We start from the raw sequence: 113,183 nt of genomic DNA on the forward strand, positions 1-113,183 counted from the left end.
ACGATCTGGATGAGGCCTTCAAGCTGGGCGACCGGATTGCGATCATGGAAGGCGGGCGCATCGTGCAATGTGGCACGCCGCAGGAGATTTTCTCGCAACCGGTGAATGACTACGTCGCCGATTTTGTCGCCCATATGAACCCGCTTGGCGTGCTGCGCGCCAGCGACGTGATGGAGCCCGCAAAAGCCGCACCCGAGCAGGCCGTGCCAGCGGACATGGAGGTCGAAACCGTCATGCGCATGCTGCTGGAAAACGAAGGCCCGCTGGGTGTGGAGGACGGCGGCGATCTGGTGGGGCAGGTGACCAAGCGGGGGGTGATCGCGCGCATTCTCGACCCGCGCGAAACACCCTGACCCATCGCTATTCCTGAATGGTGCGCAACCACGCGACCAGATCGGCAACGGGTTGGCTGGTCATGATCGGCTGCCCGCTCTGGGCGGAAATTGCCACGTCGTCGCCCTCAAAGAACCACCCGTAGACCGGCATGTCGCTGCCGTGGCTGACCAGCGGGTCCCGCCCGTCGATCCGTTTCACCACGCGGTAGGTCGGGAAGGTCCCGTCCTCTTTTTGCGACAGCGTGGTAAGGTCGGCAGGCTGGACCAGCAGGACCGGCGACATAGGGCCATTTCCTCGCCCTTCGATGCCGTGGCAGGCCGCACAATGAAGACGAAACAACGTCTGACCTTCCCCCATGTCCTGTGCGTGGGACTGTTGGCCGAGGCAAAGTGCTGCGACAATCAAAATCCGCATGAATGGCTCTCCTGTTGATGCTTACAACACCATAGAAAGCGGGAGCGCGGGGCGCGTTGATTTGAGTCAATCTGGTTTTATGAATTCAGCTCGTGCCGGGCCTCGTCCCCCAACACTGACCTTGGGGAGTCCCTGTAAGTTAGGGGTTACAGGGCGGATAGACCTGCAACGTGTCGTCCTAAAACTCGCTTTTGCAGAGCGGATTTCGTGTCAAAGGAATGGTAGATTTCAAACCCCGGACATGACCTTACACTTTAAGGTCTTAGAAGGGTTTTCAAACAATGAAACCAATATGGCGGAGACGAAGGGATTCGAACCCTCGAGACCCTTCCGGGCCTACTCCCTTAGCAGGGGAGCGCCTTCGACCACTCGGCCACGTCTCCGCTGACGGGTATAGCCGCGCAACCGACGGAGTTACAAGGCGAAATTAATGCGATATTGAATACTGCTTTCGCAGCGGAGCGGTCCGTTGCCAGAATTGCGTCAAGCACCTCTTCCGTCGAAGCTGACGGACAGTTGAAACTAATCTGCTGCAAGCGCTGCGTCGCTTGATCATTCGTGTTTGAAAGCCGCGACCTTGGAGTTTTCCGCATCATACTGCGAGCATCGGTTTCAACGCCTGATTGCTTCCGCCGATCAACTTGCAGGATCAAACCGGTGCTCCGGGGCTACTGTTGGCCGGTCACTTCCGAGGCTCTTGTCGGTTCAGAGAAAGCTCCCGCAGAGGCCTTCGAACAGTTTCTCCCCAGGTGTCCAAAGAACCGGTGGTTGAATTCGTTGGTGCAAAAACGCGTAACCTGTGCTAGAATTCACATATTATTTAAAAAAGAGCTTTTTATGTGCCGACTTAAGACATCGACCTCGCTGGTCCTGTTGTTAGCTGCAATTCCGTCTTTCTCTGCAGCGAATGCCGCTCCAATTGGACTGGATGTACCGGAAGCTGCGCAACGTCTCCAAGACGACCGACACCTGTTGCGGGTGCGGTTAGAGACCGCTGCGACCAAGTTGCCGGATGTCTCTGATGATCTTTCAGTCGCGCAATGGAACAATTGGAGCAACTGGTCGAACTTTTGGAACAACTGGAACAACTGGGCAAACTGGTAACGCAGCGGCAGGCGCCTTCGCTTCTCGTTCTGCAGCCGACGTCGTACTGTAATCTCGATTGCAGCTATTGCTATCTGCAGCATCGCGATGACCGTGCGCGGATGTCGGATGCAACGCTGAGCGCGATTGGCCGGAACATCATTGCTCCCTGTCCACCGGATGAACGCCCGCTAGTCGTATGGCACGGTGGTGAGCCAATGACGCTGCCTGTGGCATGGTACGAACATGCCTTTGCATTGCTTGAACGGGAGAGCGGTGGCCTGCCGCTGCGCCACGCTTTTCAAACCAATGCGGTCGGGGTCAATACGTCCTGGACGGACCTGTGGCGCAAGTGGAAAGTAAACATCGGCGTCAGCCTCGATGGCCCTGCTGACCTGCATGACAGCCGTCGCCGGACGCGGCGTGGGACGGGCAGCCATGCCCTGGTGATGCGGGGCGTGTCGCGGCTGCAGGAGGCGGGCCTGCCGTTCCATGTCATATCGGTACTCACGGCGCAGAGCCTGTCGCGTGCCGACGACATCTACGACTTCTTCACCGGGCAAGGTATCCGTAATGTCGCCTTCAACGTTGAAGAGGAGGAAGGGCAGGAAGGGGGCAGCAGTCTGCTTGCGACATCTCAGGTGGCAGAGGGCTACACGTCTTTTCTGAAGCAATTCCTGCGCCGGTGCGCCGCCGATCCTGTCCCATTCCAGTGTCGTGAGATCGAAGGGGTCAAGGGCCTGCTCGCGGCGCCGCACGACCAACGGTCGGACAATTGGCAGGTGGACCCGTTTCGGATCGTGACAGTTGGTGTCCAGGGCGGTCTGTCGACCTTTTCGCCAGAACTTATTGGGGCCGCTGCGCCGGATTATGATGATTTCGTCTTTGGCAATGTCCGCGACGGCGGTGTGCAGATCATGCAGGAGAGTGATGCATTCCGTCGGGCAGCATCGAGTATTGCCGAGGGCGTTGCAGCCTGCGCTGCAGACTGCCGGTTCTTCGAGGTCTGCGGCGGTGGGGCCCCCGCCAACAAGTACTTCGAGCTGGGCCGCTTCGACGGCACCGAAACGCTTCACTGCAAACTGACCCGTCAAATCACGCTGGAAACCGTCCTCGACGCCCTCGACGCAGGGGTTTTCGACCAACCACCACAAGGAGGATTTCTCCATGACCGATCAGGATCCGCTGAACGACACGCCGGAACAGAATCTGGCCGGCGATAACGTCGGGGCCGACGCCGGAGAAACGCCTGAGCCGCCCGCGCCTGCGCCAGAGCGCTCGATTGGGTCGAAGCTTTTTGGATGGGTACCTGCATTGGGTAGCGGGCTGGCAGGTCTCGTACGGCCCATCCTGCCGGGTGTTATTCTGGTTGGCGTGGCAGCCCTGGCCATTGCCGTCTGGCAGGGGCACTGGACGCAGTGGCCGGACCAGATCCGTAAAATCGTCATGGCCGGGCGGGCCGCCGTCTCTGAACCGGTGCTGCCCGGCGTTCTGTCGATCGAACCACCGCAGCTCTACACTCGAGAACGTCTGGTCAACGACCGCTTCAGGCAGGCCAACTGGCTGGAACAACAGCTTGCGAAAACCAAGGGCGATCAAACCACCACGCCGGTGTCGCGCGAGCGGCGCTCGCAAAACCTGATTGCGACGCTGATGGGGGCGACGCAAGAGGCGCAGGACCAGACCCAGACAGCCACCACAGAGCCCGTGCCCGTGAGCGCGCTGCAGCAGTTGAGCGCAGTTGACAAGATGCGACTGCGGCTGCGCACCGATCTGATGGATACGCTGCTGGACGACGGCCATGACCTTGAAGGCAATACACTATACCGGCTGAATTTCGACGCTGTTGTGATGCCCCTCATCAACCGGCGCAGTTATCCGGGGACAGCCGTTTTCATCATCGAAGCCCGCGACCCCTATACCGATTTCGAGCGGGATTGCGTCGGCACGGAGGATGATGCCGTTTGCAATGCTCAGAAAGTGATAAGCGAACGAAGCCGTATCGTGGATGACGTGGAACTGTTGCGCGGGTGGCAGCGGGAAATCCAGCAGTTCCTGACAAAGGTGCTGGATGCACGGATCGAGGCCTTTCGCCAGAACGGCCGCCTGCACAACCCGGTCGACCCAAAGGAAAACATTGCGCTGGACTGGTTCTTGCGGCGCGAGCTGATTTCGTCGTTCCTGAACGCGGTCGTTTACGACCCGGAGGTGCTTGCGCTGTGCCGTGAACGGCGGTTGGTGCACGCGGACATAACCAGTTCCAGCCGGCTCGCGCCGGGCTGGGCAAGTGCTTGCAAGGACTGGATTGCCGAGACCATTGGCTTTGACTGGAGCACAGATAATCAGGTGCCGACTGTAAAGAGCTCTCATGCCCTGGCGCCGCTGGTGCAGGCCGGGTTTCGCAAGGCAATCCGACGCGCGCATTACATCAACACGGTGCTTGCTGTCGAAGGCCAGATGACCCTGCAAAAACTTCAAAACAGTGTGCGACCTTCGCAGTCCAATCAGCAGAACATGGCTGGTGGCGGCAACATGCAATCAGAAAGCAGCATCCAGTGTGCGGCCATGCAGCAGGAGGGCGCTCTTATCGACTGCCCGCAGCAGACCATGACAGAAGCCATGCCGGAGCCTCCGATGGATGTGGGCTCCATGCCGCAGGACGAAGATTACAAGAGGGCGTTGGTACGTTTGATCTCGGTTTGGCAGGGGATGGAGGAATGGGGCCGAGAGGCGCAATTTGGCGCGATGATGCAAGCCGCGTTCGATCCTCAAAAACGGGCGGGGCCGACGGCCCCGGCAAAGGGCCAAGCCTCCGCGCCTGCCGAGTTCCGGTTGCTGGCAGCGCTGACCAAGTTCGATGCACATCTGCCGACTGAAACCGATATTGCAGCCTTGCGGAAAAGGTTGCGGGAGGAGGGCGCGCAGAACTTCGTGCTTGTCCGCGGGCAGGCGACAAGCCATCCGCAACTGCGCTCGACCATCGAGCAATGCTCCGCACGCACCGGCCCTGCTGCCCCATCGGTGGTCGGGGTCTACAAATGCCTCATCGTGCGCAGCGAAGCGGCCTATGCCTCCAACGAGCTTATGTCGCATTTCCTGCTCGCCCGCCTGCAGGAAGAGCTGTCTGTCTACGACCGCGAAAGCCGTTCCATCCGTGATTTTCTCGAAATCTCGCTGGAAGGCTGCAGTACGACGGGATGCCGCATCCAGGTATCGCAACACAAGGATTTGCCCGGCAATGAAGTCTTTGGTGCACGCGAGGCGGGGTTTCTGCCGGCCGTTCAAAACCGCGCAAACAGGTCGCGCGGCGAGATTATTCCCGCCCGTCTCTATGACGTCATCGACGAATTCAAGGTCGGCGGCGGTGGTGTGTGGGGTGGCGGAAACTGGAAACAGCGTCTGACGGCGAACTGCATTGCGAAGAATGTCAGTATGCGCACGATCCGGCTCTCGGACGCGGGGCTGAAGGCTGCTCTGCAGATCGTGGATCAGAACCTGTCGCCGGATCAGACGTCAAAGGGCTGCGAAAAGCGCGCGCTTTCCTACGAGACCCGTCAACGGCTTGAAATGACCAAGAGCTGTCTTGGTCTTGCGAAACGTCATGCCAACAATCACGAGGCCCGTACGGAGATTTACCTGTCCTGCATGCTGCGCGACTGGATCAACACGCAGCGCAGCGATGTCACGGTTTATGCCGTGAGCCCGCGCGCCGGGGACGGGGACGACCTGGCGCACCGGATTGATGAGGCTTCCGCCCAGCTTGGCGCGGCCTTGCCTGCGGGATCGGCGCTGACGGGGCAAATGAGTTTGGCGGACACCAGAAGCAGGGAACAGGTGGTCAGCAATCCACGGGTGATCGGGTTCAGCCACTTGCCGGGCTCTGATCAACAGGACCAGTCGACCGGCAAGAACTTTACTGACCGGGCGACCTTTGGCTGGGCAATCCGCCCTCGACCGTTGGGGGGTACGGGGGGGTACCAGTCCAGCCATCATAGGCTGTCTGCTGTCATCAGCCTGCCCAGCTGGTGGAAGCGTGTCGATTTCGATGTGCGGGCCTGTTGGGTGCAGCCGCCGCATGTCAACTCGCCCGCTGTTGATTTCACCAAGCTCTGCAGGGCCGACCCGGCTGCAGCCACTGGCGAGACGGAAGAGATCATGCCTTCCATGCGCCAGTTCCGTCGCAGCTTTGAGATCAAGTTGCCGCGGCGGGTGGAAGAGATCACCGCCCGATTCAACTTCGATTTCATCCGTGCACCGTACTACTACCGGGAATTCGACCAGTATGTTCAGCGCTATCCGCAAATTCTTTCGCTCGAGGCGGGCAGGCCGGGCAAGCTGGTGTTGCAGGGTGAGCGTTTGTGGCGTGGGACAGTTGTCACTGTAGACAATCAAAGTGCTGATAGCATCGTGGTTTTACCGGATATGAAAGGCGTGGTGGCCCACTTCAACTGCGTGCATCCCCCGGATGGAATGTTTCACTTCAGGAAGTTCGACGAGAACCTCGAGATTGCCGCAGCGGCGCGGGCAGCTGCGGCGGAACAAGGCGGCGGTTCCGGAGGCCCACCGCCCTCCAATGCGCCCGGACGTGCGCCAAGCGTGCCGCTTTTCGTTTGGACCTCGGAAGGTGGGACAACCGATAAACAGGTCGAAGTCCACCCGTTCGTGCAACGCTGGGCCGATGAAAAGCCTTGCTGGCTGGACACGCCGGAGCCCTAGGTTGCCAGTTTGAGAGCGGCGAAACCGACAGCATCAACAGCGAGCGGCTCCGCTGTTGGGATAAGCCTATGCCAGCACCGCCCCAGATACCGCCTGAGGGCGCGTCAGCCGATGAACTCGGCCAGACCCTCAGCGGCAAGCGTCGGTGAACCAACAACTTCGCCAATGTGGCGTCTGCGCCGCCTGCATGCTGCGCCGTTTAAGCCTTCATGCAGCCGGGTACGATGAACCATCCGACCGCTACGTGTGGGAAGACCTGGGCGCTAAAGACTTCCGTAGCGGCGCCAGCAATCAGTTCAGCACCCATAGCCGTATCGAAGGTTCTGAAGAACCGCTGGTAATCGAAGCAAGCTCGTTTGTGAACCTAAGTGCTTCCGGGTTTGCGGATAGGATCCTCGAAGCTGTTCCCATGGAAGTGCTGATGCCTTCCCCTGTAGTCAGAGAACTCAAGCAAAGCATCAAACTTGGCTATAATGATGCGCTGGCGCTTTTGCCGCTTCTCGAACATGAAGTGGTCGCGTCGATTGACGTCCCAAACCAAGCCCAAGCCAACTATTTTCAACTCGTGTCCGGCTCAAGTCTGACAAGCGTCGGGGATGGTGAGGCGGCGACTCTGGCGATCTCTGAAACACTAAAGTGTTGGGCCGTCATTGATGAACGAAAAACACAACTCATAGGGGCAAGTCGGTTCCCCAATCTGAAATTTGCGAGCACAGTTGACTTGATTTCTCACTCAAGCGCAGTGGGTGCTTTGTCAGATCGCGAGCTTACAAGTGCTCTGCTCGCGGCGTTGGAAGTTGCACACATGCATGTCGAGGACCGCCACCTAGCGTGGGTCGCCCAAACACTCGGCCTTGACCTACTGGCTTCGCGTACAACTTTGCCAAGTTCGTTTCGAGAACGGGCCAACGTGATCTGCCCAAAGTGAACGCCTTAGGGGCTTCGGTATGTTGTAGAGTTGTTGTGGAGCCCGCCCAAAACGACAAAAGCCTCTCGTGTGAGAGGCCTTGATCGTCTTGTTATCTCTAGGAGATTTTGGCTCCGGCGGTAGGGATCGAACCTACGACCAATTGATTAACAGTCAACTGCTCTACCGCTGAGCTACGCCGGAACGGTTTGCGCGATATAGCAGTGCCATTTTGCGCCGTCCAGAGGATTTTGCAGGAATTCCTGAATTTTGGACGCAGCGGCGTCAGGCCAGATAAAAGCGTGTGTCGGCGCGCAGGGGGGCCTTGGGTGCTACCTTGTTTTTACCAACCAGATCAATCAGATGCGCCAATACATTGCGCGACGCGGCAGCCATAAGGCCGGCGGGGGTATCGCCGTAAATGGCGCGAGCCAGGGATTGCGCATCTGCCGGTCCGCTTTGCAGAGCCGCAAGGATCGCCCTTTCACGCGATTGCCGGTGCGCAACAAGCCAATCCAGCCTTGCTTTTGGATTGTCCACCGGATCGCCGTGGCCGGGAAAAAATCGCCGCCACTCGGTCTTTTGCAGACGTCGACAAGAAGCCATGAAATCGGTCAGATCGCCGTCGGGCGGCGAGACCAGTGAACTGGCCCAGCCCATCACATGATCGGCTGTAAAGCAGATGTCGTCCCAGGCAAGGCAAATATGATTGCCAATATGACCCGGCGTATGAAGGGCGCGCAGCTGCCAGTCCGGTCCTTTCAGCAGCGCGCCATCCTCCAGTTCGTGATCGGGCGAAAACGCGGCATCTATACCCTCACCTCCGCCCACAAGCCCGCTTTCGGCGAGGCGCTGCATCACCGCGGAGCGCCCTTTCCCTGCAGGGCCAAAACCGTAAATCGGCGCGCCACATTCCTTCTGTAACGCGGTGGCGAGAGGGGAATGATCCAGATGCGCGTGGCTCACGACGATATGGGTGATCCGCTGGTCAGGCGTGAGCGCATCAAGGAGGGCGGCAAGGTGGTTTTGATCCAGCGGGCCGGGATCAATCACCGCGATCTCAGTGGCCCCCAGCAGGTAGCTGTTGGTGCCCTTGAAGGTCATCGGAGAGGGGTTCGGGGCCACGATCCGCCGCACGCCCGGTTCCAGTACTTCCACCCGACCGGCAGGGGCATCAGGATCATCGCGCGGCGGCATCGTCTTTCACTCTTTCTAATGGGCAGAGGCGCCTTTAGGGTCTAGCCCATGTCGTTCCTCTGGCTCAAACACTATATGCCGCGCAGCCTCTACGCGCGGGCGGTTCTGATCCTGCTGTTGCCGGTGGTGTTCCTGCAACTGGTGGTCACGGTGCTCTTTTTGACGCGCCATTTCGAGGATGTCACGCAACAGATGACGAACGCCGTTGCTCGCGAAGTACGCTTTGTACTGGATGTCATCGACAGCGCGCCGGATCGAGGATCTATCAGCAGCCATGTGATTGAAGGGACATCGCAACTGGCCATCACTGCCGAAGCCGTTGATCCTGCCGAGGTGCCGACCGAACATCAGCGTGCATTTTCTGATTTTTCAGGCCGGGTGATCGTATCGATGTTACCGGAACAGGTAGCACAGGTCAGCCAAATCGATCTGACCGAAAACCGGCGCGTGCATGTCTACGCCGAGACCCGTCACGGCCCGGTTGTGATCAGTTTCGACCGGCGACGTGTTTCCGCATCCAACCCGCACCAGCTTTTCGTAAACATGCTGTTCTTCGGTGGTTTGGTGACCGTCATCGCCATCCTCTACCTGCGGAACCAGCTGCGCCCTATCAAGCGGCTGGCGCGCGCGGCAGAAGCTTTCGGACGCGGGCGGCATGAACCATATACTCCCTCGGGAGCGGTGGAGGTGCGCGCGGCAGGCAATGCGTTTCTGGACATGCGCAATCGGATCGAACGTCAGATCGAACAGCGCACCTTGATGTTGTCAGGTGTCAGTCACGATCTGCGCACGCCACTGACCCGTATGCGGTTGAGCCTGTCGATGCTGGAGGATGAGGAGCGGGAGGCTCTGGAGCAGGATGTTGATGACATGCAGCAGATGCTCGATGCATTCTTGAATTTCGTGAAGGGCGCAGGTGAAGGGGAGCCGGAGCCTGTCGACCCGCATGACCTTGTTGCGCATGTCGTGGAAAACGCCCGCCGTGCAGGGCGGGACGTGACACTGATGCCGGCGGACGGTGAGGGCGACGGCACCGTACAACTTAATGTGCTTGCCATGCGCCGGGCGCTCGACAATCTGATCTCAAACGCTGTGCGCTACGGCGCGATGGCGGAGGTTTCGGTGCTGTTGACGGAAAAAACCCTGCGCATTCGTGTCGAGGATGACGGTCCCGGTATTCCAGAAAGTCGCAGGGCGGAAGCGACACGTGCATTTACGAGGCTGGACAGCGCCCGCAATCAGGACAAAGGCGGTGGTGTTGGTCTTGGCCTTGCCATCGCAACAGACATTGCCAGAGCGCATGGTGGTGTTTTGCGGCTGAGTTCCTCCGCACGTCTGGGGGGATTGCGCGCTGATATCGTAATCGCGCGCTGACTGGTCTGATCTGTTCTAGTGCTGTGCCCGGCGCAGCATGATGAGTCCAAGCAGCCCGCTGATCAGCATCCACAGACCAAGCGGCAAGGGAACGGGCGCTGGGATTGGGGTGCCGGTCCCGCTCGGATCCCCGCCGGTTTCCGGATCGCCTTCGGGATCGCCACCAAATGGTGGTGGTGGTGTCGGGCCGCCCGATGGGCCCGGGCCAAAGGACACCGGTGTTCCGAACCTTGGGCTGCCGCCTGTACGAGGAAAGAAAAAGCGCCGCGCTGTGCGGTCAAAGATATTCTCTCCACGCACCAATCGGCCTTGAACCACGCGGCCGCCCAAAATGGGCGCCCAGAATTCCGCTCTGGACACTGGTTCTTCTGCCACATCATCATCAAAACTCACGACTTCTTTACGGCAGGCATCTGCGTAGCGTGAAAAATAGCGGTCCCATTCGGACGTTTGTGCCGGCCGTCCGATCAACTCGGCCAATCGGAAGGGGGTCAAAGCTTGATTGCAGGGGTCGGGCAGGCAAGTGCGGGGTAGCCGCATGCCTTTGCCGGAGGCGAAAAATGCCAGATCAATATCGTCCTCGGTGATACACTCATCGCCCAGCGCGTCTTCGGTCAAAAGATCAGCCAGCGAGAATTCCCCCAGCGGTTCAGACGCCACCGAAGGCAGTTCGCGCACCGTGCTTGCGGTCGCAGCCGGGGCGAACGCCGCAGCGCAATACACTGCAGCTGCTGTAAACAAGCTTACTCGCACACAAAACACGGGCACTGCCCCTCGAATACCAAAACAAATCGTCAACACACAGATGCGCCAACCCAACAGGGGTCAGTGCAATGAAATTTTTAGCACAAATTTTACGAAATGTGTCAATTTTGTGGAAGCATGGTAAACAAAAATAATGTTTTAAATCAGGTTGATAGGTATTTTCTAGCACCGGTTGCAGCCGTATTGTGGCTGTGGGCGCCACAAATTTGCCCGATTCGAACAGGTGAAAGCAGTGGTGAGTGATCGTGGGGCGTCTACACGATTTCCGCTCTTCCAAACGCAGGGAAAACCGCAGAATGAACAGCTACAGATGCACCCTGACCTGGTAGCCCGACGACGCCGTTTCGAGTGAGGTTAATGCTGCGCCAGCCACAGGCTGAGCACATTCCACTCTACCGTTGCCCCGCCACCCACCAGTCATGCATCTCGCGAAACATTTTTGTGAGCGCCATCGCCCGGTCTGTCGCCGTGTATTCCACCCGTGGCGGGACTTCGGGGTAGACCTTGCGCGAGACCAAACCGTCGGCTTCCAGCGCCCGAAGCTGGTTCGTGAGCATCGTTTGCGTCACACCGTCGATCATTCGCTTGAGTTCGCTGAAACGCTTGGTTCCGCGAAAAATCAAAATCTGCAGGATGATAAGTTTCCATTTCCCACCGATCAGTTTTGCGATGTCCGGCATTGGGCAAAGCTCTTTGCTATCAGCAGGTTCCTTCACATTCTTAACACGCGATTTATCCAGCGGCATCTGCTATCGCCCTCCCAATAGTATCATTTTTTGTACTATATCCAAAAAAACTGCCTTCTTGCAAAGGCATACTGTCTTCGTATCTTCCTGACCACATGACATCAGGAGGATGCAATGCAACGGACGCTCTTTCAAATCAGTGGTGCTCCGCCAAGCTGGCGGGTCCGTCTGGGGCTCGCCTTCAAGGGAATTCAGGTTGATATACGCACACTGACCGCGTCGGATCGCGAAGAGGGTGATTTTGATATCCGAAAGCTGAACATCAGAGGCACACTGCCCGTTTTAATGGACAACGATGTCTCGGTGCACAACTCCATCGCAATTCTCGCCTGGTTGGACCGACAATATCCGCAAACCCCGCTATTCGGGGCCACACCCGATGATGCGCTTGAAATCTGGCAACTTGTCATGGCCTGCTACGATGATTTCAGAGAAGCAAACCGACAGCTTTTGACCGTGGCATTCGCGTCGCATGGTGAGCTTCCCGAGAAGGGGAGTTTCGAAGCGGACATGTTGGAAACCGGTGCGACGCAGGCGCATGTAGAATGCCGATACCTTGAGGCGCGCTTGTCGGATGGGCGTCCCTATCTGCGTGGTGATCACCTGTCTGCGGCAGAAGCTCTTGTCTACCCCGAGGTGCGTCTCATACAGCGGGCAGCCGCCACTAAAGCCAAGCTTATGGAGGCAGTCGGCTTGGGCGATATGCGCCAGCTTTACCCGTGTATTTCCACCTGGATGGACCGTCTGGAGGCGATGCCCGAGGTCGCAGGCACAATGCCCGAACACTGGGCGGAAACGCCGACCGTCAATTGATCAATGAAAGGATAACGGACATGAAACCGCACAAAATTGCATCCCGTGAAGACTGGATGGTCGCCCGCAAAGCCCTGCTCCTGCGAGAGAAGGAACACACGCGCCTCAAGGATGAAATCACCCAAGCGCGGCAGGCGCTGCCATGGGTGCGGGTCGACAAGGACTACCGTTTTGAAACCGCTTCGGGGCAAAAGTCCCTGTCAGGATTGTTCGGCGGGCGATCTCAGTTGATCACCTATCATTTCATGTTCGGGCCGGACTGGCGCAATCCTTGCAAAAGCTGCTCGTTCTGGGCTGATACCTACGCGGGTCTTACGCCGCATCTGGGCGCGCAGGATATCGCCTTTGCCGTTGTATCATCCGCGCCACTCGAAAGGGTGCTCCCGTTCAAAGAGCGGATGGGATGGGATTTCGAATGGGTTTCCTCGCACAACACAACCTTCAATTTTGACTACGACGTTGGGTTTGGCCCCGGCCGCCCCGAGGACATGCACAACACCTACAATTTCGGAACGATGCAAGATCCGCCTCTGGATGAAATGCACGGCACATCCGTTTTCGCGAAAGACGCAGACGGCGTGGTCTACCACACCTACTCAATGTACGGTCGGGGGCTGGATGCGACCAATGCCGCCTACGCCTACATGGATCTGACCCCAAACGGGCGACGCTCCGAACCGGCGAAAGGCAATCCGATGGCCTGGCTCGAATATCGCGATTCATATTGATCTGGTCGGCCAGAGAGACGTCAGATCTTGATTGTCACAGCCGTCGACATGTCACCATCTTGCGCGCGACGACAACTGCCCGTGGTGAAGACTATTCAGGGGCGGCTGAACCTGTCGCGCGCTTGCCTTGCTTTTTCACGCAGGGCGCAACCCTCGCTGTGATCGTTGATCAGGCCCATCGCCTGCATGAATGCGAATACGGTTGTCGGCCCGACGAATTTCCAGCCCCGGCGCTTCAATTCCTTGGACAAGGCAATCGAACTGGGGCTTTTTGACTGCGATTGGGGTTTGGCAACCTCTTCCGGGTCGGGTTCGTAGCTCCAGAAAAACTGTGCAAGAGACTGTCCGGTTTCGACCATCTCGACAGCGCGTGCGGCATTATTGATGACGGCTTCGATCTTTCCACGGTGGCGCACGATGCTTGCGTCCGCCAGCAATCGCGCGACTTCGGCATCCCCGTATCGCGCGACTTGGTGAAAATCGAACCCATCGAAGGCTGCGCGAAATCCTTCCCGCTTGTTCAAGATCGTCCGCCAACTGAGCCCGGATTGGAAGGATTCCAGGCACAGCTTTTCAAACAGTCGCTGGTCATCGGCGACAGGGTAGCCCCATTCGTTGTCGTGGTAGTCGAGAAATTCCGGCGCCGCACCGCACCAACGGCATCGGGCGACCCCGTCAGGTCCTTGGTAGAGGTCGGTCATTGGCGGTCACGCTGCTTGGTCGTCTTTGAGAAAGCGCATGCTTTCCGCTGTTGTGTTCACCGAAATTTCCAGGATTTCCGGCGTCACGACGTTCTCCTGAACGAAGGGGTCGGCAGCGACCCGCTGTTCAATCGCTTCGCGGTCTTCGGCATGAGCAATGATTGCGCCGCCCTGCTGCGGCTGCAAGCTGCCAACCACAAGGAAAACGCCGTCTGCCACACCTTTTGCAATCCACGCGTTGTGAGCTGCCATGTAATCCTTGGCGGCCGGTTTGTTGTCCGAAAAGCGGAGGAAGATAATGTACATGCTGTCTGATCCTTTTACATGTCAGGTGTTGCCGGAGGCTTCGAGAGCCTCCAGCCAGGCAAGCATTTGCTGTACCTCGTTTTTCAAAAAGGGCTCGTTTGGATAGGCATTGGCGAGGGTTGCGACTCCTTGGCTTCGGGCCAGAATATGCATGCCCAGATCGTCTGCATCCCGCGTGTGGCCCATGAGTTCGAACTGTCGCTTCAGCCATATGCGAAAGAGGTCGAACAGCCGTCGTGCGCTGTCCTCTCCGGGATGATCCAGCTTGGATAGCTCTGTGAAAAGCGTCCCGATTGGACAGCCGTAGGCTTTGATCTTCGCCTCGTTCGTGAGCAGAATCCGGATGAACAGTGCAACACGCTGCCGAGGCGTTTCTTGTGACGAAGACCATTGGCTCATCATGGTGCGCCGATCTTCCAGCCGCTTTTCGATGACTGCATCAAGAATTTCGTCCTTTGTCTTGAAATGATAGTAGAAATTTCCTCTGGAAATCCCGACAACCTCGGCAACCTGTGCGAAAGATGTGTGGTCGAAGCCATTTTCGTAGAACAGATCATCCGCTGCGGCGACAATGCTTTGACGTGTTTCTGATGCAGCCATCATAAGCTCCTTTCTTGCCGGCGGCGGTGCTATGCCGCCGTAACCAGTCGTGGGGTTGCGAAAGGATAGTCCGTGTATCCTGTCGCGTCGCCACCATAAAAGGTGGATTTATCGACCTTGTTCAACGGCAGGTCTTCGCGAAATCGCCGGACCAAATCGGGGTTGGCCAGGAAGGGCGCGCCAAAGGCCACCAGATCCGCATGTCCGGACTGCAGGGCTTCTTCTGCGCGCGCCTTGGTGTATCCGTTGTTGGCGATGTAAGCGCCCGGAAAAAGCTTGCGCAGGTTTCGATAGTCGACCGTCTTGGGGGCTCCTTCGATGTGGCCGCCGATGTCCATGCTCGACTCCAGAATGTGAAGATATCCCAGGTCGCGCTCCGCCACAGTCTCAAGGATCCCCTCGAAATGCCCCTGTGGATCGGAGTCGGTCATGTCATTAAAACTGTTTTCCGGAGAGAGCCGCAGCCCGACCCGATCCGATGGGAATACCGCTGTGACCGCATCCAGAACATCCCGAAGGAACCGGGTGCGGTTTTCAAGATTTCCGCCATAGGCATCGGTCCGCGTGTTCGTGCCATCGCGGAGGAATTGATCAATGAGATAGCCATTTGCGCCATGTACCTCGACGCCGTCAAATCCAGCATCGTGGGCGTTCTGTGCAGCCAGACGATATTGTTCCACCACCTCGGCGATTTCTGCTGTCTCAAGGGCACGTGGGGTCTCCAAATCCTGATACCCTTGTGCGGTGACCGCGAAGCCTTTTGGCCGGATCGCGGAAGGCGCCACCGGTGCCGCACCATCCTTCTGGTAAGAGCGGTGTGAAATGCGCCCGCAATGCTGGAGTTGTGCGACAATCCGACCGCCTTGGGAATGCACTGCATTCACTACGCGCAACCATCCGGCGGTCTGCTGCGGCGTGAAAAGCCCGGGCGTATTGGGGTAGCCAACACCTTGCTGCGAAATCGGTGCGGATTCCGAAATGATCAACCCTGCAGTTGCGCGCTGCTTGTAGTGCTCGACCATCAACGCGCCTGGGACACCGTCATTTGTCGCGCGGCTACGCGACATTGGCGCCATCACCATCCGGTTCGGCAGATCGATATCGCCCATCATAAAATTCGAAAAGAGATCATCTTTCACGGTAACATCCTTGTATCCAGATTTTAGGTCACTTGTCCTATTTCGGGAATTAGGTCGTGTGTCCTAAATTGTCAATCCTTCATCTTGAGTTTTCTTATCCCCGTTACTCTGTTCAAACTCGACAGCAGTCCGGCGTCAGGCGCGGACGGCGATATTGCAGGCAGTCCCGATCCACCCGACGCACGAGGTGCGCGGCATGGAGAAGGGGAGGCGCGGCGGTGAGTGCGGGCCTTGGATCAGCCCCCGGAACTGCAAATGGTGATGCTGCATCGCTGGATGAGGGTGGCAATCAATGGGTGTTCCGGACGGAGGCCGCATCACAAAACTGTGGGAAAGGTTTATTCCGCGGTTTGCGTCTGATAAATTTCGTCGAGGTGATGCCACATCAGGTTGGTTCACTTGCAATTCGTCCCAAGCACTCCAGATGTTGCAGATCAATCAGGAGAAATCCGAATGACCAGAATACGTCTAACGCGGCGCAGTCTTATTGTTGCGGGCACTTCGGTGATGGCGACCGGTATCCCCGGGCTCTTGTCTCCTGCGCGCGCCAAGGGTCTCGAACCTACGCGATCGATGCGCGGCGGCTCAAACAACTACCGCCCCGATGCGCCCATCGTCGATAAAATCGGTGGTGGCGGGTTCTGGATGACCGGCACCGTGCGTCGGGCTGGTGATGAGGCGCCGCTTGAAGGTCAGCGCATCCAGATCTGGGCGCATACAACCGAGGGGCACGAGCGGGACCCGCAGAGCCACGGCGCCACGCTGACCAACGCACAAGGCGCGTTTCGCCTGGAGATGCCGCAGATCGTCCCGGCCTTTGGCCAGCCGCACGGCCATCTGGCCTATGACAGCGGTGACTTTGAAACCGTCTTCCTGCGCCCGGTAATGTCCAGCGCCTCGGACACCAGCCTTGAAGCGCATTTCGTTCTGGTCGCGGCCTGAGCCAATTGGCGGGTCAATCTGTCAAACGATTTCATGCGGTGCTTGTGTGGAGTGCGGTTGCGGCCGCCATGGTCGTTCCGCTTGCCGCCGCTTCGACCAGCCCGCTGCTTGCATGGCGTGAACCGATTTACATCGTGGCGGGGTTTGCGGGCGTCATTGGCATGGCACTCATGCTCCTGCAGCCTCTGCTGATTGCCGGATACCTGCCTGGCTTTTCCGGGCTGGGCGGGCGGCGCATGCATCAATGGATCGGTGGATGTCTGGCTGTTGCGGTGATCATCCACGTTGGCGGGCTCTGGATCACGAGCCCGCCAGATGTGGTTGATGCCCTTCTTTTTGTCTCGGCAACCCCCTTTTCCGCCTGGGGCGTGATTGCCATGTGGGCTGTCCTTGCCACCACGTTGCTGGCGATGTTTCGCAAACGGGTGCGTCTGCGACCGCGTGACTGGCGTCGTATCCATCTGGGGTTGGTCGTCGTCATCTTGATCGGTACTGTCGTGCACGCCGTGCTGATCGAAGGCACAATGGAAGAGGTCACCAAGGTCGTGCTCTCTGTGCTGGTCCTGGCGGCGGCCATCCCGGTGCTGATCCGCTTTGGAAGACTGACCCTCAGATCGACACCGCGCCGAGGCTGATCCAAGAGACAACCGTAACGGCCTGAGTATGCGACCGCAAATGGTGGCTGACTGCAAAAGCATGCACGACATCAAATGTACCTACATGATCTTGCTTCGACTGATGCCGGGTAACATGGCGGTAACCAACCGGGCTTCTATAGGAACTCAATTCCGAATTTCTTTACGCTTTTCCAGCAAGAAGATGACGTTTTTGAGAGAGGATCAGACATGGTTTCCCGACTGTTTTTCGCTGCTTTGCTTTTCGTTGTCTGGAGTTTGACCGCGGCTGCAGAGGGTTGGGTGCTGCAGCGCACTGACGGGAATGTCCGCATTTCAGTTGACGGAAAAACGTGGAGCCGGGCCAGGAACGGTGCTGATCTTGTCAGCGGGACATGGATCAGAACCGGTGCCCGCAGTCGGGCCATCGTGGGACGGGGCGCGGAACGCATCATCTACCGCGCCAACACACTTGCCGCGGTGTCAGTGTCTCAACCAACGGGTCAAACCACGCAGGTCACACATCAACGAGGCTCGGTTTTCCTTTCCGTTAAAACTCAGGACCGGAAACGCACCAGCGTTGTGACACCGCACCTCGCAGCTGTGATTAAGGGCACCGTTTTGGAAGTGATCACCGACGAGGAAAGCGCTTCGGTGCGCGTGGACAAGGGTGTCGTTGAGGTGCGTAGCGACGGGCGTAGTGTCGATGTCGATGCCGGGCGCCAGGCGGTTTCAAACGGTCGATCGCTGAACGTGTCCGCGGCGGATGTGACCAGCCGAGTTCCAGGCTCCCCGAATACTTTCAGTCTGGAGTTGCGCCAAGCACCCGCTGCGACGCGGAGTGCGGCCCGAAATGCGAGTGCGACAGGGCTTGCCAATGGCAACGCTTTTGGGGCGTCGGCCGCAAAAAACAAAGGAAACAATGGAAACGGCAACGGCGGCGGGAACGGCAACGGCGGCGGGAACGGTAACGGTGGTGGAAACGGCAACGGCGGCGGGAACGGCAACGGCGGCGGGAACGGTAACGGTGGTGGAAACGGCAACGGAAACAATGGGAACGGAAATGACAATGGAGGCGGAAACTGACTCGTCCTGCCGTCGTTCTACGCCATGTGCTCGTCGCGCATTTGATAGTCGCCGCAGTCTTTCTTGCTGACCGCGGAGACTATTTTTGGGTTTTGAACGACCGCCTGGAGGATTTCCGCGCTGCAAATACAGAGCGCACGGCCTCGGGTGATTTTATCTTTGTCGCCATCGATGCAGCGTCTATTCAGTCAATCGGAGCATGGCCTTGGTCACGTCAGGTGCACGCGGATATCCTCGACAATCTGGCCGATGCCGGTGCCCTAGACGTTCTTTTTGATGTCGATTTCGCGTTCCCGTCCGATCCTGCAGGTGACCTGGCTTTTGCCAATGCTCTGGATCGATCCGGAAGCGCATATCTGCCTGTGTTCCGACAAGCCGGACGCACGGGCGACAATGAACAAACGACGAACCGGCCACTGACACTTTTTGCAGAACGGAGTTGGCCCGCCTTGGTCAACGTGTTCAGTGACCGGCAAGGGGCGGTCCGCTTCTACCCCTTCGGTGACACGATTAACGGTGACTACATTCCCGCCGCCGCCGCCGTTCTCACGGGCACATTCTCGGAACGGTCGGGCAGTTTTCCCATCAATTTTGCGTTTCGACCTGACAGTGTACCGGCTGTTTCGGCAGCCGACGTCGCGACAGGCCGGTTCGACCCGGGTATGATCGCGGGCCGATCCGTCGTCGTAGGCGCTTTCGCCATCGAATTGGGTGATCTTTTTGCTGTGCCGGTGCATGGGATCATTCCGGGACCTCTTTTGCATATCCTTGCGGCAGAGACGCTGGCCGCCGGCGTGGTGCCCGTAACGCTGGCTGTGGAGTGGGTTTTGCTGGCTCTCTTGGCGTTTCTGTTGCTCTTGCAAACTCCCTTGCTTCGGAGACCTTCCACACTGATAACCGCAGCAATCCTCACGCTTGTTGGCACTGAGGCGGCGGCATTCGGGCTCTTCGCGACACGTGCTGTTGTCGTCCCAACCGGGGTCCTTTATCCGAGCCTGCTCGCTTTTTGCAGTTGGTCTCTTTTGTGGCGGCTGAAGCTGAATGGTTGGATTATCAACCGCCAACGACAGGAAGTCGCAAACACCTCGGCGCTGTTGCGGCAAGTATTTGACGACAGCTTTGATGCCATTGCTGTCGTAGACGAGACCGGTGCGGTTCAGATGCATAGTGATACTGCGGCCGGCCTCTTTGGCGTTGACGAGGGAGGTCAGCTCCGGCTGCCCGGTCGGCTCAAGGAGCACGCGCTCGCCGCGATGGAAAAAGGCTGCGAGCAAACCGTTCGAAAGTACGAAAGTCTCTCCGGTGGCGTCTCGCTTCATCTGGAATACACCGTTGCCCCCTCACGGACAGTTTCTTTTGAAGGCGTGAAGGAAAGAACTCTGCGGATCGCTACCCTGTCGATGCGCGATGTCACGAAGTTAAAGGAACAGGAGCGTGAAATCGCATATCTGTCCAGTTACGACGCGCTCACGGGCGCGCTGCGGCGCAGCGTCCTGCTGGATTTCATGAGCCTGCGCGCAGAGGCGGGAGAGCCCTTTGCTGTTTTCGTTTTCAACCTCAGTCGATTTAAAACGATCAACGTCGTGCTGGGCCGCGACGTGGGAGACGCACTTTTGCAGCACGTGGTGAAGCGCCTGGAGGAGGCCGGACTGAACATCTCGGCTCCCGCGCGGCTGGGCGGAGACACCTTCGCATGTTTCACTGAGTTTGAGACGGACGATGCGCTGGCCGCGACCTTTGCGCGCCGCCTTTGCGAGATTGTCGCAAGCCCCTATGCGTTGGAAAAGGCCAATGCGCGCATCGGCGTAAATCTCGGGTACTGTCAGGTGGTTCCGGACGCAAGCTTTGCTGCCACGGAGGCGTTGTCCCATGCGGAGGAGGCGCTCGACGCTGCGCGGCTTTCGGGCGACGGTGAGCCCCGATCCTATGATCCTGTCCTGTCTCGCACCCAGTTTCGCTCCAGGGAGATCGAGCGTGCCATGGGGCGGGCGCTCGACCGGGAAGAGTTCGAAGTTTGGTACCAGCCGCAGCATCGCCTAGAGGATCTGAAACTGGTTGGCTCCGAAGCGCTTTTGCGCTGGAAATCGGAACAGCTTGGCCAAGTATTCCCGGACGAATTCATCGAGATCGCGGAATCGACAGGTTTCATCAACGAACTTGGGGCATGGGTCCTGGAAAGGGCAATGCTGGATACTCTGGCGCTGCCTGGCGCTTTGGGCATCGCCGTCAATGTATCTGGTGTTCAGATAACCGGCGACAGTATTGTCGGTGACGTCAACAAGCTCCTCAAGGACACTGGCTTTCCAGCATCGCGTCTATGCCTGGAACTCACCGAAACCGTCCTGTTCGACGGGACGGGCGACTTGGTGGAAAAAATGCGCGACATCCAGTTTCGCGGCATAAGCTGGGCCTTGGATGATTTCGGAACGGGATACTCGTCCCTAGGATATCTTTCCAAGCTTCCAATCGACAAACTCAAGGTAGACAAGTCCTTTATGTTTGGTCTTGGCACCGACCCTTCGGCCGAACCAATCCTTTCGGCGATAAGCGATCTTTGCCGCGGCTTGGGGATGACACTCTTGTGCGAAGGCGTGGAGACCGAAGAACATCTCTCCTTTCTCAAAACGCATCACTACGCAGAAGCTCAAGGCTATCTCTTTGGAAAGCCAATGCCGTTTTCCGACTTTACCGGCTATGCGGGACGAGAAGAATTTGGCAAAGGAAGCGACCCGCAAACCGGTTCTTGAAATCCACACAGCAAAACCGCGTGAGAACTGGCGCACGCCGTCTGTGTTTTCGCAAATTCTGTTTTCTGCGCGTTCGGATGAATTTCGGTCCCGCAGTGGAATTTGTAGGTGAGTTCAACAGATGGACGAGTATTTGGAAGGCCCTGCAACACATGCCGGTGTTCCGACTGCGTGGACCTGGGAAAGATTCCTCGACTGCCGATAGGTTTCACCGGAAAGAGAGTTTCCCACCTGGCGGATAAGTCATTGATTTCAAAAGATGTGGTAGGCCCGGCAGGACTTGAACCCGCAACCAAAGCGTTATGAGCGCTCTGCTCTAACCAATTGAGCTACAGGCCCGCCATGACCTCGTGGGTAAGCCGCACTGTTGCCCGCGTCAAGAGGCCGGATGGCGCGCTCCAGACATTGCATGCGCGCGGCGAATGCTCTAACCCCCGATGCATCAAATCAGCGGCGCAAGGGACCCTGTCATGACACTGCCAAAAAACGGGATCACCTATGCGGATGCAGGTGTGGACATTGATGCGGGCAACGCGCTTGTGGACCGTATCAAGCCGGCGGCAAAGCGCACGAACCGCCCAGGTGTGATGGCCGGGCTGGGCGGGTTTGGCGCGCTTTTCGATCTCAAGGGGGCGGGGTATCAGGACCCGATCCTTGTGGCGGCGACCGATGGGGTCGGGACCAAGCTGCGCATTGCCATTGACACCGGCCACGTGGACGGTGTGGGTGTCGATCTGGTGGCAATGTGTGTAAACGATCTGGTCTGTCAGGGCGCGGAGCCATTGTTTTTCCTCGACTATTTCGCGACCGGCGCGCTGGACACCGATCAGGCGGCGCGCATCATCGAAGGTATCGCGCTTGGGTGTGAGCGGGCCGGCTGTGCCCTGATTGGCGGTGAAACGGCAGAAATGCCGGGCATGTATCCCGCCGGGGATTTCGATCTGGCAGGCTTTTCCGTAGGTGCCATGGAACGCGGGCAGGACCTGCCAATGGAGGTTGCTTCCGGCGATGTGCTGCTTGGCCTCGCCTCCGACGGTGTGCATTCCAATGGCTACAGTCTGGTGCGCAAGCTGGTCGATCTTTCCGGGCTCTCGTGGGAAGACGCCTGCCCGTGGGCGGATCGGTCCTTGGGGGCAGAGCTGCTGACACCAACGCGGCTTTACGTGCGGCCCGTGCTGATGGCGATCCGGGCAGGGGGCGTGCATGCGCTGGCGCATATCACGGGCGGCGGTCTGACCGAGAACCTGCCGCGGGTCTTGTCAGAGGATCTGGGCGCGCAGATTTATCTGAACAGCTGGAGCCTGCCGCCGGTTTTTGACTGGATGGCACGGACCGGCGGCATGGCTGAAGCGGAGATGCTCAAGACCTTCAATTGCGGGCTGGGCATGATCCTCGTGGTTGCACCCGAGCGCGCCGAGGACCTGACGGTCCTGCTGACCGAGCAGGGCGAAACGGTGACCCGTGTCGGTACGGTGACGGACAAAGCAGGCGTGCAGTATCAGGGCGCGTTGCTTTGACCAAACGGGTGGCGATTTTCATTTCCGGCAGCGGCTCCAACATGGTCAAGCTGCTCGACAGTATGCACGGGGATCACCCGGCGCGGCCCTGTGTTGTGCTGTCGAATGATCCCTCTGCCAAAGGGTTGGAACTGGCCGAGGCGCGCGGCGTGCCCACCGAAGTGGTGCGGCACCAGCCTTTCAAGGGCGACCGCGATGCCTTTGAACACGCCATTACCGGCGCGCTTGCCCATCACGCACCGGATATCATCTGTTTGGCCGGGTTCATGCGCAAGCTGACGGCAGGTTTTGTCGATCCCTGGCGCGGGCATATGCTGAACATCCATCCCTCGCTGCTGCCGAAGTACAAGGGGCTCCACACCCATGCCCGGGCGCTGGAAGCGGGCGACCATTTGCACGGATGCACGGTGCATGAGGTGACCCCGGCGCTGGATGACGGCCCGATCCTGGGGCAGGCGGAGGTGCCAGTGCAGCCGGGGGACACGATCGACACACTCTCTGCCCGTGTGCTGGTGCAGGAACACCGGCTCTACCCCGCGGTTCTGGAGCGCTTTGCCCGTGGCGATAAACGCCCGATCCTGTTGCGCTAGGTGCCCGGATATGCGGTTCTGGTCAAAGTCCCGCGCCTCGTGTAACAGATTGGTGACTGGGTATTATTGACGATCATTAAGAAAAAGAAACGCCCGAATGAAAACACTCACCACGACTGCGGAACTGGCGGCCTTTTGCACAGAGGCGGCCGGCCATGACTATGTGACCGTCGATACCGAGTTTTTGCGCGAACGCACTTACTACTCAAAGCTCTGCCTGATCCAGCTGGCCATGCCCGGCACGGATGACAGCACGGCGGTGCTGGTCGATCCGCTGGCCGAGGGGCTGTCGCTGGAGCCGCTCTACGCGCTCTTTCGGGATACCTCCGTGGTCAAGGTGTTTCACGCCGCACGTCAGGATCTGGAAATCTTCTATGTGGATGCGCAGGTCTTTCCGGAGCCGCTCTTTGACACGCAGGTGGCGGCCATGGTCTGCGGCTTTGGCGAGCAGGTGGGCTATGAAACGCTTGTCCGCCGGATTGCGAAAAAGCCGCTCGACAAGACATCGCGGTTTACCGACTGGTCCCGCCGTCCGCTGACGGCGGCGCAAAAGACCTATGCGTTGGCGGATGTGACCCATCTGCGCGAGATCTACGAGTTCCTTGCCGCCAAGCTGGAAGAAACCGGGCGTAGCCGTTGGGTCCAGGAGGAGCTGAAGGTTCTGACCAGCCCCGACACCTATATCGTGACCCCGGAAGAGGCCTGGCGGCGGGTGAAAACGCGGACGAATTCGCCCAAGTTTCTCGCTGTCGTGCGGGAACTGGCCGGTTTTCGCGAACGCCACGCGCAAGAGCGCAACATCCCCCGCAACCGCGTCTATAAAGACGATGCGCTGGTGGAGCTGGCCTCCAACAAGCCCAAAAACGCCGAAGAACTTGGCCGTGCGCGGTTGTTGCTGCGCGAGGCGCGGCGCGGAGATATCGCCGAAGGTATCCTCAACGCCGTGGCTGACGGGGTGAATTGTCCGCCCGACAAGATGCCCCAACCGGACCGGTCGCGGGAGAAGCTGCAGGTTAACCCGGCGTTGGCCGATCTGCTGCGCGTGCTGCTTAAGGCCAAGACAGAGAGCGCTGGCGTTGCGGCGAAACTGATTGCTCCGGCCTCAGAGCTGGATGCCATTGCGGCGGGCCTGCGGGACGTCGCGGCCCTGCAAGGCTGGCGCAAGGAGGTGTTCGGCGCGGATGCCTTACGTCTCTGCGAGGGTAAGATCGCGCTGGCCGCCGACGGGTCCGACGTGCGGATCATAGCGCTCGACTGAGCGGGGTTACCTGCGTGATTGTAGCGCGTTGCGGACAGCTTCGACCCGGATGGTGCGGGCGCCGGAAAGCGTCTGATTGGTGACCTTGCGGGCAACGGTTACTTCGCGTGTCACCGGGGCGCCCTGAGCGGTGCCACCCCGCTGCAGGCCCTGGAGACTGTAGGAGAGGACACCATCGACGACCGCCTCGTCCTCATTGGTCGGGATCAGCCGCACATCATAGACGCCCTGAACGGCGGCAACACCGGTTGCACGGATGATTGCACCACCCGGGACACGTTCAACGGTCAGATCGCTGACCGTATCAATCGGCTGGCCGGCATAGGATCTTTCTCTGTTCGAAGAGAAGAGACCCTCGCGTGTGGGGATGAGCGGGTTGGTGTTCTCGGCCGACGCGGCGACCGGCGCGGGTTCGCCGCGCCCGAACCAGTTGAACGGGTTGACCCGGCTGTCACGGATGCTGCCGCATGCGGAAAGGATCAGGGTCGAGACCAGAAGGACGGAAACTGTCTTGCGCATGGGGCCTGCCATCAATTCTTGTTCTTCCCCGATTATCTCATCTGATGCGCGTTGAAAAGCGCCAAGGCGGCTGGACCTTTGGCAATGCGCGCCTTACCTCAGGAACGATAAGCGAGGACGGTGATGGCACAGGCAGAATTTGAAGAACTGGTCGAAGATTTCGAGTTCCTGGACGATTGGGAAGATCGCTACCGCCTGGTGATCGAAGAGGGCAAGGGGATGGCGCCGCTGGATGCGGCCCTGAAAGTGCCTGCGACCAAGGTGGAGGGCTGCGCCAGCCAGGTCTGGCTGCATGCGGTCACCGACGGCGGTGTGCTGCATTTCGACGGGGAGAGCGACGCGATGATCGTGAACGGGTTGATTGCCGTTCTGCGCAAGCTCTACAACGGGTTGCCGCTGGACGCCGTTCTGAGCGTGGATGCGCGCCAGGAAATGGAGCGTCTGGGGCTGAACGATCATCTCTCGGCGCAGAGATCGAATGGCTTGCGCGCGATGATCGAGCGCATTCGCAGCGTGTCTGCTGCTGCCTCCTGAACGCTGACAGAGCAGCCTTTCAGCAAAGGGGCGCGCCTGCGGCGTGTTACCCAAATAGACGCACCTTCGGTGCGACACGATGTTTTTCAAATTCCATCCGGAATTTGGCGGTGACAGTCAGAGATTGGCGAGACTCGTTTCCAACTCACCGTACCCTGTGAACCGGCGTTCGAAGGTCAGACCAAGTCTCTCGGCACAGGCGCGGGCCTTTTCGGTGAGCGCCGGATCGTCGGTCTGGGCCTGATAGACCAGTTTTTCGTAGTTGCCGAAATACATGTCGCGCAGGTCCGGGTGTCGGTCGAGGCCCATGGGTTTGATGACAAAGGCGTCGAACTGGCGGACGAGAAAGTCGGTCAGGTAAAAGGTGGTGATTTCGGTTTCGCTCTGCTTCGCAAAACGATCATTGCCCTCGAAGAAGGCATAGCAATGCGGGCCTGCGACCATCTCCACGCCTATTTCGGCGCAGGCCGCTTCCAGCAACCCGCCGGTGCCGCAATCGGCATAGACCACGAAGATCGTGTCATAATCATCGGCATGTTTGGCCACCGTCTCGCGGACGGCCTGGGTGATTTTTTCGGGGTAGAGGTGGTATTTGGCGGGCAGGCAAGTGAGGTCCAGATGGGTCCAGCCGTTTGCCTGTTTCAGATCAAGGATTTCCCGCGCCAGGGCACCGCAGGCGATCAGCAGCACCTTGCCGCGCTGGTGCTCGAGCGGCAGTCCTGTTTCTGTCAGTTTGCTGTCACTCAGGTCCTGCATGGTTGCCCTTCACGAAAACGGCCTGCACCGGGTTCCCGACGCAGGCCGCATGTCTCATGGTCCTGCGATCAGGCGGATTTCTGGTTGTGCTTGCGGCCAACCCATTCCTTTGCGGTCTCCACCGCCACGGCGGCGTCGCGGCAGTAGGCGTCCGCACCGATGGCCTTGCCGAATTCCTCGTTGAGCGGCGCGCCCCCGACGAGCACGATATAGTCATCGCGAATGCCCTGTTCCACCATCGTATCAATCACGACCTTCATGTAGGGCATCGTGGTGGTCAGCAGGGCGGACATGCCCAGAATATCCGGGCCTTCTCTTTCCATGGCCTCAAGATAGGCTTCCACGGCGTTGTTGATCCCCAGATCGACCACCTCGAACCCGGCGCCTTCCATCATCATGCCGACGAGGTTCTTGCCGATGTCGTGGATGTCGCCCTTGACCGTGCCGATGACCATCTTGCCCACACGGGGGGCGCCGGTTTCGGCCAGCAGGGGTTTGAGGATGGCCATGCCACCCTTCATCGCGTTCGCCGCCAGAAGCACTTCGGGCACGAAGAGGATACCGTCGCGGAAATCATGGCCCACGATGGTCATGCCGCCGACCAGCGCCTTGGTCAGGATATCGTAGGGCTGCCATCCGCGTTCCAGCAGGATGTTCACGGCCTCTTCGATCTCTTCTTTGAGACCGTCGTAGAGGTCGTCGAACATCTGTTGGACAAGCTCTTCGTCGTCCAGTTCCGCGAGGATGATTTCGTCTTCGTCCGACATTGACATTTCCTAATGCGTCGCAAGAGCTGCGGTTATGATCTTTCGTCTTTTGTGACAGATCGGATTGCACCGACTGTCCAGATTACGACACGAAGGTAACGGTGTGCGACTCTGTGACGCGAAATTTACCGCGCAAACAGAGGCCTGCACAAGCGTCAGGATGTCCGAAGCGTTCGAAATCTTTTCATAAAGATATAGTGGTTAAGCGCGGGTTACTCCGCCGCATGCACCAGATTGAGCGCAGGTTGCGCCTCGGCGCGACGCGTTTTCCGGCCGCCCCGCCGCGCATAGAGCAGCGCGAACATCGGTGGGGTGAAGTAGAACGACACCACGGTGGAGAGCAGCACGCCGCCCGCGACGGACATCGCGAAGGGTGGCCAGAAGCCACCGCCTGCGAGGATCAGTGGCAGGAAGCCCCCGAAGGTGGTGATCGTCGTGCTGATGATGTGGCGGCTGGAACCCATGAGCACCTTGACCATCGCCTCCACATCGCCCGCACGCGCACCGGGATCGTCCCGCAGTCCGGTCATGATGATGATGGCCGCGTTGATCGACACGCCGATGGAGCCGATGACCCCGATGATCGCGTTGATGCCAAAGGGGTATTGGAGCACGGCCAGCGCCAGAATGCTGAGCCCGGCAGAGAGTACGCTGACCACAAGGGCGATGGCGGAGAGGCGGAAGGAGTTGAAGGTCATCACGATGGCGGCGATGGAGAGGGTCACGATCAGCCCCAGCGACGCCAGCAGATTGCCCATCGTCTCCGCACGCGCGTCGCTGTCGCCGCCGATCTCAAGCCGGTATCCGGCGGGCAGGGCAAAGCCTTCGGCCTCCAGCGCCGCCTGCACCTGCACCAGCGCCTCTTCGGGCAGGACATCGCGTAGGATGAAGGCCTGGATGGTGTTCACCCGTTCCGCGTTGCGCCGGGTGATGATCGGCTCGCTTGGGGTCAGCGAGATGTCAGCGATGGCAGAGAGCGGCACGCCCGGAAAGCTGCCGTTTTGCGACAGGGTGGCGGCGTTAGATGGCAGAATTGTCATATCGGCAATCGCCGTCAGGTCGCCGCGTGTGGCATCGCCAAAACGAACACGCACGGGCAGCTCTTCGGGGCCTTCGAGCAGGGAGCCGCCCGCGACCCCTTCAAGACCTGCCTCAAGCTGCCGGGACACATTGGCAAGCTCCAGCCCGAGCTGGCGGGCCTTGGCCTCGTCAACGTCGATGCTGACCTCCGGCGCGCCGGTGGTCACCGTGCCCCGGGCAAGGGTGACCATATCCACATCCGCCACGATCCGGCGCATCTCCGCGCCGATTTCACGCAAACGATCCAGATCGGCGCCGACGATGCGCAGCTCGACCGGTGCATCCACAGGCGGTCCCTGAACCAGCCCGCGCACCAGCACCTGTGCTTCGGGCGCGGTCCTGTCGATAGTGCGTTCCAGCCGCGCGATCAGCGTTTCAGTGGCCTCGGGCGAGGTGGTCGTCACCAGCGCTTCGGCAAAGCGCGCGGCGTTGTCGCGCCCGCCAGCCATGTTGTAGTAGAAGGCGGGGGCGGATTTCCCGATGACCCAGGAGACCTGCCGGGTTTCCGGTGCGTCCCGCAACAGGGCATCAAGGCGGTCCACCACCTGCGCGGTCTGGCCGATGGCGGCACCGGGGCGCAGGTCCACTTCGATATGGAACTGATCGCGGTCCACGCCGGGGAAAAACTGTGCCGTCAGCAGCGGCATGGACATGAAGCCCAGCACCGGCAGCACAAGGGCAAAAGCGACGGAGCGGACGGGGTTGCGCACGGCCCACCGCAGGGTTGCGGCGAAGGTATTGGAAAGCGCGGGGATTTTCAGGCCGGAGGACAGCAGGCTGCTTTTTTCGGCAGCAGGCATGGCCCATCCGGCAATCGCAGGGGTCAGGGTCACGGCCACGACAAAGGACCACAGCAGCATGGTGACAACGGCGATGGCGATGGAGCCGACAAAGTCTCCAGCGGGGCCCGGCAGCAGGATCATCGGGGTGAAGGACAAGGCGGTCGTGACCGTGGAGGCAAAGAGAGGGGCAAAGAGGCGCCGCACGGCACCGCGGACGGCCACGATGCGTTTCTGGCCCTTGGCAATGCGCTGGCCGACCTCGTCGGTCATCACGATGCCCGCGTCGACCAGCAGACCCAGCGCCACGATCAGCCCGGTGACCGACATCTGGTGAATGGCCAGACCGATCACGTTCATCGTGGCCAGCGTGGCCAGCGACACCAGCGGCAGGATCAGCGCCACGATCAACGCGGCGCGCACGCCCATGGTGATCAGCAGCACGCCCACCACCAGCGCGACCCCGATGGCCATATTACCGCCCACCTCGGCCAGACGGTCGGCGGTATAGCGGCTCTGATCAAAGATCAGTTCGGCGGTGATGCTGTCGGGCACGTCTTGCTGGAAGGCCTCCAAAGCGCCGACAACCCGCGCCATCCAGACGTCGACCTGCAACCCGTCTTCGAGCTTGGCGGCGACCAGCACGGCGGGCGCGCCATTGTGCAGCGCCTGTTCGGCCAGCGGCAGGCGGGGGCCCCGGCTGATCTCCGCGATATCGGCCACGCGCGTCACCTGGCCACCCGGGCCTTCGCGCACGATCATCTCGCGCACCCGGTCAAGCGCGGTAATGTCGCCCTCGATGTCGATGATCAGCTCGTTATCAAGGCTGCGCAACCGGCCCGCCTGACCCTTGCTGTCGGCCCGTGTGATCGCGGCGGACACATCATCGGCGCTCAACCCTAGGGCCGCGGACTTCACCGGGTCGAGGGTGACCAGCACCTCTTCTTCCGGGGCGCCGAAGGTTTCGACCTGTTTCGTGCCGGAGGTGCTGCGCAGCGCATCGGCCAGGGTCTCCGCATAGCGGCCCATGATGGTCAGGGGCACGTCTGCGTGGTCGGCGGAGAGGGCGATGATGGCTCCATATGTGCCCGCGCCATCCGAGGAAAACTCTGGGGTCAGAACGCCTTGCGGGAACTCGGCCTCGGCATCGCCGAGCGCATCCCGGATTTCCGACCAGACCTGCTCGATCCGGTCATCCGCCAGCGTGTCCAGCAGATCGACCTGCACAATGGAGATGCCGGTGGCGGAGGTGGAGTTGATCTCGTCCACCTCCGGGATTTCACGCAGCTCATCCTCGATTTCCGCAGTGACGAGGGTTTCGACGCGGGCCGGATCCGCGCCGGGGTAGGCGGTGGTGATCGTGGCAAAGAGGTTGGTGATGGTCGGGTCCTCCTGCCGCCCGATCGCCAGCAACGCCGACAGACCGGCCGCAATGATCACCAGAAGGGCAAGGGCGACGACACGGGGTTCGCGAAAGGTGAGCGTTTCCATCAGCCTGCCTCGCCGGCGATCTGGACGGTCTGGCCTTTGACCACGCGGTGCGGGCCATCGGTGACAAAGGCTGTGCCATCCTCGAAGGTGCCGCGCACATAGGCGCGTGCGCCGTCGGAGAAGAGCACTTCAACCGCTTCGCTGCCGACCTGCGTCGTGCCGTCGGCCTTCGGCAGCGTCAACAGCCGCCAGAGGCCGCGCGGCGCATCCTGCAGCGCCGAGAGCGGCACCCAGGCGCCGCGTTCGGCAACCTGCTGACGCAGCACAAGGGTGCCGGTGTCGCGCAGGGGGGGCAGATCGTCACCGGTGAAGTTTAGCAATACCGTGCGCGTGCGCGTGGCGCTATCGAGTTCAGGCAGCACGGAATCGAGCACCAAAGGGTATTTCTCTCCGTCAAAGAGTGCCTCGAATTTCGTTGTTTGCGACAGGGCCCCGACGATATCCGGGGTCAGACCCACGCGGAACTGCTGCCCGCCTGTTTCGACCAGCGACAGGATCGCCTGACCGGCCCCCACCGCGCCGCCGGTATCGACCATGCGTGCGGCAATGGTCGCCTCGAACGGCGCGCGCAACTCGGATTTTTCCAATTGCAGGGTCACCGAGACGAGGCTTGCGTCAATTTCGGCGATGCGGGCCTCAAGCTCCGCCAGCTGCAGCGCCACATTGTCCACCGCCTGGGCGGAGGCGAACCCACGGTCGCGCAGTTCCGTCTGGCGGTTCGTGGTGCGTCGGGCCAGTTCGGCCTGCGCCTCCAGCGCGCGCCGGGTGGCCTGCAGCCGGGTTTGTTCCGCTTCTACCAGCCGCGTGTCCAGACGGGCGACCACGGTGCCGGGCGATACCCGGTCGCCTTCATCCACGGCCAGCAGGGCAACTGTGCCGCCCTGTTCAAAGGCCATGGTGGTGCGCTGGCCTGCCTCGATCTGTCCGGGGAAATGCCGCGCGACGCTGTAGCCGTCTTCCAGCTTCAGGCGCGCCGTTTGCACCTGCATGGGCGTTGTTGCCTCGGGCGGTGTGACAGCGGATGCACGATCCGCCAGTACGCCCTGACCCAGCACCATGAGGCCAATTGCGAGGCCGATCAGCAAAAGCGTGAAGACGAGGGTGATCCCGTGACGTAGAATGCGGCGCCAGACAGGTTTTTGCGGTACGGTGGTCACGGTCATGCGATGTCCTCACTTGCGAAGTAAGTATCGCTTACATATGTTATAGACTCTAACTTTATCAAGCTCAAAGGAGCGTTTTTTGTCAGATTCTCACGACACACTGCCGGATCAGCGCACGACATATCACCACGGCGACCTGCGCGAGCAGTTGCTGGTCGTGGTGCGCGATCTGGTGGAAGTGCATGGTCCGGAAGGATTTTCTGTCGCCGAGGCCGCACGGCGGGCCGGGGTCAGCACCGCTGCCCCCTACAAGCATTTCAAGGATCGGACCGATCTGCTGAATGCGCTGGTCTCCGACGCGATGGACCGGCTGGCGGTGCAGATGGCCCGGGGACGAGACCAATATGCGGTCGGAACTTACGAGGCGGTTGCGGGAATCGGTCAGGCCTATATCGATTTTGCCAAGGCAGAACCGGGGATCTTCCGGCTGATGTTCGGCCTGACCGAGGGGCATGAGGACGACGATTGCATCCAGCGCAAGGGGCAGGACTGCCGCGAGATCGTGGAAACAGCCTGTGGTGCGTGCCTGGGAGAGGGGGCCTCGGAACAGGCGGCGGTGCTGTCAGCCTATATTCTGTGGACCAGCGTGCATGGTCACGCGTTCCTGAGCATCGACAAGAAGAACATCGATGAAGCGCAGGGCCTAGACGACTGGGATTTCCTGATGGCTGTTACAAGCGCGGTGCTGGACGCCTCGGCGCGCCCTTAACTGGCGGAGCTTGCCGCGCGGCGGCGGCGAGACGTGCGGCGGGCCGGGGCTTCATCGTCACCGGTGCCATCGCTTTGCGAGGAAAAGGCCCCCAGACGATCTACGATCTCTTCGAGCGCGGGCGGGTGATCCATCGTGCGGGTGTCGAGCGCCTCGCGCATTTGGCGCAGGTGGTCCGGCATGGTGCCGCAGCACCCGCCGATGATGCTGGCCCCACAGGCCCGCGCCATTACCGCGTAATCGGCCATCAGCTCCGGCGTGCCGTCGTAGTGGATGTGGCCATCGACGTATTTGGGGATGCCCGCGTTGCCCTTGGCGATCACAGGACGTTCCGGGCCCTGAGCGGCGAACCCGAGGATCGTGCGCAAAAGGTCAGAGGCGCCGGTGCCGCAATTGGCGCCAAAGGCCAGCGGCGCATGATCGCCCAGATCATCCACCATTTTCACCATATCCGCGCTGGTCAGGCCCATCATGGTGCGCCCGGCGGTGTCAAAACTCATGGTGCCGGCCCAGTCGAGCCCGGCGAGGGCAAAGCCTTCGGCAGCGGCGCGGTATTCTTCCGGCGCGCTGATCGTTTCCAGCCAACCGAGGTCCGCGCCGCCGGACTTCAGCCCGTCTGCGGCCTCATGAAACATTTCGACGGCCAGCGCGTGGCTGAGTGTGCCGACGGGCTCCATGATCTCGCCGGTGGGGCCCACGGACCCTGCGACAATCACCGTGCGCCCGGCGGTATCTGCCACCTCACGCCCGATTTCGGCGGAGACGCGGGCCAGTTCGTGCACGCGCTTTTCCGCGCCGTGCAGTTTCAGGCGGGAGGCATTTGCGCCAAAGGAATTGGTCAGGAAAAGATCGCTGCCCGCATCGACCGCGCCTTTGTACAGCGTTTTGATCTTTTGTGGCTCATCCGTGTTCCAAAGCTCCGGCGCATCGCCGGACATCAGACCCATGTTGAAGAGATTGGTGCCCGTGGCGCCGTCGGCCAGCAGGGTGCATTTTTCGTGCAGCAGTTTCATCATGGGATTGGTCATGGCGCGCCTCGCGGATAGTCAGAGGCCTGCTGTGTCATGAACGCCATCTCAAGGCAAACTCATATTATTCATCTTGGTTATGAGGCTGCTAAGATGTCCGGGGTGGTTCCCTGACCGGGTGCTATGCCACCGGTCAGGAAGAAGGTGTTGAATTAAAAGTCAGATTTCCTGCATCAGCTGGGCTTTTGCCTCAGCCATCAGCTCGATCATCTTGGTACGGATCGTGGTTTCATCCGCCTTCGAGCCGAGATCGCCGGAGACTTTGCGATAGACGTCTTCGTCACCGGCCTCTTCGAAATCGGATTTCACGACTTCCTTGGCGTATTCGGCGGCCTCGTCCCCGGATTTGCCCAGCAGCTCCGCCGCCCAGAGCCCGAGTAGTTTGTTGCGTCTGGCTTCCGCCTTGAACTGCATTTCCGCGTCATGGGCATATTTGTTTTCAAAAGCATTTTCGCGGTCGTCAAAGGTTGTCATGGGCCGGTCTCCTGATGAACGGGTTGGTGTTACGACAGATATGCGGGCTTGGCGCGCTTTGCGCAAGGGACGCTGGCTTGCAGCAACGCGGGGCTTCCACTAAGAGGGGCGCAACGAGGTCGTGATTGTCGCGGCCCGCGGGGGAAAGGACGCCCATGGCCCGGCGCAAGAAAATCTACGAAGGCAAAGCAAAAATTCTATATGAAGGCCCGGAGCCCGGCACCATTGTGCAGTACTTCAAGGATGACGCCACCGCATTCAACGCAGAAAAGAAAGCGGTGATCGAAGGCAAGGGCGTGCTCAACAACCGCCTGTCGGAATTTTTCATGACCGGCCTGGGCCAGATCGGCGTGCCCAATCACTTCATCAAGCGGCTAAATATGCGCGAGCAGCTGGTGCGCAGTGTCGAGATCGTGCCGTTGGAAATCATCGTGCGTAACTATGCGGCAGGCACCATGTCGAAACGGCTGGGTATTGACGAAGGTACGCAGCTGCCGCGGCCGATTGTCGAATACTGCTACAAGGACGATTCATTGGGCGATCCGCTGGTGACCGAGGAGCATATCGCAGCTTTTGGCTGGGCCAGCCAGCAGGACATGGATGATATCCTCAGCCTCGCGCTGCGGGTGAATGATTTCCTGTCGGGCGTAATGATGGCCGTGGGCATTCGGCTTGTGGACTTCAAGATCGAGGTCGGCCGTGTCTTTGACGGCGATTTTCAACGCCTGATCGTGGCGGATGAGATCAGCCCGGACAGTTGCCGGCTGTGGGACATCGAGACCGGTGAGAAGCTGGACAAGGATGTGTTCCGCCGGGATCTGGGCGATCTCAAGGATGCCTACACGGAAGTGGCGCGGCGGCTTGGGGTCATGCCGAAGAACGCGCAACCCATCACGAAGCCGACCCTGATCAATTGAGCGTCGGGCAGGCATATTTGAAGAACAATGAAGGGCAGATTATGAAAGCAACCGTGCATATCATGCTGAAGAACGGCGTGCTGGATCCGCAGGGTGAAGCGGTGCGTCACGCGCTCGGGGCGTTGGGCTTTGACAGTGTTCAGGGGGTACGTCAGGGCAAGGTCATCGAGCTTGATCTCGATGAGGGTGCGACCGAGGCAGACGTGACGGCGATGTGTGAAAAACTGCTCGCCAACACGGTGATCGAATCCTATTCGGTGGAGATGGGCTGATGCACGCGGCGGTGATTGTCTTTCCGGGATCGAACTGTGACCGCGATCTGGCCGTGGCTTTCGAGGCGGCGGGCGCCAGGGTCAGCATGGTCTGGCACAAGGACAGCAGCCTGCCGCAGGGCGTTGATATCGTCGGTATTCCGGGTGGGTTTTCCTTTGGGGATTACCTGCGGTGTGGCGCTATTGCGGCCAATTCGCCGATTTGCCGGTCGGTGGCGGCCCATGCCGAGCGCGGGGGGTATGCGCTGGGCGTGTGCAACGGGTTCCAGGTCTTGACGGAGACCGGGTTGTTGCCGGGGGTGCTGTTGCGCAACGCGGGATTGAAGTACATCTGCCAAACCGTTGGTCTGAAAGTGGAAACGTCGCAATCCGTCTATACCGAAGGTTACAATGCGGGGGACGTCATCGACATTCCGATTGCGCATCATGATGGCAATTATTTTGCCGATGACGAGACGATTGCGCGGCTGCAGGGCGAGGGCCGCGTTGCGTTTTCCTATATGAATAATCCGAATGGCGCGCGCGCGGATATCGCCGGTATCCTGTCGGAAAACCGGCGGGTGCTGGGCATGATGCCGCATCCGGAACGCGCCGCGGATGCGGGGCATGGCGGCACCGATGGGCAGGCGCTCTTCCGCGCATTGGCCGGAGCGCTTGTCAAAGCGTGACTTGAGCCGGTGTTGCGCTTTCGCGTAGTCTCGCTGCATGGAAACTGCCACCGATCCTGATCCCCAGACCCGCGCCATCAACTGGCGTGTGCGCGTGGCGTTGGCCGTGCTGCTGCTGCTGGCCGTTGCCGTGGTTTCGGTCACCAACAAGCTGCTGACGGATCGCTTTACAGAAAGCACGCGGAACCGTGCCGAATTGCGGTTGGCGCTTTACAGCGGGAACCTGCTGTCGGAGCTTCGACAGAACGCGATTGTGCCGCAGTTGCTGGCGCGGGATGCGGAGCTGATCGGGGCGCTGAATTCCGCGGATTACACGGCATCGACCCGCCGGTTGATTTCCTTCGTGGAAGAGATCGGGGCGGCTTCTCTAATGCTGCTCGATATCGACGGGCGCACGGTGGCGGCCACTGATCGCAACAGGTTGGGATCAAGTCACCGCCCGGAGGCCTATTTTGTCGATGCGATCCGGGCGAGCGCCACGATTTTCACGGTGGCTGAGCGTGAAACGGGCGGGTACGGGTTTTTCTATTCGCGCCGGGTGCAATCGGGGTCTGATGTGCTGGGCGTGATCGTGGTTGAGGTGGATTTGCAGAAATTCGGACGTGCCTGGGCCGGGATTTCGGATGCGGTGATCGTCACCGACAGCACCGGTACGATCATCCTGACGACGGAGCCGCGCTGGCAGGGGCGCACCGAGGAAGAAGCGCTGGTACGTCACACGCCGGAAAATGCAATTCAGCGCGCCATTCAGGCGACCGCGGACTGGACCCAGCTGCCGCCCGACGCCTATCTGCAGGGCGAGGCGGTGATGCGGCTGGAGACGCGCATTCCCTTCCGGGGATGGCGCATGGCGAGCTTCACCACCTATGCGAGCGTGCGCGAGCGGGTGAACGGCGTGCTGGCCTTGGAAATCATGGGATTTGCGATTCTTCTGGCGCTCAGCTTCTATGCACTGAGCCGTCGGACCGCATTGCGCATGGCGCTGTTTCAGCGGGAATCTGCCGAGTTGCGGACACTGAACGTGGCGCTGCAGCGGGAAATCGCCGAGCGAAAACGGGTGCAGGAAACGCTCGCCGTGGCTGAGCAGACGCTGGAACAATCGAGTAAACTCGCGGCCTTGGGCGAGATGTCCGCCGCCGTGAGCCATGAGCTCAATCAGCCTTTGGCGGCGATGAAAACCTACCTCGCCGGGGCGCGGCTGCTCTTGCGACGTAACCGGCAGGAAGAGGCGCTTTCGTCTTTTGGACGCATTGACGATCTGATCGAGCGGATGGGCGGAATCACCCGCCAGCTCAAGTCTTATGCGCGCAAGGGGCAAGAGGCGTTTTCCCCAGTGGACATGGGCGATGCGCTCGCCTCCGCCCTGTCGATGATGGAGCCGCAGCTGCGCCAGCGGCACGTCCAGATTTCGCGCATCATCCCCGATACGCCCGTGCGGGTGATGGGCGACCGGTTGCGCATTGAGCAGGTCATGGTGAACCTGTTGCGCAATGCTATTGACGCCACCAAGTCGGAGCAGAGTCCCAAGGTGGATATCCTGTTATCGGCGGGTGAGACGGCGACCCTGACCGTGCGCGATAACGGGCCCGGTATCGAAGACCTCGACCAATTGTTCGAACCCTTTTACACCACGAAACAGGCCGGAGATGGGGTGGGGCTGGGCCTTGCCATCTCGTCTGGTATCGTTAACGACCTAGGTGGAAGGTTAACAGCGCGGAACGGACAGGCCGGCGGCGCAGTTTTTGAAATGCAGCTACCAATATTAGGCAGCGACCACAGTACACAAGCGGCGGAGTAAGCCATGACACAAGCCATGAAAATCGCAATTGTGGATGATGAACAGGACATGCGGCAATCGATCAGCCAATGGCTGGCGTTATCCGGATATGATACCGAAACCTTTGGCAGCGCCGAGGATGCGCTCAAGGTTCTGGGCCCGGATTATCCCGGTATCGTGATCTCCGACATCAAGATGCCGGGTATGGATGGGATGCAGTTCCTGAAAAAGCTGATGGGCAATGACAGTGCCTTGCCGGTAATTATGATCACAGGGCACGGGGATGTGCCGATGGCGGTGGAGGCGATGCGCGTGGGCGCGTTTGATTTCCTCGAAAAGCCGTTCAACCCTGACCGGATGAACGAGCTGGCCAAGAAGGCCACTGGTGCGCGGCGTCTGGTCATGGACAACCGCGCCTTGCGGCGTGAGTTGTCGGATGGCGGCCAGTTGATGAAAAAGCTCATCGGGCAGAGCCCGGTCATGGAGCGGCTGCGTGAGGATATTCTCGATCTGGGGCAGGCCGATGGTCATGTGCTGATCGACGGCGAAACCGGGACCGGCAAGACGCTGGTGGCCCATGCGCTGCATGCCGTTGGCAGTCGTGCGGGCAAGAAGTTCGTGCTGGTGAGCTGTGGCGCCTACGAGGAAGAGGCGCTGAGCAAACGGCTCTTTGGCCCCATGAACCCGGAAGACGCGCAGCTGCCCGCGATTGAAGAAGCGCGGGGCGGCACGCTGGTGCTGGAAGACATCGAAGCGCTGACCGAAACCCTGCAGGCGCGGTTGCTGAGCGTGATCAACGAGCAGGGGGCCCCGGCGGAAACGCGGATTGTGGCCATCTCCAACCTGCAGGAGGCAGGCCGTACGTCCGAGGATGCCTTGCGGGCCGATCTCTTTTACCGTCTTGCGGCTTTGCGCATCACCGTGCCGCCGCTCAGGCAGCGTGGCGAGGATATTCTGACACTGTTCACGCGGCTTTCTGAGCAGTTTTCGGACGAATATGGCTGTGATGCGCCGCAGGTCTCCGCACAGGAGGCCGCGCAACTGCTGCAGGCGCCGTGGCCGGGCAACGTACGCCAGCTGATCAACGTGGCGGAACGCGCGGTGCTGCAATCGCGGCGTGGCTCCGGGACCATCGCGTCGCTGCTGATGAACGATCACGAGGACATGCAACCGGTGATGACCACCGAAGGCAAGCCACTGAAGGAATATGTTGAAGCCTTCGAGCGGATGCTGATCGACAATACCATGCGCCGCCACCGCGGCTCTATCGCCAGCGTGATGGAGGAATTATGCCTGCCACGCCGCACGTTGAACGAGAAAATGGCCAAATACGGGTTGCAGCGGTCCGACTATCTTTGAGGGCTGCCGTTTTCCGCTGATCTCGCGAAAAATTGCGTAGAATCTGCAGGCTAGGTTCGTTTTGCGGTCCGGCCTGTAGATTGCCCATTGTGTTTTATCGTACAGTCGCATTATCTAGAGTGACGAAGGTGCGCCGCGATACCGCGTGCAACCTTTGGATGAGATTCGCTGCAATGGACGCCTGTGTGGGACGTATCGCACCTCCGTTGCAGACCGATTGGGCCGGAAACGGCCAACGAACCGCTGACGTGGTCAAGGCCAGAGGGCCCCAAACACGCAGTATATAATGGATACGAGGCCGCTTCGTCGTGCCCGTGTCGGAGAAGAAACGCGATGACGCGCGCCGATGCATTGAGCAGAACCGCCTTGGCCCCACTGGGTCAGGCCCTGCACGCGTCCCTGATCGCCCTGACAAGACACATCCCATATCTCGCTGATCCGCCTGGGTTGGCGCGGTCATGGCTGTGCAATTTGGAAATATGGCTAAGAAAATGCTTATCGATGCCACCCACGCGGAGGAAACCCGCGTCGTGGTGGTGGACGGAAACAAGGTCGAGGAGTTCGATTTTGAATCCGAAAACAAGCGCCAGCTTGCTGGCAATATCTATCTCGCAAAAGTAACCCGGGTCGAGCCGTCGCTGCAGGCGGCCTTTGTCGACTATGGCGGCAATCGGCATGGTTTCCTGGCGTTCTCGGAAATTCACCCTGACTACTATCAGATCCCGGTCGCGGACCGTCAGGCGCTGATGGAAGAAGAACGCGCCTATGCCGAAGCGCAGAAGGCCAAGGAAGACGAAGACGACAAGCCCAAACGCCGCTCGCGCAGCCGGAGCCGGTCCAAGGCAAAGGCCGCTGAGGCCGTCAGCGATGACGCAACCGCGACCAAGGATGTGGAATCCGACCAGATCGACGGGATGCAGACCATTGATCTGGACGACGAGGAAGGCACGTCTCCGATGGAGCGGGTGCCGGAAACGCCTGTTGAGGAACCCGAAGATACGCCCGAAGACGCCGTGTCCGCGGAAGCGGACGACGCGCCCGCCGAAGCAGACGGCGAGAACGCGGCGGAGAGCGCCGACGACAGTGATGATGACGAGGATGACGCGCCGAAACGTAAATCCGACGCCTCGGCCAAGGATGACAGCATCGAATCCGTGGCGGATGACGATGACCAGGAAGATATCAGGCCCGCGCGTAAACCGCGCCCGCGCCGCTACAAGATTCAGGAAGTCATCAAGGTCCGTCAGATTCTGCTGGTGCAGGTCGTCAAGGAAGAGCGCGGCAACAAGGGGGCAGCACTGACCACCTATCTGTCGCTGGCCGGTCGGTACTGTGTGCTGATGCCCAACACAGCGCGTGGGGGCGGGATTTCCCGCAAGATCACCAATGCCGCCGACCGCAAGAAGCTCAAGGAAATCGCCAATGAGATCGAGGTGCCGGAAGGCGCCGGGCTCATCGTGCGGACCGCCGGGGCGAAACGCACCAAGGCGGAGATCAAGCGCGACTATGAATATCTGCAACGGCTCTGGGAGCAGATCCGCGAATTGACGCTGAAATCAATCGCGCCGGCGAAGATCTACGAAGAGGGCGACCTGATCAAACGCTCGATCCGCGATCTCTACAACCGCGAGATCGACGAGGTCTTTGTCGAGGGCGAGCGCGGCTACCGCATCGCCAAGGACTTCATGAAGATGATCATGCCGTCCCACGCGAAGAACGTGAAGCTCTACACCGAGAGCCTGCCGCTCTTTGCGCGCTATCAGGTGGAAAGCTATCTGGCGGGCATGTTCAACCCGACTGTGCAATTGCCCTCGGGCGGCTATATCGTGATCGGCGTGACCGAGGCGCTGGTGGCCATAGACGTCAACTCTGGCCGGGCGACCAAGGAAGGCTCCATCGAGCAGACCGCGACCAAGACCAATCTGGAGGCCGCCGACGAGGTAGCCCGCCAGCTGCGTCTGCGCGACCTTGCGGGGCTGATCGTCATCGACTTCATCGACATGGACGAGCGCAAGAACAACGCCGCCGTCGAAAAACGCATGAAGGAAAAGCTCAAAACCGACCGCGCCCGCATTCAGGTAGGCCGCATCTCGGGCTTTGGGCTGATGGAGATGTCGCGCCAGCGTCTGCGCCCGGGGATGATCGAAGCCACCACGCAGCCCTGTCAGGCCTGCCACGGCACGGGTCTCATCCGGTCCGATGACAATCTGGCGCTGTCGATCCTGCGGCAGATTGAGGAAGAGGGCACGCGCAAGCGCTCCCGCGAGGTGCTGGTGCGTGCGCCCGTGGGCATCGCCAACTTCCTGATGAACCAGAAACGCGAACACATCGCCCAGATCGAAGGGCGTTATGGTCTGTCTGTCCGCATCGAAGGCGACCCGGCGCTGGTCAGCCCCGATTTCAGCCTTGAGAAGTTCAAGACCGCGACCCGCATCGTCACGGCATCTGCCGCGCATGTGGTGTCGGTAGACACCTCGATCATGGATCAGGTGGATGCGGATGAGGACGAGGACGTGGTAACCGAGGAGGCTCCGGCCCCGCAGGGCGCCGAAGCGACCCGGAGCGAGGAGGGAGATGGCGAGGGCAAGCCCAAACGCCGCCGTCGTCGTCGGCGGCGCAGCCGAAACAAGTCGAATGGCGGTGAAAACGGCCAGACATCTGAGGCGAACGAGGCATCCGGGACTCAAGACGACGCTGACACTACTGCGAAAAACGGCGCTGACACGACCGTAGAGACCGTTGAAGCACCTGCGGAAGCTGAGGAAGCAACCCCGGAAGCAGCGGCGGAAAAACCCAAACCCAAGCGGCGCTCGCGGACATCCAAGGCAAAAGCCGAGGCCGAAGCCGCAGCGACCGAGGATGCGACGATCAGCGAAGAGGTTGCGGAACCGGCGGCGGAAGAGGCAAAACCAGCCGAGAAGCCCAAGCGCAAGCGCGCGAGCCGCGCCAAGAAGCCCAAAGCTGAGGAAGCGGTTGCAGAACCTGTTGAGGAGGTGACGGCGGCTGAGACGCCTGAACCCATCCCCGCACCCGAGCCTGTTGCGCCGGAACCGGTGGCTGCAACGCCGGAACCGGTGGCTGCAACGCCAGAACCGGAAGCTGCACCTGAACCGGAACCTGCTGCGGCTGCACCCGAGCCCGTCGAGGAACCGGCACCGGCCAAACCGAAACGCAAGGGATGGTGGTCGCTGGGCGGCTGAGCCCTCTGCAGACAAGATCAAAGGCGCGTCTTCGGGCGCGCCTTTTTCGCGTCTATCAGGCTTTGCGGATCACGTAGACCTGCACCGCACCTTCATTCATGGCCGAGACCAGCTCGTGCCCCGCCTCGGCACAGAAATGCGGCACGTCCACAATGGCTGCGGGATCATCCGCCCGCATCGTCAGCGTTTCACCAGCCGCCAGTGCCTGCAAGCGTTTACGCGCCTTCAGGACGGGCAGGGGGCACAACAGCCCGGTGGCGTCGAGATCATTCTTGGTTTCGCTCATAAGCCTCAGATAAGCGTGATGTTTCAGTCTGTCCACAAGGTTGTGACCGGCGCTGGCGTGACCTCTTAACGCTTATCCTTTAGGGGTGAGACATGTTTGGAATCGAAATCATCGACGCGGGCCTGCTCCCGGCCATGATCGTCGCCCTCTTTGCGGGCGTCATCAGCTTTTTGAGTCCCTGCGTGCTGCCCATCGTGCCGCCCTATCTGGCCTATATGAGCGGCGTTTCCATCAATGAAATGTCGGGTGAGACCGCCGCGCGCCGCCGCGCCGTGATTGCGGCGCTGTTCTTTGTGCTGGGGCTCAGTACGGTCTTCCTCATCCTCGGCTTCACGGCCTCGGCTTTCGGCGCGTTTTTTCTGCAAAACCAAGTGCTCTTTGCGCAGGTTTCCGGTCTTGTGGTGATTGTCTTTGGCCTGCATTTCGTGGGCCTTTTCCGTATTCCCTTCCTCGATCAGGAAGCGCGTCTGGATGCCGGGGATCAGGGCGGGTCGAGCTTTGGCGCCTATGTTCTGGGCCTCGCCTTTGCCTTTGGCTGGACCCCCTGCATCGGCCCGCAATTGGGCGCAATCCTGTCGCTGGCCGCCTCTGAGGCCTCGGTCAGCAAGGGGACCTTGCTGCTGGGCATATATGCCGCCGGGCTGGGCATTCCGTTCCTGCTGGCCGCGATGTTCATGACCCGTGCTGTCGGCGTCATGAACAGGCTCAAACGCCACATGAAAACCATTGAACGCGCCATGGGCGGGCTGCTGATCCTCGTCGGGCTGGCCATGGTCACCGGCGCCTTCACCACTTTCTCCTACTGGCTGCTGGAGCAATTCCCGGCCTTGGCATTGTTGGGCTGATCCCCTTAGACTGTGCATCACCCCAGCGATGCTGCCGGGATGCATAAGGTCTGGTCATGGGCAGCACGTCTGACACTCGCGTATACCGCCGCAAGGTGTTTTACATCCCGGGCTACGATCCGTTCCCGCCCCGTCGGTACCGCGAACTTTACCGTACCGAAGGCGCCGCGCAGGCGGCGATCACCGGCTACAGCCTGACCATGGGAGGCGGGTTGGACGGCGACCGATTTGGCTGGCGGGTTGAAGCGGAGATCGACGGTCAGCGTACGGATGCCGAGATTGAGGTGCTGGTCTGGTCCGATATCGTCAGGGACAGCCGAGTACAGTCCATCCCGGCGACCTATCTGTCTCTGGTGCGCACAGCGTGGATTTACATCTCCACCGGCGCTCTCTGGCGGTTGATGCGCCTGCGCAAGGGACCGGTCATCGCGGCTCTCTACCCGATTGCGATGCTGATTGCGCAACTGGTGACGGCGGTGTTGCTGGGGTGGCTCGTCTGGCGCGGTCTGGAAAGCCTGCTATGGTTGGTTCTGCCGGTGTCATTTACCGGGCAGACGGCCGCCGCTGTTCTAACCACCGTCGCGGCGGTGTTGGGCATGCTCTCTGCCATCTTCCTTCTACGCTGGTTCAGAGAGGCTGACGGCAAGTTTTTCGCCTACTACCTGATGCATGATTTTGCCCATAGCGCTGCGCTGAAGGGGGCGTATCCCGCCTCTATTCGCCCTCGATTGAAGCAGTTTGGCGACGTCATTGCCGCCGCGTTGCACAGCGATGTGGACGAGGTGCTGGTGGTTGGCCACTCCTCCGGGGCGCATCTGGCGGTGACCGTGCTGTCTGACCTGTTGCGCGAAGAACGGGTGCCTGCCCGAAAGCCCGCATTGGGCCTGCTGTCTTTGGGGCATGTGGTCCCGATGCTGTCGTTCCTGCCAGACGCGCAGGGCCTGCGACGCGATCTGCGCAACCTCTCGACGCGGGAAGACCTGGCTTGGGTGGATGTGACGGCACCAGGGGACGGTTGCTCTTTTGCGCTCTGCGATCCGGTGTCGGTCTCCGGCCAGAAAACTGACCAAAAACGCTGGCCCCTGGTGTTTTCAGCCGCCTTCACCCAGAGCCTGTCTCCCGCGCGCTGGCGCGCCCTGCGCTGGCGGTTTTTCCGACTGCATTTCCAGTATCTCTGCGCCTTTGACCGTCCCAAGGACTATGATTACTTCCAGATCACCGCCGGGCCTGTGTCCTTGCGGGATCGCTACGCCGGCCGTCCGGCATCGGCCTCGCGGATTGATCACAGCGTCAGCAAATTCACTTCTGTCGGCCCATGACACAGCCGCCGAAACCCCAAAGCCGTGCCGATAAGGTCAGCCTCTGGCAGTACATGCGGCTTTTTCGGCACGACATCCTCTCGGCGCAACCTGAAAGGCTCTACCGTGCATGGATGGCCGAGTTTCGCACTCCGTTTTTTCGCAGTTACATGGTCAATGACGCCGACCTGATCCAGGCCGTTTTGAAAGAACGTCCGAAGGATTTTCCGAAGTCTGATCGTGTGGGGTCCGGGCTGCGACCCTTGCTTGGCAACTCGGTTTTCCTGACCAATGGTGAGACCTGGGAGCGGCAACGCCGCATCATCGACCCGGCCTTCGAGGGGGGGCGCCTGCGCGATACCTTTCCGTCAATCCGTGACGCAGCAAGGGCAGCGACGGATCGCTTTACTGCGCTGGCAGGTCAGGAAATCGATATCGAGCCCGAGACCAGCCACGCGGCGGCGGATGTGATCTTTCGCACGCTCTTTTCCATTCCCATTGAACACAAGATCGCGCGCGAGGTGTTCGAAGCATTTCACCGCTATCAGCGCAGTCAGCCCATTCTGAACCTCGCGGCCTTTCTGCCTGTGCCCGCATGGATGCCCCGCGGATACCGGAAATCCACCAAACAAAGTGCGCGCCACATACGCGCTCTGATCCATACGCTGACGCAGGCGCGGCAGACCGAGATAGACGCAGGCACCGCGCCACAGGATTTGGCGACAAAGATCATGATTACACCGGATCCGCAGACCGGTGCGCGGTTCGATGTGGATGAAATGGTGGATCAGGTCGCGATATTCTTCCTGGCAGGCCACGAGACCAGTGCCTCGGCAATGGCCTGGTCACTCTACCTGCTCGCGTTGTTCCCTGACTGGCAGGACCGGGTCGCAGAGGAGGCGCGCGCAGCCGATCTGGATGATTTCAGCCAGATGTCGAAACTAAAGATCACCCGCGATGTCTTTCGCGAGACGCTGCGGCTCTATCCCCCCGTGCCCATGATGGTGCGTGAGACGACGCGCCCGGAGATTTTCCGCAAGCGCGCGGTCAAACCGGGTGCACAGGTGGTGATCAGCCAATGGCACCTGCACCGACAAAACCGCCTGTGGGAGGCACCCGATGACTTTGACCCGGCCCGCTGGGAGACAGAGAATGGTCGCAGCTGCGCGCGCGACGCTTATCTGCCCTTCAGCGCGGGCACGCGGGTTTGCCCCGGGGCAGGGTTCGCGATGATTGAAGGGGTGATGATGCTGGCCTGCATCCTGCGCGATCTGAGGGTCGAACTGGCGAACGCACCGCCACCGGTGCCTGTTGCACATCTGACCGTCCGCTCACGTGACGGCATCAGGTTGCGCATTGTCAGGCGCTAACATGTACCATCCCGCGCCGGTCTGTTCTATGGAAAGGCCAAGGGGCGGAATCAGAAGGAAATTTCGATCATGTCAGACCAAAACGTGATGCGTGCGCAAATGAAATCCGGGGCAGGTTTTATCGCCGCCCTTGATCAATCGGGGGGGTCCACCCCAAAGGCGCTTGGCCTCTACGGCGTTCAGCCCTCGGATTACTCAGGCGACGAAGAGATGTTCCGGGCCATGCACGACATGCGCGCGCGGATCATTCTGGCAGATGATTTCACCAAGGATAAGGTCATCGGTGCGATCCTGTTTGAGCGCACGATGCATGACACGATCAATGACACGCCCGTCGCCGAACTGCTCTGGCGGGACCGGGGCGTGGTGCCGTTTCTCAAGATCGACAAGGGGCTGGAAGATCAGGCAGATGGCGTGCAGCTGCTCAAACCCATGCCCGGTCTGGAAGAGACCTTGAAGGTCGCGAAGTCCAAGGGGATTTTCGGCACCAAGGAACGCTCGGTCATCCATGAAGCGAACGAGAAGGGCATCGCGGAGAATGTGGCGCAGCAGTTCGAGGTGGCGCGCACCGTCATCGCCGCCGGTCTGGTGCCGATCCTGGAGCCGGAGGTGAACATTCACTCCGAGACCAAGGGCGAGGCCGAGGTTCTGCTGGAGGCCGAGATCGCCAAGCACCTCGACACGCTCGATGAGGGCGCGGATGTCATGCTGAAACTGACATTGCCGAACGAGCCCTGGCGCTATGACAAGCTGGCCGCCCATCCGCGGGTGCTGCGCGTGGTGGCGCTGTCGGGCGGCTATTCGACCGATGAGGCCTGCCAGCGTCTGACGCAGTGCACGAGCATGATTGCCAGCTTTAGCCGGGCGCTGACCGAAGGGTTGAACGTCAAGATGTCCGATGCCGAATTTAATGCGGCGCTCGGCAGCAACATTGACAAGATCTATCGGGCGTCCATCTGACTGGTGTGCCTCAGGGCTCGATCTGATCCTGCGCAACGCGGGTTTGTAAATCGCGCAACACAAAAACACGGATCGCGGAGGCCAGCCCCATATCGGCCCCGCGATCCACATCAATTTCGGCCACCAGGGCATTGATTGGCTGAGATTTTCGTTCTGCGATTGCACGCAGAGCCTGCCAGAATTCCTCCTCCAGAGAAATCGATGTGCGGTGGCCTTTCAGGGTCACCGAATGCTTGACGGGCCGTCCGCTCATGTCTCGCGCTTGTGGGCTTCCAGATTGCGGGCGATCTTTTCGGCCTTGGCCTTGAGCAGGTCTTTCTGCGCCTTGGTCTGACCGAAATTGACCGCGTTTTCATCCGCACGGGCCTTGCGGGAGGCCCGGTTGCGCTCTTTGCGCACTTTGTTGAGGTTCACAGGGGTGCTCATTTCGGGCCAATCATGTTTTCCGGACGCACCACGCGCTCGAAGGTTTCAGCATCCACAAATCCCAGGGCAATCGCTTCTTCCTTGAGGGTGGTGCCGTTTTTATGCGCGGTCTTGGCGACCTTGGTGGCGTTATCATAGCCGATTTCCGGCGCCAGTGCCGTCACCAGCATCAGGCTTTCGCGCATGAGTTTCTCTATTCGGTCCGCATCGGCCTTGAGACCGACAACCAGATTGTCGGTAAAGGCCGAGGCCGCATCGCCCAGCAGCTGCATCGACTGCAAGACGTTATAGGCCATCATCGGCTTGTAGACGTTCAGCTCAAAGTGACCCTGAGAGCCGGCAAAACCAACGGCGGCGTCGTTGCCAAAGACATGGGCACAGACCTGGGTGAGCGCCTCACATTGGGTAGGGTTCACCTTGCCGGGCATGATCGACGAGCCGGGTTCATTTTCGGGCAAGACCAACTCGCCCAAGCCACAGCGTGGGCCGGAGCCGAGCAGGCGAATGTCGTTGGCGATCTTGAAGAGGGAGGCCGCCACGGTCTTCAACGCGCCGGAAATCTCCACCATCGCGTCATGAGCCGCCAGCGCTTCGAACTTGTTGGGCGCGGTCACGAAGGGCAGGCCGGTGATCTCGGCCATGTTGGCGGCCACGGTCACGTCCCAGCCCTTGGTGGTGTTCAGCCCGGTGCCCACAGCGGTGCCGCCCTGTGCCAGCTCGTAAATGCGACCCAGCGCGTCTTTCACCCGCTGGATGCCCATGGCAACCTGATGGGTATAGCCGGAAAACTCCTGGCTCAGCGTCAGCGGCGTCGCGTCCTGCGTATGGGTGCGCCCGATCTTGATGATGCCATCGAATTCCTCAACCTTGGCCTGCAGGGCACCGTGCAGCTTTTCCAGCCCCGGCAGCAGCACGTCCCGCGCGGTCATCGCGGTGGAGATGTGCATGGCGGTGGGGAAGGTGTCGTTCGAGGATTGCCCCATGTTGCAGTGATCGTTCGGGTGCACCGGGTCCTTGGAGCCGATCTGCCCACCCAGAATTTCGATGGCGCGGTTGGCGATCACCTCATTGGCATTCATGTTCGACTGTGTACCCGAGCCCGTCTGCCAGACCACCAGCGGGAAGTTGTCGTCGAATTTGCCCGCGACCACTTCGCCTGCCGCCTGCACAATCGCGTTGCCCCGATCTGCGTCCAGCTTGCCCAGCTCGATATTGGCCTGCGCGCAGGCCTTTTTGATCACCCCCAGCGCACGTACCACGGCGACAGGCTGTTTCTCCCACCCGATGGGAAAATTCATGATCGACCGCTGCGTCTGTGCGCCCCAGTATTTGTCGGAAGGTACCTCCAAAGGGCCAAAACTGTCGGTTTCTGTGCGGGTCTGCGCCATGATATCTTCCCTGAAATTACGCTACATGCGGTGTAGCCTTGCCGGTGGCGCGGTGCAACGGGCAGATGCCGCCGCAGGGGGGGCTTGCGCAAATTCTTGTGATCGCTTTACCGCTCGCCCGACGCCGATGGCCGTTGAATAGACGCAGAAGAATGTTATCTATTAAGGGGAAGTCGCGGCGTTTCTGCCGTATCGTCGCTGTGCGTTGACAAAAGGACTATCCTGATGAGAGCTGTGTACCAACCGTCTTTGTGGCTTTGTGCGCGGTTCCTGGCAGCCTTGGTCCTGCTCAGCATGGCGGTGGCTGCACAGGCCGACATTGAACGGTTTGTCGGCAGCTACTATGGCTCTGCCAAAGTCTCCCTGGCGGACGGCAGCTCGCAAAAGCGCGATATGAGCGTCGAAATCTCGGAAACCAAGGCGGGTTTCTCTGTCGCCTGGACCTCCACGACATACCGGCCCGACGGCTCCACCAAGGACAAGTCCTACAAGATCGAATTCGTGCCTTCGGATCGCGGTGACGTCTATGCCTCCGCCATGAAACGCAATGTCTTCGGCCATGACGTGCAACTGGATCCAATGAAGGGCGAGCCTTACGTCTGGAGCCGGATCGACGGGGACACGCTGAGCGTCTATTCGCTTTTCGTCGCAGAGGACGGCGGCTATGAGATCCAGCAATTCAACCGTACGCTGGCGGTTGGCGGGCTCGATCTCGACTACAAAAGCGTGCGGAATGGAGAAATCCAGCGCACCGTGGCCACGTTTCTGGAAAAGCAGTAACGCCTATTTACGGAAGCTGTCGAGAGAGACGATCTCCGCATCCTGCGGTTTCTTCTCGATTTTCTCTTCTTCAGCTTTCACCGGCAGCTTGTCGTCCGGCTTGACGGCGGGCAGGGGAGCCGCGGCCAGATCGGGCGCAGAGGGTGTGTCCTCCTCCTCGCCCTGGGTCTCGAAACGCAGGCCAAACTCGACCGACGGATCAACAAAGGTCTTGATCGCGTCATAGGGGATATAAAGCGGCTCCGGCGCATCTCCGAAGTTCAGCGTGACGGAAAACCCGTCATCGGCCACGTCCAGCTTGTCATACCAGTGCTGCATCACCACGGTCATCTCACCGGGGTAGCGATCCGACAGCCAGTCGGCCAGTTCCGCATCTGGATGGCTGGTGTCGAAGGTGATGAAGAAATGATGCGCGCCGGGCAAGCCGTTGTCAGACACATCTTGCAGCACTTTACGGATGAGGCCGCGCATGGCCTCATGCATCAGGTTGCCATAATCAATGCTGCGGCCCATCGTGATCCTCTGAGCTGTACGGGATGTTAACTTAAATCATAGCCGATTCCCGCGCAGAGGAAAGAGGGTGCATGCGGAATTAGGGCGCCGCTCAGAAAGCGCTGAAAAGAAGGCCTGCCAGCGCCATGAGTGCCAGCGTTTCGACCATTCCGCGTTTGAGACCGAGGAGCAGCCCCGCCGCCAGGATGGTCAGGATCAGAGCAGAGATGTTCAGGGAGGCAAATTCCGGCACCGGTGCTGCGTGCCAGTCCGACGTTCCGACCCCTTCAAACAGCACGTGGATCGCAAACCAGACCGCGAGGTTCAGGATTACCCCGACGACGGCGGCGGTGATGGCGGCGAGCGCTGCGGAGAGGCGGGGCTTGGTTGCGATCAGGTCGAGATAGGGGCCCGCCAGGAAAATCCACAAAAAGCAGGGTGTGAAGGTGACCCAGAGCGTCAAGGCTCCGGCGGCGATGGCCATGCCGATCCCGCCCTGCGCGTATCCCGCCAGCAGCGCCACGAATTCGGTCACCAGAATCAATGGACCGGGTGTCGTTTCGGCAAGCCCGAGCGCGTCGATCATCTGCGGGGTGGTGATCCAGCCGTAGTCCTGCACCACGGTCTGTGTCATATAGGCCAGCACCGCATAGGCCCCGCCAAAGGTCACCACGGCCAGTTTCGAGAAAAAGAGCGCGATCTGCGTCAGGAATACCTGATCCGCGAGCCAGACCGCCAACACTGGCAGCGCCCAGAGGGTGCCCCAGATAGCAACTGTTTGCAGGCTGCGCGGCCGTGCAGAGGGCACCACCTCTGTCTCGGGTGGCGTGCCGTTTTGTGTCGCGGCACCGTAGAGGGCCGCCAGCAGGATGATCAGGGGAAAGGGCAGGCCGAGGGCAAAGAGGGCCAGAAACGCGGCCCCGGCGAGCACCATGGCGCTGCCTGTGGTCAGGGCCTTGCGCGCCACTTTAAGCAGGGCTTGCAGAACAATGATGATGACGGCGGCCTTGATACCTGCAAAGGCCGCCTGCACCAGAGGCACCTGACCGTAGAGCGCATATCCCAGGGCGAGCAACAGGATCACCAGCGCGCCCGGCAGCACAAAGAGAAGCCCTGCGATCAGGCCCCCCAGCGTACCCCGCAATCGCCACCCTGCGTAGGTGGCAAGCTGCATCGCTTCCGGTCCCGGCAGCAGCATGCACAGAGACAGCGCCCGCAGGAATCCGTCTTCGGTCAGCCAGCCACGCTCTTCAACCAACTCCCGGTGCATCAGCGCAATTTGTGCGGCGGGGCCGCCGAAGGACAGCAGGCCGATGCGCCCGAAGGCGCGCAGCAACGCGCCCGTGTCGGGCGGGGTCATTGCGCCGCCTCTCGCTGCCAGTCGTGGGTTTCGCTCTGGCCATCGCGCGCCCAGCGGTAGAGCGCGTCATAAAGCGCCATGCCTGCCTCCAACTGCGCCAGATCATCGCGAAACCCGCGCGACAGACCGATGGACAGGGCCAGCAGCCCGGCGGCCTCGGGCACCTGCGACAGCCTATTGGTGTCCGCCGCGCGTATGACCTCAGCCATCTTTTCCAGCGCGGGCGTGCTCAGGCCGAAGCCTGTGCACATCATATCGAAGGTGCAGCGCGGGCCGTCATGGCTCCAGCGCGCGCCGACAATGTCGAAGGCGGTGGCCTCGAATTTCTCGGCGACGGCTGTGACCTCGGACGGGGGCACAAAGAGAAATTCGGCCTGCGGGTCGACAAAACGGCGGATCAGCCAGGGGCAGGCGATGCGGTCGATCTTGGGACGCCAGCGGGTGACCCAGCGACTGCCCGTGCTGAGCGTGGGGAGGGCCGCAGCGGGCACCCGTGGCAACCCCGCAGCGTGCCAGCCCTGGTTACCGCCTTCCAGCACTTGGGCGGGGACGCCCCGCGAACGCAGGACGGCGGCGGCCCCATGGCTGAGCTTGAGGCCTTTCTGGCAGATCACAATCACCCGTTTGCCGATGAGATCCGGCGCCAGTGCGTCCACCTCCTTGTGCGGACACCGCCGCGCCGTGGGCACCAGATACGGGTCGTCCTGAAAATCGTCATCGATGCAGACGTCGATCACGACAGGGGCCTGCGGTGTGCCGATGAGACGCATGAGAGAAGTCGGGGAAATAGAGGCGAATTGCGCCATGAAAAGCATCCTTTTGGTACGTCAACAGGATGCGATACTTGGGCCTGAGCCTCACGGGGCGATCGCGAACTCCCCATATCGCAGGGGTGCCACGGATCAAGATGTCAGGTCAATGTGGAATTTTCAGCGTAGAACAGTGCCACCCAGCAACAGTGCATGGGTGTTTTCCGGCAATTGTCCGAGCTGTTCAAAGAAGCGGATGAAGTCGAAGCAGGGATAGCTTTCCGCTTTGCGATCACCGTCGAACCGCAGCATGATCTGCTGATAGACCTTGACAGGTTTGTGGGTTGCAACGGTGCGGCAGTTGATCTCCAGCATGGCGCTGAGCCAATCGCCTTCCTCAATAGAATGCACCATGTCGACCCGGATGTCGGTCACGAAACTGCGCAGCACAGAGACCCATTCGCGAATTTCCGACGGCTCTATCCCGAGGTTCTGGACGATGTACTGGTCGTGCGACTCCTGCACGAAATAGTCGTCGACAACATCGAACTGACCCTCTTCCCAGACGGCCTTGTACCAGTTTTTCAGAATGTCGGCTTTGGTCACGACATGGCCTCGAGTTCTTCTGATACCAATGTACCCATCGCGCGTTGAGGAACCCTTAACGCTTGGCGAAACCCAGTGAATTGAGAGAGAAGAGTAGTGCAGGCTTCTGTTGCCAGGTGCCTGCGAACCCCGCCTTACGTCGCTAAACGCAAGGAGTTAGGTTTCAGTATCTCAGGTCGCTTACGCGGCCATTGCTACTGGAGCACGATTGTCATTTGCAATTGTACATGTTTCGCCGATAACGGTGGCAGACAGCCGAGACAAAGCAAACCCCTTTAGACGTTCGTCGATCCTGTTTCGACCCCATGATCCCCAAATGAAGGATGGTGGTGGAGTCGCCGGGTACCGCCCCCGGGTCCGATCCGCTTATTACGAGCGCGTTTATGTCCATAGTCCCGAGGGACATCGCAGATATAGGCGTATTGACGGCAAATCTCAAGAGGCAAGCCGTAGGGTTGGAAGATGGCAGCCTTGCCGCGCAAACGGTCAATTTTTAAATAAATTCAGAAGGTCATGCCCGCTTTCTAAAGTTAGTCGTAAATCCCACATCAAGTGATTTGCGGTCTGCAATCGAACGGCAGGCGCCTGTCTGCGCAATCTCAGATCGGATTGGCGAGCAGGAAGGCCACGGCAAGAGCGACCTCGATCCCGCCAAAGACCAGCACCTTGCGGCGCGGTGGGTCGTCAAAGATCAGCGACAGGCCGCGCCCGATAGCGGCACCGAGGAAAGCGAAACCGATCGTCGCGTAGGCCACCGGGTCATCCAGCCAGAGTGCTGCAAGTCCCGCCACCACAAAGAGTCCGCCCACGGAGGCACGCATCTCGCTCAGCCCCATGGTGCTGGTGGTCGGTGCGAGGTCAAGCGCGGCGGCGGTGTAGCGCGGGGCGACAAATCCAAAGAGCCCGAAGGCAATCGTCAGCAAGCTGGCAGTGATGTTCACGATATCGGTCATGATGCCAGACCTAGCGGGGCACGGCCCCTTGGCAAGATGTTACGGCAGCACCACCGGCTCCGGGCGTCCCATGCGACAGAGATCGCAGATGCGCACGGCTTCGGTGATCCCCATCTCGGCCAGGGCACGGAAATCGGGCAGGGTGTAGGCGTCGGCGGCGCTGAGGTCGACGTCGTAGCCCAGATCCTGGAAGGAGGCGATGGAGAGGCGGCTGATCGGACGCTGAGCGCCAGAGAGAAAACCAGTCAGCAATTCATCGCCAAACACCAGCTCGCGCCAGTGGCCTTCGCGGGTGCCTGCACCGCCAGTATTGGCAATGGGCACGGCCGCACCCGTGCCGCCAAGCGTCTGGTACTCGCGGATCGCCTCGGACCCGGTGAATCGTGGGTCATTTGTGCCGCTGGCCTCCACCAGTCCCGCGCGCGTCCAGAGCGTGCCGAACCCAAGCACATGTGCCATCTCATGCAGCACCACGTCCTCGAAACTGGCGTTTGTCTCAAGCCGTTCGACGTCGGCGGTGTCGAACTGCATGATGCCTGCCACCGGCAGTTCCGATCCCGGACGCAGGGCGGTCGGCCCGGCCTGACCCAGCACGCCTTCCGGCCCGTCGATGGGGGCGATGGAGACTTCTATGAGCAAACCGTCGAGTTGGCGGCCCTCAAACTGGATGGGTTCGAAGGCAGTGTCGATGATCGCGTCCCAGCGGTCGGCGGCACGGGCAAAGGCGCTGCGCCTTGGGTCTGAAATCGGGGTGGTGAAGTCGAGTGTGATCATCTGTGCACCTGTCTCAATTACGGCGGCCGCGGGGGCGGCGTTCAATCACAGGTAGGGTCAGATATACCTGTTTGAAACAGGCTGGCGTGGCGGCGGCGTAAATCTGCGGGCTTGACGTATCCGAGCGGCGGGTTCCGGCGTATCGGCGTCAGCTGCGTGCCGCGCGGGCCGCAAAGACGCTTTGCGCCAGGTCCTGGGTTTCGGTTTCCAGTGCGGTCAGGGCGGCCAGCGTTGTCGCGCCGTCACCAGCTTCAACTGCATCGGCGATGTCGGTGTGCAGTGCGATGATACGGGCGCGGTCGCGGGCGGTGAAGGTGATCATGTTCATCAGCGGCTGCATCGCCTCGACCGCACCTGCCAGTTGATACGACAACACCGGGTTGCCCGCGCCATCGACCAGCGCGCGGTGAAAGGCCACATCAGAGGCACAGAAGGCTTCATCCGTCAGGCCCGGTTGTGATTGGCGGTGAATCTCGGCGCGCATAGTCGCCAGATGGTCAGGGGTGCGGCGCGCGGCGGCGAGCGGCGCACAGGCGCGCTCCAGCGCATAGCGCGCCTCGCAGGCGGTCTCGAAGCTGACCGCGTTCATGCTGAGCAGCAGCGTCGAGGTGGTGATCTGCTGAGGCTGTGCTGCCTCAAAGCTCAGCCGGTTCACAAACGCGCCACCCGTGGCCCCCCTCTGGGTCCGGATCAGCGACTGCGCCGCCAGCCGTTTCAGCGCCTCGCGCACCGTCGGGCGGGAGACGTCGAATTGCTCGGCCAGCTCTGCCTCTGAGGGCAGGCGTTCATCAACGATCAACCCGCCCGAAATGATCGCATCGCGGATTGCGGCGGCGATCTGCGCGGAGAGGTCGGCGGGGTTATCGGGATCGATTTTCATATGTCTTACATTTAATGTTTGCCCGGGTTCTAATTGTCTGGCATTTGAATCGCAAGGAGACAAGACGACTCATGCACGCCACCCTGCGCACCACCCTCTGGCTGGGCTTTTTCGCCGCCATTCTGGCGGCGTGGTGGGTGATGTACTTGATGAGCGTCGATATGGATCTGGACCTGCTGGGCCGTCCGGGGCCGCAGGGGCAGGCGATGGCCGCGATGGATCCGCGGATGCCCATGTATATGCCGATGGCGAATTTCGGGCCGCTCTTTTGGATGTGGGCGATCATGATGGCGGCGATGATGCTGCCGACGCTGGTGCCGACGCTGCGGGCCTATGAGGACCTGATGGTCAGTGCCAATGGAACGCGCGCGGGCTGGCTGGGCGTGCTGTTGGGGTATTTCATTGTCTGGGTCGTCTTTGCCGCCGTGATCACCGGCGCGCAACTGGTGCTGCTCTTTGGCGGTGTGGTGGACATGCTGGGCATCGCGCGCAGCCCGTGGGTCGCCGGCGGATTGCTGCTGGCCGTGGGGGCGTTCCAGTTCACGCGGGCCAAGGAAATCTGCCATGGAGTGTGCCATGCACCGGCGATGTACTTCCTCGGACATTGGCGCACCGGGTTTGCGGGCGGGTTGCGCATGGGACTGGGGCTGGGCGCGTTTTGCGTCGGCTGCTGCTGGGGGTTCATGTCGCTGGGGTTTGTCGGCGGCGTGATGAACCTGGCGTGGATGGGGCTGGCGACCCTGTTCATGGTGATCGAGAAGCTGCCTCAGATCGGGCATTATGTAACAAAACCCATGGGTGTGCTGCTCTGTGCGGCAGGTTTTTGGGTGATCGTGGGAGGATAGAGAATGGCCAAGAACAGGAAGGCGGATGCGGATCGTTTGCCGATTTCGCAGCGCATCGACCAGCGGATGCCGAACCCAAAGCGACGGCAGACCAGCCCCACCGAATGGGCGATCAAGGGCGAGCTGTTTCTGAACTGCTCCTGCACGGTGTTTTGCCCCTGCGTGGTCAGCCTGGGTGCACATCCGCCCACCGAAGGGCATTGCCACGCCTGGATGGCGATTGCCATTGATGAAGGGCACTATGAGGGTGAGGACCTTGGCGGGCTGAACATCGGGCTGCTCGTGGACATACCGGGGCGTATGGGCGAGGGGAACTGGAAAGTGGCCGCCTATGTCGATGAGCGGGCGACCGGCAAGGCGTACAATGGGATTCTGCAGATTTTCTCGGGTGCGGCGGGCGGCACCACGGGGCTCTTTACGATGCTGGTGAGCGAGATCATCGGCGCGGAACGCGCGCCCGTCGAGATCGTGCGCGAGGGCAATCGCCGGTCGATCATGATCGGGCGCAAGATACAGGGCGAGATCGAGATGGTGGCCGGCAAGGACCCGGAACATCCGGTGATGGTGAGCAATTCGAAGTACTGGATGGGTCCCGACATCATCGCGGCCACAGGGCTGAAAAGCCGGGTGCGCGATTATGGCCGGGTGTGGGATTTCGGCGGAAAATCGGCCGAGATCTGCCCGATTGACTGGAAAGGCCCCAAGCCGTGATCGACCCGACCTATGCGCAGATGATGGCGCGCTACAACGCCTGGCAGAACCGGTGGATGTTCGCGGCGGTCGAGTCGTTGAGCGATGAGGCGCGGGAGGCCGACCGGGGGCTGTTCTGGGGGTCGATCCGGGCCACGCTCAGCCATCTGATGTGGGGCGACTTGATGTGGATGTCGCGCTTTGATGGGGGTGAGGGGCCGTCAAAGCCCTTGAATGAGACGGACAACGCCTATGCCTGGCCCGAACTCATGGCAGAGCGCCCTGCTGTGGATGCGCGTATCACCCGTTGGGCCGCGGGTGTCGCCGATGAGGCGTTCGATGGAGATCTGACCTGGTGGTCGGGTGCTGCGGGGCGTGAGATGTCGAAGTCTTATGCGCTCTGCGTGGTGCATTTCTTCAACCACCAGACCCATCACCGTGGACAGGTGCACGGGGCCTTGACGGCACTTGGGGTGAAGACCGACGACACCGACATTCCCTTCATGCCAGAGGATGCCTGAGATGGCGCTGATCTCTCCGTCGCGGCGGCTGCGCCGTACGCCCTTTTCCGCCGGTGTCGAGGCGGCGGGCGTCAAGGCCTATACGATCTACAACCACATGCTGCTGCCCACGGTCTTCGAGAGCGTCGAGGCGGATTACCACCACCTGAAGAACAACGTGCAGGTCTGGGATGTCTCCGCCGAGCGGCAGGTGGAGTTGCGCGGGCCCGATGCGGCGCGGTTGATGCAGATGCTGACGCCGCGCGATCTGAGGGGCATGTTGCCGGGGCGGTGTTTTTACGTGCCGATTGTCGATGAGACGGGCGGCATGCTCAACGACCCGGTAGCGGTGAAACTGGCCGAGGACCGTTGGTGGATTTCCATTGCCGACAGTGATTTGCTGCTCTGGGTCAAAGGGATTGCCAATGGCTGGCGGCTGGATGTGCTGATCGACGAGCCGGATGTGAGCCCGCTGGCGGTGCAGGGGCCGAAGGCGGAGGATTTGATGGCGCGGGTCTTTGGCGAGAGCATCCGCGACGTGCGTTTCTTTCGCTTTGGCCTCTTTGAGTTTGAGGGGCGCGAACTGGCGATTGCGCGCTCGGGCTATTCGAAACAGGGGGGCTTCGAGATTTACGTGGAGGGCGGCGATCTGGGCATGCCACTGTGGAACGCGCTTTTCAAGGCGGGCGAAGACCTGAACGTACGGGCGGGCTGCCCAAATGCCATCGAACGGATCGAGGGCGGGCTTCTGAGCTATGGTAATGATATGACCGACGACAATACGCCGCATGAATGCGGGCTGGGGCGGTTCTGTGACACGCAGACGGCCATTGGCTGTATCGGCCGCGACGCGCTTTTGCGCGTGGCCAAAGAGGGGCCGGTGCAGCAGGTGCAGGCGATTGCCATTGAGGGTGATCCGGTGCCGGGCTGTGACCGGGTCTGGCCGCTTTTTGGCGGTGGTCGGCGCGTGGGACAGGTCACCTCGGCCGCGTGGAGCCCGGATTTTGAGACCAATGTGGCCATTGGCATGGTGCGCATGACCCACTGGGACAGTGGCACGGAGCTGGAGGTGGAGACGCCGGATGGCATGCGCAAGGCCGTGGTGCAGCCCGGATTCTGGGCCTGACGACAGGCATGCGCTGGCGGATCGCTTGTGCATGCATATTTGGAGAACAATGAAGCAGGGGCGTGCCCCCGGATTGGGAGATGTGAGATGTTCAAGGCACTTGTGGTGAGCAAGGATGAGGAAAGCGGCAAGACATCGGCGGCTGTGCAGGAGATCGGTGAAGATCAACTGCCGGCGGGGGATGTGACGGTTGCCGTCGAATACTCGACGGTGAACTACAAGGACGGGCTTTGCATCGGACCGGGGGGCGGGCTGGTGCGCAATTATCCGCATGTGCCGGGGATCGATTTTGCCGGGACCGTCGAGGCCTCGGACGATGATCGCTATGCGCCGGGTGACAAGGTGGTGCTGACTGGCTGGCGTGTCGGTGAGGCGCATTGGGGCGGCTACGCGCAAAAGGCGCGGGTCAGGGGGGACTGGCTGGTGCCGCTGCCTGATGGGCTGGATACACGCAAGGCCATGGCTGTGGGAACCGCCGGGTTTACTGCAATGCTCGCAGTGATGGCGTTGGAAGATCATGGGCTGACAGTGGGTGATGGCCCGGTGCTGGTGACGGGTGCCGCCGGGGGTGTCGGGTCGGTAGCTACGGCGATTCTGGCCTATCTGGGGCATGATGTCGCCGGTGTGACAGGGCGCCCTGAAACAGCCGATTACCTTAAGGAGCTAGGGGCAACGCAGATCGTGGCACGGGAAGAGATCAACGAGACCGTCAAACGACCGCTTGAGGCGGAAACCTGGGCGGGTTGTGTGGACGCGGTTGGAGGTGCGATGCTTGCACGGGTTCTGGGGCAGATGAAATACGGCACGTCCGTTTCGGCTGTGGGCCTGGCTGGCGGTGCTGGCCTGCCTGCGACAGTGATCCCTTTTCTGCTGCGTGGCGTAAACCTGCTCGGCATTGATTCCGTCATGCAGCCTTATGAAAACAGGGTGCGGGCCTGGAAGCGCATCGCGTCTGATCTGCCCATGGACAAGCTGGAGGCCATGGTGCACCCGGCAACGCTTGGGGATTTGCCGCAGCTGGGTGCGGATATCCTGAAAGGGCAGGTCAAGGGCCGGGTGGTTGTGGATGTAAACGCTTAAGCAGGTTCCAAAAGGCAGGAGGTGGTCACTGACCGTGCCACCTCTGCCGGATTGCCGGTGCACGGGTGCGGGTTTACTCTGTGTGCTGGTGCCACATGTCGGTGATAATTTTCCAGCCGTCGTCTTCGGGTTGCAGCACGAAGAGATAGGTGCCTGTTGCGTCCATCCCCGCAGTTTCAATCACGGCTTCGACTGATCCGATCATGACTGCGAGAGTTGCATCTTCGGAAACAAAAAGGTGGTCGATGGTGTGGGTGACCCTGCCTGCGTTCTCCGTCACAAAGTCAAAGAGTTCGCGTGGCCCGGCAAGGCCATGGCGGACGGGCGCACCTTGCGCAATCCAGAGTGTGTCTTCTGCGTAGAGGCTGACCAGTGCGTCCGCATCAGAACTTGCGGCTGACGCGTTGAAGGTATTGTTGAGGGCTGTCAGGCTTGAGAGTGCCGAATCCGCAGGCGTTTCGGCAAGTGCCAGACCGGGTGCTATGCTCAATGCTGCAAGAAGGGTGATTTTCTTCATCTGTTCTGTTCCTCGAGATGTTCGATCGGGCGTGATCAGGCGGCGGCTGAGACGGGATCGGGACGGGCAAAAATGACCTCGCGGGTCACTTGCCAGCGATCATCCTCAAACAAAAGATCAATGCTCAGCACAAGAATCCGGTCGGCGCCTCCGAGATCTACCTTGCGCGTGATCAGCACATGGCCGACGTTTCCCGACGCTTCGATATCGTGGTACTCGGCCCAGGTGTTCGGGTGTCCGGTGGCGTCGTCATTCATCGCTTTCAACATCGAGATGAACCCGTCTTTGTCGTGCTGAATCAGGTTGTTATCCGTATCTATCATGTGGATTTTCATGTCGTGGTGGTAAATTCTGTCCAATCCTCTCAGGTCGGATGTCGTGCCGGCGACGATCAGCGCCTCGATGGTTTCACGGATGGCAGTGACTTTTGTGTCTTTGGTCATGGCGTCTTTCTGTGCATTTAGGGAAGGCGGGATGAGGCCTTGCTTTGGAATTTATAACGAACGATATAGATATATGAAAAGCAAACCGTCAAGAGTTATATTATGAACGATACAAAAAGAATTGGACGACCGCGTGGCTTTGATGAAAACGACGCGCTTATGGCGGCGATGAACGTATTCTGGGCAAAAGGGTATGACGGCGCGTCGATGAAAGACCTGACCAGGGCGATGGGGATCAGCGGGCCGAGCCTCTACGCGGCCTTCGGGGACAAGCGCGCGCTCTATTTGAAGACGATAGATCGCTATGCGGACGTCGATGCCTGCGCGCCCATCGTTGCGTTCGAGGCGGAACCCGATATCGAAAAGGCGGTGCGTGGTTTTCTGACCAGCGTTATCTCCTCTGCCACGGATCCTGAGGACGGCACGCGCGGTTGCTTTCTTGCCTCTTGTGTCTCTACCAGTGTCGGGCAGGTGGAAGGCGTTGACGAGCGCATGGAAAAGGCGATCGACGGCACCGATCTTCGCCTTGCGCAGCGCTTTGATCTGGAAAAGCAAAGGGGCGTTCTACCCGCGGATTTCCCGTCACGGCTGCGGGGACGGCTCATGTATGACATGCGGCAGGGATTCGTGTTTCGCGGGCGGGCCGGGTGGTCTGGCGAGAGCCTGATGGAAGATATCGAAGATCGTGTTCAGATGATCCTTGCGATATAGGTTTCACAATTTTGGAATAGGTCGCCGAATGCCGTTAGTGCTCCGGTTCCCATCGAACAGTAACTAAAAAAGGCGCCCGGGGTGGGCGCCTTTTCGTTGTTTTGTAGAGTTTTATTCTGCCGGTTGTGGATCCGGATCGCTTACGGCAATGCCAGCTTTCTCGCGACGGCCATCGTTAAAGAGCGCCTTGATTAGCGACAGCACCATCAGCACCATCACCATGGTAAAGGGCAGGGCGCCGATGATCATGGCGTTCTGCAAGGCGGAGAGACCGCCACCGCCCGCCAACAGCAGCGTGCCGATCACCAGCGTGAGGATCACACCCCAGATGATGCGGTGCTTGACACCGGTTTCCTCGGCGCCGCCAGACATGATGGTGTTCATCACCAGTATGCCGGAATCCGCAGAGGTCACTAGGAAAGTCATGATCAGAACCACGCACATGATCACCAGCCCCTGAAGTAGACCGCCCGAGAGCATCTGTTCCAGCGTCACGAAGAGTTTCGCGGAGTTGGAGGCGGCAATGATCGCGCCATCTGCGCCGCCGGTGATCTCCAGGTCAATGGCGGTGCCGCCCAGAATGGTCATCCAGGCAAAACACACCAGCGCAGGAGCAATCACCGCGCCGAGCACGAATTCACGCACTGTACGGCCCCGGGAGATGCGTGCGAGGAAGAGACCTACGAAGGGCGAGAAGGCGATCCACCAGGCCCAGTAGAAGGTGGTCCACCCGGCCTGCCAGCCGAAGAGGCGCCCCTGATCGCCTGCGTCATAGGCTGCGGCAAGGTCGGCAGCGGGCAGGCTGGCTGCTGCGCCCTCCAGACCGCCGGTGAAGCCGTCAAGGCTGCCCCAGGGGTTCGTGGCTCCGGCGTAGACCGCGCCCAGTTCCTCTGCAGGCAGGGCCTGCACGGAGGCAGGCGCAACGGCTGCAAAAGCCTCCTGGCTCAGCGGTGCGTAGGCCTCAAAACTGAGGTTCACGAAGGCGATCAGGTAGTCGATCAGCGCCGTGACATAGGTGGTCATCGCAAAGAGGAAGGAGCCGAAGATGATGAAGGTCAGCAGCAGGATCAGCGACAGCACGAGGTTCAGGTTCGACAGGTATTTCACCCCACGTCCGACTCCCGATACGGCTGAAATGATCGACATGCCCATGATCACCACAAGCGCTGCAATCAGACCGGTCTTGGTGGCTTGCGGGGTCTCACCGCTTGTATCCATCATCCACTCCGCTCCGGTAATCGCATAGACACCGTCGACAAGCTGACTGACACCGAAACCGATGGTCACAGACACGCCGAGGATCGTCGCAACCACGCCAAGAACGTCGATGATGTGCCCGAAGAATCCATTGGCAAAACGCCCGATCAGAGGCGTCAGAGCGGAGCGGATTGTCAGCGGCATGCCGCGGGTGTAGGCGTAATAGGCAAGGCTCAACCCGGTGACCACGTAAATTGCCCAAGCGTGAAACCCGTAGTGCAGGAAGGTGTAACGGTAGGTGCTGGTCAGTGCCTCGGGCGTATTGCCGGATACGTCCCCTGCAACAACAACGGGGTTCGATCCCCAGAGGCCAAGGGGTTCCGCCGTTGCAAAAGTCATCAGACCGACACCCAGACCGGCGCCGAACATCATCGAGAACCAGCTGAAGTTACTGAACTCGGGCTTCTGTCCCTGTATGCCAAGCACCCGGCTTCCGGTCGAGGGGATCAGCGCGATGATGATCAGGAAGAACGCGAAAGCACCGACCGAAATGATGTAGAAGGTGTTAAAGGAGTTCAGCAACGTGCCGTTGATCTGTGACAGCATCGCCCCCGCGCCCGCAGGAAAGACCAGGGCCCAGAGGACCAGAAGCACCATCCCGACTTTTGAGATCAATGCGATCGGAAGGCTGTAGCCTTCGTAGAAACCGGAGTCCTGAGTGTTGATCTCAAGCTCCGTAAACGGCGGTTTGACAGACATAGGTTTTCTCTCTGTTGCGATCCGGCCGTCTGTGCGGGCCGGTATCGGGGTCAGACCAGCGGATGTCGAGAATGCGCCAAACGTTTCGTCAGGCGCAGTCGCCAGTCATTTGGTACGGGTGAGCATGCCACGCGTTCGGGGACTGTGACAAAGGAATAATGGGACCGGTGTCAATTCAGCGACACTTCTGGTTTGGAAACGACCAATGCCCTGCTTGCTTGACGTGGCGTCCGGGCAATTTGGGTTCTTGACCTGCTGCGCTACAGGATGGACGGTGCGGGCATGAAACTAGATACAGACTTCGTACGCAGCCAGTTTCCGGCCTTTGACGTGCCATCGCTTCAGGGGCAGGCCTTTTTCGAAAACGCGGGTGGGTCCTATACCTGTGCGCCGGTGATTGACCGACTGACGCGTTTCTACACCGAACGCAAGGTGCAGCCCTATGCGCCCTATCCGGCCAGCCAGCTGGGCGGGGCGGAGATGGACGAGGCGCGCGCCCGTATGGCCGCAATACTGGGCGTGGAGACAGACGAGCTGAGCTTTGGTCCCTCGACCACGCAAAACACTTACGTACTTGCGCAGGCCTTTGCCGAAATGATGCAGCCGGGCGAGGCGATCGTGGTTACCAATCAGGATCACGAGGCTAACTCCGGCCCGTGGCGCAGACTGTCTGCGCGGGGGATTGAAATCCGTGAATGGCAGCTGAACCCGGAGACCGGGCATCTGGACCCGGAGGATCTGGAGGATCTGCTGGATGACACCGTCCGGCTGGTCTGTTTTCCGCATTGTTCCAACGTGGTGGGAGAGATCAATCCGGTCACGGAGATCACTGCGCTGGCCCATGCCGCCGGGGCCTTTACCTGCGTGGACGGTGTGTCCTATGCACCGCATGGCTTCCCGGATGTGGGCGCGCTGGGCCCCGATATTTATCTCTTTTCCGCGTACAAAACCTATGGGCCGCATCAAGGGCTGATGGTGATCCGACGGACATTGGGCGACTTGCTGCCCAATCAGGCGCACCACTTCAATGGCGATGCGCTGTACAAACGCTTCACGCCCGCCGGGCCTGATCATGCACAGATTGCCGCCTGTGTGGGCATGGCGGATTATGTAGATACGCTACATGCGCATCATTTCGCGACCGACGCGAACCCCAAGGAGCGGGGCCGAGCGGTGCACGATCTGATGCGTTCGCATGAAGAGGTGCTGCTGACGCCGCTGCTGGACGCTGTGAAGGCCCGCAATTCCGTGCGGCTGATCGGGCCGAAAGAGGCCTCCGGGCGTGCACCCACCGTTGCACTGGCGCTAACGCGTCCGGGGGAGGCCGTGGCAGAGGCGCTGGCCGCCCATGGCGTCATGGCGGGCGGTGGTGATTTCTACGCCGGGCGGGCTCTGGATGCCATGGGTGTGGACAGCGAACTGGGTGTCCTGCGCCTCAGTTTCACCCATTATACAACCTCCGGTGAGGTCGATCAGCTTTTAAATGCGCTTGACGCGGTTCTGTGACCTTTGCCGGTGATCCAAAGCGAGGGGACTTGCGTAGCTTTTGAAATGAATTGCAAAGGCTTCGCTCTGTGAGCTCATCTCCTGTTCTTGTCTGGTTTCGCCGGGATTTCCGGCTGAGCGATCACCCGGCCCTGCACGCAGCATGTTCCACCGGACGGCCCGTGATACCCGTTTTCATCCACGATGAAGCCGTTGCCGAGCTGGGCGCAGCCCCCAAGTGGCGTCTGGGGCTGGGTCTGGAGGCCTTCGGTCACGCGCTTGCCGACAAGGGCAGCCGGATGATCCTGCGGCGCGGCCCGGCGCTTGAGGCGCTGCAGGCGCTTTTCGAGGAGACGGGGGCCAGTGCGGTCTATTGGACGCGGCTTTACGATCCCGACGCGGTGGCGCGGGACACGCGCGTGAAATCCGCCCTGAAAGAGCAGGGGGTGGAGGCACGGTCATTCGGCGGCCACCTGATGTTCGAACCCTGGAGGGTCGAGACCAAGACAGGCGGTTTCTACAAGGTCTACACCCCGTTCTGGAACATGGTGAAAACCCGCGATGTGGAGCCGCCGCTGGAGGCCCCAGCACAGCTTGCCGCGCCAGAGAATTGGCCCGAAAGCGACGCCGTGGAGGATTGGGACCTGGGGGCGGCGATGAACCGTGGCGCCGATGTAGTTCGCCCGCATGTGCGGCTGGGCGAAGCCGCTGCACAAGAGCGGCTTGGCACCTTCATCGAGGATATCGTCGCCGACTATGACACCACCCGGAACCTGCCGGGTGTCGACGGCACCTCCGGGCTGTCGGAAAATCTCGCCCTGGGCGAGATCAGCCCGCATCAATGCTGGCATGCGGGCCTGCGCGCGCGGCAGGAGGGCAAGACCGGCGCGGAGACCTTCCTCAAGGAGCTGGTCTGGCGCGAGTTTGCCTATCACCTGATGCATCACACGCCCCGCATCCTGACGGACAATTGGAAAGAGGATTGGGATGCCTTTCCGTGGCGCGAAGACGCCGACACGGAGGCCGTTCAGCGCTGGAAACAGGGGCGCACCGGGCTGCGGTTCGTGGATGCGGCGATGCGGGAGATGTATGTGACGGGCCGCATGCACAACCGCGGGCGCATGATCGTGGCGAGTTACCTGACCAAGCACCTCATGACCCATTGGCGGATCGGCATGACGTGGTTCGAGGACTGCCTGATCGACTGGGACCCGGCCAGCAATGCGATGGGGTGGCAGTGGTCGGCGGGGTCGGGCCCGGACGCTACGCCCTACTTCCGCGTCTTCAACCCGGTCACCCAGCTGGACAAATTCGACCCCAAGGAAGACTATACCCGCCGTTGGATTGCCGAAGGCCTGTCGCAGCCCTCGCCGGATGCCCTCTCGTATTTTGACGCAATCCCGCGCCGCTGGTCGTTGTCGCCCGAGGCGGCATATCCCGCACCGGTTGTAGCAGCCGATGAGGGCCGAAAAGTCGCACTTGATGCATATGAAAACAAAGGCTTCTGAAACTCTTGATCGCGCTTTTGCGTGTATCTTACAGTCAGGCACGAAAAGCGGAATGACCATGATCCTCACCACGACCGACGGCCACAAAGACCTGCCGCGCTACTTCTCGCGTGTTTTTGCCATGGCGCAGCAGATGAACTACGGGCGCGTCGATTTCGTGCTGCCTGATGGGCGGCGGTTTCGGGCCGACGGCAAGGCGCCCGGGCCGATTGCTGAACTGCAGGTGCACAATAACGATCTTTTCGCCCGATTGATCCGCGAGGGTGATCTTGGATTCTGCGATGCCTATCTCGATGAATGGTGGTCGACACCGGATTTGCAGGCCTTCATGGATCTGGTGCACGCGGACAACGAAGACATCTACGACGGTTTCCCCGGCATGGCCCTGGTGCGCAACTTCGAAAAGCTGCGCTTTTGGCTGCAACGCAACCACAAGGCACAGGCGCGCCGCAACATCAGCCATCACTATGATCTGGGCAATGAATTCTACGGGCTCTGGCTGGATGACACGATGACCTATTCCTCGGCACTCTTTGAGACTGGGCAGGAGAGCACGGAAAAGGCGCAGATCGCCAAGTATAAATCCATGGTGGATGAAATGGGTGCGCAGCCCGGCGACCATATTCTGGAGATCGGCTGTGGCTGGGGTGGGTTCGCGGAATATGCCGCACGGGAACGCGGTCTGAAGGTGACCGGGCTAACCATCTCCGAAGAACAGTTTAAGTACGCCAAAGAACGCATTGAAAAAGCGGGACTTTCCGAGAGCGTGAATTTCAAGCTGCAGGATTATCGGGACGAAACCGGACTGTACGACGGGATTGCGAGCATCGAGATGTTCGAAGCCGTTGGCGAAAGATACTGGCCCACGTATTTCGAGGTGCTGCGCGACCGGCTGAAGCCGGGCCGCAACGCGACCTTGCAGATCATCACCGTCGCGGACCGGCGCTGGACGGTCTACAAGCGAGGCGTCGATTTCATTCAGAAGTACATTTTTCCGGGGGGCATGCTGCCAAGCCCGTCGGCGCTGCGCGACCAGATTGGTCGGGCCGGTCTGGCGGTTGAGCAATCCATAGAGTTCGGCGGCAGCTATGCCATCACGCTGCGCCGCTGGCATGAAACCTTCAATGAAAAGTGGGATCAGGTCAGCACTTTAGGCTTTGACGACCGGTTCCGGCGATTGTGGAATTTTTACCTCACCTCTTGTGCTGCGACCTTTGAAAGTGCCAACTGTGATGTAACACAGATTACCGTGAAGCGGCCGGGATAGGGTCGCAGGACGTACGAAGGAACGATAAATGCCCGACGCAGCCCGATTAGTTGCAGCCATCTGCATTAGCATTGTCGCCCTTATCGTTTCATTCCAGGTCATTCCGCTGATGCCGGAAAGTACTGATTTCGGGTGGTTTCTCTATGTGAACCCGGCGATTGGCGCCTTTGTGGGGTGGACAGTCATGGGCAAGCGCGCAGGGCGCGGTGTGGCATCCGCGATCAACAACGGTTTTGGCGGTGTGCTGGTGCTTGTCCTCTGGGGGTTGTTCATTCACTCCTCGGTGCAGATGTTCGACCGGGCCATGGCCAATTGGTACAACAACGCGTTTCAGGCGCTGTTGGCGATTGTGAAGTTCATGGCCGAATACGGGCTTGTTTTGATCAATCCGCTTGTGATCTTCACGATGGTCGCGGGCGGCGTTCTGTCGGGCCTCGCCACCGAATACGCTTGGCGGACATGGCGCTGAGCAGGATAACCACCCCATGACACCGCTGTTCTTTTTTGGCACGCTGCGCCATCCGGCGTTGATTGAAGCGGTGGTCGGGGACACCAGCCATATCGACCTGAGCGGGGCGGCTCTGCCCGGATACTGCATTCATGCGGTTGCAGAAGGACCGTTCCCCACCATTGCCGAGGATGCCGCGGGTGAGGCCGAAGGTGTGCTTGCCGACGGCGTGACGGAGGCCGACCTCGCACGGCTGGACTACTACGAGAAAGCCTTTGGCTATGTGCTGATCGACGTCACTCTTGCAGATGGTCGTGCGGCGCGGGCTTATATGCCGCCCGTTGGTTTGTGGACAATGCGAGGGCCGTGGTCATTGGACGACTGGGCGCGCGACTGGGGGCCGCTCAGCGTGATCGCGGCCCGCGAGGTCATGGGTTACTTTGGGGTCAAACCCCCCGAGGAGATCGCGGGAATGTTCCCGATGATCCGGGCGCGGGCCTGGTCGCAGGTGAATGCGGCAGCCGCTCGACATGGCGACGGCACACTGAAAGGCAAGATCGACGTGGCCGAGCGGCGACGGGTCTACGCCAACTATTTTGCGATAGATGAATACGATCTCCGGCACCAACGGTTTGACGGTCATATGACCGAGACCGTGACGCGCGCGGTTTTCCTCGCGGCCGATGCGACGCTGGTGCTGCCCTACGACCCCGTCCGGGATCGGGTCTTGTTGGTGGAACAGATGCGCATGGGACCGCTGGCGCGGGCGGATGCATCCTGCTGGCAGCTGGAGCCTGTCGCCGGGCGCCTTGACCCCGGCGAGACGGCGGAACAGGCCGCCCGCCGGGAAGCCATGGAAGAGGCGGGGCTGTTGCTGGGAGATCTTCATGCCGTGGGCGAAACTTATGCCTCGCCGGGCAATTCCTCGGAGTTCTACTACAGTTTCGTTGGCATGGCAGATTTGCCCGACGATGTGGCCGGTGTCGGCGGGTTGGAAGAAGAACACGAAGACATCCGCGCGCACCTGATGTCTTTCGACATGCTCTTGGAACTCTGCGATACCCGTCAGGTTGCCAACACGCCCCTGGCACTGATCGCCTACTGGCTGGCCCGGCACCGCGACCGATTGCGCGCCACCTCTTGAGGTCGCGTCGGTGCGCGGCTAGGTGTTGAGGACATATATCAAAGGAACCGACCCGATGCATGTTGCAAGCGATCTGGCTGCGGCCGTTGGAAACACCCCGCTGATCCGTCTCAATCAGGCGAGCGAGGCCACTGGTTGTGAAATCCTCGGCAAGGCGGAATTCATGAACCCCGGGCAGTCGGTCAAGGATCGCGCGGCGCTCTTCATCATCAAGGATGCGGTTGAAAAGGGGCTGCTGCGCCCCGGCGGCACGATTGTTGAAGGCACGGCGGGCAACACCGGCATCGGGTTGGCGCTGGTGGGTGCGTCCATGGGGTTCAAGACCGTGATCGTCATCCCCGAAACGCAGAGCCAGGAAAAGAAAGACATGCTGCGGCTGGCCGGTGCAGAACTGGTGCAGGTGCCGGCTGCGCCCTACCGCAACCCTAACAATTTTGTGCGCTATTCCGAACGGCTCGCCGTCGAGATGGCGCGGAATACGAATGAAGGGGTGATCTGGGCCAATCAGTTCGACAATGTCGCCAACCGGCAGGCGCATATCGAAACCACCGGGCCGGAGATCTGGGAGCAGACGGGCGGTAAGGTTGATGGGTTCATCTGTGCAGTGGGCTCGGGTGGCACGCTGGCTGGCGTCTCGGAGGCGCTGAAGCCCAAGGGCGTGAAAATCGGTCTCGCCGATCCGGACGGGGCTTCGCTTTACAACTATTACACCAAGGGCGAGCTGGTGATGTCCGAAGGGTCATCAATCAACGAAGGGATTGGCCAGATCCGCATTACCAAGAACCTGGAAGGCTTCACACCCGATTTCAGCTACAACATCCACGATAGCGAGGCCCTGCCCATCGTCTTTGATCTGCTGCAGCACGAGGGGCTGTGCCTGGGCGGCTCTTCCGGCGTCAATATCGCAGGCGCGATGCGCATGGCGCGCGACATGGGGCCGGGGCATACGATTGTGACCATCCTTTGCGACTATGGCACCCGGTATCAGTCCAAGCTCTTCAATCCCGAGTTCCTGCGTGAAAAAGGGTTGCCTATTCCCGGCTGGCTGGATCAAGCACCTGCCAGCATTCCCGGTGTCTTCGAAGACGTATGAGGGCGCTGACCCACAGCCTTCTGGCGCTGAGCCTCGTGCTCCTGACGCTCTGGGGCGATCCCGGGAGTGCACAGGAACCGGGCAGCGGACCAAACATCGAGGCATGGAACAGCGTCGCCACGCTGGCCGAAGAAGCCATTGAGCGGGATGAAGCCAGCAACGAACGTTTTGAACGTCTACGGGCCGAGATCGCGGAGTATCGGGCAGATTTCACCGCGGGCACCAAGATCAACGGAGAGCGGATTGCGACGCTGCGCACCCAGATCGAGGCGCTCGGGCCGGTGCCGGAAAGCGGCTCCGAGCCAGAGGATATCGCGGCGCGGCGCACGCAGTTGGAAACCCAGCTGGAGACCCTGCTGGCGCCGGTACGCGTCTCCGAGGAGGCGTTTCGGCGTGCCGATGGGCTGATCCGGGAGATCGACACGATCATCCGGGAACGGCAGGCGCGGCGGCTGCTGGCCCTGGGTCCATCTCCGCTGAACCCGACGCACTGGCCCACGGCCTTTGAAGACCTTGGGGGCATTCTGCTGGCCATCGGGCAGGAGGTCGAAACCCTCAGTGACCCGGATCGCCGAAAGAAGATGGCGGAAAACCTGCCGCTTGTGCTGTTCCTCATGGCCATCGCGCTGGCGCTGATCATCCGGGGGCGTGCCTGGGCCGGTATGGGGCTGACCTACCTGCGACGCTGGGGCGGGCGCGGCTCCGGTGTCTGGCGATTCCTTGTGTCGCTGTTGCGAATTTTCCTGCCGCTGACGGGGCTGTTGATCCTGACCCATGCGCTGCGTCTGACCGGCCTTGCCGGGACCCGCACCGACCAGATCCTCGAAGCGCTGCCAGCCTTCGGCTTCGTGCTGCTGGGTTTTCGCTGGCTGGCCGAACGGCTGTTTGCCCGTATCCCCGAAGACGCGCTGATCCCGCTGCCGGACACCAAGAGATCGGCGGCGCGGTTCTACATGCTGGTGCTCTCGCTGTTCTTTGTCTCGCGCGCGGTGGTGGAGCTTTTTGTCGGCTTTGATGACGTGGACCCGGCAACCGATGCGGTGCTGGCCTTCCCGATTGTCGTGCTGATCGCGCTAGTGATGGCCCCCGTGGGGCTGATCCTGCGCAGTTTCTACGTGGAAAGCGATCCTGACAGCGAGGAGGTGCCTAGAGGATTGGGGCTCGCACGGGTGGTGCGTGTGGCCGGAACGGCGCTGGTCGTGGTGTCGATCGTCTCGCCGATCATGGCGGCCATCGGATATGCCGAAGCTGGCAATGCACTGCTCTATCCGACGCTGGTCAGCCTGTTGATCCTCGGCTTCGTACTGACGTTGCAACGGTTTTCGGCCGACCTTTACGGCCTGATCACGGGCGATGAGGACAAGGCGCGCGACGCGCTCGTGCCCGTGCTGGTGGGCTTTGCGCTGGTGCTCTGCGCCATTCCGCTCCTCGCCCTAGCCTGGGGCGCGCGGGTGGCAGACCTCACCGAGGTCTGGGCCATCTTCAGCCGCGGCTTTGCCATCGGCGACACCCGCATCTCGCCCGGCGATTTCCTGACCTTCGCGATCATCTTCATCATCGGCTACTCGGTGACCCGGCTGGTGCAGAGCACCCTGCGGGTCAACGTCCTGCCCAAGACCCGGATGGACATCGGCGGGCAAAACGCGATTGTGTCGGGCCTTGGATATGTCGGTATTTTTCTGGCGGCCATTCTGGCCATCACCGGCGCGGGGATTGATCTGTCGTCGCTCGCCATCGTTGCCGGTGCCCTGTCCGTCGGCATCGGGTTTGGCCTGCAGACCATCGTGTCAAATTTCGTCTCGGGCATCATCCTGCTGATCGAACGGCCGATTTCCGAAGGCGACTGGATCGAGGTCGGCGGGCAGATGGGCTATGTGCGCGACATCTCCGTGCGCTCCACCCGGATCGAGACCTTCGACCGCACGGATGTGATCGTGCCCAACGCTGATCTCGTTTCCGGCACCGTCACCAACTTCACCCGTGGCAACAAGGTGGGCCGCTTGATCGTCAACATCGGCGTGGCCTACGGGACGGATACGCGGCGGGTCGAAGGCATCCTGACAGAGATCGCCGAAGCCCAGCCCATGGTGTTGCAGAACCCGCCGCCGATGATCCTTTTCAACAACTTCGGGGCGGATTCGCTGGAGTTTGAAATGCGCATGATCCTGCGGGATGTGAACTGGATTCTGAAGGTCAAGAACGACGTGAACCACGCCATTGCGGAACGGTTCGCCGAAGAGGAGATCGAGGTGCCCTTTGCGCAGCGCGACCTCTGGCTGCGTAATCCCGAGGTGCTCAAGGATACATCGTCATGACCCACATGCTCTTTCGCGAAGACCCTTATCTGCAGGAAGCGCATGCGAAGGTCGTGGCACATACCGACGAAGGCGGCATCGTGCTGGAGCGTACAATTTTTTACCCGACGGGCGGTGGCCAGCCCGGCGACAGCGGACATTTGACATGGTCAGGTGAACGTTTGGAAGTTGCCACCACCGTGAAAGGTGACGGTGACGCTATCGCGTTGGTGCCCGCAGATGCGCAGGCATTGCCGGAGGTGGGGACGGAGGTTGAGCAGGTGCTCGACTGGGAGCGCCGCTACCGTCACATGCGCGTGCATACGGCGCTGCATCTGCTGTCGGTCGCCATTCCTTTTGGCGTCACCGGTGGTGCTATCAGCGCGCAGCACGGGCGGCTGGACTTCGACATGCCCGAGCTGCCCGAGGACAAAGACGCGCTACAGGCACACTTGACCGACATGATCGCGTCGGACGCGCAGGTCAGCGAGAGCTGGATCACCGACGCGGAACTCGACGCGCAGCCGGAACTGGTGAAAACGATGTCGGTGAAACCGCCGCGCGGGGCAGGGCACATTCGCCTGATCCGCATCGGGGATGCGGCCTCTCCGCTCGATTTGCAACCCTGCGGGGGCACACATGTGGCGCGATTGGGTGAGATCGGCGCGATCCGGCTTGGCAAAATGGAGAAAAAGGGCCGCAGGAACCGCCGCATTTACCTGCATCTGGACAGTTAGGACACGGGCGCGCGGAAAGGCGATTTTGGCTCTTGCAATGCGCGGGGCTACCGCGTTACACCGCGCGGACGGAGCGGTGGCCGAGTGGTCGAAGGCGCACGCCTGGAAAGTGTGTAGGCGGGAGACCGTCTCCAGGGTTCGAATCCCTGTCGCTCCGCCACAATTCAACATTCACGGGTCGTTCGTGGTTTCGCTTGATATCGCTTTCTTCACTAAAAGAAGGCGATTATTGAGTAGCTCACATCCATTAGATTGCACTTAATGCCCGATAATGTACTGGCGTTTTAACTGTCAGTTTCCGCCGGAGTCTGGATTGCATATACCATTGCCAAGACCAATCATCTCTGGTTGGAATTATCTCCTACAGATGCGGGTGCTGCGGCGCAGAAGCCGTTTGAGACAGCCCATATAGCCATCGACTTCAAACCAATAACCGAGAGGTTGGGCTTGCCCTTGCCAGGCAGGAGACCATTGATTTTCAGTCGCGTTCATTATCGTGGCTCTCTAACGCCAGCGGTTGAAAATCCGCATCAGCTTATTTGCGAGGAAGCGCGCCAATCTCCAATGGCTTTCAATGTGATGGGCAATGTGGCTGATCTTGCAAATTCAAGTTGTGATGTTGTCGGTTTTTCAAAGCTCTTCACACAATGGATCTATGACTGTGACGGGTTTTGCCGTTTTGAGGCAACCCTGTACGCGAATTTCTGATGCCTCTCCCGCATTCTCGCGGGATGCCGCGCGGCGACCCCCGAAACCGATATGGCCGTCGCATTTATCATCCCGATATCGACTTGGGATGATGGATAGGACTGAGCCTTGATCCGGACAGGCGAGCGTGCAAGTTTCAAAACATGAGTTTGACCACAAAATCCGCCTTTGCCATTGATCTTTGCCAATCCGCGGGCCGGAAAGCCCGGGAGTACTTTGAGAACCGCGACCAGCTAAATGTGGACCAGAAGGGTGCGCAAGACTGGGTCAGCGATGCGGACCGCAATGTCGAAGTGTTCATTCGAGAGCAGATAGCCGCGGGTTGGCCCGAAGATGGTATCTTTGGGGAGGAGCATGGCGACACGGCCGGTCAAAGCGGCTTCGACTGGGTGATTGATCCCATCGATGGCACCACCAATTTCGTCAACGGCATCCCGAACTGGACCGTCGTGTTGGCAGGTGTGTCGGACGGCAAGACACAGGTAGGTGTCATCCAAGATCCGATCACCAACGAGACTTTTTCGGCGGTGCGCGGCGGCGGAGCGATGCTGAATGGCGCGCCGATGCATGTCGCGACGGGCACAGAGCTGGAAAACGGGACCGTGGCCGTTGGCTATTCAAACCGGGTGACTGCGGAAAGCATCGTGCCCGTGGTGGGGGCCCTGATCGCTCAGGGGGCGATGTTCCATCGCAATGGCAGCGGCGCGCTGTCGCTGGCCTATGTGGCTTCGGGGCGGCTACTGGGCTATCTGGAAGAACACATGAACGCGTGGGATTGTCTTGCTGGCCAGTTGATGATTGCGGAGGCGGGGGGTGTCGTTGAGGCACAGAATGCCAACGATATGATCCGCGACGGTGGGCGCGTGATCACTGGGACGCCGGATGTTTTCGATACCCTCAAGGGCATCGCGACCTCAGCCTGGGATGCCTGAAATCCGGGCGGACGAACATGCCATTTTCTGACAGCCGACAGCGCCGGGAAACACGCCGCTACGGCGCCTTCGGTAGCAGGACCGGCCCCTTTTCGGCGAAGCTCATGCGCAGAGTGGTTCCGATCTCGAACGGCGTATCCACGTTGTCCTCCACGGCAAAAACCTGCCCGAAGGCCCCGGTCAGCGTGTATTCCATCCGCACCCCGACATAGGTCGCCTTGTCGACGGTTGCTTCGACACCTGTCGCTCCACCTGTGAGGATGCGGGAAGGGCGGACTGCGAGCGTCGCCGGGCCGGGAGGCAGTCCACGGGCCGGGAGAGTGTGTTGATAGTTTTCGATCTCGATGGTCGCCAGCTCGCCCGCCACCGACACGATCTCGCACGCGATCAGGTTGGCCTCGCCGATGAAATCGGCAACGAAACGGTCATTGGGCGCATCGTAGAGCGCGCGGGGCGTGCCGATCTGGGCAATGGCCGCGTTGCGCATCACGACGATCTCGTCCGAGACGGCCAGCGCCTCTTCCTGATCGTGGGTCACATAAACGACGGTCAACCCGAGGTCTTGCTGGATGGCGCGGATGTCTTCGCGCACCTGACGGCGCAGCTTGGCATCGAGATTGGACAGGGGCTCGTCAAAGAGCAGCACCTGCGGTTCCAGCACCAACGCCCGTGCAACGGCGACGCGCTGCTGCTGGCCGCCCGAAAGCTCGGAGGGCAGGCGGGTATCGAAGCCTTTCAGCCCCACAAGCTCCAGCCCTGTCAGCGCACGATTGCGGGCTTCTTCCTTGGCAAACCCGGAGAACGTCAGACCGTACATGACGTTTTCCAGAACGCTCATATGGGGAAAAAGCGCGTAGGACTGGAAGACCATCGACACGTCCCGATCCGTCGCGGGCAGCCTGGTGACATCCCGATCGCCGATCAGGATGCGCCCGGAACTTGCCATCTCAAGCCCGGCAATCATCCGCAGGGTCGTTGTCTTGCCGCAGCCCGACGGGCCCAGCAATGTGACCAGCCTGCCAGCCTGCACATGCAGGTCGATGTTGTCCACCGCGATGACATCCTTGCCGAAGACCTTGGAGACGCCTTCGAACTGGACGGGCGCGGCCTTGCTGGATATTACGGTGTCGCTCATGACGATCTCCCTGCGCCGAAACTCGTGCGCCGCCCGATCTGGACGCGCCCAACGAGGAATTGCAAAAGCCCGACCGCCGTCAGCATGACGAAGATCAGGGTGGTGGAATAGGCGATGGCCAGACCGTAGTCGTTATTCTCGACCCGCCCGATGATGTAGCTGGTGGCCATGTCGTACTCCGCCGAGACCAGAAAGATCACCGCCGAGATGGCCGTCATCGCGCGGACAAAGCTGTAGACCAGTGCAGCAAGGATCGCGGGGCGCAGCAGCGGCAGGATCACCCGGCGGAAGGTCTGCCAGGAATTCGCGCCCAGGGTCAGGGAGGATTCGTCCAGTGACTTGTCGAGCTGGCTCATGCTGGCGATGCCTGCGCGCACGCCCACCGGCATGTTGCGGAAGATGAAGCTGATCACCAGGATGATGCCCGTGCCAGTGATCTCGATGGGGGGGACGTTGAAGGCGAGGATGTAGCTGACGCCGATCACGGTACCGGGGATCGCAAAGCTGAGCATGGTGCCGAATTCGAACGCGTTCTTGCCGGCGAAGCTCTGACGGGTCAGCAGGTAGGCGGTGACCAGCCCGACGGCGGCCGTCAGCGGGGCGGCGATGGCGGCGATGGTGATCGTGGTCCAGAAACTGTCCCAGGCGGCCCCGGTCCAGCGAATGCCCTCTGCTTCGAACCGCACCGAAAACGCGGTTACGTAGTGTTTGAAGGTCAGCGAATTGTTGACGCCCCAAAGCTCTACCACGCTGCCGTAGATGATCATCGCGTAGACCACCGCCGTGAAGAGCGCCCAGCCGAGGGCAACCCCCATCACCGGGATCGCCAGACCGTTGGGCATCAAGGGGTGCACCCCGGCATCGCCCTTGCCCGACACGGTGGTATAGCTCTTTTTGCCCAGCCAGACGCGCTGCGCATAAAAGGCGGAGAGGGTGAAGAAGAGCAGCACCATGGCCAGCACCGCCGCACGCCCCTGATCGTATTGCGCGCCGACAATGGCAAAGAAAATCTCGGTTGAGAGCACGTCGAAATTGCCCCCCAGTACCAGCGGGTTGCCGAAATCGGCCATGCTTTCGATGAACCCCAACAAAAACGCATTGGCCAGACCGGGCCGCATCAGCGGCAGGGAGACGGTGCGGAAGGTCTGCCAGCGGTTGGCGCGCAGGGTCTGGGCGGCTTCTTCCATGGAGGGGGAGACGCCTTCGACCACGCCGATCAGCACCAGAAAGGCAATGGGCGTAAAGGCCAGCGTCTGCGCGATCAGCACGCCCGGCATCCCGTAGAGCCAGCGTGTCGGTTGCGTGCCGAAGAGGTCAGCGACAAAAACGGTGATGGTGCCGGAGAGGCCGAAGAGCAGGATCAGTGCCAGCCCGATCACAAAAGGTGGTGTGATGATCGGCAGCACGGTCAGCGCGCGGATGGCGCGTTTGTAGCGAAAGCCCGAGCGGGTCACGACCAGCGCGAAACACAGGCCCAGAACGGTGGTAATGAGCCCCACCAGAATGGCCAGAAACAGAGAGTTCCACGCGGCGCCGCATCTGGCCCCGGCCAGACAGCCCAGACCCCAGAGCCGGTTGTCAAAGAACTTGGCCGCGAAGACCGAGAGCGAATAGGCCCCGTCATCGGTGACGAAGGCCGCAAACAGCATCTTGGCGATGGGAAAGAACACAAAGGCGGTGACAATCGCGATGACCCCGCCGATGGCGCTGACCACAAAGACATCGCCGTTGATGGCGCCGCGCGCCGCGATGCCCTGGGTGAGCAGAAAGAGAAAGGCGGAGGCGGTGATCATACCGCCGTAGCCCATGCCGAACTGCCGGTCTCCGAGATCGCCGAACATGGCTTCGAGCCAGTCGAAATTGAAGCCCCGGATGCCGATGCCGAAGCCCTGCGCGATCAGCCAGCCGAACCCCAACGCGCCTGAGAGGATCAGCATGCGCGCATAGAGCGGGTCTGATTTCGGGCGCCGCAGGGCAAAGAGCGGCAGGGCCAGGGCCGCCACAAGCGGCGCCAGCCAGAGCTTTTCCCCCTGTGCGATCAGAAAGAGGGCAGGGGCGTAGTCCTCGTCAAAGGGATAGCCGTCCACCAGCCATGCAAACGACAGCAAGCCGTCTTCCAGCATGTACCATGGCAGAAGACAGTAGCCGACCCAGCCGGCAATGATCCAGAAGATCAAAACCGGCGGGGCCGCTTTCTTATCCGGGGACTGGGCCAAGGATTACTGCGGCAGGACCGAGACGTCCTCATCCCATTTCTGCAGCAGGCGCTTGCGTTCGTCTGACGAGCCGTACTTCTTGAAGTCATAGTCGATGAGCTTGATCGTGCTCATGTCCGGCGCGCTTTCGGAGGTGTCGGCCCCCTTGTTGGAGGGCACCTGGAAGGCGTTCACCTGCAATGCAAGGTTCTGTGCATCGGTGCTCAGCGCCCAATCATAGAACTTCTTGGCTTCTTCTTCGTTGCGCGCGCCGTCGATGATCGACATCGACCCGATCTCATAGCCGGTGCCTTCGCAGGGCGCCACGACCTTGACCGGAAAGCCCGAGACCGCCTGTTTCACCGCGTCATGCATGAAGACGATGCCGATGGTGTTCTCACCCCGGCCCGCCGCCTTGATCGGCGCTGATCCGGACTTGGTGTATTGGTTCACATTTGCATGCAGGCCCTTCATGAAGTCAAAGCCGTCCTCCTCGCCAAAAATCTGCACCATCGAGGCCAGCGTGGTGTAGGCCGTGCCGGAGGAATTCGGGTTCGCCATCTGGACGTGGCCCTTGTATTCAGGCTTCAGCAGGTCTTTCCAGCAGGCGGGCTCCGGCAGGTTGTTGGCGGCCAGAAGGTCGGTGTTGTACCCGTAGCCGAGTGCCCCGGAGTAGATGCCGATGGTCCGGTTGCCCGCGCTTTCGGCCTGGCTGATCGCCCAGTCGTGCAACTGGTCGCGCATGGGCGAGACATATTCCATCGTCAGACCTTCCTCGGCGGCCTGCAGGTGCGGATCGCCCGTGCCCCCCCACCAGACGTCGCCTTTCGGGTTGGACGATTCCGCGCGGATCTGGGCAAAGGTCTCGCCCGACGACTTGCGCGTCATATTGACATCAATCCCCGTGGCATCCTCGAAGCTGCGCGCCATCAGCTGGCACCAGTCTTCCTGCGCGCTGCAATAAAACGTCAGCTTGTCGGCCTGTGCGGCGGTCATGGAGGCGCTCAGCGCCAGCAGGGACCCTGCCAATGTGGTTGTCACTTTTTTCATGTTACTTCCTCCCTTGGTTCAGTTCGGCCGATTTTCACGGCACCTTTAAGCGCCCCTTCACGAGGCTTCGCTCAATTCTTGCAGGATCGTCATTTGATCCGGTCGTCTGGCCAGGTCTTTCAGAATGTCCGAAAGCTCCTCCTCCTCGACCAGTGTTGCCGCTTTGCGCGGCGAAAACCAATGGCGTTTTCTTTCGTCCCGTTCCTTCCATCGTTTCTTTAGTTTCTCGACAATCATCGGATAGACCGTCACCCGGCAGATGACGAAACGGTCCGCGCCGAGGCGCTTTTTGTAGCGATAGGTGCCAATCGGCTGATGCGAGATGAAGCCGACGGCACCGGCCTCTTCCAGCGCTTCGATTTCAGCCGCGTGCCAGGGTTTCTTACCATCCATCAACCATCCCTTGGGCATCACCCAGCGGCGGGTGTCGCGGGAGGTCACCATGAGCACGCGCAGCTTGCCGGTCTTGTCCCGCCGCAGGGGCAGGGCGGCAATTTGCCGGGCGTCTGATGCGCTCTTGCTCATGCGGACCCCCCTCCGATGCGCGCGGGATGCGCAAGGCGGCTGTCCAACAGATCACCCGTTTCCTGGGCAATCGGGTAGGCGACATAGGATAGCGCCGCGTTGATCTGTTTCAGCAGGCGCAGTGTTTCCTGATGAATGTTCGTGGTGTCGAAACTGGCAGAGGGCCCTTGCTGCAAACGTTTGAGGTGCCGCTCCTGCAGCCGCTGTTCCTCGATGCGGATACGGTCCTTTTCAGCCACCAGTTGCCGCGCCGCCTCGGCGTCGCCGGTGGTCAGCACGCGCAGCGCAAGCTGGCCGTTGGAGACCACCTGATCGTGGAAATCCTGCAAGTCGTCAAAGCCCTCGTCGGAAAAGGCAAGCGCTCCATCCTGCATTTTCTGGGCAAGGGCCACGAGATTGACGGCAATCCGGTCGGCGGCCTCCTCGAGACTGTTGGCCATGGCCACCGTCTCAAGTGTCTTTTTTTCCTCGGTTTCGTTCAGTTCGGTTTCGCGCAGCCGCGATATGTAGATCTTGACCTCGAAATGCATGCGGTCAATGTCGTCTTCGCGACGCTCGATCACGCGGGCAAGATCCGGGTCCCAGGCGCGAAACAGCCGCATGACCGGCACCAGTGTCGCGTGAACCGTTTCCGCCATGCGCAGCAGTTCCCGTTGCGCGCAGGCCAGCGCCAGCGGCGCGTGATCCAGCGCAGCCTGATCCAGGGCGGAGACGCTGTCGCGAACCGTTTGTGGATGCTTGGGCAGGGCCTTTTCAGTCAGCCGTATCAGAGGGCCAACCAGCGGCAGTGCCAGCACGAGCAGCGCGGCATTCAGGCCGATATGCAGTATGACAGCCTGTTGACCGGGAGCAGTGGCCAGAAACTGCATGTCCAGCAGGCCACTGATTAACAGGATAAGAAACAGCGCCGTCACCGCCCCACGTGCCAGCAGATTGCCCAGCACCACCAGCCTTGCGGGGCGTTCACCGCGCCACAGAAGAGCAAAGGGGATGATCGCTCCGCCGAGATTGGCACCGATCACCATGGCCCCTGCGACCGGTCCGGCGATCACCCCTGCCGCTGCGAAGGTGGCATAGGTGAGCACAGCAACCAGACTGGAATGCATGATCCAGGCGAGCAGCGCGCCGATGATATAGGCGCTCAGCAGATCCGCTTCGAAGTAACCGCCGATGGCCCGCACGATGTCGTTTTCTGCAACCGGCGCGGTGGCCGCGCGGATCATGTCCAGCGACATCAGCACCAGCGCCAGACCAAGGATGATCCGCCCGATCTGCTTTGCCTTGCGATTGCTGGCCTTGAGGAAGATCACGACCCCGGCCAGCAGAATAAAGGGAATGACACCCTGCACCGGCATAAACAGCACCTGCGCCATCAGGGCAGACCCGAGGTCGGCACCCAGCAGCAGCGCAAGGGCCGTTTGCGGTGCCAGAATGCCCGACACCGTGAACCCGGCGCCAATCAGGGCGACCGCCGTCGCGCTTTGCATCAGCATGGCGGCAAGAACGCCACCGGATGCAGAGGACGCCGGACTGCCCGACAGGGTTTTCAATCTGCGCTTGAGTTGTGGCAGGAAAGCACGCTCCACGCCGGTTCGGATCAGTCGGACGGACCACAACAAAAGTGCGACTGCTGCTGCCAGGTGAACCGCCAGCGTAATCATGTCGCACCGCGCGTATTTCGGGATTTGTGAGGCAAAATCGGTCCGAGGGTCTCCTACTGCGTTGGTAAGACCTCAATTTTGAGCAGTAGTTTGTGGGATAAGCAACAAAATAATTGCAAAGGAAGCCTAAACACCTCAATCTTGTTTCTTGAAGCGGGGGCGGCAGATGCCGAATGATACCGGCAGAGCAAGGCGGGAACGTGGGTAAACGCGACGGCAAACTGAAAAAATCTGAACGTCGTGCGCAGATCCTGCTGGAACTAAAGCTGCGCCCGCACGTGCGGATCAGCGAGCTTGCACGCCGCTTTAATGCCTCGGCGGAAACCCTGCGCCGCGATCTGGATGCGCTGGCAAAGGATGGCCTCATTCACCGGGCGCATGGCGGTGCGTCGGCGCCGTCGCGCGGGCACTACCCGAGCCTTGATGAGCGCACCGTGGAGCGGATTTCCGAGCGGGAACGCATCGCGCATCTGGCGGCCGCCGCGGTGCATGACGGCGAAACGCTCATGATCGATTCCGGGTCGACCACCATCGAGCTGGCAAAGGCGCTGGCGTATCGCGACGTGTCCTGCACCGTCATCACCAACTCGCTGCCCGTTGCGATGACGCTTGGCCATGGCGCGGCCAATGTGATGATGTGTCCGGGTGAGTACCAGCCATCGGAAAGCGCGGTGATCGGGACCGAGACGCTGGAGTTTCTGCGCCAGTATTCCGTCGACCGCTGCATGATCGGTACATCCGGGTTTTCCGTCGAGGGCGTGTCTGAAACCGTGCATGGCTTTGCGGCGATCAAGCGCGAAATGCTGCGGCGCGCCGGGCTGCGCCAGCTTTTGGTCGGTTCCGACAAATTCGGGCAAAAGGGTCTGGTGCGCGTCGCCGGGCTTGACGGGCTGGACACGGTTTTCGTGGACGCGCGCCCGCAGAAGAAACTGCTAGCAGCACTTGATGCGGCAGGGGTCGATATTCGGGTTGCAGATCGGGCGCCGCTCCGCACACACTCGGACGAAATGAAACCAAGGGAGGAAAATACATGAAACTCAATATCAAGCTGTTGCTGAGCGCATCTGCGATTGCCTTTATGTCAATCGGGTCGACCGCATCCGCACAGGACTGTCCGCGCGGGGACCTGGATGACCGCTTCTGCGATGCCGATGGCGACCTGATCGCGGATATTCCGTCGGATGCCGCCGATCAGCTCGACCCCGATACATTAATCTTTGCCTACACGCCGGTCGAAGATCCCGCCGTCTACAAAGCCGCGTGGTCTGATTTCCTGGAGCATCTCGAAGCGGAAACCGGCAAGGATGTGGTGTTCTTCCCGGTGCAGAACAACGCGGCCCAGATTGAGGCGATGCGGTCCGGCCGCTTGCATATCGCGGGCTTCAACACCGGGTCGAACCCGCTGGCGGTGAACTGCGCGGGCTTCCGGCCCTTTACCATCATGGCCTCCAAAGACGGCAATTTCGGCTACGAGATGGAGATCATCACCTATCCGGGCTCCGGCATCGAGAAGGTCGAGGACATCAAGGGCAAGCAACTGGCTTTCACCTCGCCGACCTCCAACTCCGGCTTCAAGGCACCTTCGGCGATCCTGAAAAGTGATTTCGATCTGCTGCCGGAGCGGGATTTTGAGCCGGTTTACTCTGGCAAACACGACAATTCGATCCTCGGCGTGGCCAACAAGGATTATCTTGCCGCCTCCATCGCCAATTCGGTCAAGTCGCGGATGATCAGCCGGGATGTGATCAGCGAGGATGACGTGATCACCATCTACAAATCACAGACCTTCCCGACCACGGGCTTTGGCACGGTCTACAATCTGGCCCCTGAATTGCAGGAAAAGATCCGTAATGCCTTCTTCAGCTTTGAATGGGAGGGCACCTCGCTGGAGGCGGAGTTCTCCAAGTCGAACGAGGGCCAGTTTCTGGAAATGACCTATCAGGAATTCTGGGACGTGATCCGCAAGATTGATGCGGCCAACGGCGTTTCCTACGCCTGCCAATAAAAATCAACCACAACATCTTGCAGGCCCGCGTGTCCGGGCCTGCAGTCCTTTGTCAGGGGCGGGGCATGCTGCAGCTAAAAAAACTCACAAAAACCTACAAGACCGGTGATCAGGCGCTGAAAGCCATCGATCTTGAGGTGCCGAAAGGCCAGGTGCTGGCGCTAATCGGGCCCTCGGGCGCGGGGAAGTCCACGATGATCCGCTGCATCAACCGGCTGGTGGAACCGTCGAGCGGAGAGGTTCTGCTGGACGGTGTCGATCTGGCGCGTTTGGGGTCAGGTGCCTTGCGCAAGGCCCGGCGCGAAATGGGCATGATCTTTCAGGAATACGCGCTGGTCGAACGGTTGACCGTAATGGAAAACGTGCTGTCCGGACGGCTTGGTTTTGTCGGCTTTTGGCGCTCGTTCCTGCGCAAATACCCGCAGCCGGATGTGGACGAGGCGTTTCGTCTGCTGGACCGCGTGGGGCTCCTGCACATGGCGGACAAACGCGCCGACGAATTGTCGGGCGGTCAGCGTCAGCGCGTGGGCATTTGCCGCGCGCTGATCCAGAACCCGAAACTGTTGCTGGTAGACGAACCCACCGCCTCTCTCGACCCCAAGACCAGTCGCCAGATCATGCGTCTGATCACTGAGCTTTGCCGCGAGCGGGGCTTGGCCGCGATCATCAACATTCACGATGTGGCGCTGGCGCAGATGTTCGTGCCGCGCGTTGTCGGCCTGCGGTTTGGCGAGATCGTCTTTGACGGTCCCCCAACCGGGCTGACATCTGAAAAACTCACGGAAATCTACGGCGAAGAAGACTGGGAAGCGACCATCGAGAAAGTCGATGACAGTGATGACATCGAGGCCGCGGAATGAGTGAGATGCGTCTGGAGGACAAGCTGGGCACGGCCTGGCGCAAACCGCATTTCATCAAGAACCCGACCCTGCGGTTGGGGCTGATCGCGGGGTTCATTGCCTATATGATCGCCGCCGTATTGACCATCGAGGTCGACTGGGGCCGCGTCTATGAGGGTCTGGACCGCGGGGCCGCCTTTGTGCTGGCCTTCACCAGCCCGGATTTCGTGTCGCGGGCCAGCGACATCTGGGAGGGTCTCTTCGAAAGCATCGTGATGACGGTCGCGGCCTCTGTTGTGGGCATCGCGATCTCGATCCCCATCGGTCTGGGGGCCGCGCGCAACATTGCGCCGCTGCCGGTTTACGTCGTGTGCCGCGGTATCGTCGCCATCAGCCGGGCGCTGCAGGAAATCATCGTCGCGATCCTGCTGGTGGCGATCTTTGGTTTCGGGCCCCTGGCCGGTTTCCTGACACTCTCCTTTGCCACCATCGGATTCCTGTCGAAACTGCTGGCAGAGGATATCGAAGCCATGGACCGCGTGCAGGCCGAGGCGATCAAGGCATCGGGCGCGCGCTGGACGCAGTGGATCAACTACGGGGTGCAGCCGCAGGTCATGCCGCGTCTGGTGGGGCTGTCCATGTACCGGATCGATATCAATTTTCGCGAGAGCGCCATTCTGGGCCTTGTCGGGGCCGGGGGGATTGGGGCCACGCTGAACACCGCCTTCGACCGTTATGAATACGACACGGCGGCGGCAATCCTGCTCCTGATTATTGGCATCGTGATGGCGCTCGAATACCTCTCGGGCGTCATCCGGGCGAGGGTGCAATAATGCCGGTGCTTGATCAGAACGGGACGCAGGTCTGGCGTCGTCGCACCGGACGCGAGAGCCTTGCGCGCTGGTTTGGATGGCTGCTCGGGGTCGCGATCTTTGTCTATTGCTGGCAGATCATTTCGGACGCGACCACATGGTTCTTCGTCTGGGATGCGCCGCGCATTGCCAATGACATCTGGACCCGCGCCACCCCGCCGCGGTGGGAATACATCACCCAGTTGGGCCGCCCGATCTGGGACACGCTGAACATCGCCACGCTGGGCACGCTGATCTCGCTGTGTCTGGCCGTGCCGGTCGCCTTCCTGGCAGCGCGGAACACGACCCCCTCGGCGTTGTTCATCCGGCCCATCGCGCTGCTGATCATCGTCTCCACTCGCTCCATCAACTCACTGATCTGGGCGCTTTTGCTGATTGCCATCATCGGCCCGGGCGTCTTTGCGGGCGTTGTTGCCATTGCCATCCGCTCCATCGGGTTCTGCGCCAAGCTGCTCTATGAGGCGATCGAGGAAATCGACCAGACGCAGGTCGAAGCGATCACCGCCACGGGCGCGTCGCGCTGGCAGGTGATGGCCTACGGCATCGTGCCGCAAATCCTGCCCGCCTTTGCCGGCATCGCGGTCTTCCGTTGGGACATCAATATCCGCGAATCCACCGTGCTGGGGCTTGTAGGCGCGGGCGGGATCGGCCTGCAACTCTCGGCCTCTCTGAACGTGCTTGCCTGGCCGCAGGTCAGCCTGATCCTGATCGTGATCCTTTTTGCGGTGGTGATCAGCGAATGGGTGTCGGCCAAAGTCCGCGGCGCAATCATATGAAGACCCTGAGTGCTTCGGAGGCGTTTGATGCCTATGAAGCCGTGCGCGCCCGACTGCCGAAGGCTGCTGAAGTCAGGTCTGCGCCGCGCCGGATTGACACATTGGCAGACATCACGGAGGATTTTGACGTCTTCCTGCTCGACGCTTTTGGGGTGCTGAATATCGGCGAAACGACCATCGCGGGCACACCGGAACGTGTGCGCGATCTGCAGGCCGCCGGTAAGCGCGTGCTGGTGGTCTCCAATGCCGCCAGCGTGCCGCGGGAGGTTCTGCTGCGTAAATACAAGACGCTTGGATATGGCTTTGCGCCGGAGGATCTGGTCACCAGCAGGATGGCGACAATTGCGGGACTGACGGAGATGCCGGACAGGCTTTGGGGCATCATGAGCCTGTCTGCCGCGTCGCTGGAGGATTTTGGTGCCATGCGGTCGGATTTTCTTGGGGATGATCCGGCGCCTTACGACAGGGCAGAGGGGTTTTTGCTGATCGGCAGTGGGGAATGGACCGAAAAGCGGCAAGACCTGCTTGAAGCGGCCCTGACCCGCCATGCCCGTCCCGTGGTGATCGCCAACCCGGATATCATCGCACCGAGGGAGCACGGGTTCACCACGGAGCCGGGATTTTTCGCACACCGTCTGGCCGAAAGAACCGGCGTTGTACCGCGATTTTTCGGAAAACCTTTCGCGGATATTTATGATCTTGCCTTCGCGGCCCTGCCGCCGACGGACCCATCCCGTATCGTCATGGTTGGAGACAGCTTGCACACCGATATCCTTGGCGCGCACACGGCGGGCATCGCATCTGTGCTCATTTCGGATTTCGGATTTTTCGCCAACGAAGAGGTGTCGGCGGCGATCACCCGGTCGGGTATCGTGCCTGATTACATTGCAAGGCGCCCTTAGCCAGCCCATCGTGCCGTGTAGTCAGATTTCACACGACGAGGTCTAAAACGCGACGCTAAATCCCGTGCTTGCGCAGGAAACCCTTGGTTTGCGCGACGCAGTCATGCCACGCGGGTTCGTATCCCAACAGAATATGGTTCTTGCTTTCCAGCGGCACGAATTCCGCGTTGTCGATGCCGATGGCCAATTCGCGGCCCTGTTCGATTGATATCCGCTGGTCCTCGCGCGCGTGGAACACGATTGTCGGCGCCTTGACCTTGGAAAGGCTGTCGCGCACGTCGATTGTTCCGAAAGCCTCCTGAAAGCGTACCGCGTTTTCGGGAGAGACGGTCAAACGCTGGAATTCATCGAACCAGGCCAGATCCTCCGGCTTGGCATCCGGCATGAAGGTCTGGGAAAAGATGTGGCGGTAGGCCGGGTTGGCGGTGCCCCAGCCGTGGCGGGTCAGGGTCAGCACCGCTTCACGCCGCGCCTGTTCCTCCGGGCTCGCGCCGATGCGCCACCCAGTCGTGTACCCGGCAATCAGGATCAGGCCCGAGACACGTTCAGGATGGCGGGCGGCGTATGCGACGCTCACAGCACAGCCTTGCGAAATGCCCAGCAGCGGGAAGCGTTCCAGCCCCAGCGCATCGACAACGGTTTCCAGATCCTTCACGAAGGCGTCGAAGGTGATGTCGGGCACGTCCCAATCCGACAGGCCGTTGCCGCGTTCGTCATAGCGGATGAACCGCCGACCGGTCGCGCAGGCGTCGAACGTCGGACCCCAGATCGGGCTGTTGCAATCAAGCTCCAGATGGTTGAGCCAGTTGGCGGCCTTGACCAGCGGCGGGCCCTCGCCAATGCTGGCATGGGCAATCCGGACGCCATCGCTTGCCCGGCAGAATCCGATCTGCTGCTTGCGCAGCATACGCCGCTGTATTGTTTCATCCGGACGGGCGTGCAGGGTGCCATCGTCCAGGGCCTCGGTGACGTCCGGCATCAGAGGGCCCGAGACCTGGAGCCCGGCGTCTTTGGCAGCCGCAAGGAAATCCGCCTCGCAGTGGCGCGCTTCCTGTTCCCGCCCGGTGTGCGCCAGCGCGTGGATGAGGCTGCGCGCGGCTTCTTCCTGCAACGGGGTCTGCTCTTTCCAGTGGCGCGCCCATTTCACCGCTTCCACCCGGTCGATCTCCGGGTGCAGCGCCAGCCTGCGCAACACGTTCAGGCGCAGCAGGTGCACATCTTCACGCTCCGACAGCAGCCAGTTGTCGAAATCCGCATCGCCCGCATGGTCCAGCCCGTCCAGGAACGGCAGTTCCAGCTGGCTGGCCATCACACGCAACTCCGGCGGCGGGATAAACGGCGGATCGTCGAGCAGACGTGCCCGTATGCCCAGCAGATCGACGGTTGCGGTTTCCGCAGCAAAGGCCACGCGCTCGCGGTCGGCAACGATGCGCGGGGTTGCCGCGTCATCCACAACGGCACGCAACCTGCTCAGCGCCCAGCGGAGCGAGCCGCGCGGGTCATCAGGCAGATCCCAGAAGAGCTCGCACAGCCGTTCCCGCCGGACAGGGCGCGCCGTGGCGACCAGATAGCCCAAAACCGCCCGCGCCTTGCGCGAGGCAGGCAGCGAGACGGGCGTGCCATTTCGGGTGACCGACAGCTCGCCCAGCAGGGAAATGCGCAGCGAAGGGTTCATAAATCCGGCTTGTGCCTCAATTAACACGGGGTTTCTAGAAAAATTAAACGCTCACTACCACGCTCACTCACACGGTGGGGCAGGAGAAGGGCGCGTTCGTTTATGATTTTTGGAGATTACGATGACTAAGCAATTGCCCCATGAAAACACCCGTCCCTTTTTGACGGATGCCGGGCTTGAGACCTGGCTGCTCTTTCAGCAAGGGTTCGATCTGCCGTATTTTGCATCCTTCGCGCTGTTGAATGACGCCAAGGGCAGCACGGCGATGACCGAGTATTTCACCGGCTTTCTGGATCTGGCGGCCAAACAGGGCACCGGCTTCGTGCTCGACACCTGCACCTGGCGGGCCAACCCTGACTGGGCGGCGCGCATGGGCCACGATCTTGTGGCGCTGGAAGAAATCAATGCGCAGGCGGTATCCTTTGCGGCAGCGCTGCGCGCACAGCGGGCGGAAAATGCGGATGTGCTGATCAACGGTGTCGTCGGGCCGCGCGGAGACGGTTACGATCCGGCAACCGTGATGTCGGTCGTGGAGGCGCGCGCCTACCATCAGTTCCAGGTGGATGCGCTGAGCCGCAGCGGGGCCGATCTGGTGTCTGCCATTACCATGACCAATACACCGGAGGCCATCGGCGTGGCGAATGCAGCGGCCAAGGCGGGCATTCCCTGCGTCGTCAGCTTTACGGTCGAGACGGATGGCAAGCTGCCCACCGGGCAACATCTGTCCGAGGCCATTGCCGAGACGGACGCGCAAAGCGAGGTGCGCCCTGCCTACTATATGATCAACTGTGCGCATCCGGATCACTTCCGCGATGTACTGGGGGACGGGAGCTGGACCGACCGGATTTGCGGGCTGCGGGCCAATGCGTCGCGCATGTCGCACGCCGAGCTTGACGCCTGCGAGGAGCTGGACGACGGCGATCCGCAGGAATTGGGCAGCCTTTATGCCGATCTGCGGCGCTATCTGCCGCGGTTGAACGTCTTTGGCGGCTGCTGCGGGACCGACTTGCGCCACGTGAGCAGCATTTGCCACGCGGTGCATGCGCCGCAGGTCGCCTGAGCCACATCACTGGTATTGCACGGACACCGGCGCGGGATTGAGAGGACCTCGCCGGAGATATCGGGCAGCGGGGTGCATTTCCCCCGCTGCACCCTCTCATTTTTGTTTAACGATTGGATAAGACGATGATGAAATCTGTTTTTCTGGGTGCGGTGTTGGCCCTGGCAACGCCATTGGCTGCGATGGCGGCAGAGCCGATCACCCGTTTCGATGTGGCGGAGGATCACACCCGGTTCGCCTTTGCCCCCGCACCGGTGCACGAAAGCGGCATGCCCGCCCATGGCAACCCTTTTGTGACCCAGGGCTACATCTATCCTGCGGGCACGCTGAAAGACGGAATGGACGGGGTCCTCGCGGATGGCAGCCCGGCCTTCCCCGAGCTTGTCCTGGGCACATGGACCTGTGACGGCTGGTTCGTGGGCGAGGGGGGCGATGCCACGACGGGCGTCTGGCTTGTCAGCCGCCAGATCCTGCAGTTCACCTCCGGCGATGTAATCATCACGCAGGGCACCGAACTTGCAGATGTTGGCGTTGCAAATACCCGTCCCATCACCGCCGCCACCGGTGCCTTTGACGGTGCGGGTGAAGTGATGGAGCAAACGCTTCTGGGCTTCAACACGCATATGGGGGTGCAGACGCGCCTTGTCATTCCCGAGGATGATTACGCCGCCCAATACCGGTTTTTCGAAGACTGATTTTTCAACATTTGCCGTCCCTGTCGCGCGTTTTTGTGGGCGCGTGGTGGGGCATGGCACTCTTTCAAAAGGAACACTTCATGACAATGCATCACACTGAAGGTCTGGCCTTTCGCGCAGCCCAGCCGGATGACGCGGATCATCTGGCCAATTTCGCCGTTCTGGCCAGCAAGGGCCTCTCTGAAATCACCTGGGAAGACCTGCGGGAGGGGGATGAGACGGCGTTGGACGTTGGCCGCCGCCGCGCCCGGCAAACCACGGGTGGATTTTCCTACCGCAATGCGGATGTGGCCGTGCGGTCAGGCGCGGTCATCTCGGCCATCATCTCCTACGCCATCGAACAGAGCGGGCCCGTGGATACGTCCGGCGTGCCCGAGATATTCCACCCCCTGATCGAGCTGGAAGAGCAGGCGGCGCCAAGCTGGTACGTGAACATCCTCGCCACCTATCCGAACGCGCGCGGGCTGGGGGCGGCATCTGCCCTCATGGCGGGGGTAGAGACGCGCGCGAAGAAGCAGGGGCACAGCCGGATGAGCATCATTGTTGACGCGGTAAATCCGGCCATGAAACTCTACGAACATCTGGGCTATGCAGAGGTGAGCCGTGCCGCCTTTGCCCAGCCTGGGCCGGATGATCCTGAAGGGTTCTGGGTGCTGATGATCAAGAAACTTCGCTAGGCCCGCCACCCACCGGGCGGCAGGACGGGTCAAGACATCCCGGCCTGCCGTTCGCCCGTCTGGGATCAGGGTGAAAACGGTTCGTTCTGCCTGTGCCCGGGCAAGACATTTCGCGTGCGTTTCAAAACCGATGGCGTTTGCGGAAAGCCGCGCTAAGTGAATGAGCAACCAAGAATACCAGGGATCGATATGAGCGGAAAACCCAGTGTTGCGATCATCGGCGCGGGCCTCAGTGGCTTGCGTCTTGCACAGCGGTTGACGCCTGTGATGCAGGTAACAGTCTTTGAGAAGTCACGCGGGCTGGGCGGTCGCATGTCCACCCGTCGGAAGGATGGGTTCGCGTTCGACCACGGGGCGCAATATTTCACCGCACGCAGTGCGGATTTCGAGGCCTTTCTGCGCCCTTATCTGGAAAACGGCACAGTGCAGATGTGGGCGCCACGCCTTGCACAGCTGGCCAGTGCAGAGGTGCCGCCGCGCTGGACCGCGCCGCGCTATGTTGCGATGCCCGGCATGACAGGCCTGGCAAAAGCCATGGCGGCCGAGCTGACTGTGCACCGCGCCGTTCAAGTGGACCGGCTGGTCCGGTCCGGCGATCAGTGGCAGGTGCTGGACGCGGAAGAGACCGATCTGGGCTGGTTCGATTGGGTGATCAGCACGGCACCATCCTCGCAGACCGCCCGCCTGATGCCGCCCGCGTTCGCCGGTCACCCCTCACTTGAAGCCGCGGTGATGCAAGGGTGTTATAGCCTGATGCTGGGGTTTGACACGCCGCAGGTGCTGGACTGGGATGCCGCGTGGGTGGGGCAAGATCCGCTGGCCTGGATTGCCGTGAATACCTCGAAACCCGGGCGTCCCGCCCAGTACTGCATCGTGGCACAGACCAGTAACCGCTGGGCAGACACCAATCTGGAACGAGATCAGGACACTGTCCGCGCAGAGCTGATTTCTGCGGTCGAGGCGGTCACCGGACTTGCGGCATCGACCGCCGCTTACATCAGCCTGCACCGCTGGCGCTATGCCAGTGTGGCTGCGGCCTCAGGCGCACCTTACCTGATTGATCGTGACAACCGACTCGCCGCTGCAGGAGACTGGTGCGGCGCAGGCAAGGTCGAGGCAGCATTTGACAGCGCCTCCGCCCTCGCAGACGCGCTGGAGCTCAGCCTGTCGGGATGAGCAGTGCTGCGCCCCCGGCATAGATCAGCCGCAAAGCCAGCAGGGTCAGGATCACGTTCAGGATGCGTTTGAAACGGGCCTCGTCAATGCGCATGAGAACCGAGCGCCCGACAATCGTGCCTAAGAACCCGGCGAGAATCAGCAGGGCGATAAAGCCCGCCCATTGCGTGAAGGCAAAGCCCAGCAGGCCAAAAGCGATGGTTTTCAGCAGATGTTGCGCGGTCATCATCGCCGCATGGGTGCCGACATGAGCGACCCGGTCGAGGTCCAGCGTTTTCACGAAGGCCGCGACAAACGGGCCTGTGCCGCCGACAAACATGGTCAGAAAGCTCGAAAAGGCACCGGTGACAGCGGACGAACGCTGCATCAATGCCGGGATCGGCAGGAAAACGGTCCACAGGATGAAGGCCCCGACCGTGATCTGCAAGATACCGGCATCGAGCTGCACGACAACGCTGCTTGCCAGCGCAATGCCGATCACGGCACCGATGAGAAAGGAGATCAGGGCGCTTCGGTGAATATGCCTGAAAAACAAGATCGTACGGCCCGCATTTGATCCAAGTTGGACAAGCCCATGCACTGGGATAATGGCGGGCACAGGCAGCAGTGTGGCCAGAACCGCCAGCATGACAGCACCACCGCCGATCCCAAAGGCCGCCGTGATCAGGGAGCTGAAAAAACTGACCGCGATGGTAGCCGTTGCAATGGGCCAGCCGAGACCGGCGTGCATCAGATCAGCGAGCATTCTGGGGTACGGTCGCTGACCGGCGCGCTGTGGTAGATCGTTGATAAAACATGAGGTATTTCTTGCAATACATTGATATATTAAACAACTTTTACATTCATCTGTCCCAGGCCCTCAATCGCGAGTTCCATGTCATCGTCTTTCTGAACAGGCCCTACGCCGGCAGGGGTGCCCGACAGGATGACGTCGCCTGCCGCCAATTCGAAATAGTCAGACAGGTAGGAGATCATTTCCGGCACCTTCCAGATCAGTTGGTTCAGATCACCTTCCTGTCGCAGCGCGCCATTTACCCGCAGGGTGATCGCACCGTGATCGGGGTGTCCGACGTCCGCGACGGGATGCACCGGACCAATGGGTGCGGAGCGTTCAAACGCCTTGCCGATTTCCCACGGGCGCCCGGCCTTCTTCATCTCGCCCTGGCGGTCCCGGCGCGTCATGTCCAGCGCCAGGGCGTAGCCAAAGATGTGGTTCAGCGCCTCGGAGACGGGGATTTCCGTGCCGCCCGACTGCAGCATCACCGCCAGTTCCGCTTCGTGATGCACGTCAGAGGATTGCGCCGGGTAGGGAAACTCCCCGCTGGGGTCAAGATTGTCGGGGTTCTTTTGAAAGAAGAACGGTGCCTCGCGGTCAGGGTCATGGCCCATTTCGATGGCATGGGCGGCGTAGTTCCGACCGATGCAATAGACCCGGCGCACGGGGTACAGCGCGCTGCTGCCCGCAACCGGCAAGGCGATGATTTTTGGGGCATCTATGACATAGTCAGGCATTCTTTCTCCACCGCTTCTGATCCGGTTGTCTGACCATACCGCAATTGAAGCCGGGCGAAACCACTCTCTTGAGCGCGGGTGAAAGAGGCACAGACGAAGGGTTTTGCCCGCGCCCGCCGCGGCCTATAAGACGGGTACTGGGACGGAAACGATATGAGATTTCCAGCGGTTGGTCCCGACATAGGTCCCGCGCAGTCGGGGCATGACAATAAGGACGGCACGATGCATTCAACGATGAAATCAATGCTGCGCGATCATCCGGCGGAGGCCTTGGCCTTTGGCGCGCCGGGCAGGCCGTGGATGACCTACGGCGGATTGCGGGAGCTGTCGCAAGAGGTTGCTGACGCCCTGCATGCGATGGGCATCGGGGTTGAGGACCGGGTGGCCATAGTGTTGCCGAACGGGCCCGAAATGGCCGCCGCCTTTGTTACGATTGCACAGGTCGCCACTACTGCGCCGCTGAACCCGGCCTACCGCGAAGAAGAATATGACTTCTACCTCTCGGACCTGAATGCCAAGGCGCTTGTAGTTGCCGAAGACGAGGAGGGGCCGGCCGTGGCAGCCGCGACCAAGGCGGGGATGTCCATTGTTCGGCTCTGCGTCCCTGAGGGGGCGGCGGCGGGCTATTTCTCGCTGCAGTCGGAGGCGTCCGGGGCGGCAGACACGCGGGAACCGGACGCGGAGGATGTGGCGCTGATCCTGCATACCTCCGGCACCACTTCACGGCCCAAGATCGTGCCCTTGAGCCAGGCGAATGTCGCGGCCTCGGCGCATCACGTGGGGGCCTCGCTGGACCTTTCTCCTGCGGATCGGTGCCTGAACGTAATGCCGCTTTTCCATATTCACGGGCTGATTGCTGCGGTGACGGCCTCGCTGGCTGCCGGGGCGTCGATCTGGTGCGCGCCGGGGTTTGACGCTCTGCGGTTCTTTGGCTGGATGAAGGATGCGGAACCCACATGGTACACAGCGGTGCCCACGATGCATCAGGCGATCCTGACCCGCGCCCCGCGCAACGCCGAGGTGATTGCGCAGGGCCGGTTGCGCTTTCTGCGCTCTTCGTCCGCGTCACTGCCTGCACAGGTCATGCGCGCGCTGGAAGAGACATTCGGTGCACCGGTGATCGAAGGCTACGGCATGACAGAGGCGGCCCACCAGATGGCGTCGAACCCGCTGGGCGCGGGTCGGCAGAAGTCCGGCTCGGTTGGCGTGGCCGCAGGGCCGATGGTGCGGATTGCCCATGAGGCCGAGGATCACCTCATGGAGGGGACCGGCGAGGTGGTGATTTCCGGCCCCAATGTCACGCCCGGCTATGAGAGCAACCCGGAGGCCAATGCCAAAAGCTTTTTCGAGGCTGAGGGGCATCGCTGGTTCCGCACCGGCGATCAGGGTGCTTTTGATGCGGAGGGGTATCTGCACCTGACCGGGCGGCTGAAAGAGATCATCAACCGGGGTGGTGAAAAGATCAGCCCGCTGGAGGTGGACGGCGTTCTGATGGATCACCCGGCGGTGGCGCAGGTGGTGACCTTCGCCTTGCCGCATCCCAAGCTGGGGGAGGAGGTTGCCGCTGCCGTGGTGCTGCGCGAGGGGCAGAAGGCCAGCGCGCAGGATATCCGCGATTTTGCCGCCACCCGTATTGCCGATTTCAAAGTGCCACGTCGCGTGATCGTGATGGAAGAGATTCCGAAAGGGGCCACCGGCAAGATGCAGCGGATCGGTCTGGCAGAGAAGCTCGGGCTGGTGGAGGGGGCCTGAGATGTTCCTTTTCAAGCATGAAGTTTTCTGCGCAACGCGCTGCTACAGAATAGAAAAAGAGATGTTTCAATGAAAATATGCATCTTTGGGGCCGGGGCGATTGGCGGTTACATGGGGGTCAAGCTGGCGCAGGCCGGGGCGGATGTCAGCCTGGTGGCGCGGGGCCCGCATCTTGCCGCAATGCAGCAGAACGGTCTGACGCTGATTGAGGACGGGCAGGAAACTACGGTGCCGGTCACCGCCAGTGACGATGCAAACACGCTGGGGCCGCAGGACTATGTGATCGTCACGCTCAAGGCGCATTCCGTGCCCGCCGTTGTGCCCATGATGCAGCCGCTGATTGCCGATCACACGACGATTGTCAGCGGTGTGAATGGCGTGCCCTGGTGGTATTTCCACAAGATCGGCGGACCGCTGGAAGGCACGCGGGTGCAGAGCGTCGATCCCGGAGATGCGCAGTGGAACGGCTTTGGTCCGGACAGGGTGCTGGGCTGCGTGGTCTATCCGGCGGCGGAGGTCAGCGCGCCGGGCACGGTTCGCCACAGTGAGGGCAATCGCTTTTCGCTGGGAGAGCCGGATGGGTCGAAATCCGACCGGGCGCAAGCGCTCTCCAAGGCGCTGATGGCAGCGGGGCTGAAAGCACCGGTGCGGCCCCGGTTGCGCGATGAGATTTGGGTCAAGCTCTGGGGCAACCTGTCGTTCAACCCGATCTCGGCGTTGACCCATGCCACGCTGGATGTGCTCTGCACGGATCCCGGCACGCGGGCCGTGGCGCGCGGTATGATGATCGAGGCGCAGCAGATCGGGGAAGCGTTGGGCGTGAAATTCCCCATCGACGTGGAGCGGCGGATTGATGGCGGCGCGGCGGTTGGTGCGCACCGGACCTCGATGCTGCAGGATCTGGACGCGGGCCGCCCGATGGAGATCGACGCGCTGGTCAAATCCGTTCAGGAGCTGGGACAGATCACGAGAGTACCGACCCCCACCATTGATACGGTGCTGGCGCTGATCCAATTGCGGGGCCGGACGGCGGGCCTTTACTGACATCCCCTGCGGTTTTGAGACAGGGCGCGCATTGCGCCCTAACGCCGCAGCGGGTTTCTGACCTTGCGCATCCCGTTGTTTGCGCCATCTGATGGGGGGAGAGTTTCGCGGGACGCATGATGGTATTGAAGATCGCCAATCTGGCAAAACGATACGCTGAGGGCGGCGAAGCCGTCCTGAAAGATGTCTCCTTCGACATGGCAGCGGGAGAGACCCTCGCCCTCGAAGGGGAATCGGGCAGTGGCAAAAGCACGCTCTTGCATCTTGTGGCCGGGCTGGACCGGGTCAGCGGCGGTCGGATCGAGGTGGATGGCGCGGATATCACCGGCTATTCCGATGCCCAGTCGGCGCAGATGCGGCGCCGGGTCGTGGGGTTGATCTTCCAGCAGTTCAACCTGATCCCCAGCCTGACAGTCGAGAGTAACATCGCCTTTCACGCACGTCTGGCCGACCGGCACGATGCGGAATGGGCGGCGCATCTGGCGCAGGTCATCGGTTTGGATGCGCATTTGCAGAAATATCCGGAGGCCCTATCGGGTGGACAACAGCAGCGGGTCGCGATCGCCCGCGCCCTGGCCGCGCGCCCCCGGTTGCTGCTGGCGGATGAACCCACCGGAAATCTGGATGAAACGACGGCGGATGCGGTGCTCAAACTGATGCTGGAGACTGCTGCCGAAGCGGGCACGGCGCTGTTGATGGTCACCCATTCCCCGCGTCAGGCCGCCCGCATGCAGCGCCGCTTGACCCTGTCCCACGGCAAGGTGCATGCAGCGTCGCCCGCGAGGCATGTGTCGTGATCCGATTGGGTCTTTCGGCGCTGCTGTCCCATTGGCGGCGCAACCCCTGGCAATTTGCCACCCTGATTGCCGGTCTGGCCTTGGCGACGGCCCTGTGGTCCGGCGTGCAGGCCATCAACGCCGAGGCGCGCGCGAGCTATGATAGTGCTGCGGATGTGCTGTCCGGCGGGGGGCTACAGCAAATACGCCGGGCGGATGGCGCACCCTTGCAGGTCTCCGAGTATGTCGAGCTGCGCCGCATGGGCTGGCAGGTGAGCCCGGTGCTGGAGGGGCGGCTGGCGTTTGATGACCAGACGATCCGCCTCACGGGGATTGAGCCGCTGACCCTGCCGCAGGCCGCCGCCGGCGACACGCTCGTGCAACCCGCCGATCCCGACGATGGGCTCTTTGCCGAGGGTGATGTGGTCTTTGTCCATCCCGATGATGGGCCGCTTTTTGATGGGCGTGCGGTCACCGTTCGGCCCGACGCATCGCGGCCCCCCGGCACCGCCGTGACCGACATCGCCACGGCAGAACGCCTGTTGGAAACCCGCGATGAGATCACCCGGTTGATTGTCGCGCCCACGCAGCCCTTGGGTCTACCCGCCTTACCGCCGCGCTATGTGATGACAGCGCCGGGCACCCAGAACGATGTGGCGCGCCTGACCGAAAGCTTTCATCTCAACCTCACCGCTTTTGGCCTGCTGTCCTTTGCCGTTGGGATTTTCATCGTCTATGGCGCGGTGGGGCTGGCCTTTGAACAGCGGCGCGGCGTGTTTCGGACCCTTCGGGCGCTTGGCCTGCCGCTGCGGACCCTGATGGGGTTGCTGGCGGTCGAATTGGGCGTCTTTGCGCTGATTGCCGGGGGCATCGGTGTGACCCTGGGCTACTTGATCGCAGCGGCCCTGCTGCCGGATGTGGCGGCGACGCTACGCGGCCTTTACGGCGCGGATATCACGGGCCAGCTGCAGCTGCGCCCGGCGTGGTGGCTTTCCGGTCTTGGGATGGCGCTGGCGGGCACGGCCATTGCCGCCACCGCCGCCCTGATCAAACTGGCGCGGCTGCCTCTGTTATCTTTCAACCACCCGCGCGCGATGAGCATGCACGCCGCGGGCGCGGCGCGCTGGATGGCGGCTGTCGCCCTTGGGCTTTTTGCCCTTGGGGCTGTGATCGCCTGGGGCGGGCAGGGTCTTTTTGCCGGGTTCGCATTGCTGGCCTGTCTGTTGATCGGGGCGGCTTTTTGCCTGCCGTTGCTGCTGTCTTCGGCGCTGCTGCTGGCGGGGCGCCTGCATCGCTCCGTGCTGGCGGAATGGTTCTGGGCCGACAGTCGCCAGCAATTGCCCGGCCTCTCCATGGCGCTGATGGCGCTGCTGCTCGCGATGGCCGCAAACATCGGCGTATCGACCATGGTGTCGAGCTTCCGGCTGACCTTCACAGGCTATCTCGATCAACGGCTGGCCTCGGAACTCTATCTGACGGCGCAGACCTTCGAGGAGGCGCAGGAACTGACCGCTTTTGCGCAATCCGAAGGTGCCACCGTATTGCCGATCATCTGGCAGGACCTGCGCATCGGCGGCTTACCGGCAGAGATTTACGGCATTCGCGACCATGTCACCTATCGCGAAAACTGGCCTTTGCTGGCGGCGGTGCCAGATATCTGGGACCGGGTGGCGCGGGGCGAGGGTGCGTTGATCAATGAACAACTGGCGCGCCGTAACGATCTTGCGCCTGGGGACATGCTGGAAACCGGCGACAGGGTGCTGGGCGTCTATGGTGACTATGGCAATTCCGCCGGACAGGTGGTGATCTCGGATGCGCTCTTTGCCCAGCGGTATCCCGAGGTGCAGGCGCTGCGCTTTGGCCTGCGCACAGAGGATGCCGCCCGCCTGTCCGAGCGGCTGGAGGCGCGGTTCGACCTTACCGAAGACGCGTTGATCAACCAATCAGAGCTCAAGGCCTTCTCGCTGGCGGTCTTTGAACGCACTTTCTCCGTCACCGCGGCGCTGAATGTGCTGACGCTCTCGGTGGCCGGGCTGGCGCTGCTCATCGGGTTGCTGACGCTGGCGAGCCTGCGGTTACCCCAACTGGCGCCGGTCTGGGCGCTGGGGCTGACCCGCCGCCACCTCGCCACGCTTGAGCTGGCGCGGGCGCTTTGCCTGGCGGTTGTGACCGGGGTGCTGGCGGTGCCGCTGGGGCTGGCGCTCGCCTGGGTGCTGCTTGCCGTGGTCAATGTCGAGGCCTTTGGCTGGCGTCTGCCCATGTTCCTCTTCCCGCTGGATTACCTGAAACTGGGGGCGCTGACGCTGCTGGCCGCTTTTCTGGCCGCACTCTGGCCCGCCTTTCGTCTTGCGCGGACACCGCCCGATCAATTGCTCAGGGTGTTCAGCAATGAACGTTAGGTCTTTCCTCCTATGCGCCTTCATGGCGCTGGCCTTGCCCACAGTAGTGGCCGCGCAAAGCTTTGCAGGCCTTGGCAGCGACGCCGAAGGCTTCGCCACGCCCGAACGCGGATACGTCTTTCAATTCCCCAAAGACCACGGCGCGCATCCCGCTTACCGGATCGAATGGTGGTATCTGACCGCCAATTTGCAAGACGCCGAGGGCACGGCCTACGGGCTGCAATGGACGCTGTTCCGCAGCGCGATGGCACCGGAAGAGCGGGCAGGGTGGGACAGCCCGCAGCTCTGGTTGGGCCACGCGGCGGTCACTACGCCCACGGCGCATTTCGTAGCGGAACGGCGCGCGCGCGGCGGGATCGGGCAGGCGGGGGTGATTGCCGATCCCTTCGAGGCGTGGATCGACGAATGGCACATGACCGGGGCCGATATGCAGCAGATGCGCCTTGTCGCGGCGGGGGATGATTTCGCCTATGACATGCAGCTGAGCGCCAAAGGTCCGCTGATCTTTCATGGCGAAGACGGCTATTCACAGAAATCCGGCTCGGGACGGGCGAGTTATTATTACTCGCAGCCCTTCTTTGAGATCACGGGCATCCTGACCCTGCCGGAGGGGCCAGTTGAGGTCACCGGGCAGGCGTGGCTGGACCGGGAATGGGCGTCACAGCCTCTGGGTGCCTCGCAGGTCAGCTGGGACTGGTTTTCCATGGCCTTCGAAGGGGGCACGCGCTTGATGGGGTTCACCCTGCGCGACAGCGCCGGACCGGACTACACAGCCGCCACTTGGATCGAGCCGGACGGGCGTACTACGGCCTTCCCCGATGGCGCATTTTTCGCCGAACCGCTTGGGCAGAGCGATGTGGCCGGGCGTGACATCCCCACCCGCTGGCGTGCCGTGCTGCCGGAGAAAGGCGTGGATGTGACCGTTGAGGCAATCAACCCGCAAGCCTGGATGGCGACCTCCATTCCCTATTGGGAGGGGCCGGTGGTGATCTCGGGCAGTCATAGAGGGCGCGGCTATCTGGAGATGACGGGCTATTAGGCGGCCGCCTGACGTTTGGTCAGACCTCATTCCATGGCGTAAATGCTTTGCGGGGCCGCGCACGGGTTGTAGAATTCGCAGGAACTCTACGGAAAGGATGCGCATGAGCCGCTCGGGAACAGTCACGCGTCGCGGCCTGATGATCGGTGCTGTCGCAGTTGCGGGCGGCGTGGCCTTTGGCAGCTACAAGGTGCTGGTGCCGCATGCCAACCCGCTGGCCAAGGGACTGGGCCCGGATGAAGTCAGCTTTAACCCCTTTATCCGTGTGACGCCCGATGGAATCACGCTGATCGTATCGCATGTCGATCTGGGGCAGGGGGCCGCGTCGATGCAGGCGGCTTTGATCGCCGAGGAGATGGACATCGCGTTCGGGCAATTCACCCTGGAACAGGCACGTCCCGATCCCGCCTACTACAATACCGCCATGGCGGATGAGGCCGTGCCCTTCATGTCGACGGATACCGGGTTTGCGGCTGAAACCATGCGCGGTGTGATGGGTGCTGCGATCAAGGTCGCCGGGGTGCAGGTGACCGGCGGCTCGACCTCGGTGCCCGACAGCTACGAAAAACTGCGCATCGCCGGGGCCGTTGCGCGCGAAACCCTGAAGGCGGCTGCTGCAGCCGAAACCGGCCACGACGTGGCCCTGCTGACAACTCAAGACGCCCATGTGATCCTGCCGGACGGGCAGGAAATCCCTTACACAACACTTGCCGCGACGGCAGCCACGCTGGAGCCTGTATCGGACGTGGCTTTGCGCACGCCAGAGGCCTGGCGGATGCTGGGAAAGCCGATGCAGCGTCTTGATATCGTGGCGAAATCCACGGGGCAGCAGCGCTATGGGATAGATCTGCAGATGGAGGGCATGGTGTTTGCCGCCGTCCGGTGCAACCCGCACAAGGGCGGTGCGCTTAACGGCTTTGAGGCGGCGCAAGCCCTGACCCTGCGCGGTGTGCAAAAGGTTGTGCCCGCCACCGGTGGCGTTGCCGTGATTGCCGAAAACACATGGTATGCGCTGCAGGCACTGGATGCGATTGACTATGATTGGGGACCAGCGCCCTATCCCGCCGAGCAAGCGGATCACTGGGCTGCGGTGGCCGCCGCATTCTCGCCTGACACGCTGGATCGGGTCTGGCGCGACGATGGCGATGCCAGCACCGCGACGGCGGAATACAGCGATATCGAGGTGGAATACCGCGCGCCCTATGTCGCGCATCAGCCGCTGGAACCGCTGAGCGCCGTTGTGCGCGTCACCGACGACCAGGCTGAGGTCTGGGCGGCGCATCAGATGCCGCGCTTTGTGCAGAAGCGGGTGGCCGAGAAGACCGGGTTGCACCCCGATCAGGTCCTGTTTCATAACCAGTTCGCCGGGGGCAGTTTTGGCCACAGACTGGAGTTTGATAACATCGACCGCGCAACCGAAGTGGCGATGCAGCTCAAAGGCACGCCGGTCAAGCTGATGTTCAGCCGCGAAGAGGATTTCGCGCAGGACTACCCACGCCAGATCGGCATGGCGCGGGCGCGCGGGCAGGTCGAAGGCGGTCAGGTGACGGCGCTTGATCTGGAGATTGCAACACCCTCGGCCGTGCGCAGCCAGATGGGGCGCATTGGTGTGCCGGCGCCGGGCCCGGATACGCAGATCGCCGCGGGCGCGTGGAACCTGCCATATGCGATTCCGCATTTCCGCGTGGCGGCCTATGCTGTACCTGAATTGGCATCCACCAGCTCATGGCGCTCGGTCGGGGCCTCCACGGCTGGGTTTTTTGCCGAAAGCGCCCTGGACGAGCTTATCCACGCCGCCGGTGCCGATCCGATGGAAGAGCGGTTGCGGCTGGTCAATGACCCTGTTGCGCGCGGCGTGCTCGAAGCGGTGGCGGAAATGTCTGATTGGGGCAGCCCCATGGGTGACGGGCGGGGCAGGGGTGTTGCCCTTGTCAATTCCTTCGGCGTGCCGGTGGCTGAGGTGGTCGAGGTGACGCAAACGCCTGACGGCATCCGCATTGATCGCGTTTGCGTCGCCGCCGATGTGGGCCGCGTGATCGATCCGGTGAATTTCGAAAACCTCGTTCAGGGCGGCGTGATCTGGGCCCTTGGCCATGCGATCAATTCGGAGATCACCTATGCCGACGGTCAGGCGGAACAATCGAATTACCACGCGGCAGAGGGGATGCGGTTTTATCAAACCCCGGAAGTCCTGGTGCGAGGCGTTGAAAACGCAGACAGAATTCGCGGTATCGGAGAACCGCCGGTGCCCCCCGCAGCCCCCGCTCTGGCCAATGCGGTCTTTGCGGCGACCGGTCAGCGGTTGCGGGAGATGCCCTTCAATCGGCACGTTGACTTTATCTGAGACAACACGCGTGCTGTTGCAGCACGGTGGATAAATGGTATCTCACGGGGACAATGCTGTCGCGGGGGCACCGCGCGGCCTGATTGGAAAGGGTGAGCTCTTGGATTTTGCAGCCTCGGAAGAACAATCCGCAATCTTCGACATGGCATATGCCTTTGGGCAGGAGCACATCGCGCCTCATGCGCAGGCGTGGGAGGCTCAGGGCACGATACCCAAGGACTTGTGGCCGAAGGTTGCGGAACTGGGGCTGGCGGGTATCTACGTCTCCGAGGAGTTCGGCGGGTCAGGGCTCAGCCGGCTTGACGCAACGCTGGTGTTCGAGGCCTTGTCGATGGCCTGTCCTGCGGTCGCCTCCTTCTTGTCGATCCACAATATGTGCGGCGGCATGATCGACAAGTTCGGTTCCGACGAGAGCAAGGCTAAATGGCTGCCGCGGCTGTGCCGCATGGAGACGATCTTTTCCTACTGCCTGACGGAGCCGGGGTCGGGCTCAGACGCCGCCGCCTTGCGCACGCGCGCCGACCGCAGCAACGAAGGTTTCGTGCTGAACGGTACCAAGGCTTTCATTTCCGGCGGCGGCTATTCCGACGCATACCTGACCATGGTACGGACCGGCGAAGACGGCCCTAAAGGTATTTCCGCCATGGTTGTCGAAACCGGCAGTGCGGGGCTGTCGTTTGGCGGATTGGAAAGCAAGATGGGCTGGCGGGCCCAGCCCACAGCTCAGGTGCAATTCGACGACTGTGCTGTGCCTGCCGAAAATCTGATCGGCGAGGAAGGCCGCGGATTTTCCTATGCCATGGCCGGACTGGACGGCGGGCGCCTCAACATCGCGGCCTCTGCCTTGGGCGGCGCGCAGGCGGCGCTGAATGCCGCGCTGAGCTATGCGGGAGAGCGCAAAGCCTTTGGTAAATCAATCGATCAGTTCCAATCTCTGCAATTCAAACTGGCGGATATGGAAGTGAAACTGCAAGCCGCGCGCGTTTTCTTGCGCCAGGCGGCCTGGAAGTTGGACAGCAAGGCACCGGATGCCACAAAATTCTGCGCCATGGCGAAGGTTTTTGTGACCGATGTGTCCTTTGACGTGGCCAATGATGCCCTGCAAATCCACGGCGGCTATGGTTATCTGACCGACTACGGTGTCGAGAAGATCGTTCGCGACCTGCGGGTGCATCAAATTCTGGAAGGCACCAACGAGATCATGCGCCTGATCGTGTCGCGTCAGATGATTGCCGACAACGCCGCCTGACAGTGCATTGATCTGAACCGGATTTAGTCGGGTATTAAGCGTCGCTTCATAACTCTTTGCCATACCTTGGCGCGTGACCGGTGCGCCGGCCTCTGCTTGCATGGCACAGGAAAATGATGTGACAATGACCCATACGACTGATGCGCCAATTGGCCATGACGTACCTAAAAAAGTGCTGATTGTGGACGATTCCCGGGTCATGCGATCGTGGCTGCGGGCTGTTCTGTCTGCAGATCGACGATTGAATGTCGTAGGTGAGGCCTGCAACGCCATCGAAGCGCGGGACTACCTCAAGGCACACGCCGCCGATGTGCTGACACTGGACATCGAAATGCCCGGAATGAGCGGGCTTGATTTTCTGACCCGGCTGATGCGGGCGCGTCCCATGCCCGTTGTTATGATGTCGAGCCTGACTGCGGCAGGCAGTGATGCAGCCATTCAGGCCCTGTCCCGCGGCGCGATCGATTGCATGGTCAAACCCTCCTCGGCCTATGGCGAGGAACTCACTCAGGATATCTGCGAACGCGTGTACCACGCAGCCTGCACCCGACCTTCACAATTGCAGATGCGTCTGAAGTCAAACGCGGGCAGTGCTGCGCCAGAGGAGGCAGTTGCGACACCTGCCTCATTCGGTGTGCGCGAGCCCTGTCGCCGCGGCGCGATCATCCTTCTTGGGGCCTCTACCGGTGGTGTTGCCGCTTTGGAGACCGTGCTGCCCATGCTGCATCCGGACGGACCACCTGTGGTGGTTGTCCAGCATATGCCTGGTAATTTCCTATGCAGTTTTTCTGAGCGACTGAACCGTCAGTTGCGTCAGAACGTGTACCTCGCCCGGGAAGGCCATGCGCTGCACAGAGGGGACATCGTACTCGCTCCTGGAAATGGCAAGCACACGGAATTGCTACGTAAGGGCGGGCGCTGGTTTTTTCAATTTGTGCCAAACGATCCTCCGGCCTTGCATTGTCCGGCGGTCGATGTGCTTTTTTCTTCCGCTGTTCCAGAAGCGAAAAATGTCTCGGCTGCCCTGCTGACCGGATTGGGTCGCGACGGGGCGGAGGGTCTGTTGAAACTGTCACAAGCCGGGGCGAAAACCTTTGGTCAGAACCAAGATACCTGTGTCGTATACGGTATGCCGCGTGCCGCGAAAGCGTTGGGTGCGGTGCAGGAGGAAGTATCTCTGGAGCGCATCGGACCTGTGCTGCGTGACAGTCGAATTGTGACACGGCGCCCGCACAATCCGTCGGACACGGTAGCCATCAGATGACTGCATTGCGCATTCACATTACGCAGGGAGAACAGGCAGTCGGGTCCGATCCTGATCTAGTGATTACCACTCTGCTGGGATCCTGCGTATCTTGTTGTTTGTGGGATCCGGTAGTTGGTGTTGGTGGTATGAACCATATGCTGCTGACCACCAGCGCCGCGGAATCTGGAGCTTGTAATCTTGTCGGGATCAATGCGATGGAACTTCTGATCAACGAGATACTCAAAAAGGGTGGCCACCGCGACCGGCTTCGCGCCAAAGCGTTTGGCGGCGCCCAGATGGTGTCTGGCTTGAGTGAGATCGGAAAACAAAATAGCGCTTTCATTTTAACGTTTCTCGAAAAGGAGGGTATTACCTGCGAAGGGCATTCTCTTGGTGGAGAAACAGCAAGACATTTGATGTTCTGGCCGGCCACAGGTCGTGTGATGCAAAAAATCCGTGGCGATGACCTTCAGGAATCTGTGTCTCTAGTGCAGGCGCCTGTCAGTGACGGGAATGAGCTTGAGCTGTTTTGACAACCTGGGTAACTGATGCTGAAATGCTCAGGTCGGGACCGCTTTGGTGCCAAAAAATTGGAAGTTCAATTAGAATTGAGCGAAGATATCATTCGCAGAAGTGAATGGTGTTCAGCCTACTTAGCCTAAGATCATTGAATTTTCTGCGGTTCTAATCTTGTAGCACTACTGAAAAGAATGGATCTCCTCGACAGGCTGCATGTACAGTATTTCGCTGGGTAGTGGTAACGTGTTACTCTCTCTACTGCCTTTGATCGTGAAATTCGCACTGCGAGTATGCAGTCAGCTATTTTGGAACTGATTACTGAAGGTCGTAAAGGATTTTAAATTTCAAGACAAAAGGATGTAGTGGCAACTTTTTTATTTGTTTAGAGTTCACTTGTGGTGTTCGAAGTATTTCGTGCGCTGGGGAGCGCTTACGGTAGGTGAAGCTCAGATCTTTTGCGTAAGAAATTCACGAACTCACATTCTTGAAGTTACTGTCAATTTGACTAGCGGGTTATGAGAGTTAAAGGGGCTGCCCTTCAGAAAAGATCTAAATCACTATCGGCTTCATTTGTGTCACCAAAATGGGGATGATCCTCGCCGTATAGCAAAGACTGGGTTGCCTTTAGCTTTAACCCGGCACGTACTTTCTGCAGTTCAACTGGACCCAGGTGAGGTCTTTCCTGTCTACTTAACAGAAGCGTCATAAGTGCCAAATCTTCCAAAGATTGGCGTAAGAAATCCAGAGCCTGCAGGTTTTTTATCATGTGCGAATCTGAAGCTTTTTGTTCTTCTACCGCTCGACCAATTGTGCTTTCGACTTCGAATACCTGACCGGCGAGTCTGTCCAAGTAAGTTGAAACCCTTTGGATTACTTCGCTGATGCGCTCCTCTGAATTGACATGAAGGCCCATCTACAAGCGACCCACCACGGCCTCTATGCAATTGCGTAACCCTGCCTGTTCAAATGGCTTTTTCAAGTAGTTATTCATCCCTAGTTTTTTGCCATGATCGACGATTTGTTGCTCGGCGCGACCGGTAATCAGGATAAACCCGACGCCCTTAGTTTTGGGTGAGGTACGCAAATGGTGGAGTAGTTGCAATCCATCCATTTGTGGCATGTTATAATCTGAAATTACTAGGTGAACGGGATGCGTCGCCAGCGCCTTGAGTGCATCCACCCCGTTTTCAGCTGTTGAAACATTCCGTATGCCAAAGGCATCCAATGCTTGCGTAATCAAGCCACGACTAGTGGACATATCGTCAACAACCATAATTCTAATTTGGTCTCGCAATGACATGATTATTGCCCCCTTGGCTCTAACGAAATCTGACCGCTTGCATTCATCGGTCTATAGGTTGTTGGCCCATCGGTTTCAAAGCCTGTTGCCTGCGGATCCGCAATTCTCTCCGAATGACCCAGAAATAGAATTCCGTCCGGATGTAGAATTTGGTGAAAGCGGGGCCAAAGCCGATTTTGAGTTTCAACGTCGAAGTAGATGACCACGTTTCTGCAGAATATTACATCCATACTGTGCCGCATTGGCCACTCTGACAAAAGGTTGAGTTCGTTAAACCTTATAAGGCTGCGCAGCTTTTCATTGGCGCAAAAAACCGTTTCCTCCTTTTCAGTTCTCTTAACAAAGTACTTTTGCAACAATTCATTCGGGATACCGGAAGTAAGCCGATCTGGGTAGCTTGCCGCCTTGGAGAAACCGATGACTGTGGAGTCGATGTCAGTAGCCAAAATACGAATATCCATTTCGCCAATATCAGGAGCCACTTCTAATAACGACATTGCTATTGAAAATGCCTCTTGGCCGTTGGAACACCCTGCCGACCAGATTCTGACTCTGTCACCGTTGCGCAATCTCGGCAAAAAGTCTCTGGTTACACATTTTTGAAGCCTGTCGAAGTGGTGCTTTTCCCTAAAAAAGTGTGACACGTTCGTAGTGAGTGCGGAAATCATGTGCCGTCTCTCTTGACGTCCCTCATCAGAACAAACGAAAGCGCTGTAATTTTCAAAATCTGAAATATTCAGTGCACGCAATCGATGTCGGAGGCGTGATTGAATCATTGATGTTTTTTCCACCGCCAACTGCAAGCCGCTCTCGCGATAGGCAAGGTGAGCGATAGCTTCAAAGCTCTTTGCGTCGATGACAGTATCTGCAGTTTGAGTTTTCATCATGCTGCGTTGTTCTGAACGGACAATACGATGGAGCTAAGATCCAGAACGCGGATCATACGTTCATCAATCAAGGTAATAGCACTAACCACGTTTACGGAAGTGTTGGCTTGCATTTCTGGCGGAGGTTGCAAGTCGTCAGCCGTCAAGGCGATTATGTCGGAAACCGCGTCGACTAGCAGTCCTGTCATAACATCGTCATGGTTGACGACTATTATTACATTCCTGTCGGTGTGTTCTTGTGGTTTGAGACCCAGTCTTTCAGATAAATCCATAACCGGCAAAACCGTACCGCGTAAGTTTATCACACCCTTCATGTAGCTCGGGGCGTGCGGCAATGGAGTGGTTTTTGTCCATCCACGAATTTCGCGTACTGACATAATGTCTAACGAGTATTCCTGGTCGGCCAACTGAAAGGTCAACAATTCGATTGCAGTAGATGTTTCTTTGTCACTCATGCCGTCAGTCCTGTAGATGGTTGGGAGGCCGCCGTGCCGCCCGCGCCGATTGCGTTGCTGATTATGTCGGACGTGTCCAAGATCAGAGCGATCTGTCCGTCACCAAGTATGGTGGCTGCGGCGATACCTGGGGCTCGGTAGAAGCTGTCGTCCAATCCCTTAATCACCACCTGCCGCTGATCTTGGATGCTATCGATGATTAACGCTGCGCGGCTGCCATCTTCATGGGCGATAAGAAGGACGACGGAGCCTTGATAGTCTTCAATGGGATCTCGATACCCAAGCTCCTTTCCAAGATCGAACAAGGGCACAAATCCGCTTCTGACACGAACCACGTTTGCGCCTGGCCGCACCATTTCCACGTCGTCGTTGGTAAGTGTGAGAGTTTCGATTACAACATTCAGGGGCAGCACGAGCGTCTCATCAGCCACTTGCACTACCATGCCGTCAAGAACAGCCAAAGTGAGCGGCAATGAAATTGAGAAAGTTGTGCCTGCGCCGGGTGTTGACGCAATTGAGATGCGACCGCCAAGCGCTTGGATCGAAGTGCGAACCACGTCCATGCCAACACCACGCCCAGAGAGATCTGATACGACGGAGGCAGTTGAAAAACCCGGTAAAAACAATAGATTATCTATTTCTGTATCGGACAAGGACGCGTCTGCAGGTACGAGACCCTTATCTATGGCGATTTGCAGGACTTTCGGTCGGTTGATCCCGCCACCGTCATCTGAGACCTCAATCACTACTCTTCCTGAGCGATGCGCAGCTGTCAGGTTGACTTGTCCTTGTTCAGATTTGCCGGCGGCAACGCGATCTTCGGAGCTTTCAAGCCCGTGATCAACCGCGTTGCGGATCATATGCGTCAACGGATCGGCCAGTCTTTCGATCACGGTCTTGTCGACTTCCGTACTCTCACCTTCGGTATTCAGGCGCACATCTTTCCCAACGGCGGATGATGCTTCGCGGACAATCCGTGACATGCGTTGGAATAGCGATTTCACCGGTTGCGCCCGGATCATCATGACGCTGTCCTGAATGTCTCGGGTCAGGCGTTGGAATTCCTCTAGCCCATTCATCGCATCTGAATGCGGCGAGAGGCCGGAGCTTTCGAGACTTTGAGACAGCATTGCCTGATTGATGACAAGTTCGCCAACCAAGTTTACCAGCCGTTCAATGCGGTCCAGATCCACACGCACAACGGACTTGGCGGCGGCGGCTTGAGATGGCGCCTTGGGTGGTGAAGCCTTTGGCTTGGCAGCACCATCAGGTTGTGAGGCCACCTCAGGTTCGGGTTGTACATCTTTGACAGGTTCATCGACTGGGGCAAGCGGTGGAATTTCCAGTGCGGCGTCGACGTCCTTCGGCTGATCTTCGGCCTCTGCCTCGGTCACTGATTGGTCGGGCACATCAGGTTCTTGAGCATTACCTGAAGCATCGTTTTTCTCGATACTGAGCGTGCACAAGCCTTCGACAAACTCAAAGGCCGCCGAAATCTCTGCTTCATCCACGTCGGTCTTCAACTCGATCGTCCAGGACAAGTAGGATTGCTCTGGCACAAGCGTGTCGAAATCGGGCAGCTCATCCAGGTGACAGGTAACGCTACACTCGCCTAGCTCATCCAGCGTACGCAGCATGTGAAAGGGTTCATTGCCGGTTTCAAACAGATCGTTGTCCGGTTTGAAGCGAATGGTGAAACCCACGTCAGAAGGGGTAGGCAGATCGTCCAACGGGGGAAGGTCCGGCACATCAGGGCTGCCGTCTTCCTCGTCGCCCAGGTCAAGGTCAAAGGACAGCGCTGCAGGCTGGAAATCGATCTCTTCCTCTTCCACTTCTTCCTCTGCCGCGCCGGTTTCGCCTAGAAGACCGTCAAGAGAGGCCAGAAGCTTCGCCGTTTCATCTTTGGGCAGATCACCGTCGTCCCGGCTGATCCGCACCAGGTCCGAAAGGTGATCCGCACATTGGAAGAATATTTTGCGGGCGTCGCTCTCGGGCGACATTCTGCCCGCGCGTACCTCGTCCAGGACCGTTTCGAAACGGTGGGCAAATCGCACAAGCGCTTCCAACCCGAAAGCACCGGCGCCCCCTTTGATGGAATGAACCGCACGAAAGACGACGTTGATCGTCTCGGGGTCTTCATCTCCGTCATCCAGCGCCTGCAGCCCATCCTGCAGCGCCTCCAGAAGCTCCTCGCACTCGATGAAGAACGAGGCGCGGATTTCTGCCATGGGATCATTGGACTCTGACATCGGACCCCCTTACCCCGCAACCATCTGCAAAGCCTTGATAAGCTTTGAGGGATCGAATGGTTTCACAATCCAGCCGGTGGCCCCGGCGTCGCGCGCGCGCGCTTTCAACTCAGGCGCCGCTTCTGTCGTGAGAACCAGAATAGGCGTGGCGCGATGTTTGTCCTGACCGCGCACCGCGTCGATAAATCCGAACCCGTCCATACGCGGCATGTTGATGTCCGTAATGATCGCGTCGGGCTCGATACCATCAAGAACCTCAATCCCGTGCACGCCATCATCGGCGGTATGCACGTTGAAACCAGCAGGCAGCAGAGCGAGACGGATCATGTCACGCATGGTGCGGCTGTCGTCCACGGCCAGAATTTCCAATGTCATGTGCGTCCCCTCGCAACAGCTTCCGGTGTCATGCCCATGACCCGCAGCTGATCAATCACCCGGTCGGAGACATTGATCAGGGAGACCGAACGGCCGGCCTCAACAGCGCTCGTCGCGGCAGACAGAATAACTTGCAGGCAAAGCGCGCCGAGGTGTTTTACATCCGACATGTCCAGAACGAGTTCTCCGTCGGACTGCTCTTTCAAGGTGGTTGCCAGTGCGGACGCTGCGGGCAGGTCGAGCCGGGGAGCGAGTTGGATAGGGGCACTCATCGCGCTCTCCTCAAATTGCAAGATCTTTGCAGGTGCATCGCTCTCTCCACATCGGCTTTGTACATGAGTGAAGCGGTTGTAGAGCGCAGTCCGTTAAGACGGAGTTACCCGCTAAAAACTTTTGAGGACCAAACGCCAACACAGAGTTTCCGGAGCGGAAAATGAGAAACCCCGACACTCGTGGCCGGGGTTTTCATACATGTACTTTGGTGGAGCGGTTCAGGCGCGGCGTCGGCGCCCTCCGCTGCGACCGGCACGTCCGCGCCCTTCCTGTCCGGGTTTCGGCGCTTCCTTGTTGAACGCGATCCAGGCCCCCCCGTGCGGGTCATTATTGGTCAGGAAATTCGCGGCTCGAATCGCTTCCATTTCCTTGCCGGGGCGCGGTTTGGTCGATCCAAGGCCGGTGAGCTGGCAAAAGAGTTCCAGATCCATATCGTCCGGAAACACGACGCCCGCAGCAGCGAGTTCCAGTTTTTTGGCCTCGATCTTGGCGGCGGGCACGGGCAGGGCGACCGGATTCATGATCGCCGATGTCATCCCGGCCCCCATTGCCATCGGCAGAAAGGCGTTGTTGATGCCATGCCGGTTGGGCAGACCAAAGGAGATGTTGGACGCACCGCAGGTGGTGTTCACCCCAAGCTCCTCACGCAGACGCCGCACGAGGGTAAAGACCTGATGACCGGCGGTGGCCATTGCGCCAATCGGCATGACCAGCGGGTCGACGACAATATCATGCGCGGGGATACCGAAATCAGCAGCCCGCTCGACGATTTTCTTGGCGACGGCAAAGCGCACGTCGGGGTCTTCGGAGATACCGGTGTCATCGTTGGAAATGGCCACCACCGGCACGTCGTACTTCTTGACCAGCGGCAGCACGATTTCCAGCCGCTCTTCTTCCCCGGTTACGGAATTCAGCAGGGGGCGCCCTTCGCAAGCCTCAAGGCCGGATTCCAAGGCACCGGGCACCGAGCTGTCGATGCACAGCGGCACATCGACAATGGCCTGCACCCGCTCCACCAACTCCTTCATCAGCGGCGGCTCGACAAAATTGTTGTCGGCATAACGGGCATCTTCGGCCATCTTGTTGGTGAAAACGGCCCCTGAATTTATGTCCAGAATGTTCGCGCCTGCGGCCACCTGAGCAATCGCATCCGCCTCGACCATGGTGAAATCACCCGCCTCCAGCTCCATCGCCAGCTTCTTTCGGCCCGTTGGGTTGATCCGTTCGCCAATGACGCAGAAGGGCTGATCAAAGCCGATGATCGCGGTCTTGGTCTTGGATTCGACAATTGTACGGGTCATTCAGATGTCCTTGGATCAGGCGTTTGCAGGGGCAGTGGCGGCACCACCATTGGCGATGGCCCAGGTAGCATTGGTCTTGATGCCGCCCAATGGGAAAAAGTGCACGTTGGTGATGTTGAAGTCGGGGTTGGCTGCCTTGTGGGCTGCCAGTTCGGCCACAACATCGGTGGGCTCATAGGGCAGCAACAGCTTGGTGACATCCATCGCGCGTTTCTGCAGCACCTTCAGCGAGGGGCCAACACCGCAGGCAATGGCGAATTTGATCAGGGTCTGCAGCTTGGCGGGTCCCGCAATGCCGATATGCACGGGCAGGGTGATGCCCTGCGCCGCCAGATCGTCGGCCCACTTGATGATCGGCTTCGCGTCAAAGGCAAACTGCGTGGCCAGCGCCATCTGCGCGTCCGTGCGGCTCTGAAAGTCGTTCTTCCAGTGCAGCGCAGCGGTCACATTGGTCATGGAGCCATCCGCATCAATGTCGCGGTTGCCCTCCGGGTGTC

General features: G+C 60.4%; 108 protein-coding genes, 4 tRNA genes and 1 other RNA gene (2 of these 113 only partly in view). 63 read left to right on the forward strand and 50 right to left on the reverse strand.

The annotated features are described in order from the left end of the window. Positions 1-353 carry the final stretch of a choline ABC transporter ATP-binding protein gene (choV, locus tag Q1A07_RS16420; protein WP_299783111.1) on the forward strand. It extends 679 nt beyond the left edge of the window, so 353 of the gene's 1,032 nt are visible here — the last part of the coding sequence; its start codon lies off the left edge, out of view; the stop codon is at positions 351-353. A 7-nt stretch (positions 354-360) separates the two neighbouring features. Here choV and Q1A07_RS16425 read toward each other — a convergent pair whose 3' ends face one another. Both Q1A07_RS16425 and Q1A07_RS16430 read right to left on the reverse strand, forming a co-directional pair. Then, positions 361-750 (reverse strand): cytochrome c, encoded by a 390-nt coding sequence (locus Q1A07_RS16425; RefSeq protein ID WP_299783112.1) that lies wholly within the window; start codon positions 748-750, stop codon positions 361-363. 293 nt (positions 751-1,043) lie between these two features. Further along, positions 1,044-1,133, reverse strand: a tRNA-Ser gene (locus tag Q1A07_RS16430). 657 nt (positions 1,134-1,790) lie between these two features. On the opposite strand from Q1A07_RS16430, the gene grrM reads away from it, so the two are divergent. The 3 genes from grrM to Q1A07_RS16445 all read left to right on the forward strand — a co-directional run bounded on the left by grrM (position 1,791) and on the right by Q1A07_RS16445 (position 7,477). Further along, positions 1,791-3,056: a cyclophane-forming radical SAM/SPASM peptide maturase GrrM/OscB gene (grrM, locus tag Q1A07_RS16435; protein ID WP_299783113.1), complete on the forward strand. Its 1,266-nt coding sequence runs from the start codon at positions 1,791-1,793 to the stop codon at positions 3,054-3,056. Further along, complete coding sequence (locus Q1A07_RS16440) at positions 3,001-6,549, forward strand: hypothetical protein (protein ID WP_299783114.1); 3,549 nt, start codon at positions 3,001-3,003, stop codon at positions 6,547-6,549. The genes grrM and Q1A07_RS16440 overlap by 56 nt, the downstream gene beginning before the upstream one ends. A gap of 145 nt (positions 6,550-6,694) precedes the next feature. Then, positions 6,695-7,477: a hypothetical protein gene (locus Q1A07_RS16445; RefSeq protein ID WP_299783115.1), complete on the forward strand. Its 783-nt coding sequence runs from the start codon at positions 6,695-6,697 to the stop codon at positions 7,475-7,477. Between the two features lie 108 nt (positions 7,478-7,585). On the opposite strand, the gene Q1A07_RS16450 is transcribed toward Q1A07_RS16445, so the two are convergent. Both Q1A07_RS16450 and Q1A07_RS16455 read right to left on the reverse strand, forming a co-directional pair. Beyond that, a tRNA-Asn gene (locus tag Q1A07_RS16450) sits at positions 7,586-7,660 on the reverse strand. Positions 7,661-7,741: 81 nt separating this feature from the next. Further along, complete coding sequence (locus tag Q1A07_RS16455) at positions 7,742-8,653, reverse strand: MBL fold metallo-hydrolase (RefSeq protein ID WP_299783116.1); 912 nt, start codon at positions 8,651-8,653, stop codon at positions 7,742-7,744. 48 nt (positions 8,654-8,701) lie between these two features. Here Q1A07_RS16455 and Q1A07_RS16460 point away from each other — a divergent pair, with 48 nt between their 5' ends. Continuing rightward, positions 8,702-10,027, forward strand: a complete 1,326-nt coding sequence (locus tag Q1A07_RS16460) for an ATP-binding protein (RefSeq protein WP_299783117.1) — start codon at positions 8,702-8,704, stop codon at positions 10,025-10,027. A 15-nt stretch (positions 10,028-10,042) separates the two neighbouring features. Here Q1A07_RS16460 and Q1A07_RS16465 read toward each other — a convergent pair whose 3' ends face one another. Together Q1A07_RS16465 and Q1A07_RS16470 are read right to left on the reverse strand one after the other, a co-directional pair. Then, the gene (locus tag Q1A07_RS16465; protein WP_299783118.1) at positions 10,043-10,705 is read right to left on the reverse strand and encodes a VPLPA-CTERM sorting domain-containing protein; all 663 of its coding nucleotides are present in this window, start codon (positions 10,703-10,705) and stop codon (positions 10,043-10,045) included. A gap of 479 nt (positions 10,706-11,184) precedes the next feature. After that, positions 11,185-11,538: a helix-turn-helix domain-containing protein gene (locus Q1A07_RS16470; RefSeq protein WP_299783119.1), complete on the reverse strand. Its 354-nt coding sequence runs from the start codon at positions 11,536-11,538 to the stop codon at positions 11,185-11,187. A gap of 114 nt (positions 11,539-11,652) precedes the next feature. Here Q1A07_RS16470 and Q1A07_RS16475 point away from each other — a divergent pair, with 114 nt between their 5' ends. Both Q1A07_RS16475 and Q1A07_RS16480 read left to right on the forward strand, forming a co-directional pair. Continuing rightward, positions 11,653-12,351: a glutathione S-transferase family protein gene (locus Q1A07_RS16475; RefSeq protein WP_299783120.1), complete on the forward strand. Its 699-nt coding sequence runs from the start codon at positions 11,653-11,655 to the stop codon at positions 12,349-12,351. Between the two features lie 20 nt (positions 12,352-12,371). After that, positions 12,372-13,079 (forward strand): DUF899 family protein, encoded by a 708-nt coding sequence (locus tag Q1A07_RS16480; RefSeq protein ID WP_299783121.1) that lies wholly within the window; start codon positions 12,372-12,374, stop codon positions 13,077-13,079. Positions 13,080-13,174: 95 nt separating this feature from the next. Here Q1A07_RS16480 and Q1A07_RS16485 read toward each other — a convergent pair whose 3' ends face one another. Genes Q1A07_RS16485 through Q1A07_RS16500 form a run of 4 tightly spaced genes read right to left on the reverse strand, consistent with a single transcriptional unit; the run spans position 13,175 to position 15,825 of the window. Further along, entirely contained in the window at positions 13,175-13,780 is a 606-nt protein-coding gene (locus Q1A07_RS16485) for a DNA-3-methyladenine glycosylase I (protein WP_299783122.1), read from the reverse strand. 6 nt (positions 13,781-13,786) lie between these two features. Further along, positions 13,787-14,086, reverse strand: a complete 300-nt coding sequence (locus tag Q1A07_RS16490) for a YciI family protein (RefSeq protein ID WP_299783123.1) — start codon at positions 14,084-14,086, stop codon at positions 13,787-13,789. Positions 14,087-14,107: 21 nt separating this feature from the next. After that, entirely contained in the window at positions 14,108-14,686 is a 579-nt protein-coding gene (locus tag Q1A07_RS16495; protein ID WP_299783124.1) for a TetR/AcrR family transcriptional regulator, read from the reverse strand. A gap of 29 nt (positions 14,687-14,715) precedes the next feature. Beyond that, a complete protein-coding gene (locus Q1A07_RS16500) occupies positions 14,716-15,825 on the reverse strand; it encodes an alkene reductase (protein ID WP_299783125.1) in 1,110 nt (369 codons plus the stop codon). A gap of 453 nt (positions 15,826-16,278) precedes the next feature. On the opposite strand from Q1A07_RS16500, the gene Q1A07_RS16505 reads away from it, so the two are divergent. The 4 genes from Q1A07_RS16505 to Q1A07_RS16520 all read left to right on the forward strand — a co-directional run bounded on the left by Q1A07_RS16505 (position 16,279) and on the right by Q1A07_RS16520 (position 21,214). Beyond that, on the forward strand, positions 16,279-16,767 hold the full coding sequence (locus tag Q1A07_RS16505) for a twin-arginine translocation pathway signal (protein ID WP_299783126.1): 489 nt from the start codon (positions 16,279-16,281) through the stop codon (positions 16,765-16,767). A gap of 68 nt (positions 16,768-16,835) precedes the next feature. Next, positions 16,836-17,402, forward strand: coding sequence for a ferric reductase-like transmembrane domain-containing protein (locus tag Q1A07_RS16510; RefSeq protein ID WP_299783127.1), 567 nt, complete (start codon positions 16,836-16,838; stop codon positions 17,400-17,402). Between the two features lie 210 nt (positions 17,403-17,612). After that, positions 17,613-18,467, forward strand: a complete 855-nt coding sequence (locus Q1A07_RS16515; RefSeq protein ID WP_299783128.1) for a FecR domain-containing protein — start codon at positions 17,613-17,615, stop codon at positions 18,465-18,467. A 26-nt stretch (positions 18,468-18,493) separates the two neighbouring features. Then, positions 18,494-21,214 (forward strand): EAL domain-containing protein, encoded by a 2,721-nt coding sequence (locus Q1A07_RS16520; protein WP_299783129.1) that lies wholly within the window; start codon positions 18,494-18,496, stop codon positions 21,212-21,214. A gap of 262 nt (positions 21,215-21,476) precedes the next feature. On the opposite strand, the gene Q1A07_RS16525 is transcribed toward Q1A07_RS16520, so the two are convergent. Next, positions 21,477-21,553: transfer RNA gene (locus tag Q1A07_RS16525), tRNA-Ile, on the reverse strand. 131 nt (positions 21,554-21,684) lie between these two features. On the opposite strand from Q1A07_RS16525, the gene purM reads away from it, so the two are divergent. The 3 genes from purM (at position 21,685) to rnd (ending at position 24,579) form a co-directional block, all read left to right on the forward strand. Continuing rightward, on the forward strand, positions 21,685-22,731 hold the full coding sequence (gene purM / locus Q1A07_RS16530; protein ID WP_299783130.1) for a phosphoribosylformylglycinamidine cyclo-ligase: 1,047 nt from the start codon (positions 21,685-21,687) through the stop codon (positions 22,729-22,731). Next, a complete protein-coding gene (gene purN / locus Q1A07_RS16535; protein WP_299783131.1) occupies positions 22,728-23,321 on the forward strand; it encodes a phosphoribosylglycinamide formyltransferase in 594 nt (197 codons plus the stop codon). Before purM ends, purN begins: the two co-directional genes overlap by 4 nt. A gap of 97 nt (positions 23,322-23,418) precedes the next feature. Next, entirely contained in the window at positions 23,419-24,579 is a 1,161-nt protein-coding gene (rnd, locus tag Q1A07_RS16540) for a ribonuclease D (RefSeq protein WP_299783132.1), read from the forward strand. 6 nt (positions 24,580-24,585) lie between these two features. Here rnd and Q1A07_RS16545 read toward each other — a convergent pair whose 3' ends face one another. Beyond that, entirely contained in the window at positions 24,586-25,098 is a 513-nt protein-coding gene (locus tag Q1A07_RS16545) for a hypothetical protein (RefSeq protein ID WP_299783133.1), read from the reverse strand. A gap of 123 nt (positions 25,099-25,221) precedes the next feature. On the opposite strand from Q1A07_RS16545, the gene Q1A07_RS16550 reads away from it, so the two are divergent. Beyond that, positions 25,222-25,632, forward strand: a complete 411-nt coding sequence (locus Q1A07_RS16550) for a SufE family protein (RefSeq protein WP_299783134.1) — start codon at positions 25,222-25,224, stop codon at positions 25,630-25,632. Between the two features lie 117 nt (positions 25,633-25,749). On the opposite strand, the gene Q1A07_RS16555 is transcribed toward Q1A07_RS16550, so the two are convergent. From Q1A07_RS16555 to Q1A07_RS16570, 4 genes are all read right to left on the reverse strand, one after another. Further along, positions 25,750-26,388: a DUF1638 domain-containing protein gene (locus tag Q1A07_RS16555; protein ID WP_299783135.1), complete on the reverse strand. Its 639-nt coding sequence runs from the start codon at positions 26,386-26,388 to the stop codon at positions 25,750-25,752. 68 nt (positions 26,389-26,456) lie between these two features. Continuing rightward, positions 26,457-27,155 (reverse strand): B12-binding domain-containing protein, encoded by a 699-nt coding sequence (locus Q1A07_RS16560; protein ID WP_299783136.1) that lies wholly within the window; start codon positions 27,153-27,155, stop codon positions 26,457-26,459. 212 nt (positions 27,156-27,367) lie between these two features. Further along, the gene (locus tag Q1A07_RS16565) at positions 27,368-30,505 is read right to left on the reverse strand and encodes an efflux RND transporter permease subunit (protein ID WP_299783137.1); all 3,138 of its coding nucleotides are present in this window, start codon (positions 30,503-30,505) and stop codon (positions 27,368-27,370) included. Further along, a complete protein-coding gene (locus tag Q1A07_RS16570; RefSeq protein ID WP_299783138.1) occupies positions 30,505-31,668 on the reverse strand; it encodes an efflux RND transporter periplasmic adaptor subunit in 1,164 nt (387 codons plus the stop codon). Before Q1A07_RS16570 ends, Q1A07_RS16565 begins: the two co-directional genes overlap by 1 nt. Before the next feature lie 79 nt (positions 31,669-31,747). On the opposite strand from Q1A07_RS16570, the gene Q1A07_RS16575 reads away from it, so the two are divergent. After that, entirely contained in the window at positions 31,748-32,377 is a 630-nt protein-coding gene (locus tag Q1A07_RS16575) for a TetR/AcrR family transcriptional regulator (RefSeq protein ID WP_299783139.1), read from the forward strand. Here the strand turns inward: Q1A07_RS16575 and bmt are convergent. Together bmt and Q1A07_RS16585 are read right to left on the reverse strand one after the other, a co-directional pair. Further along, positions 32,374-33,405 carry a betaine--homocysteine S-methyltransferase gene (bmt, locus tag Q1A07_RS16580; protein WP_299783140.1) on the reverse strand — a complete coding sequence of 344 codons (1,032 nt, stop codon included), beginning with the start codon at positions 33,403-33,405 and terminating at the stop codon, positions 32,374-32,376. The two genes, Q1A07_RS16575 and bmt, sit on opposite strands and share 4 nt — an antisense overlap. 159 nt (positions 33,406-33,564) lie before the next feature. After that, the gene (locus Q1A07_RS16585) at positions 33,565-33,879 is read right to left on the reverse strand and encodes a DUF1476 domain-containing protein (RefSeq protein WP_299783141.1); all 315 of its coding nucleotides are present in this window, start codon (positions 33,877-33,879) and stop codon (positions 33,565-33,567) included. 155 nt (positions 33,880-34,034) lie between these two features. On the opposite strand from Q1A07_RS16585, the gene purC reads away from it, so the two are divergent. The 6 genes from purC (at position 34,035) to Q1A07_RS16615 (ending at position 42,072) form a co-directional block, all read left to right on the forward strand. Continuing rightward, on the forward strand, positions 34,035-34,796 hold the full coding sequence (gene purC, locus Q1A07_RS16590) for a phosphoribosylaminoimidazolesuccinocarboxamide synthase (RefSeq protein WP_299783142.1): 762 nt from the start codon (positions 34,035-34,037) through the stop codon (positions 34,794-34,796). Positions 34,797-34,837: 41 nt separating this feature from the next. Continuing rightward, complete coding sequence (gene purS, locus Q1A07_RS16595; RefSeq protein ID WP_299783143.1) at positions 34,838-35,068, forward strand: phosphoribosylformylglycinamidine synthase subunit PurS; 231 nt, start codon at positions 34,838-34,840, stop codon at positions 35,066-35,068. Continuing rightward, the gene (purQ, locus tag Q1A07_RS16600; protein ID WP_299783144.1) at positions 35,068-35,736 is read left to right on the forward strand and encodes a phosphoribosylformylglycinamidine synthase subunit PurQ; all 669 of its coding nucleotides are present in this window, start codon (positions 35,068-35,070) and stop codon (positions 35,734-35,736) included. Before purS ends, purQ begins: the two co-directional genes overlap by 1 nt. A gap of 37 nt (positions 35,737-35,773) precedes the next feature. Next, positions 35,774-37,534 (forward strand): ATP-binding protein, encoded by a 1,761-nt coding sequence (locus Q1A07_RS16605; protein WP_299783145.1) that lies wholly within the window; start codon positions 35,774-35,776, stop codon positions 37,532-37,534. A gap of 3 nt (positions 37,535-37,537) precedes the next feature. Beyond that, complete coding sequence (locus Q1A07_RS16610) at positions 37,538-38,872, forward strand: sigma-54 dependent transcriptional regulator (RefSeq protein ID WP_299783146.1); 1,335 nt, start codon at positions 37,538-37,540, stop codon at positions 38,870-38,872. 479 nt (positions 38,873-39,351) lie between these two features. After that, positions 39,352-42,072 carry a ribonuclease E/G gene (locus tag Q1A07_RS16615; RefSeq protein ID WP_299783147.1) on the forward strand — a complete coding sequence of 907 codons (2,721 nt, stop codon included), beginning with the start codon at positions 39,352-39,354 and terminating at the stop codon, positions 42,070-42,072. Between the two features lie 55 nt (positions 42,073-42,127). On the opposite strand, the gene Q1A07_RS16620 is transcribed toward Q1A07_RS16615, so the two are convergent. Next, complete coding sequence (locus tag Q1A07_RS16620; RefSeq protein WP_299783148.1) at positions 42,128-42,358, reverse strand: sulfurtransferase TusA family protein; 231 nt, start codon at positions 42,356-42,358, stop codon at positions 42,128-42,130. Between the two features lie 92 nt (positions 42,359-42,450). Here Q1A07_RS16620 and Q1A07_RS16625 point away from each other — a divergent pair, with 92 nt between their 5' ends. From Q1A07_RS16625 to Q1A07_RS16640, 4 genes are all read left to right on the forward strand, one after another. Further along, entirely contained in the window at positions 42,451-43,203 is a 753-nt protein-coding gene (locus Q1A07_RS16625; RefSeq protein WP_299783149.1) for a cytochrome c biogenesis protein CcdA, read from the forward strand. Positions 43,204-43,259: 56 nt separating this feature from the next. Beyond that, entirely contained in the window at positions 43,260-44,522 is a 1,263-nt protein-coding gene (locus tag Q1A07_RS16630; protein WP_299783150.1) for a hypothetical protein, read from the forward strand. After that, entirely contained in the window at positions 44,519-45,871 is a 1,353-nt protein-coding gene (locus tag Q1A07_RS16635; protein WP_299783151.1) for a cytochrome P450, read from the forward strand. Before Q1A07_RS16630 ends, Q1A07_RS16635 begins: the two co-directional genes overlap by 4 nt. 69 nt (positions 45,872-45,940) lie before the next feature. Then, positions 45,941-46,831: a fructose bisphosphate aldolase gene (locus tag Q1A07_RS16640; RefSeq protein ID WP_299783152.1), complete on the forward strand. Its 891-nt coding sequence runs from the start codon at positions 45,941-45,943 to the stop codon at positions 46,829-46,831. A 10-nt stretch (positions 46,832-46,841) separates the two neighbouring features. Here Q1A07_RS16640 and Q1A07_RS16645 read toward each other — a convergent pair whose 3' ends face one another. From Q1A07_RS16645 to fumC, 3 genes are read right to left on the reverse strand one after another with little or no spacing between them, the layout of a single operon-like run. Further along, positions 46,842-47,084, reverse strand: coding sequence for a ribbon-helix-helix domain-containing protein (locus Q1A07_RS16645; RefSeq protein ID WP_299783153.1), 243 nt, complete (start codon positions 47,082-47,084; stop codon positions 46,842-46,844). Continuing rightward, positions 47,081-47,257: a DUF4169 family protein gene (locus Q1A07_RS16650; RefSeq protein ID WP_195819145.1), complete on the reverse strand. Its 177-nt coding sequence runs from the start codon at positions 47,255-47,257 to the stop codon at positions 47,081-47,083. Before Q1A07_RS16650 ends, Q1A07_RS16645 begins: the two co-directional genes overlap by 4 nt. Then, positions 47,254-48,645: a class II fumarate hydratase gene (gene fumC, locus Q1A07_RS16655; protein ID WP_299783154.1), complete on the reverse strand. Its 1,392-nt coding sequence runs from the start codon at positions 48,643-48,645 to the stop codon at positions 47,254-47,256. Before fumC ends, Q1A07_RS16650 begins: the two co-directional genes overlap by 4 nt. A 225-nt stretch (positions 48,646-48,870) precedes the next feature. Here fumC and Q1A07_RS16660 point away from each other — a divergent pair, with 225 nt between their 5' ends. Further along, entirely contained in the window at positions 48,871-49,425 is a 555-nt protein-coding gene (locus tag Q1A07_RS16660; RefSeq protein WP_299783155.1) for a hypothetical protein, read from the forward strand. Between the two features lie 3 nt (positions 49,426-49,428). On the opposite strand, the gene Q1A07_RS16665 is transcribed toward Q1A07_RS16660, so the two are convergent. The 8 genes from Q1A07_RS16665 to Q1A07_RS16700 all read right to left on the reverse strand — a co-directional run bounded on the left by Q1A07_RS16665 (position 49,429) and on the right by Q1A07_RS16700 (position 55,239). Continuing rightward, positions 49,429-49,938 (reverse strand): ClpXP protease specificity-enhancing factor SspB, encoded by a 510-nt coding sequence (locus tag Q1A07_RS16665; protein WP_299783156.1) that lies wholly within the window; start codon positions 49,936-49,938, stop codon positions 49,429-49,431. 91 nt (positions 49,939-50,029) lie between these two features. Continuing rightward, entirely contained in the window at positions 50,030-51,277 is a 1,248-nt protein-coding gene (gene chrA / locus Q1A07_RS16670; protein WP_299783157.1) for a chromate efflux transporter, read from the reverse strand. Then, positions 51,274-52,083: a sulfurtransferase/chromate resistance protein gene (locus tag Q1A07_RS16675; RefSeq protein ID WP_299783158.1), complete on the reverse strand. Its 810-nt coding sequence runs from the start codon at positions 52,081-52,083 to the stop codon at positions 51,274-51,276. Before Q1A07_RS16675 ends, chrA begins: the two co-directional genes overlap by 4 nt. 123 nt (positions 52,084-52,206) lie before the next feature. Then, positions 52,207-52,632, reverse strand: coding sequence for an ester cyclase (locus Q1A07_RS16680; protein ID WP_299783159.1), 426 nt, complete (start codon positions 52,630-52,632; stop codon positions 52,207-52,209). A 95-nt stretch (positions 52,633-52,727) separates the two neighbouring features. Next, positions 52,728-53,075, reverse strand: a transfer-messenger RNA (tmRNA) gene (ssrA, locus tag Q1A07_RS16685). Between the two features lie 156 nt (positions 53,076-53,231). Further along, positions 53,232-53,585: a DUF4345 family protein gene (locus Q1A07_RS16690; protein WP_299783160.1), complete on the reverse strand. Its 354-nt coding sequence runs from the start codon at positions 53,583-53,585 to the stop codon at positions 53,232-53,234. A gap of 39 nt (positions 53,586-53,624) precedes the next feature. Beyond that, positions 53,625-54,359, reverse strand: coding sequence for a leishmanolysin-related zinc metalloendopeptidase (locus tag Q1A07_RS16695; RefSeq protein ID WP_299783161.1), 735 nt, complete (start codon positions 54,357-54,359; stop codon positions 53,625-53,627). A gap of 148 nt (positions 54,360-54,507) precedes the next feature. Beyond that, positions 54,508-55,239: an FCD domain-containing protein gene (locus Q1A07_RS16700; RefSeq protein ID WP_299783162.1), complete on the reverse strand. Its 732-nt coding sequence runs from the start codon at positions 55,237-55,239 to the stop codon at positions 54,508-54,510. A gap of 71 nt (positions 55,240-55,310) precedes the next feature. On the opposite strand from Q1A07_RS16700, the gene Q1A07_RS16705 reads away from it, so the two are divergent. From Q1A07_RS16705 to acuI, 5 genes are all read left to right on the forward strand, one after another. Beyond that, the gene (locus Q1A07_RS16705; RefSeq protein WP_299783163.1) at positions 55,311-56,084 is read left to right on the forward strand and encodes a DUF2182 domain-containing protein; all 774 of its coding nucleotides are present in this window, start codon (positions 55,311-55,313) and stop codon (positions 56,082-56,084) included. 3 nt (positions 56,085-56,087) lie between these two features. Further along, a complete protein-coding gene (locus Q1A07_RS16710) occupies positions 56,088-56,795 on the forward strand; it encodes a DUF1326 domain-containing protein (protein WP_299783164.1) in 708 nt (235 codons plus the stop codon). Continuing rightward, positions 56,792-57,295 (forward strand): DinB family protein, encoded by a 504-nt coding sequence (locus Q1A07_RS16715; RefSeq protein WP_299783165.1) that lies wholly within the window; start codon positions 56,792-56,794, stop codon positions 57,293-57,295. Before Q1A07_RS16710 ends, Q1A07_RS16715 begins: the two co-directional genes overlap by 4 nt. A 1-nt stretch (position 57,296) precedes the next feature. Further along, on the forward strand, positions 57,297-58,400 hold the full coding sequence (locus Q1A07_RS16720; protein ID WP_299783166.1) for a dimethylsulfoniopropionate demethylase: 1,104 nt from the start codon (positions 57,297-57,299) through the stop codon (positions 58,398-58,400). 87 nt (positions 58,401-58,487) lie between these two features. Continuing rightward, a complete protein-coding gene (acuI, locus tag Q1A07_RS16725; protein WP_299783167.1) occupies positions 58,488-59,480 on the forward strand; it encodes an acryloyl-CoA reductase in 993 nt (330 codons plus the stop codon). A gap of 73 nt (positions 59,481-59,553) precedes the next feature. On the opposite strand, the gene Q1A07_RS16730 is transcribed toward acuI, so the two are convergent. Both Q1A07_RS16730 and Q1A07_RS16735 read right to left on the reverse strand, forming a co-directional pair. Then, positions 59,554-59,997: a nuclear transport factor 2 family protein gene (locus Q1A07_RS16730; RefSeq protein WP_299783168.1), complete on the reverse strand. Its 444-nt coding sequence runs from the start codon at positions 59,995-59,997 to the stop codon at positions 59,554-59,556. A gap of 35 nt (positions 59,998-60,032) precedes the next feature. After that, positions 60,033-60,440: a hypothetical protein gene (locus tag Q1A07_RS16735; RefSeq protein WP_299783169.1), complete on the reverse strand. Its 408-nt coding sequence runs from the start codon at positions 60,438-60,440 to the stop codon at positions 60,033-60,035. A 102-nt stretch (positions 60,441-60,542) separates the two neighbouring features. On the opposite strand from Q1A07_RS16735, the gene Q1A07_RS16740 reads away from it, so the two are divergent. Further along, a complete protein-coding gene (locus tag Q1A07_RS16740) occupies positions 60,543-61,151 on the forward strand; it encodes a TetR/AcrR family transcriptional regulator (RefSeq protein ID WP_299783170.1) in 609 nt (202 codons plus the stop codon). 111 nt (positions 61,152-61,262) lie between these two features. Here the strand turns inward: Q1A07_RS16740 and Q1A07_RS16745 are convergent, their stop codons facing one another. After that, entirely contained in the window at positions 61,263-63,107 is a 1,845-nt protein-coding gene (locus Q1A07_RS16745) for a BCCT family transporter (protein ID WP_299783171.1), read from the reverse strand. 282 nt (positions 63,108-63,389) lie between these two features. Between Q1A07_RS16745 and Q1A07_RS16750 the strand changes: the two genes are divergently transcribed. The 11 genes from Q1A07_RS16750 to Q1A07_RS16800 all read left to right on the forward strand — a co-directional run bounded on the left by Q1A07_RS16750 (position 63,390) and on the right by Q1A07_RS16800 (position 74,723). Next, positions 63,390-64,613 (forward strand): aminotransferase class V-fold PLP-dependent enzyme, encoded by a 1,224-nt coding sequence (locus Q1A07_RS16750; protein ID WP_299783172.1) that lies wholly within the window; start codon positions 63,390-63,392, stop codon positions 64,611-64,613. A 68-nt stretch (positions 64,614-64,681) separates the two neighbouring features. After that, positions 64,682-66,100 (forward strand): deoxyribodipyrimidine photo-lyase, encoded by a 1,419-nt coding sequence (locus Q1A07_RS16755; RefSeq protein ID WP_299783173.1) that lies wholly within the window; start codon positions 64,682-64,684, stop codon positions 66,098-66,100. Between the two features lie 58 nt (positions 66,101-66,158). After that, positions 66,159-67,367 carry a cyclopropane-fatty-acyl-phospholipid synthase family protein gene (locus Q1A07_RS16760; protein ID WP_299783558.1) on the forward strand — a complete coding sequence of 403 codons (1,209 nt, stop codon included), beginning with the start codon at positions 66,159-66,161 and terminating at the stop codon, positions 67,365-67,367. A 28-nt stretch (positions 67,368-67,395) separates the two neighbouring features. After that, complete coding sequence (locus Q1A07_RS16765; RefSeq protein WP_299783174.1) at positions 67,396-67,836, forward strand: TrgA family protein; 441 nt, start codon at positions 67,396-67,398, stop codon at positions 67,834-67,836. A 16-nt stretch (positions 67,837-67,852) separates the two neighbouring features. Then, entirely contained in the window at positions 67,853-68,959 is a 1,107-nt protein-coding gene (locus Q1A07_RS16770; RefSeq protein ID WP_299783175.1) for an NUDIX domain-containing protein, read from the forward strand. 55 nt (positions 68,960-69,014) lie between these two features. After that, entirely contained in the window at positions 69,015-70,052 is a 1,038-nt protein-coding gene (locus Q1A07_RS16775) for a cysteine synthase A (RefSeq protein ID WP_299783176.1), read from the forward strand. After that, positions 70,049-72,367, forward strand: a complete 2,319-nt coding sequence (locus Q1A07_RS16780; protein WP_299783177.1) for a DUF3772 domain-containing protein — start codon at positions 70,049-70,051, stop codon at positions 72,365-72,367. The genes Q1A07_RS16775 and Q1A07_RS16780 overlap by 4 nt, the downstream gene beginning before the upstream one ends. Continuing rightward, entirely contained in the window at positions 72,364-73,083 is a 720-nt protein-coding gene (locus Q1A07_RS16785; RefSeq protein WP_299783178.1) for an alanyl-tRNA editing protein, read from the forward strand. Before Q1A07_RS16780 ends, Q1A07_RS16785 begins: the two co-directional genes overlap by 4 nt. A gap of 70 nt (positions 73,084-73,153) precedes the next feature. After that, a tRNA-Ser gene (locus Q1A07_RS16790) sits at positions 73,154-73,243 on the forward strand. A 188-nt stretch (positions 73,244-73,431) separates the two neighbouring features. Continuing rightward, positions 73,432-73,791, forward strand: a complete 360-nt coding sequence (locus Q1A07_RS16795) for a hypothetical protein (protein WP_299783179.1) — start codon at positions 73,432-73,434, stop codon at positions 73,789-73,791. A gap of 143 nt (positions 73,792-73,934) precedes the next feature. After that, complete coding sequence (locus tag Q1A07_RS16800) at positions 73,935-74,723, forward strand: inositol monophosphatase family protein (RefSeq protein ID WP_299783180.1); 789 nt, start codon at positions 73,935-73,937, stop codon at positions 74,721-74,723. A 58-nt stretch (positions 74,724-74,781) separates the two neighbouring features. Here Q1A07_RS16800 and Q1A07_RS16805 read toward each other — a convergent pair whose 3' ends face one another. The 5 genes from Q1A07_RS16805 to Q1A07_RS16825 are packed head-to-tail and all read right to left on the reverse strand — an operon-like array spanning position 74,782 to position 81,289. Further along, entirely contained in the window at positions 74,782-75,858 is a 1,077-nt protein-coding gene (locus Q1A07_RS16805) for an ABC transporter ATP-binding protein (RefSeq protein ID WP_299783181.1), read from the reverse strand. After that, positions 75,855-78,074, reverse strand: a complete 2,220-nt coding sequence (locus Q1A07_RS16810) for an iron ABC transporter permease (protein WP_299783182.1) — start codon at positions 78,072-78,074, stop codon at positions 75,855-75,857. Before Q1A07_RS16810 ends, Q1A07_RS16805 begins: the two co-directional genes overlap by 4 nt. 3 nt (positions 78,075-78,077) lie before the next feature. Then, the gene (locus Q1A07_RS16815) at positions 78,078-79,103 is read right to left on the reverse strand and encodes an ABC transporter substrate-binding protein (protein WP_299783183.1); all 1,026 of its coding nucleotides are present in this window, start codon (positions 79,101-79,103) and stop codon (positions 78,078-78,080) included. A 57-nt stretch (positions 79,104-79,160) separates the two neighbouring features. Beyond that, positions 79,161-79,628 (reverse strand): NUDIX hydrolase, encoded by a 468-nt coding sequence (locus tag Q1A07_RS16820; RefSeq protein WP_299783184.1) that lies wholly within the window; start codon positions 79,626-79,628, stop codon positions 79,161-79,163. Beyond that, the gene (locus tag Q1A07_RS16825; RefSeq protein WP_299783185.1) at positions 79,625-81,289 is read right to left on the reverse strand and encodes a Na/Pi cotransporter family protein; all 1,665 of its coding nucleotides are present in this window, start codon (positions 81,287-81,289) and stop codon (positions 79,625-79,627) included. The genes Q1A07_RS16820 and Q1A07_RS16825 overlap by 4 nt, the downstream gene beginning before the upstream one ends. A gap of 200 nt (positions 81,290-81,489) precedes the next feature. Between Q1A07_RS16825 and Q1A07_RS16830 the strand changes: the two genes are divergently transcribed. The 6 genes from Q1A07_RS16830 to Q1A07_RS16855 all read left to right on the forward strand — a co-directional run bounded on the left by Q1A07_RS16830 (position 81,490) and on the right by Q1A07_RS16855 (position 86,683). Then, positions 81,490-82,323 (forward strand): DeoR/GlpR family DNA-binding transcription regulator, encoded by an 834-nt coding sequence (locus Q1A07_RS16830; protein WP_299783186.1) that lies wholly within the window; start codon positions 81,490-81,492, stop codon positions 82,321-82,323. Next, positions 82,320-83,294, forward strand: a complete 975-nt coding sequence (phnD, locus tag Q1A07_RS16835) for a phosphate/phosphite/phosphonate ABC transporter substrate-binding protein (protein ID WP_299783187.1) — start codon at positions 82,320-82,322, stop codon at positions 83,292-83,294. The genes Q1A07_RS16830 and phnD overlap by 4 nt, the downstream gene beginning before the upstream one ends. A 65-nt stretch (positions 83,295-83,359) precedes the next feature. After that, positions 83,360-84,154, forward strand: coding sequence for a phosphonate ABC transporter ATP-binding protein (phnC, locus tag Q1A07_RS16840; protein ID WP_299783188.1), 795 nt, complete (start codon positions 83,360-83,362; stop codon positions 84,152-84,154). Continuing rightward, positions 84,151-84,966: a phosphonate ABC transporter, permease protein PhnE gene (gene phnE / locus Q1A07_RS16845; RefSeq protein ID WP_299783189.1), complete on the forward strand. Its 816-nt coding sequence runs from the start codon at positions 84,151-84,153 to the stop codon at positions 84,964-84,966. The genes phnC and phnE (Q1A07_RS16845) overlap by 4 nt, the downstream gene beginning before the upstream one ends. Beyond that, positions 84,966-85,781, forward strand: coding sequence for a phosphonate ABC transporter, permease protein PhnE (gene phnE, locus Q1A07_RS16850; RefSeq protein WP_299783190.1), 816 nt, complete (start codon positions 84,966-84,968; stop codon positions 85,779-85,781). The genes phnE (Q1A07_RS16845) and phnE (Q1A07_RS16850) overlap by 1 nt, the downstream gene beginning before the upstream one ends. Continuing rightward, a complete protein-coding gene (locus tag Q1A07_RS16855; protein WP_299783191.1) occupies positions 85,778-86,683 on the forward strand; it encodes an HAD hydrolase-like protein in 906 nt (301 codons plus the stop codon). The genes phnE (Q1A07_RS16850) and Q1A07_RS16855 overlap by 4 nt, the downstream gene beginning before the upstream one ends. Before the next feature lie 55 nt (positions 86,684-86,738). Here Q1A07_RS16855 and Q1A07_RS16860 read toward each other — a convergent pair whose 3' ends face one another. Beyond that, positions 86,739-88,358: an alpha/beta fold hydrolase gene (locus Q1A07_RS16860; RefSeq protein ID WP_299783192.1), complete on the reverse strand. Its 1,620-nt coding sequence runs from the start codon at positions 88,356-88,358 to the stop codon at positions 86,739-86,741. A gap of 121 nt (positions 88,359-88,479) precedes the next feature. Between Q1A07_RS16860 and Q1A07_RS16865 the strand changes: the two genes are divergently transcribed. The 4 genes from Q1A07_RS16865 (at position 88,480) to Q1A07_RS16880 (ending at position 91,966) form a co-directional block, all read left to right on the forward strand. Continuing rightward, positions 88,480-89,418: a homocysteine S-methyltransferase family protein gene (locus tag Q1A07_RS16865; protein ID WP_299783193.1), complete on the forward strand. Its 939-nt coding sequence runs from the start codon at positions 88,480-88,482 to the stop codon at positions 89,416-89,418. Between the two features lie 125 nt (positions 89,419-89,543). Beyond that, positions 89,544-90,113, forward strand: a complete 570-nt coding sequence (locus tag Q1A07_RS16870; RefSeq protein ID WP_299783194.1) for a hypothetical protein — start codon at positions 89,544-89,546, stop codon at positions 90,111-90,113. An 80-nt stretch (positions 90,114-90,193) separates the two neighbouring features. Next, a complete protein-coding gene (locus Q1A07_RS16875; RefSeq protein WP_299783195.1) occupies positions 90,194-90,790 on the forward strand; it encodes a GNAT family N-acetyltransferase in 597 nt (198 codons plus the stop codon). Positions 90,791-90,979: 189 nt separating this feature from the next. After that, positions 90,980-91,966, forward strand: coding sequence for an NAD(P)-binding protein (locus tag Q1A07_RS16880; RefSeq protein WP_299783196.1), 987 nt, complete (start codon positions 90,980-90,982; stop codon positions 91,964-91,966). Here Q1A07_RS16880 and Q1A07_RS16885 read toward each other — a convergent pair. Further along, positions 91,950-92,711: a sulfite exporter TauE/SafE family protein gene (locus tag Q1A07_RS16885; protein ID WP_299783197.1), complete on the reverse strand. Its 762-nt coding sequence runs from the start codon at positions 92,709-92,711 to the stop codon at positions 91,950-91,952. The two genes, Q1A07_RS16880 and Q1A07_RS16885, sit on opposite strands and share 17 nt — an antisense overlap. A gap of 80 nt (positions 92,712-92,791) precedes the next feature. After that, positions 92,792-93,478 carry a fumarylacetoacetate hydrolase family protein gene (locus tag Q1A07_RS16890; protein ID WP_299783198.1) on the reverse strand — a complete coding sequence of 229 codons (687 nt, stop codon included), beginning with the start codon at positions 93,476-93,478 and terminating at the stop codon, positions 92,792-92,794. 222 nt (positions 93,479-93,700) lie between these two features. On the opposite strand from Q1A07_RS16890, the gene Q1A07_RS16895 reads away from it, so the two are divergent. The 9 genes from Q1A07_RS16895 (at position 93,701) to Q1A07_RS16935 (ending at position 105,860) form a co-directional block, all read left to right on the forward strand. Next, entirely contained in the window at positions 93,701-95,230 is a 1,530-nt protein-coding gene (locus tag Q1A07_RS16895) for an acyl--CoA ligase (protein WP_366944113.1), read from the forward strand. A gap of 69 nt (positions 95,231-95,299) precedes the next feature. Further along, a complete protein-coding gene (locus tag Q1A07_RS16900) occupies positions 95,300-96,274 on the forward strand; it encodes a 2-dehydropantoate 2-reductase (protein ID WP_299783200.1) in 975 nt (324 codons plus the stop codon). A 119-nt stretch (positions 96,275-96,393) separates the two neighbouring features. Next, a complete protein-coding gene (locus tag Q1A07_RS16905; protein ID WP_299783559.1) occupies positions 96,394-97,071 on the forward strand; it encodes an ABC transporter ATP-binding protein in 678 nt (225 codons plus the stop codon). Then, complete coding sequence (locus tag Q1A07_RS16910) at positions 97,068-99,449, forward strand: ABC transporter permease (RefSeq protein ID WP_299783201.1); 2,382 nt, start codon at positions 97,068-97,070, stop codon at positions 99,447-99,449. The genes Q1A07_RS16905 and Q1A07_RS16910 overlap by 4 nt, the downstream gene beginning before the upstream one ends. Then, positions 99,439-100,488 (forward strand): lipocalin-like domain-containing protein, encoded by a 1,050-nt coding sequence (locus tag Q1A07_RS16915; protein ID WP_299783202.1) that lies wholly within the window; start codon positions 99,439-99,441, stop codon positions 100,486-100,488. The genes Q1A07_RS16910 and Q1A07_RS16915 overlap by 11 nt, the downstream gene beginning before the upstream one ends. 103 nt (positions 100,489-100,591) lie before the next feature. Further along, entirely contained in the window at positions 100,592-102,832 is a 2,241-nt protein-coding gene (locus Q1A07_RS16920) for a molybdopterin cofactor-binding domain-containing protein (protein ID WP_299783203.1), read from the forward strand. 100 nt (positions 102,833-102,932) lie between these two features. Continuing rightward, the gene (locus tag Q1A07_RS16925) at positions 102,933-104,081 is read left to right on the forward strand and encodes an acyl-CoA dehydrogenase family protein (RefSeq protein WP_299783560.1); all 1,149 of its coding nucleotides are present in this window, start codon (positions 102,933-102,935) and stop codon (positions 104,079-104,081) included. A gap of 100 nt (positions 104,082-104,181) precedes the next feature. Next, the gene (gene cheB / locus Q1A07_RS16930) at positions 104,182-105,345 is read left to right on the forward strand and encodes a chemotaxis-specific protein-glutamate methyltransferase CheB (RefSeq protein WP_299783204.1); all 1,164 of its coding nucleotides are present in this window, start codon (positions 104,182-104,184) and stop codon (positions 105,343-105,345) included. Positions 105,346-105,473: 128 nt separating this feature from the next. After that, entirely contained in the window at positions 105,474-105,860 is a 387-nt protein-coding gene (locus Q1A07_RS16935) for a chemotaxis protein CheD (RefSeq protein ID WP_299783205.1), read from the forward strand. A 524-nt stretch (positions 105,861-106,384) separates the two neighbouring features. Here Q1A07_RS16935 and Q1A07_RS16940 read toward each other — a convergent pair. From Q1A07_RS16940 to Q1A07_RS16980, 9 genes are all read right to left on the reverse strand, one after another. Continuing rightward, on the reverse strand, positions 106,385-106,759 hold the full coding sequence (locus Q1A07_RS16940) for a hypothetical protein (protein WP_299783206.1): 375 nt from the start codon (positions 106,757-106,759) through the stop codon (positions 106,385-106,387). Beyond that, positions 106,760-107,146, reverse strand: coding sequence for a response regulator (locus Q1A07_RS16945; RefSeq protein ID WP_299783207.1), 387 nt, complete (start codon positions 107,144-107,146; stop codon positions 106,760-106,762). A gap of 2 nt (positions 107,147-107,148) precedes the next feature. Further along, on the reverse strand, positions 107,149-108,033 hold the full coding sequence (locus Q1A07_RS16950) for a protein-glutamate O-methyltransferase CheR (protein ID WP_299783208.1): 885 nt from the start codon (positions 108,031-108,033) through the stop codon (positions 107,149-107,151). Further along, positions 108,030-108,488 carry a chemotaxis protein CheW gene (locus tag Q1A07_RS16955; protein ID WP_299783209.1) on the reverse strand — a complete coding sequence of 153 codons (459 nt, stop codon included), beginning with the start codon at positions 108,486-108,488 and terminating at the stop codon, positions 108,030-108,032. The genes Q1A07_RS16950 and Q1A07_RS16955 overlap by 4 nt, the downstream gene beginning before the upstream one ends. Further along, complete coding sequence (locus tag Q1A07_RS16960) at positions 108,485-110,716, reverse strand: chemotaxis protein CheA (protein ID WP_299783210.1); 2,232 nt, start codon at positions 110,714-110,716, stop codon at positions 108,485-108,487. Before Q1A07_RS16960 ends, Q1A07_RS16955 begins: the two co-directional genes overlap by 4 nt. Positions 110,717-110,746: 30 nt before the next feature. Next, positions 110,747-111,112 carry a response regulator gene (locus tag Q1A07_RS16965; RefSeq protein WP_195822053.1) on the reverse strand — a complete coding sequence of 122 codons (366 nt, stop codon included), beginning with the start codon at positions 111,110-111,112 and terminating at the stop codon, positions 110,747-110,749. Beyond that, positions 111,109-111,384 carry an STAS domain-containing protein gene (locus Q1A07_RS16970; RefSeq protein WP_299783211.1) on the reverse strand — a complete coding sequence of 92 codons (276 nt, stop codon included), beginning with the start codon at positions 111,382-111,384 and terminating at the stop codon, positions 111,109-111,111. The genes Q1A07_RS16965 and Q1A07_RS16970 overlap by 4 nt, the downstream gene beginning before the upstream one ends. Positions 111,385-111,603: 219 nt before the next feature. Further along, on the reverse strand, positions 111,604-112,686 hold the full coding sequence (locus Q1A07_RS16975) for a methyltetrahydrofolate cobalamin methyltransferase (protein ID WP_299783212.1): 1,083 nt from the start codon (positions 112,684-112,686) through the stop codon (positions 111,604-111,606). 15 nt (positions 112,687-112,701) lie between these two features. Further along, on the reverse strand, positions 112,702-113,183 hold the 3' portion of the coding sequence (locus Q1A07_RS16980) for a methylenetetrahydrofolate reductase (protein WP_299783213.1). The gene runs 445 nt beyond the window's last position; the window shows 482 of its 927 coding nt (coding positions 446-927); its start codon lies beyond the right edge, outside the window — the gene reads right to left on this strand; it ends in the stop codon at positions 112,702-112,704.

This window comes from uncultured Roseobacter sp., assembly GCF_947492555.1.
Lineage (GTDB): Bacteria > Pseudomonadota > Alphaproteobacteria > Rhodobacterales > Rhodobacteraceae > Roseobacter.

Bases quoted from the DNA above. Each gene is read 5' to 3' on its own strand.
- Q1A07_RS16425 (WP_299783112.1), bottom strand. From the start codon at position 750: ATGCGGATTTTGATTGTCGCAGCACTTTGCCTCGGCCAACAGTCCCAC.
- grrM (WP_299783113.1), top strand. From the start codon at position 1,791: ATGGAACAATTGGAGCAACTGGTCGAACTTTTGGAACAACTGGAACAA.
- Q1A07_RS16440 (WP_299783114.1), top strand. From the start codon at position 3,001: ATGACCGATCAGGATCCGCTGAACGACACGCCGGAACAGAATCTGGCC.
- Q1A07_RS16455 (WP_299783116.1), bottom strand. From the start codon at position 8,653: ATGCCGCCGCGCGATGATCCTGATGCCCCTGCCGGTCGGGTGGAAGTA.
- Q1A07_RS16460 (WP_299783117.1), top strand. From the start codon at position 8,702: ATGTCGTTCCTCTGGCTCAAACACTATATGCCGCGCAGCCTCTACGCG.
- Q1A07_RS16470 (WP_299783119.1), bottom strand. From the start codon at position 11,538: ATGCCGCTGGATAAATCGCGTGTTAAGAATGTGAAGGAACCTGCTGAT.
- Q1A07_RS16475 (WP_299783120.1), top strand. From the start codon at position 11,653: ATGCAACGGACGCTCTTTCAAATCAGTGGTGCTCCGCCAAGCTGGCGG.
- Q1A07_RS16480 (WP_299783121.1), top strand. From the start codon at position 12,372: ATGAAACCGCACAAAATTGCATCCCGTGAAGACTGGATGGTCGCCCGC.
- Q1A07_RS16485 (WP_299783122.1), bottom strand. From the start codon at position 13,780: ATGACCGACCTCTACCAAGGACCTGACGGGGTCGCCCGATGCCGTTGG.
- Q1A07_RS16490 (WP_299783123.1), bottom strand. From the start codon at position 14,086: ATGTACATTATCTTCCTCCGCTTTTCGGACAACAAACCGGCCGCCAAG.
- Q1A07_RS16495 (WP_299783124.1), bottom strand. From the start codon at position 14,686: ATGGCTGCATCAGAAACACGTCAAAGCATTGTCGCCGCAGCGGATGAT.
- Q1A07_RS16505 (WP_299783126.1), top strand. From the start codon at position 16,279: ATGACCAGAATACGTCTAACGCGGCGCAGTCTTATTGTTGCGGGCACT.
- Q1A07_RS16510 (WP_299783127.1), top strand. From the start codon at position 16,836: ATGGTCGTTCCGCTTGCCGCCGCTTCGACCAGCCCGCTGCTTGCATGG.
- Q1A07_RS16515 (WP_299783128.1), top strand. From the start codon at position 17,613: ATGGTTTCCCGACTGTTTTTCGCTGCTTTGCTTTTCGTTGTCTGGAGT.
- purM (WP_299783130.1), top strand. From the start codon at position 21,685: ATGACACTGCCAAAAAACGGGATCACCTATGCGGATGCAGGTGTGGAC.
- rnd (WP_299783132.1), top strand. From the start codon at position 23,419: ATGAAAACACTCACCACGACTGCGGAACTGGCGGCCTTTTGCACAGAG.
- Q1A07_RS16545 (WP_299783133.1), bottom strand. From the start codon at position 25,098: ATGCGCAAGACAGTTTCCGTCCTTCTGGTCTCGACCCTGATCCTTTCC.
- Q1A07_RS16550 (WP_299783134.1), top strand. From the start codon at position 25,222: ATGGCACAGGCAGAATTTGAAGAACTGGTCGAAGATTTCGAGTTCCTG.
- Q1A07_RS16555 (WP_299783135.1), bottom strand. From the start codon at position 26,388: ATGCAGGACCTGAGTGACAGCAAACTGACAGAAACAGGACTGCCGCTC.
- Q1A07_RS16560 (WP_299783136.1), bottom strand. From the start codon at position 27,155: ATGTCGGACGAAGACGAAATCATCCTCGCGGAACTGGACGACGAAGAG.
- Q1A07_RS16565 (WP_299783137.1), bottom strand. From the start codon at position 30,505: ATGGAAACGCTCACCTTTCGCGAACCCCGTGTCGTCGCCCTTGCCCTT.
- Q1A07_RS16570 (WP_299783138.1), bottom strand. From the start codon at position 31,668: ATGACCGTGACCACCGTACCGCAAAAACCTGTCTGGCGCCGCATTCTA.
- bmt (WP_299783140.1), bottom strand. From the start codon at position 33,405: ATGACCAATCCCATGATGAAACTGCTGCACGAAAAATGCACCCTGCTG.
- Q1A07_RS16585 (WP_299783141.1), bottom strand. From the start codon at position 33,879: ATGACAACCTTTGACGACCGCGAAAATGCTTTTGAAAACAAATATGCC.
- purC (WP_299783142.1), top strand. From the start codon at position 34,035: ATGGCCCGGCGCAAGAAAATCTACGAAGGCAAAGCAAAAATTCTATAT.
- purS (WP_299783143.1), top strand. From the start codon at position 34,838: ATGAAAGCAACCGTGCATATCATGCTGAAGAACGGCGTGCTGGATCCG.
- purQ (WP_299783144.1), top strand. From the start codon at position 35,068: ATGCACGCGGCGGTGATTGTCTTTCCGGGATCGAACTGTGACCGCGAT.
- Q1A07_RS16605 (WP_299783145.1), top strand. From the start codon at position 35,774: ATGGAAACTGCCACCGATCCTGATCCCCAGACCCGCGCCATCAACTGG.
- Q1A07_RS16610 (WP_299783146.1), top strand. From the start codon at position 37,538: ATGACACAAGCCATGAAAATCGCAATTGTGGATGATGAACAGGACATG.
- Q1A07_RS16615 (WP_299783147.1), top strand. From the start codon at position 39,352: ATGGCTAAGAAAATGCTTATCGATGCCACCCACGCGGAGGAAACCCGC.
- Q1A07_RS16620 (WP_299783148.1), bottom strand. From the start codon at position 42,358: ATGAGCGAAACCAAGAATGATCTCGACGCCACCGGGCTGTTGTGCCCC.
- Q1A07_RS16625 (WP_299783149.1), top strand. From the start codon at position 42,451: ATGTTTGGAATCGAAATCATCGACGCGGGCCTGCTCCCGGCCATGATC.
- Q1A07_RS16630 (WP_299783150.1), top strand. From the start codon at position 43,260: ATGGGCAGCACGTCTGACACTCGCGTATACCGCCGCAAGGTGTTTTAC.
- Q1A07_RS16635 (WP_299783151.1), top strand. From the start codon at position 44,519: ATGACACAGCCGCCGAAACCCCAAAGCCGTGCCGATAAGGTCAGCCTC.
- Q1A07_RS16640 (WP_299783152.1), top strand. From the start codon at position 45,941: ATGTCAGACCAAAACGTGATGCGTGCGCAAATGAAATCCGGGGCAGGT.
- Q1A07_RS16645 (WP_299783153.1), bottom strand. From the start codon at position 47,084: ATGAGCGGACGGCCCGTCAAGCATTCGGTGACCCTGAAAGGCCACCGC.
- Q1A07_RS16650 (WP_195819145.1), bottom strand. From the start codon at position 47,257: ATGAGCACCCCTGTGAACCTCAACAAAGTGCGCAAAGAGCGCAACCGG.
- fumC (WP_299783154.1), bottom strand. From the start codon at position 48,645: ATGGCGCAGACCCGCACAGAAACCGACAGTTTTGGCCCTTTGGAGGTA.
- Q1A07_RS16660 (WP_299783155.1), top strand. From the start codon at position 48,871: ATGAGAGCTGTGTACCAACCGTCTTTGTGGCTTTGTGCGCGGTTCCTG.
- Q1A07_RS16665 (WP_299783156.1), bottom strand. From the start codon at position 49,938: ATGGGCCGCAGCATTGATTATGGCAACCTGATGCATGAGGCCATGCGC.
- chrA (WP_299783157.1), bottom strand. From the start codon at position 51,277: ATGACCCCGCCCGACACGGGCGCGTTGCTGCGCGCCTTCGGGCGCATC.
- Q1A07_RS16675 (WP_299783158.1), bottom strand. From the start codon at position 52,083: ATGGCGCAATTCGCCTCTATTTCCCCGACTTCTCTCATGCGTCTCATC.
- Q1A07_RS16690 (WP_299783160.1), bottom strand. From the start codon at position 53,585: ATGACCGATATCGTGAACATCACTGCCAGCTTGCTGACGATTGCCTTC.
- Q1A07_RS16695 (WP_299783161.1), bottom strand. From the start codon at position 54,359: ATGATCACACTCGACTTCACCACCCCGATTTCAGACCCAAGGCGCAGC.
- Q1A07_RS16700 (WP_299783162.1), bottom strand. From the start codon at position 55,239: ATGAAAATCGATCCCGATAACCCCGCCGACCTCTCCGCGCAGATCGCC.
- Q1A07_RS16705 (WP_299783163.1), top strand. From the start codon at position 55,311: ATGCACGCCACCCTGCGCACCACCCTCTGGCTGGGCTTTTTCGCCGCC.
- Q1A07_RS16710 (WP_299783164.1), top strand. From the start codon at position 56,088: ATGGCCAAGAACAGGAAGGCGGATGCGGATCGTTTGCCGATTTCGCAG.
- Q1A07_RS16720 (WP_299783166.1), top strand. From the start codon at position 57,297: ATGGCGCTGATCTCTCCGTCGCGGCGGCTGCGCCGTACGCCCTTTTCC.
- acuI (WP_299783167.1), top strand. From the start codon at position 58,488: ATGTTCAAGGCACTTGTGGTGAGCAAGGATGAGGAAAGCGGCAAGACA.
- Q1A07_RS16730 (WP_299783168.1), bottom strand. From the start codon at position 59,997: ATGAAGAAAATCACCCTTCTTGCAGCATTGAGCATAGCACCCGGTCTG.
- Q1A07_RS16735 (WP_299783169.1), bottom strand. From the start codon at position 60,440: ATGACCAAAGACACAAAAGTCACTGCCATCCGTGAAACCATCGAGGCG.
- Q1A07_RS16740 (WP_299783170.1), top strand. From the start codon at position 60,543: ATGAACGATACAAAAAGAATTGGACGACCGCGTGGCTTTGATGAAAAC.
- Q1A07_RS16745 (WP_299783171.1), bottom strand. From the start codon at position 63,107: ATGTCTGTCAAACCGCCGTTTACGGAGCTTGAGATCAACACTCAGGAC.
- Q1A07_RS16750 (WP_299783172.1), top strand. From the start codon at position 63,390: ATGAAACTAGATACAGACTTCGTACGCAGCCAGTTTCCGGCCTTTGAC.
- Q1A07_RS16760 (WP_299783558.1), top strand. From the start codon at position 66,159: ATGATCCTCACCACGACCGACGGCCACAAAGACCTGCCGCGCTACTTC.
- Q1A07_RS16765 (WP_299783174.1), top strand. From the start codon at position 67,396: ATGCCCGACGCAGCCCGATTAGTTGCAGCCATCTGCATTAGCATTGTC.
- Q1A07_RS16770 (WP_299783175.1), top strand. From the start codon at position 67,853: ATGACACCGCTGTTCTTTTTTGGCACGCTGCGCCATCCGGCGTTGATT.
- Q1A07_RS16775 (WP_299783176.1), top strand. From the start codon at position 69,015: ATGCATGTTGCAAGCGATCTGGCTGCGGCCGTTGGAAACACCCCGCTG.
- Q1A07_RS16780 (WP_299783177.1), top strand. From the start codon at position 70,049: ATGAGGGCGCTGACCCACAGCCTTCTGGCGCTGAGCCTCGTGCTCCTG.
- Q1A07_RS16785 (WP_299783178.1), top strand. From the start codon at position 72,364: ATGACCCACATGCTCTTTCGCGAAGACCCTTATCTGCAGGAAGCGCAT.
- Q1A07_RS16800 (WP_299783180.1), top strand. From the start codon at position 73,935: ATGAGTTTGACCACAAAATCCGCCTTTGCCATTGATCTTTGCCAATCC.
- Q1A07_RS16805 (WP_299783181.1), bottom strand. From the start codon at position 75,858: ATGAGCGACACCGTAATATCCAGCAAGGCCGCGCCCGTCCAGTTCGAA.
- Q1A07_RS16815 (WP_299783183.1), bottom strand. From the start codon at position 79,103: ATGAAAAAAGTGACAACCACATTGGCAGGGTCCCTGCTGGCGCTGAGC.
- Q1A07_RS16820 (WP_299783184.1), bottom strand. From the start codon at position 79,628: ATGAGCAAGAGCGCATCAGACGCCCGGCAAATTGCCGCCCTGCCCCTG.
- Q1A07_RS16825 (WP_299783185.1), bottom strand. From the start codon at position 81,289: ATGATTACGCTGGCGGTTCACCTGGCAGCAGCAGTCGCACTTTTGTTG.
- phnD (WP_299783187.1), top strand. From the start codon at position 82,320: ATGAAACTCAATATCAAGCTGTTGCTGAGCGCATCTGCGATTGCCTTT.
- phnC (WP_299783188.1), top strand. From the start codon at position 83,360: ATGCTGCAGCTAAAAAAACTCACAAAAACCTACAAGACCGGTGATCAG.
- phnE (WP_299783189.1), top strand. From the start codon at position 84,151: ATGAGTGAGATGCGTCTGGAGGACAAGCTGGGCACGGCCTGGCGCAAA.
- phnE (WP_299783190.1), top strand. From the start codon at position 84,966: ATGCCGGTGCTTGATCAGAACGGGACGCAGGTCTGGCGTCGTCGCACC.
- Q1A07_RS16855 (WP_299783191.1), top strand. From the start codon at position 85,778: ATGAAGACCCTGAGTGCTTCGGAGGCGTTTGATGCCTATGAAGCCGTG.
- Q1A07_RS16860 (WP_299783192.1), bottom strand. From the start codon at position 88,358: ATGAACCCTTCGCTGCGCATTTCCCTGCTGGGCGAGCTGTCGGTCACC.
- Q1A07_RS16865 (WP_299783193.1), top strand. From the start codon at position 88,480: ATGACTAAGCAATTGCCCCATGAAAACACCCGTCCCTTTTTGACGGAT.
- Q1A07_RS16870 (WP_299783194.1), top strand. From the start codon at position 89,544: ATGATGAAATCTGTTTTTCTGGGTGCGGTGTTGGCCCTGGCAACGCCA.
- Q1A07_RS16875 (WP_299783195.1), top strand. From the start codon at position 90,194: ATGACAATGCATCACACTGAAGGTCTGGCCTTTCGCGCAGCCCAGCCG.
- Q1A07_RS16880 (WP_299783196.1), top strand. From the start codon at position 90,980: ATGAGCGGAAAACCCAGTGTTGCGATCATCGGCGCGGGCCTCAGTGGC.
- Q1A07_RS16885 (WP_299783197.1), bottom strand. From the start codon at position 92,711: ATGCTCGCTGATCTGATGCACGCCGGTCTCGGCTGGCCCATTGCAACG.
- Q1A07_RS16890 (WP_299783198.1), bottom strand. From the start codon at position 93,478: ATGCCTGACTATGTCATAGATGCCCCAAAAATCATCGCCTTGCCGGTT.
- Q1A07_RS16895 (WP_366944113.1), top strand. From the start codon at position 93,701: ATGCATTCAACGATGAAATCAATGCTGCGCGATCATCCGGCGGAGGCC.
- Q1A07_RS16900 (WP_299783200.1), top strand. From the start codon at position 95,300: ATGAAAATATGCATCTTTGGGGCCGGGGCGATTGGCGGTTACATGGGG.
- Q1A07_RS16905 (WP_299783559.1), top strand. From the start codon at position 96,394: ATGGTATTGAAGATCGCCAATCTGGCAAAACGATACGCTGAGGGCGGC.
- Q1A07_RS16915 (WP_299783202.1), top strand. From the start codon at position 99,439: ATGAACGTTAGGTCTTTCCTCCTATGCGCCTTCATGGCGCTGGCCTTG.
- Q1A07_RS16920 (WP_299783203.1), top strand. From the start codon at position 100,592: ATGAGCCGCTCGGGAACAGTCACGCGTCGCGGCCTGATGATCGGTGCT.
- cheB (WP_299783204.1), top strand. From the start codon at position 104,182: ATGGCACAGGAAAATGATGTGACAATGACCCATACGACTGATGCGCCA.
- Q1A07_RS16935 (WP_299783205.1), top strand. From the start codon at position 105,474: ATGAACCATATGCTGCTGACCACCAGCGCCGCGGAATCTGGAGCTTGT.
- Q1A07_RS16940 (WP_299783206.1), bottom strand. From the start codon at position 106,759: ATGGGCCTTCATGTCAATTCAGAGGAGCGCATCAGCGAAGTAATCCAA.
- Q1A07_RS16945 (WP_299783207.1), bottom strand. From the start codon at position 107,146: ATGTCATTGCGAGACCAAATTAGAATTATGGTTGTTGACGATATGTCC.
- Q1A07_RS16950 (WP_299783208.1), bottom strand. From the start codon at position 108,033: ATGATGAAAACTCAAACTGCAGATACTGTCATCGACGCAAAGAGCTTT.
- Q1A07_RS16955 (WP_299783209.1), bottom strand. From the start codon at position 108,488: ATGAGTGACAAAGAAACATCTACTGCAATCGAATTGTTGACCTTTCAG.
- Q1A07_RS16960 (WP_299783210.1), bottom strand. From the start codon at position 110,716: ATGGCAGAAATCCGCGCCTCGTTCTTCATCGAGTGCGAGGAGCTTCTG.
- Q1A07_RS16965 (WP_195822053.1), bottom strand. From the start codon at position 111,112: ATGACATTGGAAATTCTGGCCGTGGACGACAGCCGCACCATGCGTGAC.
- Q1A07_RS16970 (WP_299783211.1), bottom strand. From the start codon at position 111,384: ATGAGTGCCCCTATCCAACTCGCTCCCCGGCTCGACCTGCCCGCAGCG.
- Q1A07_RS16975 (WP_299783212.1), bottom strand. From the start codon at position 112,686: ATGACCCGTACAATTGTCGAATCCAAGACCAAGACCGCGATCATCGGC.